We start from the raw sequence: 115,343 nt of genomic DNA, 5'->3' as shown, positions 1-115,343 counted from the left end.
ACGTTGCCGCGTACTGACGAGTGCAGGCCAACGATTCCGCCGGCAGACCATCCATCACCGTCGCCAGACAGACGCTGAAGATCCTCTGGATCGCCGCGATGAGTTCGGCTGTTCCAAGATGCGCTGTCGATTGAGGTGAACAGCCACTGCCCCAACCAGCATGAGCGCGCCAGGTATCAGCCATGGTTTCTTACCCGGACCTTGAGGTCATGACGGTACGAAGTATCGCTGGGCGCGTGGGGACCTCCTCGCGAATGGCATTCCGCTTTTGCGCGTCCGAGGAACTCCCCCATCATATCTGAGCGACAAAGACAGTTTCAGGCGCTGGCAACTGATGAAAGCGAACAGGTGGACCCAACCGGGGACTCCCGGCAGTTGGCATAGCGGCCAGACCTGCTCCGAACAGACACACACCAGGAGCTACAAGTGATCAAGGCGTTGAAGTTGGTCACAGGTCCAGCACGGACACCTCAGAGCCCTGCAAGCGCTCCTGATCGCCGAAGATGCAGCATGCTGGCAGGATCCGCCTGGTAACGCTCCGCTTCGCCGCTGAAGGGCACGCCGACTTGGCCTCGGTCCGCCGGAACTGTTCGATGGAAGCACACGTGAGCTCGGTCGACCATGTCCCGGCAGAGGGCGGGGGTCGAAGGCGGACGGCTAAGAGCAACGAGTCAGACCACAAGGAGCTCACCGAGGCCGCGGAAGTATTCGGTGGCTCGACTTGAGCACAGGCTTGCCATGTCGTTCGTTGAATAGGTTGATGGCCCGGACTCAAACGAGTCCGGGCCATCAACGTGATTTTCAATCAGTGTTCGCTCAGCAGCGAATCAGTGAGCGTGATCCCCACGATCGTGCTCGAACGACAGTCCGACGAGAGCGACGAGGCCGAGCACAGCACCGAATGGGAAGATCCACCAACCCATAGCGATACCGTAGAAAGCCACTGCCGCAGCACCGGCGCAAACGATCGGCCACCAGCTCCAAGGGCTGAAGAAGCCGTAGTCGGCGTCGGCGTCTGAGATCTCAGCGTGCTCGTTGTCCGAGGGCTGACGACCGACACGACGATCGGTCAACCACAGGTACACACCGATCATCAGCGACATCGCACCGACGAGGAGCAGTGCCGGGAAACCGACGAGCTCAGTGAAGTCGGTGTAGAGGCCATAGGCAACTCCGACGGCCGCGAAGAAGATCCCGCACAACACGAAGACATAGATCGAGGATTTCACTTGACGTTACCTCCTGTGAGTTGCGGTTCAGCAGTGCCGTGTCCGGCGTATTCGAGCAGCTCCGGATGGTTCACATCGAATGCCGGACGCTCCGAACGGATGCGTGGCAGCGAAGTGAAGTTGTGGCGTGGAGGTGGGCAGGAAGTTGCCCACTCCAGCGAACCGCCGTAGCCCCAAGGATCGTCGACGGTGACCTTCGGCGCATTGCGCGAGGTGATCCATACGTTCCAGAAGAACGGAACCATGGACAGGCCGAGGACCATTGCGCCGACCGTGGACACCTGGTTCATCCACGTGAAGCCATCCTGCGGCAGGTAGTCCGCGTAACGACGAGGCATTCCGTCGACGCCGAGCCAGTGCTGGACGAGGAAGGTGGCGTGGAAGCCGATGAACAGCATCCAGAAGTGGATGTGGCCGAGCTTCTCGTTGAGCATCTTGCCGGTCCACTTCGGCCACCAGAAGTAGAATCCGGCGAACATCGCGAACACGACGGTGCCGAAGATCACGTAGTGGAAGTGAGCAACGACGAAGTAGGAGTCCGACACCTGCTGGTCAAGCGCGGGACTGGCCAAAATGACGCCGGTGAGACCACCGAAGAGGAACGTGACGAGGAACCCGATGGACCAGACCATCGGAGTCTCGAAGGTGATCGACCCTCGCCACATCGTGCCCACCCAGTTGAAGAACTTCACACCTGTCGGAATCGCGATGAGCATCGTCATGAAAGCGAAGAACGGCAGTGCCACGACGCCTGTGACATACATGTGGTGTGCCCACACGGTCACCGACAGGGCGGCAATCGAAATCGTCGCGAAGACCAGTTCCTTGTAGCCGAAGACAGGCTTGCGGCTGAAGACAGGGAAGATCTCGGTGACGATGCCGAAGAACGGCAACGCGATCACGTAGACCTCCGGGTGCCCGAAGAACCAGAATAAGTGCTGCCAGAGAATCGGTCCCCCGTTGCCGGGGCTGAAGACATGGGATCCCAATACGCGGTCAGCTCCCAAGACAAGCAGAGCGGCGGCGAGAGGCTGGAAGGCCATGAGGACGAGGATGCCGGTGATCAGGGTGTTCCAGGTGAAGATCGGCATACGGAACATGGTCATACCCGGGGCACGCATCGTGATGATGGTGGTGATGAAGTTGACCGATCCGAGGATCGTTCCGATTCCCTGCAGAGCCAAGCCGAGAACCCAGAGGTTTCCGCCGGCTCCCGGTGTGAACGTCGTATTGCTCAGAGGCGCGTACGCGGTCCATCCGAACGAGGCTGCACCCTGAGGGGTGAGGAAGCCGGAGACGGCGATCAGAGAGCCGAAGAGGTACATCCAGAATGCGAAGGCATTCAGACGAGGGAACGCCACGTCGGGTGCGCCGATCTGCAGCGGCATGATCACATTGGCGAAGCCGGAGAACAGCGGTGTCGCGAACATCAGCAGCATCAGCGTGCCGTGCATCGTGAACAGCTGGTTGTACTGCTCCTTGGTCTCAATGATCTGCATACCCGGATCGAAGAGCTCGAGGCGGATGATGAGCGCCATGACGCCGCCGACGCAGAAGAAGAGGAACGACGCGATCAGGTACATGTACCCGATCGTCTTATGGTCGGTCGACGTGATCCAGTCGACGATGATCTTTCCCTTGCTCCGAGGAACAACGGGGGCGTCAATGGCCGCCTGATTCATCGTTGCGGTCATTTTTCAGCACCTTCTTTCGGGTACCAGTTGCGATCGTACTCAGGACCGAGCTGGCCCTTGTTGCCTTCGTCGGCGAGTGACTTGGTGTAGTCCTCAAACTCGGCCTTGGAGACGACCTTCACATTGAAGAGCATTTCCGAGTGGTATTCACCGCACAACTCTGCGCACTTGCCCACGTACTCGCCTTCTTTCTCGGCGCGCAGATGCAGACTCTGGTCGTGACCAGGAATCATGTCGCGCTTCTCGAGGAAAGCGGGAACCCAGAACGAGTGGATGACGTCGCGTGAACGCAGCTTGATCTCGAGGTCGGTGTCGACCGGGAGGTAGAGGGTTGGTGCCTCCTCCCCCGGCTTCTCAGAGCCGTCGAGTGGGACCTGCGTACCCGCGAAGTACACGTCTTGATTGACGTAGTTGAAGTCCCATGCCCATTGTTTGGCAGCGACTTCGATGACCTGCTCACCTGGAGTGGTGTCGTCAGTTGTCTTCTCCATGACCTGAACGCTCTGGAAGAAGAATCCCAGGACCAGGATGACTGGAGTGACCGTGAACAGGATTTCGATCGGCATACTGTAGCGCAGCTGCACAGGCAGTCCGCGATCGTTCTTGCGGCGGCGGTAGGCGACCATCGACCACAGAATGAGTCCCCACACGATCAGCCCCACGATCAGCAGGGCGATCCATGCACCGTTCCACAGGGAGGTGTAGGCCTCGGTGTGGTTGGTGGCGCCCTTCGATTCGGCGGGGAAGAATCCTGTGGAGACCTGCTCTTTCGTGCAGCCGGACAGCAACGCCAGTACAGCGACGGCGCCCAGAGTGCCGAGCCGCTTCGCCCAGGACCTTCCCGGTCCTGCCTGATTCGGAGAATCCACGTGCAGCCTTTCACAACCTTATTCGCCTCGGGGTGCCCCAAAGACGAATTCTTACTATGTCAGTTACCAGAGTACCGCTACAAGCGGTAGAAATTCACATGCAAATGATCATTTGTTGAGAATAACCTGACAACGATCCCCGCGGAGAGCGGAATCTAGCCGAGTGGAGTACTCGAGACCGCTGATCTCCGACACGCCGAGACTGGCCAGGTGTGAGGTCTGCCACTGTGTATCGATGAGCCATCTGTGGTGGTCATCGTCATTATCAATCGAGGTGGGAGCGCTCGAGACAGCGTTCTTCGCCCCGGGCTCCGAGGGATGATTGTCAAGGGTTTCGTCGAAGAGAGAGACCAGGTGGACGAGTGCGGCTTTGGAAGCATCGCGCCGTGTATGGAACATCGATTCTCCGGCGAAGAACGACCCCATGGCGACGCCGTAGAGACCCCCGACGAGGATGCCTTCGGATCTGATCTCCACCGAATGGGCCCACCCGTCTTTGTGGAGACCCAGGTAGAGGCTGATGATGTCTTCGGTGATCCAACTGCCGGGCCTGCTGGGGTCAGCACAAGCCCGGATGACGTGTTCGAAGCCTGTGTTGACGCTGCATTCGAAATGGCGCATCGATTTGCGCAGGCTCTTGCTGACTTTGAGATCTCCGGGGAGGAGGACCCCGCGACGCCGCGGACCCCACCAGCCCATGCGACCGGTGCCGCCACTGCCGATTCCCATCGGGAACAGTCCGGCCCGATACGAAGAGAGGACCTGGGCCTGCGTTGCCGTGTATGACACGGCGCGCAGATCTTCCAGGTCCATCTCAGTGACTTTCAGGTCTGTTTCAGCGGTTCGGCATCAGTGGAACGAGTCACCGCATGCGCAGGATCCCCCGGCATTCGGATTGTCGATCGTGAATCCCTGCTTCTCAATGGTGTCGGCGAAATCGATGGTCGAACCGCCGAGGTAGGGCACGCTCATCCGATCAACGATGACCTCGACGCCGTCGAAGTCACGGACAGCGTCACCGTCGAGCTGGCGCTCGTCGAAGTAGAGCTGGTAGATCAGGCCGGAGCAGCCGCCGGGCTGAACGGCCACACGCAGACGAAGGTCATCGCGACCTTCCTGCTGCAACAGGCTGCGCACCTTCTCGGCTGCCGTGCTCGACAGTTCGACCTCGTGCGTGGCCATCGCTTCGTTCGTCACAGTCATGGTTACTCCTTATTTCGATCCTGCCTGTCTCCAGGCTACACCGCGGACAACGTAATAGTCAGCGAACCTATTCCCCAACAACCCTCATCCGTGTGCCAATTTCTGAAGAAGGAGTGCCTCTGCGACGATGGCCGCCTTGAAATCGGGCAGATACAGCGACTCATTGGCGCTGTGTGCCCTGGCGTCCGGGTCCTCGACTCCGGTGACCAAGATAGATGCCTGAGGGAACACGTCGAGGAGATCGGCGATGAACGGGATCGAGCCGCCGATGCCCATGGTCACAGAATCCTGCCCCCAGGCCTCGGTGAGCGCCTGCTGTGCGGTCTGCACCACAGGATCACTCATATCGGCTTGCCACGGGCTGCCGCCCTCCGTGTCTCCGATGGTCAGTTCGGCACCGAAGGGAAGATTCTCACGCAGGTGCCTCTCGACTGCTTCGACGGCATTGTCCGGAGTGTCACCGGGTGCCAGTCGAATCGACAACTTCGCCCGCAGGCTCGACTGGAGAGTATTCGACGACACATCGACGTCAGGGATGTCGAGACCGATGACGGTGATCGACGGCTGCGTCCAGAGACGCGAAGCCAATGATCCTGTGCCGATGAGCGCAGTCGAGTCGAGGACACCGGAGTCGTCCCGGATCGTCGACTCCTCGTAGTCGATCTCGCTCTGGGCCTGCGACTTCAGCCCGCTGACGGCAACCGAGCCGTTCTCATCATGGAGGCTGCTCAACACGCGAGTCATCGCCAGCATCGCATTGGGGACGATGCCTCCGTACATGCCCGAATGCACGGCGTGATCAAGCGTGGAGATCTCAAATTCGACCGCGCACATTCCGCGCAGACTCGTCGTCAGGGCCGGTGTGCCCGCCGCCCAGTTGCCGGAATCTGCCACGACGATGACATCTGCGGCGAGTTTGTCCTGGTAGGTCTCGAGGAAGTTGCGGAAGCTGGGGCTGCCGGCCTCTTCCTCACCTTCGATGAAGAGAGTCACACCTACGCCGAGGCGGTCCGACAGGAGACGAAGTGCAGTGAGGTGGACCATGATGCCGGCCTTGTCATCCGCGGCGCCACGGCCATAGAGCCGGTCCCCCGTTCTGGTGGCTGTGAAGGGGTCGGTAGTCCAGGCCTCAGACTTGCCTGGAGGCTGAACGTCGTGGTGGGCGTAGAGCAGCACAGTCGGGGCTCCAGCAGGTGCCGGGACCGAGGCGACCACAGCCGGATAGCCCTCGGTTCCGTCTTCCTGAGCTGCTGTCAGGATTTCGACGTCGAGCCCGAGGTCGCGGGCGAGGCTGGCGACTGCTTCGGCGCTGGCTCGTACGTGTGCGGGATCGAAGCTCGGCCACGCGACCGAGGGGATCGCCACAAGATCAGTCAGTTTGTCGATGACCTCGTCGAAAATAGTGTCGAGTTCGGCATGCAATTGGGCACTGTCAAGTGCTGAAGTCGATTCGCTCATTCTCCAAAGGTAGTATTCATTAGGTGTTCGGAAGCAAAAAAACTCATGAGGATGCGCAATCCTCCGACAATCGACCGGTGAACAATGACGGTTCACGCCCTGATGCTGCCCCGCAGCGTGAGGCTGAGCAGAAGAAAGGACGGCCGACGCCTAAGCGCAGCCAACAGGAATCGGTGCGTAAGCAGCCACTGGTGTCGAAGGATCGCAAGGTGGCGAACCAGCGGGCCAAGGAGCAGACGCGCAAGGACCGTGACCGTGCCCGCATCGGCATGATGAACGGCGAAGAGCAGTACCTGACTCGCCGTGACAAGGGGCCTCAGCGTCGTTACGTCCGCGACTACATCGACGCCCGATTCTCGATCGGAGAGCTGTTCATCCCTGCCGCTATTCTGATCCTGGTTGTGGCGTTCACCCAGCCCGTGGCCATTCAGCAGTACTTCACCTACGCGGTCTGGGGCCTGTTGGCGCTGGTCATCCTCGACGGTGTCATCGTCAACTACATCCTCAAGGGCCGGCTGCGCGCCAAGTTCGGAACCGTCGAACGAGGCCTGGCGTTCTACGCGATCATGCGCAGCGTCCAGATTCGGCCGCTGCGCATGCCCAAGCCACAGGTCAAGCGCCGCCAGTACCCCGAGTGAGCAGAGTTCTCGACCTTGCTCCACGGATGATCCGTCCTGGCCAGAACGGACCGGAATAGATCATCTCCGAATAGGATTGAACCAGATCAGCGCCCGCCGCAAGCCGGGCGCTGATGTCGTTGGCATCGACGATTCCCCCGACCGAGATGATGCTGAGGCGCTCACCCACGGTGGCTTTGACCAAGCGCAGAACCTCCATCGACCGAGGGGCCAATGGTCGGCCCGAGATGCCTCCGGCCTGACTGCGGGCGAAGTCAGCCTCCCGACCGGTGAGCACGTCCCGATCAATCGTGGTGTTGGTGGTGATGAGGCCGTCGACTCCTGCGCGCATGGCCAGTTCACAGATATCGATGACGTCTTCGTCGCTGAGGTCGGGGGCGATCTTCACCAACAGGGGCACATGACCGAGCGTGGAGCGCGGAGCTGGGACCACCTCGGCGGCGGCAGAGCGCACGGCGTCGATGATGGGTTCCAGGCTAGACACGGACTGCAGGTCACGCAGCCCCGGAGTGTTGGGTGAACTGACATTGATGACGAGGTAGTCAGCCAGAGGTGCACAGAACCGCGCTGAACTCGCATAGTCCTCGACCGCATCGGCGGCGTCGACGACCTTGGTCTTGCCGATGTTGATCCCGATGAGCGGTCGCTGTCTCGCGGGTAGGGAGGCAATGGACTTCCGTTGCCCCTCGATGTTGAATGCGGCCTGCCGGGCGCCCTGATTGTTGAAGCCCATCCGATTGAGCAGCGCAATATTGTTGCGCAGTCGAAACAGTCGAGGCTTGTCGTTGCCGGGCTGAGAATGAGCGGTGATGGTGCCGACCTCGATGTGGCCGAAGCCCAGCGCCGAGAGCGCGCGAATCCCCTCACCGTTCTTGTCGAAGCCGGCAGCAAGCCCGAGGCGGTTGGGGAACCGCAGACCCAGGACATTCACCTCGTCTCGAGTGCCGCGGGCTAGGACCAGACGCAGCAGACGGCCCAGACCGGGGACGGAGTCGAGGATTTTCAGCGCTGTGAACGACACATGATGTGCACGTTCGGCATCCATAGGGGCGAAGAAGAGTTTGAAGATAAGTGAGTACACACCCACCAGAATATGCCAGGCGGTGACCCGAACGTCAGACGGGATAGTTGGCTGACATCAGGAATTCACGCAGATCCCTGCTCAGAACGGTCGCCGTTTATCCATCCCCCGCGAAATGGCATTAGGATCGATTCAACGTTCAAAGACAATGAAAGGGAATATATGCCCAGTGCATCCACGCCCACCGGCTACTCTTCGACCACCCTCGTGAAAGCCACCGCTTCCGTTCTGGTGCTGGGAGTCGCCGACGACAAGGTTCTCGGGCTCGAGACCGCAAAGTCCGCACGAACAGCCTTGGAAGACGTGGCTCGGGCCATCGAATTCTCCGGCAAGGCCGGATCCACGGCCCGCGTCGCCGCTCCCAAAGGGTTCTCCGCCACAAGCATCCTCTTAGTCGGACTCGGTGACTTCGACGCCACAGCACGCGGCACTGACGCCGCAGCAAAGTCACACGAGGTGCTGCGTCGCGCCGCAGGCATCGCCCTGCGCGCCGTCGACGGTGTGGATTCGATCGCCGTGGGCCTTCCGGCACTGAGCGCCGAAGCCATCGAAGCTGTCACCGTCGGTGCCGCACTCGGTGCCTACCGGTTCATCGACTACCGCAGCGAGGACTCAGACAAGGTGCCCGGCACCGTGACCATCCTCGGGCCCAAGAGCAAGGAGCACTCGGCCGCGCACGCCACCGGCGCGATCATCGCCGCAGCGACGAACCGGGCCCGAGACCTCGTCAACACCCCTCCCCTCGATCTCTACCCCGAATCCTTCGCCCAGCGCGTCAAGGACCAGGGCAAGGAACGCAAGCTCAAGGTGAGCGTCCTCGGCGAGAAGGAACTCCAGGCCGGTGGATACGGTGGAATCACCGGTGTCGGCCAAGGTTCAACTCGCGGCCCGCGCCTGGTCAAGGTCGAGTACTCCCCCAAAGGCGCCGAACGCCACGTGAGCTTCGTCGGCAAGGGCATCACCTTCGACTCCGGCGGCATCTCCCTCAAGCCCGCAGCGAGCATGGAGGACATGAAATCCGACATGGCCGGCGCCGCAGCCGTCGTCCAGGCCCTGTTCGCCATCGCAGACCTGGGACTGCCCGTCCGTGCGACTGCCTGGCTGCCCCTGGCCGAGAACATGCCGGGATCATCGGCCACTCGACCCAGCGACGTGCTGCATATGCGCAGCGGCAAGACGGTCGAAGTCACCAATACCGATGCCGAGGGCCGATTGGTTCTCGCCGACGCATTGGCAGACGCCGACGCAGAGAATCCCGATCTGCTCATCGATGTGGCCACACTGACGGGAGCACAGGTCGTGGCCTTGGGCAATCGGACATCAGGCGTCATGGGTGCTGAGGCTGCACGCAGTCTCGTGACCGCCTCGGCGACGGAAGCCGGCGAAGAGATGTGGGCAATGCCGATCCCCGAAGAGATGCTCTCCGGTTTCGACTCCAACGCAGCCGACCTGAAGAACTCCGGACCGCGCCCCGGCGGTATGCTCGCCGCCGCCGCATTCCTCCAAGAATTCGTCAGCGAGGACGCTAACTGGGCCCACATCGACATCGCCGGACCGAGCTTCAACACCGGGTCCGCGTTCGGCTACACCCCAGTCGCCGCCACCGGCGCGGCAGTTCGGACCCTCATCCAAGCAGCGAAGCAGGTGAACTGACACAACAGTTTCTACACACTGTCGATCTTGACGTGATCATCACCACCTGTGTCCAAACAGACAGCGTGTGCTTTCGCCCTTGGCGAGAAAAGTGGAAAGATAGAAGGAAAGCTGCGTAAGGCAGGCTTATTCACAGCTACGAGGAGTAATCCGTGAGTGACTCATTGACCTACGACCTTGTCGTTCTGGGCGGCGGAACCGGCGGCTACGCTGCCGCGCTGCGTGCTGCAGAGCTCGACATGAAGGTTGCTTTGATCGAACGCGACAAGGTTGGCGGCACATGCTTGCACCGCGGTTGTGTTCCGACGAAGGCGCTTCTGCATGCTGCAGAAGTCGCCGACACAGCGAAGGAATCGTCCAACTTCGGCATTGAGGTCGAATTCAAGGGCATCGACATCGAGAAAGTTCTCGACTACAAGAACAATGTCATTTCTCGTAACTACAAAGGCCTGCAGGGTCTGGTCAAGGCACGTGGAATCGACACGTACTTCGGCACCGGCAAGCTCGTCGGCAAGGATACGGTCGAGGTCGAGGGTGAAGACGGCAAGCGCACCGTCACCGGCACCAACGTTCTCCTGTCAACGGGTTCGACGTCGAAGACCATCGGCCTCGACATCACCGAGCGTGTGATCACGAGCACTGAAGCTCTCGAGCTCGACAAGGTCCCCGGCTCGGCGATCGTTCTCGGCGGCGGCGTCATCGGCGTCGAGTTCGCCAGCGTGTGGTCGTCGTTCGGTGCCCAGGTCACCATCGTTGAGGGACTCAAGCACCTCGTGGCCAACGAGGACGAGACGATCTCGAAGAACCTCGAACGTGCCTTCAAGAAGCGCAAGATCGGCTTCAAGCTCGGTACCATGTTCAAGGGCGTCGAAGAGACCGCCGACGGAGTCAAGGTGACTCTCGAAGACGGTTCGGTCCTCGAAGCCGAGTACCTTCTCGTAGCTGTCGGCCGTGGCCCGGTCACCGACGGCTTCGGCTTCGAAGAGCAGGGCATCCCCATGGACCGCGGATTCGTCCTGGCCAACGAGCGACTCCACACCGGCGTCGGCAACATCTACGCCTGCGGCGACATCGTTCCCGGCCTGCAGCTGGCCCACCGTGCCTTCGGTCAGGGAATCTTCATCGCCGAGGAGATCGCTGGACTCAACCCGGTTCCTGTCTTGGAGTCCGGTATTCCTCGCGTGACCTACTGCGAACCCGAGATCTTCTCTGTCGGACTCTCGTCCAAGCAGGCCGAAGAGCAGTATGGAGCCGACAGCGTCGAATCCATCGAATACAACCTGGGTGGCAACGGCAAGTCCGTGATCCTGAATACCACGGGTCTGGTCAAGGTCATCCGTGAGAAGGACGGACCCGTCGTCGGCGTCCACGGCATCGGCGCTCGACTGAGCGAACAGGCAGGCGAAGCCCAACTGATTGTCAACTGGGAGGCATTCCCAGAGGAAGTTGCGCAACTCATTCACGCTCACCCGACGCAGAATGAAGCACTCGGCGAGGCCCACCTGGCCCTTGCCGGCAAACCCCTGCACTTCCACTCTTAAGATCCGAGGAGACGAAAGACATGTCGAATTCCGTGCAGATGCCGGCTCTCGGTGAGTCGGTGACCGAAGGAACAGTCACCCGCTGGCTGAAATCCGTCGGTGAAGAAATCGAAGTAGACGAGCCGTTGCTCGAGGTGTCGACCGACAAGGTCGACACGGAGATCCCCAGCCCGTACGCAGGTGTCCTGGAGAAGATCTTGGCCGACGAGGACGATGTCGTCGAAGTCGGTGGAGACCTTGCCTACATCGGCGACGGCAGCGGATCGGACTCCGCGGCCTCGTCTGAGGAAGATGACTCCGATGACGAGGATTCTTCTGAAGCGGCCGAAGCTCCCGAGCCCGCAGAGGCAGAGGAGACCGAGGCGGCCGAGGAATCATCCGCGGACTCAGCAGACGAACCAGCAGCTGAAGCACCGGCCTCGTCAGGCTCCGAAGGCGAAGGCACGGAGATCACCATGCCGGCGCTGGGCGAGTCCGTGACAGAAGGCACTGTGACTCGTTGGCTGAAGGAGGTCGGCGAAGAGGTTGAGGTCGACGAGCCTCTCCTCGAGGTGTCCACCGACAAGGTCGACACCGAGGTGCCCTCCCCCGTGGCAGGCATCGTGCAGGCACACCTCGCAGAAGAGGACGAGACAGTCGAGGTCGGCGAGCCATTGGCTCGCGTCGGCTCCGGCGCTCCTTCGTCCTCCGACTCGGGATCGACAGATTCCGGTTCGGGTGAAGCCGAGTCTTCCTCTGATGCAGAGGAAGAGCCGGCCGAAGAACCAGCTGAGGAGCCTGCTGAGGAAGAGGCTCCGGCCGAAGACGAGAAGTCTGAGCCTGCAGAAGAGGCACCGAAGCAGGAGACTTCTGCCCCGGCCGCTTCGAAGCCTGACGAGAAGAAGCCTGCTGAGAAGTCCGAAGGATCTGCATCGGCTCCTGCCGCTGCTGACACCGTCGGTGAGAATGCCGCATATGTGACTCCCCTCGTGCGCCGCCTGGCACGCGATGAGGGTGTCGATCTGAGCTCGGTCACCGGCACCGGCGTGGGTGGACGCATCCGCAAGCAGGACGTCGTGGCCGCAGCGGCCAACCGTTCGTCTGCTCCGGCAGGGTCTGCTGCTCCAGCAGCCGGCGGCGCGAAGGAGCCGTTCAAGCTCGAGATCCCCGAGGAGGCCGCCAAGCTTCGCGGCACCACGGAGAAGGCTTCTCGCATCCGCCAGACCATCGCCAAGCGGATGAGCGAATCCCTCGAGGTATCGGCTCAGCTCACCCAGGTGGTCGAGGTCGATATGACCCGCGTCGTCAAGCTGCGCAAGGCCAACAAAGAGGCCTTCCAGTCCAAGCACGGCTCGAAGCTGACCTACCTGCCGTTCTTCGGCAAGGCAGTCGTCGAGGCTCTCAAGCAGCACCCCAAGGTCAACGCACAGTACGATCTGGAATCTCAGCAGATCTCGTACTTCGACCACGAGCACCTGGCGATCGCAGTGGACACCCCACGCGGACTCCTGGTTCCTGTGATCAAGGATGCGGGTGACCTGAGTATCGCGGGGCTGTCGAAGTCCATTGACGATGTTGCGGACCGCACCCGCAACAACAAGATCATGCCTGATGAACTGTCCGGCGGAACGTTCACCATCACCAACATCGGCTCGGTGGGAGCACTGTTCGACACTCCGATCATCAACCAGCCGCAGATGGGTATTCTCGGCACCGGTACGATCGTGCGTCGCCCGATCGTCGTCAAGACTGAGGACGGCGAAGAGTCGATTGCCATCCGTGACATGGTCTACCTGCCGCTGACCTACAACCACCAGTTGGTCGATGGCGCGGATGCAGGACGATTCCTGCAGACGATCAAGGCTCGTCTGGAAGAAGGAAACTTCGAAGCGGACCTCGAACTCTGAGTCGCTTCATGAGCTGTCTCTCTCGGTGAGTCGCGAGACCCACCAAAGGGGCGAGAAGGGCCGGTCACAGTTGTGACCGGCCCGTCTCCATGTTCCCAGCGGCTGCGACTGTTCAGTCTTCGATCTCGGTGACTGTGCCGATCTTCCATTCGCCGGTGTGGGACTCCAGCTCGAACTCGACCTGGGTGGGCTCGAAGTCTGAGATCTCGCCGTCGACGGTCACTTTCGTCGACATCTGCGCGTCAACGAGGATGCGTGTCTCTGTCTGCTTGGTGATGACGAGGTCATCGACTTCGATCGTGTAGGCATTGCCGACGAAGGCCTGCAGGTCGAGCAGTTCATCGGCGGCTGCGGCCGCCGAGTCGGGAACGGTCAGTGCCGCCAGGGCCTGGTCGTCCCCAGCGCTCAGTGCCTCCGAGCGCCGTTGACAGAGATCCTCCAGGAGGTCGAGAATCTGAGTCTCGGAGAGCCGATCCACACCACCCTGGTCCAGGTCCGAGTCTCGATTCGGACTCTCCGCAGGAGACGGGGTCGATTCGTGGGAGGGCTTCGACTCGGCTTCGGCACCAGTCCCCTGAGTGGAACTGACTGAGGCAGGACTATCCCCCGAACTCCATGACCTGACCATGACGAAGCCTCCGATGACCGTGAGGCTCACAGCAAGGATGGCCCAGGTGCGTGTGCCGAACCTCCACCCTCGCTCACTTTGATCTCTTTCAGACAGTCGTCTGACCAAGCTGGACCTGTTCGTTGCCAGCCACGAGGTGACGAGCCTGAACCAGGATGGACTCCCTCGACTCCGACGGCTGCGACGCGTTCTCTGCCCCTTCCTGCGAGCGTGGTCGCGACTGGCGGCTCGCAGGCGGCCAGCCGCGCCATCTGTCTCAACCGACCGGGTGGAATCCGTGGTGGGCGCGGGAGGCTCAGGCAGCGCTCTCGGCGCGGAACGAGTATCGGCGCCGGGTGCCTTGGCCGCGCGCAGCCGAGCCGTCAGCGCCAACCCGGGATCGAGATCGCGTTCGGCAGGCAAAAGCGGAAGGGCACTCGGTGTCCCGGTTCGACGAAGAGTTCCGCTCACCTCGGCGAGGGTGGCGGACAGGCCGGTATCCGAGACTGATTCGTCCAACAGCTGCGCCACCAAGGTCTGAACGGGCTGGGAGAAGTCGGAGAGTGCAACGGTGACCGGCAGTGGACTCTGCGCCCACGGACGACCGTACGCCGCGTGATAGATCATCTCTCCGACGGCGAAGCGCATCGATGATGACTGGGTACGGCTGATTCCGGGAATGATCCGCGGGTGTCCATCGGCATCGAGTCCGATGCATTCGAGGCAGAGCCGAGACTGGGCATCGCTGCTGGACAGCAGTTCGTCGACGATCCCGAGGAAGAGCGTACGCAGCTCCCCCTCGACCAGTCCCTGGTAGGAACGGACGGCATCGAGGACGAACCCGCCGGCGAATGGTTCGACGAGGAGAAGAGAGGTGGGGCCGGTGGGCAGAGCGACTTCGACGAAGCCGAGAGCCTGAGGGTGATCGACGTCGAAGCCTCGATGGGCGACTCCCCACAGCGTCCGGCCCTGTTCGTTCACGAGTCGGTAGATGTCATCAGAGACCGGTGATTGGAGTTCCCACGTCATTGTTCGTCATCTCCGTCGATGGATTGCGTGGCTTCATCAGAAACGTTCAGTAGTGTTTGTGTGCATTTAATACTGTTTGATGTTGGTCCGTATGTCAATAGCCGTGGGGTGCGCAAAGGTGTCGAGGCTCATCTCCTCTGAAATTGAACCCCCGGGACAAGAGACATAGTCTGGGTGCATGCCTCTGGTCACAGAAACGCTGGGTTTCGCGCCCGACTATTCGGATTATCAGCGAACCTGGGACTTGCAGAAGAGATACCACGAAGAAGTGCTCGCTGAAGATCGCGAATCTACGGTTCTCCTGCTCGAACATCCACCGGTCTACACGGCCGGGAAACGCACGGAAGACCATGAAAGACCCACCGACGGCACTGAGGTCGTCGACGTCGATCGTGGAGGGAAGATCACCTGGCACGGTCCGGGCCAGCTCGTGGCCTACCTCGTGTACAAACTCCACGATCCCAAAGAGGTCAGGCTCTTCGTATCGCAGCTCGAGGACTCGATGATCGAACTCCTCGCCGAATACGACATCGAAGCCACCACCGTTGAGGGACGCGCAGGAGTTTGGATCCTCGGAGACGGAACCCGCCGCGACCGGAAGATCGGGGCCATCGGCATCCGCATCCACGAAGGTGTCACCATGCACGGCCTGGCACTCAACTGCAGCAACGACCTGGCTGCCTACGAATCGATCATCGCCTGCGGTATCGCGGACGCCGACACCACGACCATGAGTGCAGAACTCGGCCGCAACGTGACACCTGAGGATGTCGCGAACCGCCTTGACGAGATCCTGCACAACCACATCACAGCCTAGGAGAATTGACGTGACCATAGCGCCAGAAGGCCGCCGCATGCTCCGTGTCGAGGCACGGAACTCAGAGACGCCAATCGAAGACAAGCCCGCCTGGATCAAGGCGAAGGCCCATATCGGACCCGAATACACCTCTCTGAAGTCGCTGGTCCGCAAGCAGGAGCTGCACACGGTCTGCGAGGAAGCCGGCTGCCCCAACATCTTCGAATGCTGGGAAGACCGTGAGGCGACGTTCCTCATCGGCGGCGAGCAGTGCACCAGGCGCTGTGACTTCTGTCAGATCGACACCGGCAAGCCTGCCGACTTCGATGCCGACGAGCCCCGTCGTGTGGCCGCCTCGGTGAGCGAGATGGGACTGCGCTACTCAACGATTACCGGCGTTGCCCGCGACGACCTTGAGGACGGAGGTGCATGGCTCTACGCGGAGACTGTGCGCCAGATCCACAACCTCGACTACTCCGACGGCAGCGGCACCGGTGTCGAACTCCTCATCCCGGACTTCAACGCCGAGCCGGATCAGCTCGCCGAAGTCTTCTCCTCTCGTCCTGAGGTGCTGGCTCACAACGTTGAGACGGTCCCCCGGATCTTCAAGCGCATCCGTCCGGCATTTCGCTATGAACGGTCTCTGTCCGTGATCACTCAGGCCCGCGATGCAGGTCTGATCACGAAGTCCAACCTGATGTTGGGCATGGGTGAGACGAATGACGAGATCATCGCAACTCTGCGCGACCTCCACGAGGCAGGTTGCGATCTCATCACGATCAACCAGTACCTGCGTCCCTCGCCTCGCCACCACCCCGTGACGCGGTGGGTCAAACCTGCCGACTTCGTCATGCTGCGCGATGCCGCGGAGGAGATCGGATTCTCGGGTGTCATGTCTGGTCCGCTGGTGCGTTCCTCGTACCGTGCCGGCCGCCTGTGGGCAACCGCGATGCGCCACCGGGGACAGCAGATCCCAGCCCATCTCTCGCACCTGGACAAGCACACTCCCGCGAAGCAGGAGGCTCAGGCCGTTGTGGATACATTCGGTCCGGGCGAAGAGGTAGACTTGACTGCTGAGCAATGAGAACGTTTGAGGCCCGGCCTCGACGTCGACACGCCATTCAAGAGCAAGTGAGAGCATGAGCGAAGAACCGCGCAAGGGACTTTTCCGCCGGAAGCCCAAGGACCCGAACAAGAAGCCGGGCCGTCTGGCGCAGATGAAGCAGGTCTATGAGCTGTCGGCCAAACATAATAAGGCCACTCCGTGGCTGCTGGCCGCAGCGATCCTCGGCTGCACACTGCTCGGCCTGCTGGCCGGGCTTCTGTTCGGTGGAGCGGTCTTCACCACGATCCTCGGCTTCATGGTGGGTCTGCTCCTCGGCATGTTCATGCTCGGTCGGTTCGCTGAGACTGCCGCCTTCGCACAGATGGATGGTCAGCCCGGAGCCTTCGGCGCCGTCCTCAACACCGCCCGCCGCGGTTACCTGATGGACGACAAGCCCATCGCCATCGATCCGAAGAGCCGTGACCTCGTGTTTCGGTCAACGGGTCGTGCGGGTGTCGTTCTGCTCAGCGAAGGACCGAAGGGACGCAGTGCGAAACTGCTGGCCAAGGAGAGGAAGCGTCACGAGCGCATTCTGCCCAACGTCCCGGTCCATACGTTCCAGGGTGGCAACGAAGAGGGACAGCTGAAGATGAAGCAGGTCGTTCCTGCCGTGCAGAAGCTGCCTCGTAAGCTCAATAAGACCGAGGTCCTGGCCGTGCGAAACCGCCTCGCTGCTCTCGGCACTCAGGGCACCCGTCCCCCGATTCCGAAGGGCATCGATCCGAACAAGGCTCGCCCGAATCACAAGGCGATGCGCGGACGCTGATCCAACCTGGCCTGACTTGAGCCAGCAGACGGCCACAGGGGACGACAGTCCTCCGGTTGCGCGAAGACTTCAAGTCTTGAACACAAAGCAGAGGGCACCGACTCGAATGAGTCGGTGCCCTCTGCCGTACCTGGACGGTGCGCTTACTGCTTTCGGCTCTCGGTCGATCCAGTCCTCGCCCCAGCCAGGTCGTCACCCAGGTTGTTCGTCACCGAGGTTGTTCGTCACCGAATCCGCGGCTCAACTGTTCAGCGTTTGAGAATGAGTGTGCCGGCAGCCAGATCATGGAGACCACGATTGTCGCGGTTAAAGATCAGCGCGGGGATGACGAGAACGACCAGAACCGTGCGGATGAGGGTCTTGACCAACCCAGGCATATGACCGTCGAGGCGACGGACTTCGATGCCGAAGATCCGGTGGCCCACCGTGTAGCCGAGCGTCGACACGAGCAGGAAATGCTCAAGGGCGAAGAGCCCGGGTACCAGGAACGGATTGGACGAACCGATGAGATTGGCGATGGCCAGGCACATGAACCAATCGACCATCAGTCCCAGCAGCCTTCGCCAGGCCGGAGCCACCGAATGAGAACCGGTCTCCGGCAAGCCCAAACGCCGGCCAGGCCAGTCTCCGTCTTCTCGTTCGATCTTGGGTCCCTCAAGCCAGGAGCCGAGGTCATCACGATTAATCACGGACCCAGCTTACCCAAGTCGATCCTGGACGAATCCTCAGGAAACATGCCCGAAACACGGACGACATCACCACTTCACCCGCTTGCAACTAAGCTTGGGGGTGGTCAAGACAAACGACCACCATAACCTAACTAGGAGACTAAGTGTTCTCGTCTGCTGAAGAACTCGTCAACTACATCTCGGAGAACGACGTCAAATTCGTTGACGTTCGCTTCTGCGACCTCCCCGGTGTCGTCCAGCATTTCAACCTTCCAGCGGCCTCATACGGCACGGAAGAGATCACCGAAGGGCTGCTCTTCGACGGTTCCTCAATCACGGGCTTCCAGGGTATTCACGAGTCGGATATGAAGCTGCTCGCCGATGTCTCATCGGCCTACATCGACCCATTCCGTGAGGCCAAAACATTGGTCATCACTCACTCAATCGTCGATCCCTTCACCGATGAGCCCTACTCCCGTGATCCGCGCCAGGTTGCGGCCAAGGCCGAGGCCTACCTCGAAAGCACTGGAATCGCCGACACCGTATTCTTCGGAGCCGAGGCGGAGTTCTACCTCTTCGACTCCATCCGCTACCAGAACACCCCGGGCAGCAGCTTCTACAAGATCGACTCTGAAGAAGCCGCCTGGAGCACGGGCGAAGACGAGCCCGGCGGCAACCTCGGCTACAAGACCCCGTTCAAGGGCGGATACTTCCCTGTCTCACCCCAGGATAAGTTCGCCGACATCCGCGATCAGATGTCGCTGACGCTGGAGCAGATCGGTTTCGAGATGGAGCGGGCCCACCATGAGGTCGGCACCGCAGGTCAGCAGGAGATCAACTACAAGTTCAAGACCCTGCAGCATGCCGGCGATCAGCTCCTCGACTTCAAGTACGTGATCAAGAACACCGCCTACGAACTCGGCAAGTCGGCCACCTTCATGCCCAAGCCGCTCTTCGATGACAACGGTTCGGGCATGCACTGCCACCAGTCGCTGTGGAAGAACGGTGAACCGCTGTTCTACGACGAGAACGGCTATGGTGGGCTCTCCGATCTGGCTCGCTGGTACATCGGCGGCCTCATCGAACACGCAGGCGCAGTGCTGGCCTTCACCAACCCGACGATCAACTCGTACCGTCGTCTCGTGCCCGGATACGAAGCTCCCGTCAACCTCGTCTACTCGGCTCGCAACCGCTCCGCCGCGATCCGCATCCCGGTCACCGGCAGCTCGCCGAAGGCCAAGCGTCTCGAGTTCCGCGTGCCGGACCCGTCGACCAACCCCTACTTGGCCTTCTCGGCCCAGCTGATGGCCGGCCTCGACGGAATCCGCAATCGCATCGAGCCCCCGGAGCCCATCGACAAGGACCTCTACGAGCTCCCACCAGAGGAGGCCAAGGACATCAAGCTGGTCCCCGGCTCCCTCGATGAGGCGCTCATCGAGCTCGAAAAGGACCACGACTTCCTCACCGCGGGCGACGTCTTCACCTCCGACCTGATCGAGACGTGGATTCGGATCAAACGGGAGAACGAGATCGACGTTGCACGTCTGCGTCCGACTCCGACAGAATTCGAGCTCTACTACGGACTCTGAGCCACATCCCCAGACCTAGTCGGCTCCTGCCACAGAGCAGGTGAGCCACGGACTGAGGGAATACAGTGGGGGCGTCACGGGTTTCACCCGTGGCGCCCTTCAGTGCATCTGACCAGGGCCGCATTCGATTGTGACCACAACTGATACAGGGATGGACAATGACGCATTTCGATCTCCTACTGATCGGCACAGGGTCGGGGAACATGTTCCTCGACGACCGCTTCTCCGGACTCAACGTCGCGATTGCCGAAGAATGGCACTTCGGCGGCACCTGCCTCAACGTGGGATGCATACCGACGAAGATGTTCGTCTATCCCGCCACAATCGCCGAACAGGCAGCCGAGGCGAACCGCTACAACCTCTCGACCGACTTTCACGGCGTGGATTGGCCCGCGCTGCAGAAACGCATCTTCGACCGGGTCGACGCCATCGAATCCGGAGGTCGGGACTACCGCAGCGGCGACCGGCAACCCAATGTGAGCGTCGTCGCCGAACACGTCGAGTTCGTCGGAGAGAAAACGGTGCGAACGGCCTCAGGTGAGACGATCACAGCTGATCGAATCGTCATCGCGGCCGGGGCCTCCCCCGTCATCCCCGAGGCCACAGGACTCGAGCCGAAGCTGGTGGACACCGATGGCTACCCCGTCTTCACCTCCAACTCGATCATGCGCATTCCCCAGAGACCCGAACGCCTGGTCATCATCGGGTCCGGCATCATCGCCATGGAGTTCGCCCACGTCTTCGCCGGGCTCGGCACCGAGGTGACCGTGATCGCCCGTGGTCCACGTCTGCTCGGCACCATCGATGAGGAAGTCTCAACGGAGTTCACCGAACTCTTCGAACGCAACCATACTGTCCACCGCGGAGCAGAGGTGGCGTCCTACAGCTTCGACAACGACCAGGTGAGCGTGACACTGCGACCCAGCGGCCGCCTCGGCGATGTCGATCTGCCTGCGCAGCTGGACGCGGATGCGGTTCTCATCGCCACCGGGCGCACACCGAACACCACGAGCCTGCGCGTGGGCGACGCCGGTTTCGACATCCTCGATGATGCGCGACTCAGCGTCGACTCACGTCAGCGCGTGCTGTCCCAGGGCCGTCCGGTTCCCGGCGTGTTCGCCCTCGGCGACATCAGCTCGCCGCACCAGCTCAAGCACGTCGCCAATCACGAAGCTGCCGTCGTCGGTGACAACCTGGCCGTGGACGTGGCAGCCGGTGCACCGGGAAGCGGCGCCGAGGCGCAGCTGCGGGAGGTCAACCATCACGCCGTTCCCGGTGCGGTGTTCACCTCGCCGCAGGTCGCCTATGTCGGCATCACCGAGGAGGAAGCCCGGCGGGCCGGCCATGACGTGAGCGTGAAGGTGCAGAAGTATGCCGACGTGGCCTACGGGTGGGCGATGGCCGATGACCCCGGGATCGTGAAGATCGTCGCCGACCGTGCAACGCGCAAGATCCTGGGCGCGCACATCGTCGGTCATGAAGCGTCCATGATCATCCAGCCGCTGATCCAGGCGATGGCGTTCGACCAGCGAGCCGACGAGGTGGCCAAGGGACAGTACTGGATTCATCCGGCTCTGCCTGAGGTCGTTGAGAACGCGCTGCTGGGCCTGGAGTTCAACGACGCCTGAGGACGGGCGTCAGAAGCCGTAGAAGTGTTCCTCCATGATGTTCCTGGCATGGCGGGTGGTGCGCAGATAGTCGTCTTCGAGTTCGTGACCGCCACCCGCCGGATATCCGAGCAGCCGGGCCGTGGCCTCCAGCTCGAAGTGCTCCTCTGGCAGTGATTGGGCGGTTCGCCCTCGATACAGCATCACGGCTGAGCGGACGTTGGTGGCCAGCTGCCATGCGGCCGCCAGCTCCTCGGCATCATCCGTGGGGATGAGCCCTTCCTCGGCTGCGACACTGAGGGCTGTCAGCGTCGATGTCGTGCGCAGGCCAGGAATCCTGTGGGCGTGCTGAAGCTGCAGGAGCTGGACGGTCCACTCGACGTCGGAGAGGCTGCCTCGGCCGAGCTTGAGGTGGCGACGTTTGTCCGCATTGCGGGGCAGACGCTCGTCCTCCATCCGTGCCTTGAGGGTGCGAACCTGCGTCAGCGACTTCGTCGGCATCTCCACCGGATAGCGCAGCGGATCGATCAGCTCCGTGAAGTCTTCGATGAGGCCGGAGTCACCGGCGACCGGACGCGCCCTCAGCAGCGCCTGCGCCTCCCACGGTTGGGACCACTTCGCATAGTAGGCCCGGTAGGACGAGAGCGCACGGACCAAAGGCCCGTTCTTGCCCTCCGGACGCAGATCTGCGTCGAGATCCACACCCTGCGCGGCATCGCTGGCCTTGAGTCGGCTCCCCAACCCGAGGGCAACCTTGTTGACGTGCTTGCTCAGCTTGGCCTTATCCTCGGCACCCAGCTCCTCACCGACGGAGCGGAAGACGAAGGTCACATCAGCATCGGAGAAGTACCCGATCTCATTTCCGCCCCAGCGGCCCATTGCGATGATCGCGAACTCGTAGGGCGGAGTCTCTGGCCCATCGAGGTCAAGCCGCACGGCCTGCAGCGCACCGCTGACCGTCAGATCCATCAGGGCAGAGAGATCGCCGGGGATTTCGGCTCGATCGCCGACATCGAGGACATCGCGCAGAGCGATGCGCAGAAGTTCACGACTGTAGGTTTCGCGTATCGGTGTGATCGACGCTGCCCCATGCCGTTTGAGCAGCCCTGCGACCTCGGCGGCAAGTGCCTTCGAATCGCGGGACTTGAGGTTGTCGAAGTTGTCCAACCAGGCAACGGCGGCAGGCTGGCGCAGCAGCAGTTCGCTGGCATAGCCGGACAGCGAGAGGACCTCCGCTACGGACTTCGCCGCCAGTCCGGAGTCCCGGAGCATCTTGAGGAACCAACCGGATGATGACAGTGAGTCTGTGAGCCGACGAAATGCCAACAGCGCGGCATCGGGACTGACACCGTCTGAGAACCAGTCCAGCAGCGCCGGCAGGACCTGCTTGATGACCAGCGCGGTGCGCGACATACCAGACGTCAGCGCCTTGATGTGGGCCAGAGCCCCCTGCGGGTCGCGGTACCCGAATGCCTGGAGCCGATCGGCGGCAGCCTGCATGCTGCTGCCGCGATTGTGTGCATCGACCACGGCACCGTGGACGCCGACCGCCGCATCGAGGATGGGGCGGTAGAAGATCTGCTCGTGGAGGCGGGTGACCTGTTTCGCGTAGTCCTTGCGGGTGTCCTCCAGCCGGGCGCCGGTGCGTGAACCCGAGGTGAAGACCGAGCGCGCGAGAATGCGCAGCTTCTCATCGTCGTCGGGGATGAGTGCATTGCGCAGCATCCGCGGAATCTGGACCCGGTGTTCGACCACGCGCATGAAACGGTAGGCGGAGGAGAAGACGTAGGCATCCTCTTTTCCGATGTACCCGTGCTCTCCCAACTCCTCCAACGCCACGAGAGTATTCGGAGTCCGGATCTCCTCGTCCGTGCGCCCGTGGACGAGTTGGAGCAGCTGCGCGGAGAACTCCACGTCACGCAGTCCCCCACGTCCGAGCTTGATCTGCCTGGGCGCCTCGGCGGCGGGAATGAGATCCACGACACGACGACGCATCGAACGGATTCCGTCGATGAATCCCTGCCTGCTGGCGGACTCCCACACGAGCGGCAGGAGCGTTTCGACGAACTCCTCGCCCACTCCCACATCACCGGCCACGGGCCGTGCCTTGAGAAGAGCCTGGAACTCCCAGTTCTTTGCGATGTCGGCGTAGTAGCGCGTGAACTCGGACATGGTGCGCACCAATGCCCCCGCTTTGCCTTCGGGGCGCAGCGCGGTATCGACCTCCCACAGGGCAGGTTCTGCTCCGGCGTCGGAGAGGATGCTGCGCATACGTTGGGCCAGTTCAGTGGCCAGTTCGCGCTGTTCATCGTTCGTCGAGGAGTCGAGGACGAAGACCACATCGACGTCTGAGACATAGTTGAGTTCACGAGCCCCAGTCTTTCCCAGGGCGATCACCGCAATGCGAACCGTGCCCTGAGGATCGAGCTCTGCCCGGGCGATGGCCAGTGCGGCATCCATCGCCGCCGCCGCCAGGTCAGAGAGCACAGCCATCACGTGGTCGACGATCTCCTCGGGCGCCTCGGCGACGAGATCATCGGCGACCAGCCGCAGCTGGGCATCGCGATAGGTGCGACGAAGGTCCTTGATCGCCTCATCGCCGAGGTGGTCCGCCGTAGGCGCCGGTGAATCAGGGTCGGCGCCCACGGCGCTCAGCAGATCTCTGCGCAGCGCTGCCGCCGAAGCCGCCGGGGTGGAGATCATGAGGAACGGTGACTGCTCCACCAGCTGCGGCAGAGACTCAGGATGCCGCACGAGGTGGTCGACCATCGCTTCTGAGGTGCCCATGACCGCCAGCACTCGACGCAGCAGCGCACGGTCGAGTTCGTCCTCAGCCAGATCCTCCCCGGCCCCGGAACGGATGGCGGACAGGAACTGAGGTGCCGACTCCCCCGCCGCCTCCAGGACCCGGAGCAGGCCCAGTGCGGCCGCGTGGGGATCCGGGGTCGCTTCGAGGAGATCGATGAACCGAGAATCGGTGGCCAGAGGCTCGCCGACGAGCTCATCGATCTCATCGAGGAAGCGGGCCGCTGACGAGGAGACGACGGAGGTGCGCGAAGTGATTCGTGCCATGGGTCTACATCGAGGTGAAGTGTTTGCTGAGCTCGAACGGCGTCACCTGAGCGCGGTAGTCATTCCATTCCTGTCGTTTGTTGCGCAGGAAGAAATCGAAGACCTCCTCGCCCAGGGTCTCTGCAACGAGATCGGACTGCTCCATGATCTCCAAGGCGTGCGACAGACTGGTCGGCAGGGCCTGAATTCCCATGGCCCGGCGTTCCGTGTCCGAGAGCTGCCAGACGTTGTCCTCTGCCTCCTCTGGCAGTTCGTAGTCCTCCTCGATGCCCTTGAGCCCCGCGGCGAGCAGGAGCGCATAGGACAGATACGGGTTTGCCGAGGAGTCAAGGGCCCGGTACTCGATGCGAGCCGAAGAGGACTTGCCCGAGTTGTACTGCGGCACCCGGACCAGCGCGGACCGGTTCCGATGTCCCCACGAGATATAGGACGGGGCCTCATGACCGGTCCACAGTCGCTTGTAGGAGTTCACATGCTGGTTCGTCACCGCGGTGATCTCCGCGGCGTGGGTGAGGACTCCGGCGATGAACTGCCTGCCGGTCTTCGACAGCTGGTACATGGCCCCGGGCTCGAAGAAGGCGTTGTTCTCACCTTCGAAGAGCGAGACGTGTGTGTGCATTCCGCTGCCTGGATGATCATTGAGGGGTTTGGGCATGAACGAGGCGTACACGCCCTGGGAGATCGCCACCTCCTTGATCACCGATCGGAAGGTCATGATGTTGTCGGCCATGGTCAGGGCGTCTGCGTAGCGCAGGTCGATCTCGTTCTGACCTGGTCCGGCCTCGTGGTGTGAGAACTCCACGGACAGCCCCATGGCTTCGAGCATGGTGACTGCCGAGCGTCGGAAATCGTTGGCTGTCCCGCCGTTGACGTGGTCGAAGTACCCTGCGGTGTCGACGGGGATGGGAGTCGTGCCCTCGAGGATGCCGCTGACGGGATCGAGGTTGGACGTCTGGAAGAGGTAGAACTCGATCTCCGGGTGAACATAGAAGGAGAAGCCCTTCTCGGCAGCCTTCGCCAGCGTCCGTTTGAGGACATTGCGCGGATCGGCCTGCGCCGGCTCGCCCCCGGGCACATGGATGTCGCAGAACATCCTCCCCGTGGGTTCCTTCTCTCCGCGCCAAGGCAGCAGCGAGAAGGTCGAAGGGTCCGGCTTGAGCACCATATCGGCCTCATAGACACGTGAGAGTCCTTCGACAGCGGAACCGTCGAACCCGATCCCCTCGGAGAACGCCCCCTCGAGTTCTGCGGGAACGACCGCGACGGACTTCAGGCCCCCGAGGACGTCGGTGAACCAGAGCCGGATGAAGCGGACTTCACGATCCTCGACGGTGCGAAGAACGAATTCTTCCTGACGCGACATTCCTCAGCCGTTCCACTTCTTGTCGTCTTCTTCCCACTCCTCATTGCGAGCCTGAGCACGCTCGAGGGCGGCTTGGGCCACTTCCTCTGTCTCATAGGGGCCCATGCGATGGTCCGCATCGCTGACCAGGCCGCGTTCGACCTTGTTGGTCTTGAGATTGAAGTAGTACTTCGAATCAGCGTCGTCGATATCCTTGAACAGTCCCATGTCGAGCCCTCCATCGCGGGTGTGGTGAATCCCTGACAGATTTCAGCTTACCGGTTCTGCCCGTTGCCGCCATGACTTGGTCGTCCCTGCCAGTCGCCCGATGGTCGGTGCCTCCAAAAAGTTCGTCTTAATTGCGTCGGTCAGCGACAAAAGTTCAACATTTCGTATCAAGGCGACCAATTTTCCACCGATTCCGCAAAATTCGTCACGAATACTGGACATAAAGGTTTGCCCTCCAGACCTTCTAAGGAATACAGTGAGATGTATCCTCAGCCACAGTTCGAACTGGCTGGAACTGCCCATGGGGCAACATGAGAGAAGGAAAGCTATGCGCATTTCAGTGCCCACAGAGGTCAAGAACAACGAGTTCCGCGTCGCCATCACCGCTGCCGGCGTCCACGAGCTCGTTGCCCACGGACACGACGTCACAGTTCAGGCCGGTGCCGGCGAAGGATCATTCATCACCGATGATGAGTACACCGAAGCCGGCGCCACCATCGCTCCCGACGCGAAGACCACCTGGGCCGCCGGAGACATGGTCCTCAAGGTCAAAGAGCCCATCGCCGAAGAATACGGATTCCTGCGCAAGGATCTGATTCTCTTCACCTACCTGCACCTGGCTGCAGATGAAGCGCTGACTCAGGCGCTCATGAACGCAGGCACCACAGCCATCGCCTACGAGACGGTCCAGCCCGACGCCGGAGGCCTTCCCCTGCTGGCTCCGATGAGTGAGATCGCCGGTCGACTCTCCACCCAGGTCGGAGCCCACAGTCTGCTCAAGGCCTCGGGCGGGCGCGGGATCCTGCTCTCCGGAGTCCCCGGAGTAGAACGGGCCAACGTCGTCGTCATCGGTGCCGGCGTCGCCGGCACGAATGCCGCGCGCATGGCATTGGGCCTGGGCGCCGCAGTCGAGGTCATCGATATCAACATCCCCCGACTGCGCCAGATCGATGAGACCTTTGCCGGTGCCATCGCCACCAAGGTGTCGAACAAGTACGAGATCACGAAGTCCCTGGCCTCTGCAGACCTGGTCATCGGCTCGGTCCTCATCCCGGGCAAGAAGGCGCCGAAGCTCGTCACCGACGAGATGGTAGCCGGCATGAAGCCAGGTTCCGTGCTCGTCGATATCGCCATCGATCAGGGCGGCTGCTTCGAGAACTCGCGACCGACGACGCATGACGATCCGACGTTCGAGGTCCACAACTCGATCTACTACTGCGTGGCGAACATGCCCGGAGCGGTACCGAACACAGCCACAGCGGCATTGACGAACGCGACCCTGCCGTTCGCGGTCAAGATCGCCAACCAGGGGTGGCACGCGGCCCTGTCGAAGGATTCGGCACTGGCCCGTGGACTCAACATCCACAACGGACACGTGACCAATGACAACGTCGCCGAGGCCTTCGGACTCGAGGCAGTCTCCGTCGAACACGCCCTGGCGAACTGAGCGCACACGTTCCGGTGAATATCACCTGAAACGCACACGCGGAAGGCCGACACCATCGTTGTGGTGTCGGCCTTCGGCGTTGTTAAGGGGCGCTCCTCGATGTGAGGGGGTACCTCTGAGATCACAGGGGATGCGGGAAGCGTCAGCCGCACCGGAGCTGGATTGGTCTCAGCTGCGCGGTGGCATCGTCGTCGACCGGAAGTGCTCCTCACACAGCATCCCCGCCGCCTGCGCGTCCTGACCAGCGATCGCCTCGACGATGGCAGCGTGATCGGCAACGGCATGATCGAAGAGTTCATGGGAGAAGGGATCGTGACGGAACCCGGCGTTGATCCTGGTGTCGATGTCGATGGCCATGCGAACGAGCTCCGGGTTATGCCCGGCCCGAGCGATGGCGAAATGGAACTGCGCGTCAGCTGTTCTGGCCACCCCCGCCTCGGCGCGTTCGGAGTATCTCTGCGCCAACTGCCGAAGCTCGGTGAGCTCCTCATCGGTTCGCCGCAGTGCAGCAGTCGCAGCCAGACTGTTCTGGAAGACCGCGCGGGCATCGAGGAGATTTCTGCGTTCGGCATGGAACTCACCGATGCGATCGGCCATGGGAGCCAGCGCAGTCGGTTCCGCGTTGGAGACGAAGGTGCCGCCGCCGCGTCCGCGCCGCCGTTCGACGACACCGAGGCGCTCCAAACGCAGCAGCGCCGCACGCACACTTGAGCGTGAAACCTGAAGATCGGCGGCCAGAGCTCTCTCCCCGGGCAGCAGCGTGCCTTCGGGCAATGCACCGACGGCGATGCCGGAGAGGATGTGGTCTGCGATCTGCTGCGGTGCACTCGTCAGGCTCACCACGTCGCTGAGTCCGGAGAATTCGGGACCGGTCACATCTGCCCGTTCGCTCATCACTCCCCCTTTGCCCAACATTGTGGCCTTCGCTGGCCGTTCCTTTCACTCTATTATCCTCTCCCACGGCAGGCCCGCACCGACAGGCACCGCAATTGTGGAATATCTGGGTTCAACCGCTCTAGAATCGAAGGCACCATGACTGATACGCCTCGCCTGCTCACGCCCGGCACCATCTCTGCCGAACTGCCAGCCCCCCGCAGCATCACGCGACCCGAATATGTCGGACGCGCCGATGCCGACGAAGGTCGGGGAAACAACTTCTACTCAGCCGAGGAGATCGAAAGGGTCCGCGTTGCGGGCAGGATCGCAGCAAATGCTCTGGCTGCTGTCGGCGAGATCATCGAACCCGGGATCACAACCGACGCCATCGACCGTGTTGCCCATGAGTACATGTGCGACCACGGGGCCTATCCGTCGACGCTGGGCTATCGGGGATTCCCGAAGTCCGTGTGCACCTCACTCAACGAGGTCATCTGCCACGGGATTCCCGATTCCACGGTCATCGCCGACGGCGACATCGTCAACGTCGACATCACCGCCTACATCGACGGCATGCACGGAGACACGAACTACACCTTCTACGCCGGAGACGTTGACGAGGAGTCCCGACTCCTCGTCGAACGGACGTGGGAAGCCACCATGCGCGGCATCAAAGCCGTCAAACCCGGCCGCGAGATCAACGTGATCGGACGAGTCATCGAGAAGTACGCGAAGCGCTTCGAGTACGGAGTCGTCCGCGACTACAGCGGGCACGGTGTCGGCCGCGAGTTCCACTCCGGCCTCATCGTCCCCCACTACGACGCCGCACCTGCCCACGCCGAGGTGATGGAACCGGGAATGATCTTCACCATCGAACCGATGCTCAACCTCGGAACCGTCGATTGGGACGTCTGGGACGACGCCTGGACTGTGGTCACAAAGGACAGGAAGCGCTCCGCCCAGTTCGAGCACACTCTTGTCGTCACCGAGACCGGTGCCGAGATCCTCACCCTCCCCGATGCGGACACCGCCATCGCCGAGGGACCGATTGCCCGAGAAGACTGACAGGACAGACATGACTGACGATACGCAGGGACGCTTCGCCATCGGAGTCGACGTCGGCGGCACGGGAATCAAGGCCGCACTCGTCGACACGGCCACGGGGAGCCTCGCCTTCAAGCGGGTGCGAGTGCTCACCCCGAAGCCGAGCACCCCGACCGCTGTGGCAGAGGCCATCGGGCAGCTCCTCGAACACCTGGCTGATAAGGCGCTCGAGCTTGAGATCGTCGACGACCGTGCAGTGCTCGACGCACTGCCGATCGGGTGCGGCTTCCCCGGCGTCATCCTCGATGATGAGGTGCACTTCGCGGCGAACCTCGACCAGTCGTGGATCGGTTCGAGCATCGTCAAGATCCTCTCCGAACACACAGGTCGTCGCTTCTTCATCATGAATGACGCCGATGCCGCCGGCCTCGCCGAGATGGTGTTCGGCGCAGGACGCAAGCATCGCAAGAAGACCGTCCTGATGACGACGCTGGGGACCGGGATCGGCACCGCACTGTTCACGCAGGGACGGCTGGTGCCCTACACCGAGTTGGGCCACATCGAGATGAACGGCCGTGATGCGGAGACTCAGGCCGCTGAGTCCGTCAAGGTCCGTGAGAACCTCAGCTATGAGGAGTGGGCGGCTCGGCTGCAGCAGTACTATCAGCAGATCGAGCTCCTCGTGTCCCCGGACGTCATCCTCGTGGGCGGCGGAGTCTCGAAGTCGCATGCGGACTTCCTCCATCACATCAAGACGCGTGCCGAGATGAAGCCGGCCAAGCTGTTCAACAACGCTGGCATCGTCGGGGCCGCGATCCTCGCAATCAACAACGGCAAGGCGAAGGTCAAGAAGAGCCGCTCGTAGCATGGACTCACACAGTCTTCGCGGTCAGCTCAGCCTGCTCATCGTCATGGCCGCGACGGTGATTCTGCTGGCTGTGGGCGCTGCGATCATCGTCCTCTGGCCGAACCTTCTGCTGGCCGGCATCATCATCGGGTGCTGCTCAGTCCTCGTTGCCCTGGTCGGCATCGGCCGGATCCTCGATCGGCGTTGGGTGCTCTGGTTCGCGGTGCCGGCATTCGCGCTGGCGGGACTCGGATCGATCATGCTGGCCGAGGACCTCGGCATCAGCCGCGTCGGCGAACTCACTGAAGTGGTCGTCGTCGACCATACGTCCGAGGTCAAGACGGTTCACGACTCGACCGACCCAGGAGGTCGGAAGGTCTACACACACGAATACACCCTGCAGCACACCGACGGATCACCGATCGAGGAGCCGATGATCTATCGCGGTAAGGACGGGTTCGAAGAGTTCGACACGGGCGATACGATCAGCGTGCTCATCGGCGCCGACGGCAATGCCCCCATCGAGCCGGCCGAAAGCATCGATTTCGCCGCCGATATCGCGATTCTCGTCGTGGGAGTGCTCTTGAGCGCCGGTGTCTATCTCATGTGCGCACTGCTGCTGCTCTTCGGAAACCGGAGATACAGGGAAGATCGGTGGGGCGCGGCACCGTGGATGATGGACTGACGGAGCTGATGCCCTGACGGAGCTGATGCGCTGACGATGTTTGTGTGAGGACAGGCCACCGATACGCCGGGTTCTGTCATCGAGTCGGTTACCCTTCTCGACGGACGGTCATCTATCTGGGACCGATGTTGCCACCGGCCTCAAGCAATCCACCCGACGACTCGGCGAGCAGCCTCGAACGTCGTCTGTCTGATCTTGCTCCGGATGGGGTTTACCCAGCGGCGCCGGTCACCCGACACCCTGGTGGTCTCTTACACCACCGTTTCACCCTTACCCAGTCGAAACTGGGCGGTCTGCTTTCTGTTGCACTGGCCCGCGGGTTGCCCCGGGTGGGTGTTACCCACCATCCCTGCTCTGCGGAGCCCGGACGTTCCTCAGCCCTCGTGAGAGAGCCGCGACCGTCTGGTGACCTGTCCTCGAGTTCAAGAGTCTACCCGCAACGCCGGGACCATTCGTCGCGGCCTCGTCCCGGGAGTGATCAAACTAACGTGGACGGCGAATCGGGGCCGAAGCGTTGGCGGCCTACCATGGTGAGGTGAAGATCCTACTGCCGCCCTCTGAGGGAAAGACTCCCGCAACTTCGGGCTCCCCGCTCGATCTGCCAGAACTCTCGGCACCCGACCTCAATCCCCAGCGGAAGAAGGTCCTCACTGCCCTGCAGCGGGTCTCCAAACGTAAGGACGCTCTCAAGCAGTTGGGCGTGGGTGCCTCACTGTCAGCCGATGTCGAACGCAACGTCAGCCTCGACTCGCTGCCCTGCGCGCCTGCTCTGCTCACCTACTCAGGTGTCCTCTATGAGGCGATGGACGCCCCCGACCTCGTCGCCGATGCTCTGACGAACGAAACCCTGGCGCAGCGACTGCGGAGTGTGCACGTCTTCTCTGCCCTCTTCGGTCAGGTCAACGGTCTCGATCCAATCCCTGCCTATCGACTGGCGATGAAGACGGACCTGGGCACCCTGGGCAAACTCTCGTCCTGGTGGAAGCCTGTTCTGGCCAAATCTTTCACGGTCGACCCCGCCGAGGTGATCCTCGACTGCCGCTCCAGTGACTACCGGGCCGCCTGGCCGGGCCCTCATGAGCAGGTCGTGACCCTGGGAGCCGTCAAGGTCACCGGTGCCAAGCGCAGCGTTGTCTCTCACTGGGCAAAGTACTATCGCGGCGAACTCGTCGGCCGATTGCTCGCAGACGATCGTGAGCTGCCGGCGAACTCTGCAGATCTGGTATCACGAGCAGAAGAGTCCTACGAGGTCGAGTTCACCCCGCATGCCAAGAACCGACCGGCGGCGCTGACCATCATCCTGCGGGACTGAGCGAGCGGCTCGACCGGGACGAGCGGCTCGAGCGGAACGTGCCTGAGTCGCCAGCGGAGGTGCGTCTCAGCCCTTGCGCAGCAGAACAGCCTCGCACTCTTCGCATTCGTAGGTCTGGTTCGGGTCCTCCAGCAGCATGCCCTTCCACGCCATGCCGCTGATTTCCTGGCCACAAGCCTGACAATTCGGGCCACTGAGCACGGCGGCCCCAGGTCCGCCCTGAGCGACGTTCTGGTCGAACTGACGAACCAGAGCATCGGGGAGATCGGATTTGAGCTTCGCAGCCGAAGCACTGTTGGCCTCCAGCTGTGCGGCCAACTCCGCTTTGCGGTCCTTGATGGCCGTCTGCGTGGCACGGCCCGATGCGATCACCTCGGCGAGAGAGGACTCAACGTCCGACAGAGCAGTCTCAGCGGACTCGAGTTCCTCCATCGAACCGAGCTCAGCCTCTTCCAGTTCCGACACTCGTTCCTCGTGACCGGAGATCTCGTTCTGCAGATTCACAAGGTCTCGGCTGGTCAGGCCGGTGCCGTCGTTGAGTTCGACGGTCTTCTTCGCGATCTGAGCGTTCTGGGCCTCAATGGCTGCTGCATGTTCGGCGACCTCTGCGCGGAACTTCTCCACCACCTCGGCGGCTTCTGTCTTCTTGGTTTCGAGTTCCTTGTGCTGGGAGACCAGGTCCTTCAGCGCCGAGGCTTGAGCCGGGTTGTCGTGTTCGTGTCGCAGTGCACGTCCGTGGGAGGCGAGTTCGATGAGCGATTCGAGTTCGGTGCGTTGTTCGGCGGTGATCAGCATTGTCGGTTCCTTGTCAGCGAAGAGTGTGGGGGCGTGGGCAGGGAGTCAATAGCGTTCGACCCAGGGGTCGGTGTTGACCGCCGAATGTTGCAGGGCGACGCTGAGCCCGCGCTCGGCGAATTCGGTCTCTAACTGTTCGGCCGCCGCAGTCAGCCAGACTGTCTCGGAGGCCCAGTGGGAGACATCGATGAGTTGTGGGCGGCCGTCGTTTCTGTTTGCGGTATCGCGAGCCTCGGTCGCGGGATGGTGGCGGAGGTCGGCGGTGATGTAGACCTCCGCGCCGCTGGCCCGAACCTCGTCGAACAAGGAGTCGCCTGCTCCACCGCAGACGGCGACCCGTGCGACTGTGGCTGCCGGGTCTCCGGCGATGCGCACACCGGTCGTTGTCCGTGGAAGTCGGTTCGAGAGGGTGCGGGCGATATCGCGCACAGGCGTCGGCGTCGGCAGGTCACCGACTCGTCCGATTCCGGTGGGCGACCCCTCGGCGTGCGGGACGAGTGGCTGCGCGTTGTCGATGCCGAGCAGGGAGATGAGGACGTCGGAGACTCCCCCACGTGCGGAGTCCGCATTCGTGTGAGCGTTGAAGAGCGCGATGTCGTTGCTGATCAGGGTGTGCACGGCGCCGCCCTTGAGAGTGGACGCATTCACCGACTTCACGGGTTTGAGCATGAGCGGATGATGGTTGAACACCAGGTCAGATCCCAGGACCACCGCCTCGGCGATGACCGCGTCCATCGGGTCGAGAGCGAGCAGGATCGACCGCACTTCCGCATCGGGATCACCCACAGCCAGACCCACCGAATCCCAACTCTCCGCCAGGGCCGTCGGCCACAGTGCTTCGAACACATCCACACATTCGCTGACCTTCGGGTATCTCATGCCACCACAGTATTACATCCGAACATTTCGGTCAGGCGGTACTGACCGGCGGACGACCACGGAGCACCACTGGCCGGTCGCGGGCGTCGTCACCTCAGCTGGGGTTCGTGGCAGAGAATTGCCTGAGACGCTCCCAGAAAATGTGACCCGGGGTACATCTGACGGGAGCTCGGCGATAGATTTGGCACATGACTACCAATGAGACGAATTCACCAGCGCCCGATCTTCACTTCTCCTCGACCGTTGCCGACATCGTGCGTCGCAGCGCCGGACGCTTCGGCGCCGATGTCGCCGTCGAGTTCGGTGATCGCATCTGGACCTATTCCGCGCTGGACACCGCGGTCACGGCCGTTGCACGTGAACTTATGAGCCTCGGCGTGCAGCAGGGCGACCGCATCGCAGCCTACGGGAAGAATTCCGATCTCTACCTTCTCCTCTACCTCGGATGTGCACGCGCGGGACTCATCCACGTGCCGGTGAACTACCAGCTCAAGAACGACGAACTCGACTACATTCTGGACAACTCGGGTGCAAAGCTCGTCTTCGCCGATGCCGATCTTCTCGACGCCGTGGCAGCAACCACGACCGGCGCGGGCGTCCAGTCCAAGGATTTCGCCACACTTCTGGAATCGGCCACCGCCACGGACACAGCGCCGGCCGGCACCGGGGAATTCGACGTCGTGGACACCGACGTCGCACAGCTGCTCTACACCTCGGGCACCACCTCGGCGCCCAAGGGAGCGATCATGACCCATCGGGCACTCGTCCACGAATACATGTCGGCGCTGATGAACCTCGACTTCGCACCCACTGACCGGGTCGTGCACGCCCTGCCGCTCTACCATTCGGCCCAGATGCACGTCTTCCTGATCCCGCTCCTGGCCATCGGCGCGCACAACATCGTTGTGCCCGCACCGGTCCCCGACCAGCTGCTGGCGCTGTTCGAAGAACGTGAGATCAACTCCTTCTTCGCCGCCCCCACGGTATGGGTTGCCCTGGCCAACAGTCCCGACCTCGATACCCGTAACTTGGAGAGTCTGCGCAAGGCCTACTACGGTGCCTCGATCATGCCCGGACCGGTGCTTGCGAAGCTGCGGCAGCGTCTGCCCAAGCTCGGCTTCTACAACTGCTTCGGCCAGTCCGAGATGGGTCCGCTGTGCACGGTCCTCAGGCCGGAGGAACACGATGACCACGCATCATCGGCCGGCCGGTCCGTCTTCTTCGTCGAAACCAGGGTCGTCGACGGCGAGGGCAATGATGTCGGCGTAGGAGAGCAGGGTGAGATCCTCTACCGGTCACCGCAGCTGTGCCAGGGCTACTGGAACAAGCCAGAGGCCACCGCCGAGGCCTTCGACAACGGCTGGTTCCATTCCGGAGACCTCGTGACGGTGGACGAATCCGGTTTCATCGAAGTCATCGACCGAGTGAAGGACGTCATCAACACCGGCGGCGTTCTCGTCGCCAGCCGACAGGTCGAGGATGCGATCTTCGAACTCCCCCAGGTCGCCGAGGTTGCGGTCGTCGGAGTCGCCGACGAGAAGTGGATCGAGGCAGTCACCGACTTCGTCGTGACCAAGCCTGAGCAGCCCGAGATCACCGAGGCGGATGTGCTGGCCCATGTCAAGGATCGTCTCGCTGGCTTCAAGGTCCCCAAGCGAGTCGACTTCGTGACCGAGCTGCCCAAGAACTCGGCAGGCAAGATCCTCAAACGTCAGCTGCGTGAGGCCTGAGGCTTATAGAAGGTTCCTGCCGCGTACAGGCGGCAGGGTCGCGGTCATGCGTTGGCACCCTGCTCTGTGCCCGCGCCCCGTGCCCTGATCGTGGGAGTTTGTGTGCCGTTGGGACCTTTCTCCTGGCCGATGATGGTGAACCCGTTGTCTCGGATGAGAGCAATGTCGTCCTCGGCAGCCTGCCCCTCCGCTGTGAGGTAGTCGCCGAGGAAGATGGAGTTCGCCACGTGCAGTGCCTGGGCCTGCAGCGACCGCAGGTGGATCTCTCGCCCGCCGGCAAGTCGGATCTCCTTGTCGGGGCAGACGAATCGTGCTGTGACGACGATTCGCAGGCATTGGGCGGGAGTGAGATTCCACTGTCCCTCCATAGGCGTTCCGTCGAATGGGACCAGGAAGTTGATGGGGATGGAGTCGGAATCGAGCTCGCGCAGTGCGAACAGGGCTTCGACGACCTGCTCGTCGCTTTCGCCCATGCCGACGATGAGTCCGCTGCACGGAGAGAGCCCGGCCGTCTTCGCCTTGGCGACCGTGTTGGTCCTATCCGCGTAGGTGTGTGATTTCACGATTGTGTCGTGAAACGACTCAGCAGTGTTGATGTTGTGGTTGTAGGCATCGACACCGGCTTCTTCGAGAGATTCTGCCTGCCCATCCTTGAGGATTCCCAGGCATGCGCAGACCTCGAGATCGTGATGATCGTCTTTGAGACGTGTGACGATGTCATTGACGCGTTCCACGTCTCGATTTCCCGGTCCTCGTCCACTGGCGACCAGGCAGACCCGAGAGGCTCCCCCGCGGATCCCGAAATCTGCCTGCTTCACCGCTTCTTCGGTTTTCAACCACGAGTACTTCAGGATCGGTGCCGCCGATCCAAGTGCCTGTGAGCAATAGCTACAGCTTTCGGGGCACAGACCCGATTTGAGATTGACCAGATAGTTGAGCTTGATGGTCATCCCGAAATGCGTGCGTCTGAGTCTGGATCCTGCGGCAACGAGTGCGAGGAGGTCGGCATCGGGCGTGGCCAGTATTGCCACCGCCTGTTCCTCGGTGATCACGCCACCATCGAGTATCGAGTCGGCAAGGTTGTCGAACCAGCTGGTCATCGGTGCAGTCTCCTCTTTACGGCGGATGAGCGTGTGGTGCAGGCACCCGCTCCTGAACAGTGTTCAATAGCGTATCAGTGCTTGGGTGGGCAGGCTCATGCAGGGTGGGCGAAAGCGAATAGACTGCTCACGGCAGAGAACGCATGACGAACAGACGTCGCCGCCTTCGGGCGGACGAATGAGGAGACAAGTGGTGGCATCCCCCAACGAGACGACACCTGCATCCAGTCCTTTCAAAGGCAAGGTGGGTTGGAGGCAGCACGGGGATGGAAAGACGATTCGTCCTGGTGAGGCCGTTCTACCCGAGGAGCGACTGAGCTGGCCGCGGACCGTGGGAATCGGAGCTCAGCACGTGGTCGCCATGTTCGGCGCGACATTCCTCGTGCCGCTGCTGACCGGGTTCCCTCCCTCAACGACGCTGTTCTTCACCGCTATCGGAACACTGCTGTTCCTGCTTATCACCAAGGGCATGATGCCCTCGTACCTGGGATCGTCCTTCGGTCTGCTCGCGCCTATCGGTGCCGTGACCGGATTCGCAGCCACCTCGGGAGAGGACCTCGACTCCCATGCCATGGCACTGGCACAGGGCGGAATCATCTCCGTGGGCGTGACTCTGGCGCTGGTGGGCGTCGTCGTCCACTTCGCCGGAGTGCGGTGGATCGAGGTCACCATGCCCCCGGTCGTCACCGGCGCCATCGTCGCCCTCATCGGACTCAACCTCGCACCTGCGGCGTGGGACTGGGTGAAGGAGGCCCCTCTGACTGCGGTGATCACGATCGTCACCATCCTGGTCACCAGCGTGCTGTTTCGCGGGATGCTCGGCCGACTGTCCATCCTCATCGGCGTCCTCGTCGGCTACGTCGCTGCATGGGTTCAGGGTCAGATCGACTTCTCCACCGTCGGACAGGCCGACTGGGTCGGATTGCCCGCCTTCCATGCCCCTGCGTTCGACCTGGGTTATCTGGGACTCTTCCTTCCCGTCGTCTTCGTTCTCATCGCCGAGAACATCGGACACGTGAAGTCCGTGTCGGCCATGACAGGTCGCGACCTCGACTCGATCACGGGCCGTACGCTCTTCGCCGATGGACTCTCCACGGTCCTCGCCGGCTCCGGCGGAGGCTCGGGAACGACGACGTACGCCGAGAACATCGGAGTCATGGCAGCCACACGCATCTTCTCCACGGCGGCCTACCTGTGTGCAGGCGTCATCGCCCTGATCTTGAGCCTGCTGCCGAAGTTCGGAGAGATCATCGCAACCATTCCTCCAGGCGTCCTCGGCGGAGCAGCGACCGTCCTCTACGGAATGATCGGAATGCTGGGAGTGCGCATCTGGGTGGAGAACAAGGTCGATTTCTCCAATCCCATCAACCTCAACACGGCAGCGGTGGCACTGATCGTGGCAATCGCCAACTTCACCTGGACTCCCGGTGACCTTCAGTTCGAAGGCATCGCACTTGGATCAGCCTCGGCGATCATCATCTATCAGGTCATGCGCGGCATCGCGAAATGGCGCGGCACCGACCAGAACCTGGACGGGCACGGAGGTTCTTCCCCCGATGATGAGGAGACAATCATGAAACCTGCACATTCACGCTCGCGCGGAACGCGCCGCCAGCTGACGGCGGGCTTCGCGGTCGTCCTGGTCGCTGGTGCCTTATTCCTCGGGTCCTCGGCTCAGGCCGCCCAAGGACTCGGCGCGGGGCTGATCGACGGCAATGCTGCAGACAAGCCGGATCACCTTGGCGACAGATGTTCCATCGCTTCGGCCGCGACGGCGGAGAAGGTCATTGCAGTCTCGGGCACCGGCGGTGCCACAGCTGAGGTCCGAGCATGTGAGAAGTGGGACGGGAAGTACTATTCTGCGATGAGTGTCGACGGGTACGTCGGCTACAACGGCATCGCTGCGGCAGGAGAGAAACGTGAGGGTGACGGCATGACTCCCTCCGGCGTTTACAGCATGGGCTATGGGTTCGGAGTGAAAGCGCAACCGAAGCAGTTCCATGGACCCAAATACGTCAAGGTCTCCAAGGACGATGTCTGGGTCGATGGAGACGCAGTGAAGAACTACAACACCATGCAGAAGAAGTCCGACGGATACTCCGGTGAATCCATGTACCAGACTCCGGCGTACGACCATGGCCAGGTCATTGACTACAACACTGCCGCCACGCCGGGCAAGGGTTCAGCGATCTTCCTCCACGTCAACACCGGCAGTCAGAAGACAGCAGGCTGCGTATCGGTGTCGGAGGCGGACCTGCTGAGGATCTTCGAGTGGGAAGATGACAGCGTGGTTGAGATGGCGGTCAGCAGATAGGTCAGCAGCTTAGACCACAGTCACCACAAACGAGCCGTGGCAAACGACGAAGAGGCGGTCAGAGGGCACTACGGAGTGCCCTCTGACCAACTCTTATTGCGATCCGTGCTGCTGATTACTCCTTGATCAGGGAGAGCTCGAACTCGAGAGTGATCTTGTCACTGACGAGCAGGCCGCCGGAGTCCAAGGTCGTATTCCATGTCACGCCCCAGTCCTTACGATCGATGCGGCGTTTGCCCTCAAAGCCCGCCCTCAGTGCACCGGTCTGATCGTGGTCGATTCCCAGCAGCTCGAGGGGAACAGAGACAGGCCGGGTGATATCGCGGATCGTCAGATCACCGTTGACGATGTAGCTACCTTCTTCAACCTCATCGACGCCGGTGGACTTGAATGTGATCGTTGGATAGTTCTCGACGTCGAAGAAGTCTGCGCTTCGCAGGTGAGCATCGCGATCAGGGGTGCGTGTGTCAACGCTGTCAACGTCAATCGTGATGGTCACTTCGGTCTTCGACAGGTCCTCAGCGTCGACGACGACTTTGCCCTCGACAGTGTTGAAAGCACCACGTATGCGCGAGACCATCGCGTGGCGGCTCGAGAATCCGAGGCGGGTATGTGCGGGGTCGATGACCCATGTTCCGGTCAGCTGTTCGTCTGATGACATAGTCGTGCTCCTTTGGCCGAGCTGAGATCGTGGGAACCCGATGAGATGACGAGAGCCCAAGTCAGTACTGTGAGAGTACTGGTGTGCATATGAGTTCAGCGTATATGTTGCGGAGCTGGACTGTCATGTTGACGAGACAATTACCCTTGGGTGATTGTGGGCCAGAGAGACTTAGAATCTCCCTGCGTCGCAGGTGAGGAGCCTGACCCATGAATTCTAGGGTCGCAGTCTTCACATTAGCACCTCTGAAAACAGGGGCTTGGGAAGGAATTGTGGGCAGATGACCCCTTGCTGAGTGCCCGGAGATCTCGCAGGCTGCAATCAGCCCCGCGCGAATGACTTTCACCCGGAGGGACAACTGAGGCGAGGGTGCGCGTTAAAGAGTCAGTCGTCCGAGGTGGGCAGACGAACCTCGATTTCGTCGTCGGTCATGCGAACGGGATAGACGGCGACCGGCTCGGTGGCTGGCGGGCCCGTGGGGACTCCGGTGTCCAGGTCGAATCGGGAGCCGTGCAGCCAGCACTCGACGTAGCCGCTCTCAACGTCACCTTCGGATAGAAGCACCTGACCGTGAGTGCATTCGTCGCGAATGGCATGGATTCTGCCCAGACTACGAATAAGGCAGATCTCATGTCGACCGATGTCGAGGTGGATCGCAGACTCGTCGTCAAGAGTTCGTGCCTCGTCGATTCTCACCCAACCCGAATTGTCTTCGTCGTCGGTTGGTGCTTCTGTGGGGTGGTCCTCAGCAGTCATGTTGCCTTTCCGTCACAGTGTCATGGCTTGTCGTTGAGGACCGGTTCATGGCCGCTTCGCCACCGTCAGGACCACCACTGAGTCTTCGACTGCTTCCAGCGCGTGCGGGGCGTCAGGTATGAACATGAGGTCGCCGGGCGAACCGTTCCAGCGGGCCTTGTCAGCAATGAGGGTCACTCGTCCGTGGAGCACTTGCAGGGTGGCTTCTCCGGGATTCTCATGCTCGTTGAGCTCAGCGCCCGCGCGCAATGCAATCATGGTTTGCCGAAGGACATGTTCGTGGCCGCCGTAGACAGTACGGGCGCTGCGCCCACTCGACGCGCCTTTGGCGATCTCCAGTTGGTGACGCATCAACGCCGTCAAAGATATTTTCTGCACGTAGCCCTCTTCCATTCTCGATGGACTGTCGCTGGCCGTCTCGCCAAATCAGTTCTCTGCCTATAAATGGCTGCTGGTGGCCACAATTCATGCACGACGAGGAGTGACACGCGCCATCTTCCCAAGCTACCAGGTCAAGTCCCTTTTCGTGGTGTTCTTCGGTAGTTCCTTTAACTTGGTATTAAGCAGCGGGGTCGGGCTACGAATCACGCGGTCAGCGGCATCACCACCCCGACCGGGTCGACCTCGGTCTGCCCATGCAACACCGTCACGAGTTTGCGCATCGAGATCTCCGACAAATAGCGTCTCTCACCGTACTGCCATTCCTCGTGCTGTTCCTGCAACACGGCCCCGATCAACCGAGTCACCGACTCCCGGTTCGGAAAGATCTGAACGACATCAGCACGGCGTTTGATCTCCCTGTTCAACCGCTCGATCGGGTTATTCGACCAGATCTTCTGCCAATGCTGCCTGGGCATGGACACGAACGCCGTCAAATCGACCTCGGCGGACTCGAGCATGTCGGCGATGTCGGGAAACGACGCCCGCAGACTCTCAGCGACTTGCTTGTACTGGGCAATGACGGCCTCGGCTGTGGTCTGGGCGAAGATCGTTGAGATCAACGCGTTGACCGGCTTCGAGTGCGCACTGCCAAGGCGCTGAGTGACGTTACGAGCGAAGTGGACTCGACACCGCTGCCACCCAGCACCGGGCAGGATCGCTTTGACCGCGGCCTTGATCCCCGAATGAGCATCAGAGATCACCAGCGCGACCCCTTCGGGATCAGTCTCGGTGCTCACCTTCAACCCCCGCTCACGCAGCCCACGCAGGACCTGTGTCCAGAAGTCCGTGGACTCGGCATCTCCGACACTCATGGTCAGGATCTCCCGCCTGCCCTGTGATGAGACACCCGTGACCACAGCCACGGCCTGAGACACGACACGACCCCGGTGGCGGACATCGACATAGGTGGCGTCGACGAAGAGGTAGGGAAACCACGTGTGATCGAGTCGACGGGCCAGGAACTCGGCCACTGCCTCGTCGATGTCGGCACAGATCCGCGACACCGTCGACCGAGAGATCCCGGACTCGTTGCCCAAAGCACGCACAAGGTCATCGACCTTCCTCGTCGAGACTCCGTCGATCCAGGCCTGGCAGATGACGGCGTAGAGGGCCTTATCGACCCGCCGACGGGGATTGAGCAGGGACGGGAAGAACGAGCCTTTCCGTAGCTTCGGGATCGCCAGGTCGACTTCTCCCGAGGGAGTTGCCAGGGTCTTCTTCCGCGACCCGTTACGGCGTGTTGAACGGTCTTCGCTGCGTTCGTAGCGGGCGGCACCGATCGTGGCGGTGGCTTCGGCTTCGATGAGGTCCTGGAGGCCAGCTTGGAGCATTTGCCTAAACACGTCGGAGTGGGCGAGGTCAGGGTCGGTCAGGACTTGGTTGATCAGGGTCGACACGGCAGAATTGGGGTCAGCCATCGTGGGATGCCTTTCGTGAGGTTCTTGGCGGAACTACTAGCGGGATCCCACGATGGTTCTTCACATTTTTGGGGGTGAAGTCCCTGGTGGGAATGCCACCACTCTATGGGACTCACCCCCATTTGAAGAAGACAATGGCGACATGGAGAAAGCTGTGCGCTGACCTCGTCGACTTGGACCAGGTTTCAGAGGCCTTGGATGCTCATAGATCGGAATAGTTAAGAATGAAATGTGGGCAAATGAGCTAATTCGACCGGCTCAATTCGCACTTCCAGGCCTCTCAACAGGCAACTTATCAGGTGCTCAAATGTGGGCCCAGAGGGACTTGAATTCTTTCTACGTCGCAGGTGACGGGGGCGGCCCTTGAATTCTAGGGCCACAGTCATCACGTTGATACTCCTAGACCGGGGTGGTTTTGAAGGAATTGTGGGCAGATTGTGGGCAAATCGACCCACTGTGTAGGATCTCGGCATCTTGTCAGGAGAGGGCATCGTCGACCAGGCCCTCGACAGACTTCTGAGGCGGAATTTGTCTCGCCATCGTGTCAAATTCCACGAGGTATCCTTCGATCCGTCGGACGCTATGACTGCTTTGGCCAGAGTCCGGCACAACTCGAGAGGTCACTTACGTTGATTCGGCATGCCAGGGAAGTCGTTTCCGGGGCTCCACTGTCCCCATTATTCCCAAGACGATTCAGGTGTTTGGTGTGAGCAGCCTCTGCCTAAAGCGCAGTCCTACTTGGAATCGAAGTAGTTGCGCACGATTGCGGTGGCAGCGTTCAATTCATATCTGCGATCGAGCTCGTCAAGGAAGTCCGCCTCCAACATTGCCGCGTACTTCCTACCCGAGCGTTGCGCCCACGCGGTCACCGCAGCCGCACCCAGATCCGGTCGCATACTGACTGTCTCGTGCGCGAAGTCGACGGCTCCAATAATTTGAAGTCCCTCGGGAATGTTATCGAGCGGGAAGTCCCTCATATTCTCAGTGACGATGCATCCTGCTCCGCCCACGACGGCAGCTGCCAGAACATGTTCGTCATCGGGATCGGGGAGACCGTATGTTCCTTCTAGACCTTCCCACCCGTAGACAATTGAGTCAGCGAAGGATTCGCGCATTCGGCTGCTCAGGTGAAGGGCGTCGGCACGCGAACCATCGAGGTCTCGCCCGCGATCAATGAGCTTGAGCTCCTCATTGGTTTCGACCTCTGAAAGGATGCTTTCGCTGAAGACAAAACGATAGGCACCCTCGGCGGCAAGGGATAACAAGAAGTCCCGCTGAAGGCTGGGCCAAAGTACGCAACTATCGAGGAGCGCGGTGTACATATAGCTATCGTGCCATCCTTAGCCGGCGCGTCGGCGATCGGCAACGATCTTTCGGGCCTTCTTCATCCGAGCCAGCGCCTGCTCGCGGCCTTCCTTTCCTTCGTCATAGCCACCCATTTCAGCGATAGCCGCATGCTGCTCAGCCTTTCGCTGTTCTTTATATGCGAGAACATCAGCCAACCGTACGCGCCGGTGTGTGTTTGGCTTCTCGAAGGGGATCTTGCCCTCGTCAAGCAGCTTGACGAGTGTTGGGCGTGTGATGCCGAGAAGTTCGGCCGCCTGCTGCGTCGTCATCGTCAGTGAGTTCGGGGTGATTGTGACCGCCATGCCAGATCGCATGGCGTCGACAGCTTTGACCAGTATCTCGTAGATTTCGTGTGGCAGTTCCACCTGGTCGCCTGCGTCTGGCCCTGATAAGTAGAAGTGAGGCTCGGGTCGGGAGCCTGTCTTCGCGGCGTGGGCTTCGATGAAATCGTAGACCTCACCAGTGCCCCGGACTCCAGGCGCGAAGAAGGTGTCCTGTGCCGCTGCCCTTGTAGTCATGACATCTCGTTTCTCAATTTTCGTTTCTTACGTTTTACTTATCGTAGACCGTCGGTCATCTCTACGTCTACCGGCGGCTGAGCCGCACGAAATCGCCAAATCATGAACCCGGGTGCTCGCAAATGCACCATCAACCAAACCAAAGCTAGGCAGCTTTCATAGCCAAACGGTGACTTGTCCCCCGAATCAAGCATCTCGAACACAGTCTGACCTTCGGCCCCAATGAGGGGTGTGCGCAACCACTGGGCGCCCGTCGCTTTCGAGCCCCGATCCGTGCGACGCGGACGACGGCATCGCGGACTACTTGCGGATAAGGTTGTGGACTGGTGATCGACATTCCCGATCTGTCTGAAACCAAGCCAGATTAGATGGCACCAAACCCTCCATCAGTCCCACGGCTCTGGTTGCTGAGTGAAAAAGGTCGAAACTTCATACTATCGTGCGATGTGCTTTGCGGAACTTCTCGTTAGCGTGACTAATTGGTCAATCCTGACCGTTCACTGAAGAATGATTGATAGAAACAGGAGAGTGGAGTGAAGACTTCAAAGACGATAGCGACGGTTGTTCTCGGGCTTGCCCTGTCGGCAACTGGGACTGGAGCAATGGCAAGTGACACCTCCTCCAGCAACGTCAGCGCCTCAAGCGAACAAGCGACCTCAGGTGAAGCCATTGTGCAAGATGAGGCAACAGGGGAAGGCTTCACTACCCAGGCGAAGAAGAGCCCGGGCGGTGGAACATGGAACTTCGGTAGCGAGAAAGTGACGACGAAGGCCGGAAAGCAGAAGAAGTGCTACTCCCACTACTTCCACCGCACAAAGCGCCACTCTGGCAGTGCGATCATCGGCTCCGTCAATGTGACGAAGACCGCCAGTAAGGGCAAATGGGCCAACGCGAACGCCTACGGCAAGAGATCACAGACCTGCAAGACGAAGTGGAGCGCGAACGCGTAGTCAAAACCGTTCGAGTATCCTCATCCGAGCTGGGGTAGGCCGAAAAGTCGGCCTACCCCAGCTCGGATGATCTTCTGCTAACGATAGGAAACCTATGCGGATACCTTCCAAGGGTGGCATCAAGACTTTGGTGGCATTCGGGATAAAGTCATGTGCCGCGGGGGTGCTCATTGCCGTGGCTGTCGGCCTCTTCAGCGCCTTCACCCTCGTTTCAGACGATGCTTCGGCACTCACTGACTGGAGTGAAAGCACAGACTATGCCGTTTACTTCCCTCGAAGCAATGGAGACGACCTCCAGGCCATCAAGGACGGCACTGACGGAATCTCCAAAACCGTAGCCGAACGCATCTACCCCGAGCTGGACGATCGCGGAGGGATCTACGTCGAGGCAGCTGACATGGATGTTGTCGGAGACGACCCTGTGCTGCCCTATGTTCAGATGAGCGTGAACACCAACTATCTTGAGAAGTATCCCGTTCTCGATAGCTCAGGAAAACCCATCGCAGTTTCAGATGAAGAAACTGACTGGGTCATCGCTGTTCCGGAGACTCTGAAGGATCGCGAGGACCTGATCCGGGACTATGTGCAGGAATCACGCAATGGCCCGTCCGATAGCGACGTCGAATACTCAGAAGCAAATAGGTACGAAGTCAGTGACGCAGTCCGCAAACAGAAGGTTCGCATCGTATGGACACAGCCCGGCCAGGATCTATTCACGTTTAACACCCAAATACGACCGGAAGAGGGCAACACATTGCCTGACCCCATCGTCACAGTGATGACACGATCGAACACCATCGCCAGCGATTGGGAGAACACGATCACCGGTGAAATCGACACTCCAATGAAGGTGAGAGTCGATGGAGACCCTGAGAAGGTCTACCAAGAGCTGCTGCCCCTGTTCGAGAAGTACGAGCTCGATGACAATTTCACTGCACTCGTCTACCCTGCCGATGCAATCAACGAGCAGTTTTCCCTCTCATCTGAGGATGCACGTTGGTTGATCACTGCCGCAATTGTGGCCGGAGCCCTGACCGTGGTCTTAAGCATCGTGGCTGTAGTAGTCGCCTATGAACGATGGCGTGTGCACTCAGCTATCCGCAGACTCCACGGTTACTCGAGGCTCAAGAGTTTCGGGGAGGTCTTCGCGGGGCTCGCAACGTCCTGGCTACTTCTCATCCCTGCCGCACTGGTGGCAGCCACCAGTTTCTATGTTCTCGGCGGCCATGTGGCGATCCCAGAGTATTTCCATCCTCTGGTACTTCTCGATGAATGGCCGGCTCTCCTTGCTGTCACTGGCTCCGTTGTGCTCGTGGAGGCAGTCATCGCCACCGCTGTCGTCATGGTCTTCGATCGCCGCCATCCCGCTCTCCGCCTCAAGGAAATCTAATATGCCCAGCCGTAAAAAAGTAGACCCTGTCGCTTTCGACAACGTCGAAAAAACCTACACCGGACGGACTGTACTCAGTCACGCTAGTTTCTCTGTCAGCCCCGGGGAAATGGTCGCATTCACCGGGCCCAGCGGGTCTGGGAAGTCGACGATCCTCAATCTCGCTGGACTGCTCGACTCTCCCGATGCAGGCGAAGTTCGACTTTTCGGCACCACAGCACCACGGCCCCGCTCGCGCGATGCCACTCTGTTCTTGCGGCATCGCCTCGGGTACCTGTTTCAAAACTTCGCTCTCATTGACTCCGCGACGGTGCGCGAAAACCTGAAAGTCGCTTTGACCTACTCTTCCGACCGCAGTGATCACGCAAAGCAGATCGCCCGCATTCTCGAGCGCGTGGGTCTGCCTGGATACGAAAATCGCCGCGTCTACTCTCTCTCCGGAGGAGAACAGCAGAGAGTAGCCATCGCGCGCCTTTGGCTGAAACCATGCGAACTCGTTCTCGCCGACGAACCCACCGGATCACTCGATGAAAACAACCGCGATGAAATCGTCAAACTCCTGAGGGAAATGAGCGCCGACGGACGGACCCTCCTCCTCGCAACGCATGACCTTCGAGTAGCTGAAATCTGTACCAGAACCGTAGAAGTCGCCTCCCTGAGTAAACACGAAGGAACATCAAACCAAGGCGCAGGCCACGAGGACGCACATTCGTGAGAAATTTCGTCGCGGTCATCCTCTTCTTCACGTTCATCATTACAGCAGCTCTTGGACTGGCCACCGAGATGAAGCGTGCACAGGAAACCGCCACTGAGGGTCTCACCCAAGACATGACGGTCTTCATGTGGCCCCGCGATGTACCCGTCCAGGATCCCTCGGCGACAGAACGTATTCTCACTACCGCGGCGGATGAGAACAATGTCAATCTCGTGAGAAGAACCGTTCGCCAGTCAGATGGAAACGGCCTCGACCTCACCTACTACATTCGACTCAACCACCCAACGAAGATATTTGACCGTGCACGCCTCACAGGCGCAAACACGCTGACCAACTCCGAAACGCAGAGCACAGGGACAGTGCTGTCGACTAAACCCGGTGCTACGAAGGAGACTCCGCAGAGTCTCGCGAATAGCTACGACCTCACATTCCGCCCGTTAGAAGACATGTTCGCGAACCTCCCAACGATTGGTGTCTACAAAGCCGAAACCGATATTCGGAGAGATTTCGAGGGCTTCCTTGAAGCAATCAGCCGGCAAGTAAATGAAGAGATCCTCAAAACAGATCCAGATGCAGCATTGACCACCCCCGCCACGTTCGTTGAAGACACTGACGATGCAGTGGATGCCGAACCGGTGTCTACAACGCCCCTTCTAGCGCTTTCTGGCACCCTCGCCGCGCTGGTCATTGTGGCTACGATCGGTGCGCTAGCTCGCGACGCTGCGGCGCTGGGGGTGCAGCGATTGCACGGCTACTCCCTCATTCGAGCATGGTGGTCACGTTTAGGACTGAGAGGGGTACTCAGCACTGGCGCGGCCGCAATATTGTGCATCGCAGTGCTGCCATGGATACCTGGAATGGATTTCGCAATCGCGGTGCGAGTTCTTGCAGTCCCATTCATCAGCACAACCGTGCTCACGGCAGCAGCTTCGCTGTCCGGGGTGTTGATCATCAACCGGGTCCGCGTCAGCGATCTTGTCAAAAAACGTTTCGCATAAAATCGACTGCGGGCATCTCGTTCGGCGTCAATAGGTTGACACGCTCAGCTCCTCAGGAATCGGGAGAGCAGGCTCCCGTTCCTTTGATTGCGTTGTAGAGAGTCTGCCGAGAGACCGCGTAGCGTCGGGCTGCCTCGGCCACCGAGATTCCCATGCAGACCCCACTCGGCAGGCTTGCACGTCTTCGCCAGTGAGCTTGCGCTGATAGACGCTTTGAGCTTTGGCCAGCTCGATCCCCTCGCGCTGGGGTTCGAGGATCCGCCCGCGCTCGAACTGGACTGCCCCGTTACTGAATATTTGCTTCGCTGGGGTCCACCGGTCGTGCCTCTGGGCGCCGGTGATCGAATTCAGCGTTGGCTCTTTTGGGGGCCATGCCCAATCGAAAACTTCTCGGCCCGGCGAGGGTAAACAAAGCTTTGCGCTGTAACGACCGGAACGCCTGTAGCGGCAACTACAGTGTTTCGCAGTGGTTGCGCCGAGAAGGCTCGCTACAAAATGCCCAGCCGCTGTGGAGTACGCCGGGGTCATGGTTGGCCACACCACGGTGCACGACGCCGCCCGGGCCCTCGCGCAGGCCTCCGCCAGATTCGTGACCACTCGACCTTCGAGTATTCCAGCAACGATGGAAGTCGGCGGCGCTGACCGACACCATAGTTGGTCCCCAAGGCCAATGTTGCCGGCCCCAAGCATAATATTGGCTGGCACCCACGGCTACAAATACTCACCAGTGGCCCCGACCGACACCACTCCTGGCCTCCAAAGGCAATACCGGTGGTCCCCTGAGGCAATATCGAGTGGCCTTCAAACCTCCAAATACTCAGTTACTCTAATGGGTACTGGAAGGAGCTGGTAAGGCCTTCCGATTACCCGGACCTGGAGTCCTCAGTAAAAGACCGGTCTATGGCTCCCTCCTCGCTTGGTGTCAAGATCCGGGTTTCGTAGAGACTGTTTTTTGGTATTCTGTGCGGCCACTGTCTCGGTGTCACCCTGCCTGATCCATACAGAACGAACCTCTATCAACCGACGATAATTAAAAGGTGAACGCAGCAGTTCCTAGATGTACCAAGCCACTCACTTCGAGTTCTCAGTCATCACGTCAATCAGCTCCGACCACCCCTTCCGAGAGATCAGCTCAGCCTTATCAACCGAATTCAGAGCATATGCTGATGTTGGCTTATGCTGAACTCCCGGGCGTTGTCTCCTGTCACAGCGTCACGGATAATTCAAAGGTCGGCATAACCAAAGACTGACATGCTTTTCCCGATCTTAGGAGAATGGCTATAGCCATGAACCGACAAGCAGACATAGGTTCTACCGACGACTGGTGGACAAGGCCGGGGATACGTCCTCGCCGCGATGGCGGCCCATTGAACCCGCTGATGAGAAAACTCATCGACTTGCTTTCCAAATAGGGGTACGCACTTACGACGTCGCATAACATTGTGCGCGCTGCACTCCGCCTCGGCGAGTGGATAAGTCGCGACGACATCGCGATCGCGGACCTTCAATCACACATAATCACAGCATTGATCCAGGCCGACAACGCTGCCCACCAAAGCCACAGGGTCGCGAACGAATCAACCGCGGCTGTCGCACGGTTCCTTCGCACCACGCAGCCCCTCTCACCCGTCCCCGCGGACGACGACATCGCCAAACTTGTGGATAAGGTTGTGGCTTGATGTCGGTCGTTCCCGAGCTGTATCCAAACGAGCCAGTTTAGATGTCACCAAACCCTGTATCAGTCCCGACCGATTCAGCCCCGATTTGGACCAGGTTTCAGAAGCGTTGGATGTTCATAGATCACAACGGTTCAGAAAGAAATGTGGGCAAGTGACCATTTCAACGGTTAAACCTTGACTCAGTAAGACTCTGACCAGGCAACTTATCGAATGTTAAACTGTGGGCCCAGAGGGACTTGAACCCCCGACCCTCTCGGTGTAAGCGAGATGCTCTAGCCAACTGAGCTATAGGCCCCACAACAGCTCAGAAGCGATGCTCCCAAACGTGCTTGATCAGTATGCCATATGGCAGGCACGCAGACGAATTCTCTATTCAGGCACCGGCAGTCTCCAGCAGCTGAGCCGCAGTTTCTGCAAAGTTCTCACTGGCACGTCCGGACTCGATCCCGAAGAGACTGCGATTCTGTTCGATCGCCACTGCGCCCAGCGCGTATGCCATCACGCCATGGGAGACCGTCTCCCCCAATACATCGACGCTCAACGCGCCAGGAGTCACTTCGCCGGGGGCGATCGAGTAGCCGAGCAGCATGATCTCAGCACCGTCACGGTAGGTCAGAAGAATGTCTCGCAGAGCCATCGCAGTCACAAGCGGGTCAGAAGTCGACGGACATCGCGCATCCACTTCAGCATTCATCCGTGTGGCGATGAGGACGAAGAGCTCCTGCTTATCCTTGACGTGCCAATACAGTGCGGAGGGCTGAACGTCGAGCTCACGTGCGAGCCTGCGCATCGACAGATCGCCCAAACCGTAGCGTGAAAGGATGTCGAGGGCGGTAGTCGTGATGCTCCCAGCAGTCAGTGCCAATGAGCCGTTCCTTCCATTCGCAGATGGTCGACCGTGCCGATTTTTCAGAACGCGTCGCCATCGCTATAGTAGTTCCTGGTCGCGGGATATAGCGCAGCTTGGTAGCGCGCCTCGTTCGGGACGAGGAGGTCGTGGGTTCGAATCCCGCTATCCCGACCATGTAATGTGTCGCGACATCGTTCACTCGATGCCGCGGCACATTTTTCTTGCCCTTCGCGATCCCAATGGGATCTCTCCTGGTCAGGACCAGTGGAATCGTCACCGGGGCCGAGGCAGACGGTCAGCTGACATCGGTTCGAATGATCAGCAGGAAAGCAGAGTCCTCATGTGCCTGCACGGAGTGTCGCTCCGGAGGAATCGTCATGATGTCACCGGCGCGCAGGTCCCACGACTCCTCGGCTGACGACAAAGCCACACTCCCCTGCAGTACCTGCAGTGTCGCCTCTGGCGGAGAATCGTGTTCGGCCATCGTAGTTCCTGCCGTCAAGGTCAGCAGAGCCTGTTTGAGATAGCGCCCACTATAGACACTGTGGGCAGCCCGCCCACTGCTCGCGCCTCGAGCCTTCTGCAGAAGCTCCTCGGCCAACTCGCGGAGGTTCTGGATGTGTGGATTGTCAGTCATCATCTGTCCTGTCCTGCTCGTTCGACTTCTGCTGCTTCGACACCGTCCGTGACGAGTGGCCTGTGCTGTCATGCTCTGCCGAGAGGAAATCATGCATCGACCCGGTAGTCCTGATGCTAACTTGTAGTTGATCGATGTGTGACTGACTTTGGAGGTTGACCATGGCCGATGGCCCAGTACCCGAAACCGTTGACGTTCGGACGATTCCCAAGCCTGAGCGACATCCGCTCTTCATGGCGGCCTATCAGAAACTCGACGTCGGCTCCGGTCTGGTCCTCATCAACGACCATGAACCCAAGAATCTCAAGATCGAGATGGAGGCAGAGTTCGCCGAGGCGATGGCCTGGGAACCACAGTCCTCAGATGACGAGGACTTCCGGGTTCTCATCAGCAAACGAGCAGCAACGCCTCTCCCCCGCGTCCTTGCCGATGTGGGGGAACTCGGCGGGGTGGCGGAGACCTCAGGTTCTGTGTGGCAGCTCCAGCCTCAACAGCGTGATCTCGATGCGAACATCATCGCACTCTCGCCAGGGGGTGAGATCAAGGAACACGTCGGGCCGGCCCTCGATGTCCTCATCCACATCCTCGACGGCGGTGGAACCCTGGAGACAGAGCTGACCACGATTCCACTCGCGCCGGGTCAGATAGTCTGGTTGCCGTGTCTCTCTCGTCGACGCTTCCTCGCCGACGAGGCTCAGGGCCTGCGGTACTTCTCGGTCCATCAGCGCAAACAGGGACTGACGATCACCAGTCGACACTGACTCAGACGAAGCAGACGTGCGACGCTGCAGTCCAGGCTGCGGTCAGGACGCGGACTCGGGATCGTCGGGGCGCTCAAACGCAATGGTGATGAGTCTGCGCAGCACCGACTCGTCAATGTCTTCCAACTTGCGCACATACACGCACCCAGCGCCTTCGGTGTACGTGCCGAGGCTGGTCAGCAACGCCGCTCCTGCTGGTGAGTCCTTGAGCCCGTAAAGCGACAGCTGAGCCTTACGAGGTGAGAATCCAGTCTTGGGCCAGTGGCCCCGGTTGCGCGGATTCGACGGTGAAATGTACTGGTACTGCCCGTAACCCACGATCGATGGGCCCCACATCACCGGCTGCGTGCCAGTCACCTCGGTGAAGATCGCTGCGAGCGTGAACCCGTCCTCGCGGCGCTTGTTCGGAACGGCAGCTGCGAGGAACTCGTTGACGTCGACGTCGGTGGGCTGAGTCTTCTGACTAGTCATGGCTCAATTATGGGCTCTTGGCGGCGTTCAGGCACCGTCGGGAATCCAGGCGGAGCCGTCCTGAACCTTGTAGATGAGGTTGGTTCGCGTATGGGCGACTGCCGGATAACGAGTGAGGTAGTCCAGAACAAAGGACTGGACCGCCTCGGTGTCGGTGGCGACGATGTGGAGCAGATAGTCGTCAGCTCCTGCCATGTGGTACATCCGCACAACCCCGGGAAACTGCGGTGCTGCAGCGGTGAAGGCATCGATCTCCGCCCGGTCATGTTTGGCCAGACGGATGGAGATCAGGGCCTGCAATGGGATGCCCACAGCTGCGGCATCGATGTCGACGCGAAAGCCTCTGATCACGCCCAATGTCTTGAGGCGCTTGAGGCGAAGCGAAACCGTCGACTCCGAGATGCCCACCATAGATGCCAAAGCGGTACCGGATGCTCTGGCATCTTCACTGAGAGCTTTGAGCAGCTGTCGATCAACATCATCGAGTTCCACTTTCTGCGACATGACTCACAGTCTGGCATATGTGATTCAAGAAGCTTCGATAGGAGTACACAAAATCACGGATTCTTGACTGATGATTGCAGTTAATAGCAGGAATAGCTTGAATGCTGATATGACCTCACTGCACCCAGAAACGCTCATGGTCCACGGCGGAATGAAAGGCCTCACCGAGGCAGGAGTCCACGTACCGGCCATCGACCTCTCGACCACCAACCCAGTCAACGATGTCGCCACCGGCGGTGACTCCTACGAATGGCTCGCCACCGGCCATACGCTCAAGGACGGCGACTCGGCCGTCTACCAGCGCCTCTGGCAGCCCGGTGTCGCACGCTTCGAGACCGCGCTGGCCGGGCTCGAACACGCTGAGGAAGCAGTCGCCTTCGCCACGGGCATGGCCGCAATGACTGCCGCACTTCTCGCGGCCGTCAGCGCAGGAACACCCCACATCGTCGCAGTGCGTCCCCTCTATGGCGGAAGCGACCACCTCCTCGAAACCGGACTGCTGGGGACAACAGTCACATGGGCAAAGGAAGCCGACATCGCCTCGGCGATCCAAGATGACACCGGACTCGTCATTGTCGAGACCCCGGCAAACCCCAGCCTGGACCTTGTTGATCTCGACAGTGTCGTCTCAGCCGCCGGCAACGTGCCTGTGCTGGTGGACAACACATTCTGCACACCTGTTCTCCAGCAGCCCATCTCCCACGGAGCGGCCCTCGTACTGCACAGCGCGACAAAATACCTCGGCGGTCATGGCGATGCCATGGGCGGCATCATCGCCACCAACGCCGACTGGGCGATGCGCCTGCGACAGGTCCGAGCCATCACAGGAGCCCTGCTCCACCCCATGGGCGCGTATCTCCTTCATCGGGGCTTGCGCACTCTGGCCGTGCGCATGCGCGCGGCTCAGACCACCGCCGGTGAGCTCGCTGAGCGCCTGGACGCGCACCCTGCCATCTCCGTCGTCCACTACCCGGGACTGAAAGGCCAGGACCCACGCGGACTGCTCGGACGCCAAATGTCCGGTGGTGGTGCGATGATCGCGATGGAGCTCGCCGGTGGATTCGACGCCGCCCGCAGCTTCGTCGAACACTGCAACCTCGTCGTCCACGCGGTGTCCCTGGGCGGCGCTGACACTCTCATCCAGCATCCGGCGTCACTGACTCACAGGCCAGTTGCGGCCACGGCGAAGCCCGGCGATGGTCTCATCCGACTCTCTGTGGGACTCGAACACGTCGATGACCTGGCAGACGATCTCATCGCTGCCCTCGACGCGAGTCGGGCCGCTGCCTGAGCCGGCCGACCCCGGTCCGCTGCCTATCCAAATTGGCCACGTGCTCACTGCCCTATTGACATTGACGCGACGTCAACTTCTAAGCTGATTGTCATGGACTGGTCCATACAGGAAACAGCGCGGATGACGGGGACGACGAGCCGAACACTGCGTCACTATGACGCGATCGGCCTCTTGCCACCGACGTACATTGCCGACAACGGATATCGCTGCTACGACGAGACAGGGCTGGTGCGCCTGCAGCGCATTCTCCTTCTCAAGGAGCTGGGCATGCCGTTGAACCAGATCGCCGAGGTGCTCGAGAGCACCTCGGACCCGATTGCGGCACTGGGCGAACACGTGCACAGCCTCGGACGCGAGCGTGCACGGATCGAGCGGCAGATCGCCGCCGTCACCGCGACCATCGCACGATTGGAAGCAGGTGAACCTCTCATGGCAGAGGAAATGTTCGACGGTTTCGACCATCGCAAGCACAAAGAGGAGGTGACGCAGCGCTGGGGCCCTGAGGCCTATGAGTCGTCTGCGCATTGGTGGGAGTCCCTGAGGCCCGATGACAAGCAGTCATGGAAGGCGGCAGTCGACCAGCTGAATCAGGATTGGGCGAACGCCGCCGAGGCAGGGGCCGACCCGGAATCGGATCGCTGCCAGGACCTGGCTCACCGTCACGTTCAGTGGCTGAGAGCTGTTCCGGGGACTCCAGCGAACGATCCCAGCGGTGACATCGACGGATATGTCCGCGGGTTGGCCGACATGTACGTCAGTGACGCGCGCTTTGCCTCCAATTACGGTGGCACCGAGGGCGCGGAGCTGGTCCGAGACTCACTCAATCACTACCTCGAGGCGAACGCGGACCGCTGAGCGTGATCAGGACTGCTGCTCCAGGGCTTGCCGAATCTTCTCGGCAGGCCCTGCCAGCTGTTCAGCAGTCTGCATCTCAGCCCGATCAGAGATATCGAAGTCGGCGATCTTATTCGTCGGCCAGACATGGATATGCAGGTGCGGGACCTCATAGCCCTGGATCATCACGCCGATGCGCTCACAGTCGAAGGCCTCCTGCTGAGCACGTCCCACCTTGCGACTGACGGCCATGAGATGGTCCAGCAGGTCCTGGTCCGCGTCGATCCAGTGCGAGATCTCTTCCCGGGGTACGACCATGGTGTGGCCCTCGGTCATCGGCGACACATCGAGGAATGCAACGCACAGGTCGTCCTGGTAGACGAAAGTGCCCGGAATCTCTCCGTTGATGATCTTGGTGAAGATGGTGGCCATGTTTCATTCCTCCTTGCTGATCCGATGATCACGCTGATCCGATGATCACGCTGATCCGATGATCACATCGACTCAACCGCGAAGTGCTCGCGCTTGAGCGACATCAACGGAGAAGTCACGCGTCTCGGTTCGTGCGACCTGTCGACTGGTCACGATCGTACCCGTTTGCGAGATGACGAAGACTCCGCGTTCGGCCACACCGTGATCGGCATCGAAGACTCCGTAGGACTTCGCCACCTCGCCATGGGGCCAGAAGTCAGAACCCAGATCGAGTCGAAGCCCACGCTCGCTCGACCATGCGGCGAGCGTGTACTTCGAATCCACGGACATGCCGATGACCTCGATCGGTGCGGACTCTGCGGCCAGAGTCTGCCCCAGGTCGTCCAATGCTCTGACCTCGTCACCGCACACGGGTGAGAAGGCGAACGGAAAGAAGACGAGGATGACAGCCGACCGGCGAGACACCTCGGCGAGGTGGATCGTGGACCCGAACTGATCGGGCACACGGAAATCAGGGGCCCGGTCTCCGGGCCGAAGGATCATGAGAAGTTCTTTTTGCCTACCAAACGGAAGCCTGCCCAGTGCTCGGCTGCGCTGACCGTCGAGGTCACGTGCATGCCTGCTGTGGGAGCTGCCTCGGAAATGTCGGCCGGGCTGATGTGGCCGGGGCGACTTGCCTTGGGAGAGAGGAGCCAGACGACTCCGCCTTCCTTCAATGTGACCTGCGCGTCGACGAGACCATCAATCAGGTCATCGTCGTCAGAACGCCACCACATCAGGATGGCGTCGAAGACACCGTCTTCATCGCCGTCCGCGATTTTCTCACCAATGATGTTTTCGATCGCCTGGCACAGGTCCAAGTCGACGTCATCGTCGTAGCCGATTTCTTGCACATAGTCTCCCGCAGCCAAACCAAGGTTGTGGCCCAGCTCGTTGGGGAGGGTCGACGTGGAAGATGTCCTTTCGGAAGAGGAGTTACTCATGCCCTTATTGTTCCGTCAAGTGTGCCGGAGGCGCAAATGGCGGCGCGTCAAGACGATGCAATCGGCTGCAAAGAGCATCCAAGACGATGAACTCGTCATTGAGACCACAAGATTTCGCCCCAGCGAAGATCGCGCGGGAGGACTAGGCTGATGGAAGTATCTGGTGGACCCTGGGCTCAATCATGATTTGACCGCCCATTCCACCTGACCCACCGGATCTTGACACCAACGAAGATCGTGGAGCTGAAGAGAGGACCACACCGTGGACAATCGGAAACAGGGCGGACCGATTCTCAATGGGCTGCCCAGCCAGGTGCCCGACATCGATCCCGAAGAGACTGAGGAGTGGCTGGCGTCGCTGGACGGCCTCATCGACGAGGGCGGACGATCACGCGCACGGTACGTCATGCTGCGGATGCTCCAGCGTTCGCGAGAGAAGCAGATCGGCGTGCCCAGCCTGACAGCCACCGACTACGTGAATACGATCGGTCCCGAGAACGAACCGTGGTTCCCCGGCGACGAAGAGGTGGAGCGACGCTACCGGCGTTGGAACCGCTGGAACGCCGCGATGCTCGTCCACCGCGCTCAGCGGCCCGGAGTCGAGGTCGGCGGTCACATCTCGACCTATGCCTCATCGGCCACGCTCTACGAAATCGGCCTCAACCACTTCTTCCGGGGCAAGGACCATCCCGGCGGCGGTGACCACATCTTCTATCAGGGCCACGCCTCACCGGGCATGTACGCTCGCGCCTATCTCGAAGGCCGGATGAGCGAACAGGACCTCGACGGATTCCGTCAGCAGCAGTCTCATCAGATCGACGGCAAACCCAGCGGACTGCCCTCCTACCCCCACCCGCACCAGCTGCCTGACTTCTGGGAGCACCCGACGGTGTCGATGGGCCTGGGACCGATGAACGCGATCGCGCAGGCACAGTTCGACAAGTATCTGCAGAACCGCGGTATCAAGGACACCTCGCAGCAGCAGACCTGGGCATTCCTCGGCGATGGCGAGCTCGACGAACCGGAGAGCCGCGGCATGCTCCATGTCGCTGCCTTCGAAGAACTCGACAACCTCAACTTCGTCATCAACTGCAACCTGCAGCGCCTCGACGGACCGGTGCGCGGCAACGGCAAGATCATCCAGGAGCTCGAAGCCTACTTCCGCGGTGCCGGATGGAACGTCATCAAGGTCGTCTGGGGCCGCGAATGGGACGAACTCCTGGCCAAGGACCGTGACGGCGCCCTCGTCAACCTCATGAATGCCACCCCGGACGGTGACTACCAGACGTACAAGGGTGAGTCGGGTGGATTCGTCCGTGACAACTTTTTCGGTCGCGACCCTCGCACGAAGGCCATGGTCGAGGACTACAGCGACGAGAGGATCTGGAACCTCAAGCGCGGTGGACACGACTACCGCAAGGTCTACGCAGCGTACAAGGCCGCCGCCGAGCACACCGGTCAGCCGACAGTCATCCTCGTCAAGACCGTCAAGGGCTACTCCCTGGGACCGCACTTCGAGGCCCGCAACGCCACACACCAGATGAAGAAGCTGACGATCGACGATCTCAAGCTGGCCCGTGATCACTTCCAGATTCCGATCTCGGACAAGGATCTCGAGGAGAACCCGAAGCTGCCTCCGTACTACCACCCCGGGCAGGATGCTCCGGAGATCAAGTACATGCAGGAGCGACGTGCGGCACTCGGCGGGTACTCCCCCGAACGGCGCAGCAAGCACATCGATCTCAAACTGCCCTCCGACAAGGCCTTCGACGCCGGCAAGCGCGGTTCGGGCAAGCAGACGATCGCCACTACCATGGGATTCGTCCGCGTGCTCAAGGACCTGATGCGCGAAAAGGAGTTCGGCAAGCGCATCGTGCCGATCATCCCCGACGAGGCCCGCACCTTCGGTATGGACTCGTTCTTCCCGACGGCGAAGATCTACAACCCGCACGGCCAGAACTACATCTCGGTCGACCGCGACCTCTTCCTCGCCTACAAGGAAGCCACCGACGGTCAGCTGCTCCACGTGGGCATCAACGAGGCCGGCGCCACCGCAGCTCTCACCGCCGTCGGCACGTCCTATGCCACCCACGGTGAGCCGATGATCCCGTTCTACATCTTCTACTCGATGTTCGGGTTCCAGCGCAGCGGCGACTTCTTCTGGGCCGCAGGAGACCAGATGGCCCGCGGGTTCATCCTCGGCGCCACCGCCGGACGGACCACGCTCGTGGCAGAAGGACTGCAGCACGGAGACGGTCATTCCCATCTGCTGGCCTCGACCTACCCGTCGATCGTGTCCTACGACCCGGCGTACACCTACGAGATCGCCCGCATCGTCCGTGACGGCATCCACCGCATGTACGACCCGGCCGATGAACGCGACCCCAACGTCATGTACTACCTGACGATGTACAACGAACCGATGGTCCAGCCTCCTGAACCCGAGGACCTCGACGTCGACGGTGTGCTCAAGGGCATGTACCTGCTGTCAAAGGGACCGGACAACGGTGGCCCGAAGGTTCAGCTCATGGCCTCCGGAGTCGGTGTTCCGTGGGTCCTCGAGGCCCAGGAGCTGCTGGCCGAGGACTGGGGCGTATCCGCCGATGTGTGGTCGGTGACGTCATGGACCGAACTGCGTCGCGATGGGCTCAATGCCGAAGATGACCGGCTGCTCAATCCTGACGCCGAGGCCCGTGTGCCCTACGTGACTCAGAAGATGTCCGAAGTCGAGGGTCCCGTGGTGGCAACCTCGGACTTCATGCGTGCGGTACCGGATCAGATCCGGCAGTACGTGCCCAGTCACTTCACTTCGCTGGGCACCGACGGCTACGCGATCTCGGACACGCGTCCGGCCGCTCGCCGCTACTACCACGTCGATGGACCCTCGGTCGTGACTCAGGCCCTGATCTCCTTGGCCGATACCGGGGCGATCTCGATCGATAAGGCCGCCGAGGCGGCTCGGAAGTACCAGCTCGACGATGTCACCGCTGGTACTTCGGGTTCAACCGAAGGTGCGGGCGCCTAAGCACACCGTGTCAGGCGGTATGGCCGGAGTCTCCAAGACTCCGGCCATACTTGTCCCCAACGACAAAAACTTGTGTGTCGTGTACAAGCGAATTGTGTTGAAGCGTTTAAAGTGGAGTCCATGACAACAGACGCCGAGACGCTCCGGCGCCGCGCAGAGACGGCACGTCGTCTCCGGGCCGGAGTGGGAGTTCTTTCCACTGTGACCCTGCAGAGACTCGAAGCTCGGCTCCCCTGGTACCGCAGCATGTCGCCCTCGGATCGCTCCTGGGTCGGACTCTTGGCCCAGTCAGGCATCTCGTCCTTCATCGACTGGTATCGCAAACCCGATACGGATCTGCGGGTCGTCAGCGAGATCTTCAAGTCCGCCCCCCGCGACCTCATCCGAGCCATCAGCCTGCAGCAGACGCTGCAGCTGCTCAAGGTCGTCGTCGAGGTCGTCGAAGAACGAGTACCCGACATTGCGCGTGCGGTAGAACAGCCGGCCCTGCGGGAAGCCGTCCTCGTCTACTCCCGTGAGATCGCCTTCGCCGCAGCAGACGTCTATGCCCGAGCCGCCGAAGCCCGGGGCAGCTGGGACGCCCGCCTGGAGGCGATGGTCGTCGATGCCCTCGTCCGCGGTGACTCCGTCGACGAGTTGGCCAGCCGTACGGCGGCCTTCGGTTGGCAGTCCGAGGGACCTGTCAGCGTCCTCGTCGGACGGGCCCCGCAGCGGTCGGCCAAACGCGGCCTCGACGTCATTCGTCGCAAGGCCCGCAAATGGGCCGATGATGCACTCGTCGGCATTCACGACAACCGACTGCTCATCGTCCTCGGCGGTGCCACCGAACTCGACACCGCCGTCGAAGACCTCTCCGACTGCTTCGGACCCTCCGAGGTCATCGTGGGTCCCAGCGTGTCATCACTGGCCGAAGCCGCCACCTCGGCGAAGGCAGCGATCATGGCGCTCAAGGCCGCCACCGCCCGCCCCGACTCCCCACGCCCCGTCAGGGCAGAGGAGCTCCTACCTGAACGTGCCCTGGCCGGGGACACCGTCGCACTGGGAGAACTCATCAGCCGCTACTACGAACCGTTGACCTCGGGGACGGGACAGCTGCTCAAAACAGTCAGCGCCTACGTCGAATTCGGTTCGTCCTTGGAAGCCACGGCCAAGGCGCTGTCCGTCCACCCGAATACGGTGAGATACCGGCTGCGGAAGATCACCTCGGCGATCTCACTCGATCCCACGGTCTCCCGCGACGCATTCGTCATCCACATCGCATTGGTCTACGGGCGACTGTCAGATGCCGGGCTATTGTCGAACACCGACAAAACACACTGATCCAAAAGATCCATCCACTAGATTGAACACCGAAGTCGAGTGAAAAGAGAACTGAGTGCTAGCAATCACGTGCCCGGGCCAAGGTGCCCAGAAGTCGGGCTTTCTGAGTTCCTTCCTGGAACTTGACGCCTTCGCCGCACAGATCGACGAACTCTCCTCCGCATCCGGGATCGACCTGCGCCTGCACGGAACCGAATCGGATGATGAGACCATCAAGGACACAGCTCTGGCGCAGCCGCTGCTCGTCGCGTCAGCAATCGCGTGCGCAGCGGAACTCGGAGTCAAGGCCGACTATGTCGCCGGACACTCCGTCGGTGAGATCGCGGCAGCACAGATCGCTGGGATCTTCACAGCGTCTGACGCCATGCGCTTCGTCTCTGTCCGTGGTGCCGGCATGGCATCCGCCGCCGCCCATACACCATCGGGAATGTCAGCCGTCGTCGGCGGCGACCCACAGGACGTTCTGGCCGCGATCGAAGCTGCCGGGGCAAGCCCGGCCAATGTCAACGGCGGTGGGCAGACCGTGGCAGCAGGATCGAAGGAGAGCCTCGACAAGCTGGCCGAGAACCCACCGGAGAAGGCCCGTGTCATCGCCTTGCCTGTGGCCGGTGCCTTCCACACCGATTTCATGGCTCCGGCGACCGCTGAACTGGCCGCCACCGCCTCGGCGCTGGAGATTGCCGACCCGGGCACGAAGATCCTCAGCAACTCCGACGGCACCGTCGTCGAGGACGGGCAGGACTACGTCGGCCGTCTCGTCAAACAGGTCACCAATCCGGTCCGCTGGGACCTGTGCCAGGAGACCCTCCTGAACGCGGGTATCACCGGAATGATCGAACTCGTCCCCGGTGGAACTCTCACCGGCATTGCACGACGCGCCATGAAGGGCGTGGAGACATTCGCCATCAAATCCGCTGCAGACCTCGACGGGGCGCGTGAGTTCGCCGCGGCCCACGCCTGATCATCAAAGGAAGACCACCATGCCAACACTGAAGACCGCAGAGCCCGGAAGCTTCTCCAAGATCACGGGCATCGGCGCCTACCGCGCCGAGAACCTCGTCACCAACGACGACATCGCCGGCCCCATCAACTCCTCCGATGAGTGGATCCGCCAGCGCACCGGCATCATCACCCGCAGGCGGGCCAGCAAGGACGTCGGTGTCCTCGACATGTGCGAGGAAGCAGCCCTCGAGGCAATCGCATCTTCGGGCCTCAAACCCGAGGACATCGGCGGCATCATCATCGCCACCGTCACCTTCGAGTACTTCACACCGTCAGCGGCAGCGGCACTGACCGATCGCCTGGGAACCGGCCACATCCCGGCCTGGGACATCAGCGCCGCATGCGCCGGCTACTGCTACGGCATCGGACAGGCCGACGCACTGGTCCGCTCCGGAGCCATGGACAACATCCTGGTAATCGGCGCTGAGAAGCTCTCCGAGGTCATCGACCCGGAGGATCGTTCGATCTCCTTCATCCTCGGTGACGGAGCCGGCGCTGTCGTCGTCTCGTCCTCCGACGAGCCGGGCATCTCGAAGACCGTCTGGGGTTCGAAGGGTGAGAACTGGTCGACGATCCGTATGACCGAGTCCCTCTATGACGTCCGCGACGACCGCGAGACCCCATTCCCGACCCTTCGCCAGGACGGGCCGACCGTCTTCCGTTGGGCCGTCTGGGATGGTGCCGAAGTGGCCAAGGAGGCCCTTGCCGAATCCGGCATCGAAGCCTCTGACCTGGCTGCCTTCATCCCCCATCAGGCGAATATGCGCATCATCGACGAACTGGCCAAGCAGCTCAAGCTGCCCGAATCAGTCGTCATCGCTCGAGATATCGCAGACAACGGCAACACCTCCTCGGCGTCGATTCCCTTGGCCACCGAGCGTCTGCTGCGCGAACAGCCCGAACTCAGCGGAGGATTGGCACTGCAGATCGGTTTCGGAGCCGGTCTGGTCTTCGGTGCACAAGTGATCCGTCTCCCTTAAACGGGTTCATTCACGGAAAACTCTCCGTGAATGTCCTAAGATATTCGGCGGGACACTCGTCGAAAAGTTCCTCAACCAGTCGACCAACCCTCGGCTGACACTAGAAAGTAGGAAAGTAATGGCATTCACCGAAGCTGAAGTCCTCGCTGGACTGGCAGAGATCGTCAACGAAGAAACCGGTTTGGCTGTGGAAGCAGTCGAGGCCAACAAGTCTTTCACCGATGACCTCGACATCGACTCCATCTCGATGATGACCATCGTCGTCAACGCTGAGAAGAAGTTCGGCGTGAAGATTCCGGATGACGACGTCAAAGACCTCGTCACCGTCCAGGACGCTGTTGACTACATCAACAAGGCTCAAGAGGCCTGAGAAACTAGCCGTACACGGCCCGTCCACCGACGGGCCGTGTCCACACTATCGACGAGGTTTGTACCATGACACCTAAAGTTGTCGTCACCGGGATTGGTGCGGTAACCCCATTGGGCGCGACGGCCGATGCCACGTGGCAAGCCATCCTGGCCGGCAAGTCCGGCGTCCACACAATGGACAATGATTGGTCCGAGAAGTACGGCCTCGCCGTCGACTTCGCAGCACAGGTCGACCCACAGGTCGTTCCCGAGAATCTCAAGCGCGTCCAGGCCAAACGCCTCGACCCCTCCTCCCAATTCGCATTGATCTCCGCCCGAGAGGCCATGGCCGACGCCGGCCTCGAGGAAACTGACCCAGACCGCACCGCCGTCTCCTGGGCGACCGGAATCGGCGGAGTCTGGACTCTGCTCGACGCCTGGGACACACTCCAGGAAGAGGGCCCTCGCCGGGTCATGCCTCTGACCGTGCCGATGCTCATGCCCAACGGGCCAGCCGCAGCCATCGGCATGGAGTTCAAGGCCCGTGCCGGAGTCCAGACCATGGTCTCCGCTTGCGCCTCGTCGACCGAGAGCCTGGGCCACGCCTACGACGTTGTAGCCTCAGGTCACGCCGACATCGTGATCGCAGGTGGCTCCGAAGCCGCGATCCACCCGATCACGATCGCCTCATTCAACTCGATGCAGGCGCTCTCACGTCGGACAGACTCCCCTGAGACTGCGTCACGCCCATACGACATCGGCCGCGATGGTTTCGTCATGGGTGAGGGTGCAGGAACTCTCATCCTCGAGACCGAAGAACACGCCAAGGCTCGTGGTGCGAAGATCTACGCCGAGGTCTCCAGCTGGGGCATCTCAAACGACGCCTACCACATCACCGGTGGTGAGCCAGGCGGTCAGTACGCGCTGCGTGCGATGCAGAGTGCGCTGGACAACGCGGACCTGAGCCCCGCAGACGTCAAGCACGTCAACGCGCACGCCACGTCGACACCAGTGGGCGACATCCCGGAGTCCTTGGCGATCAGTCAACTGCTGGGCTCTCACGTCGGAGATGCTCTCGTGAGTGCGACCAAGTCGATGACCGGTCACCTGCTGGGCGGAACCGGCGCAGTCGAGTCGATCCTCACCGTCAAGGCCTTGGAGACTCGCACGGCTCCCCCGACGATCAACATCGAGGAAGTCGACCCGGACGTCGTGGGCATCAACATCGTGCGCGACAATCCTGCAGAACTTCCCGCCGGAGATATCGCAGCGATTACGAACTCGTTCGGCTTCGGTGGGCACAACGCCGTCGTCGCCTTCAAGTCGGTATAAATCAGCGATAGAGCTTTGTGATGCGATAGCACTTCACGAGGCGGCGTTGCTCCTGCACTGGTTCATCGAAACCAGTACAGCCTCTGAGCAGCGATCAGATCGGGGCCCCAGCAATTATGCTGGGGCCCCGATCTGTATCTGGAGCACCCTAGAACGAGACTGCGGCAGCAGCGTCGAACTCGAGGCATTGCAAACTCTCACACGTGAATACGACTATGGGCACACCCGAGGTAGGAAGGTGTGCCCATAGTCGTTTACCGCAGCTTCAGGGACGTCATCGGATCAACGTCGCAGGAAGCTGTGTGAGAGTCTCAGCCGACCTTTGTCAGCCAGCGCACTGGTGCGCCCTCGCCAGCGTGGCGGAAGGCATCAAGCTCCTCGTCCCAGGCTTCGCCCAGGGCCAGTGCCATCTCAGTGGAAAGTTTGATCGGATCACCGGAGGCGCGTTCCATGACGGAGCGGATGCGATCTTCGGGAACCAGAATATTGCCAGCAGAGTCGGTGACCGCGTGGTAGATGCCGAGCTCCGGAGTGTGACTCCAACGGCCTCCGTCGACTCCGACAGATGGCTCCTCGGTCACCTCATAGCGCAGTGAGTCCCATCCGCGAAGTGCGGATGCGATGCGAGCACCAGAACCCGCTGGCGCACGCCAGCAGACCTCCGCGCGCACAAGACCTGGCGCTGCCGGCTGGGGTGTCCAGTCGAAGCGTGCCTGTGCACCGATTGCCCCGCCCGCTGCCCATTCAATATGCGGGCAAAGCGCGCGAGGTGCTGAGTGGACGAATAGTACGCCCTGTGTCATATCCATTTGTGCCTCCTACCTCGGATACGTCTTCCCCTACGATCCGAAAGGAGGTGCTAGAGCCTATGATAGACGAGTTTTTCCTGTGCGCCAAGCACCGAAAGACCTGGTGGCGTCGCGTGTAGCCGAGATCTGCACCAGCACAGGAAGGGAGCCGGTCAGCTCAGTGCCAGCTTCCCGGACACGGAAGGTCGTTGGGGACCAGCCACCTTGTGCTCTACGATGGCGCCATGACAGATGAGAACTGCCCAATGACCACCGTGCGCATGTTCCCGGACTATGCCGACACGGTGCTGTGGATTGTCTTTCCAATTGACTATGAGGACACCGACCTGTCCCCGGACCTGGTTTCTCAGCTCGACGCGTGGGAACAGTCGTACTACGAAGCGTTGGATGCCGACTTCAACTGGAAATCAGCGGACGCTGCTCGAGCTTTCACGCAGACAGGCATCGATCTGGTCGGACAGCTCGCGAACGAACTCGGCGAGGAATTCACTGTCGAATTCGCCTCGTACGAACCTCGGGCACCGACGTACACCGTTCAGAGCCGTAGGCCAGCCGACAACGACGAGGCTTGTGCCGCATTTTCGGCCATCGTTGCTGAGCTGGACGCTGAGGACGTACGCGCGGCACTGCTGGTGGCTGAGGCCGGTCCAGATACCGAGTTCACGGCATTCGCGCCACTTTCCGGAGAGACATTCACTCCGGGAAACCACGTTCCTCGGGCAGAAGACGTTGACTGACACACACCTGCGAAGACTCTATCGGGATGGTCGGATCATTCGGATCTCGGTGACACCATCATCATCGTCGGTGCTGCGGGAACCGTCAGGAGCGAATCCCATCTTGCAGTAGAATGCCTGCGCCCGCGGGTTGGGGTCAGCGACCCACAAGGACACAGACTTACCTGGTGCGACGACTGCCTCCAGGAGCTGGGCACCTGCACCTCGGCCGTGGACCGATTCGTAGGTGTAGAGGACGAACAGCTCCGACTCCCCCTGACGGTCTTCGTCGTCAGATGGCCCAGACATAGCAATTCCTACCAGCTGACGATCGTGTTCAGCGATCGCGATAGTGAGTTTGCCTGAAGTGCCGCCAGCGAGAAGTGAGTTCCACATGTGTTCTCGGCGCTGGAGAAAATCTGGTGCGAAGAGGATCTCATCGGGCATAGTGCCCTGGTACGTTTCCTGCCATGTCTCGACATGGACCTTGGCCATGGCCGTGGCGTCTTCGATGACTGGGGTACGAACGACAACCGTCATGCACCGATGCTATAGCAGTGGTGCCCCCGGTCGGACTTGAACCGACGACCAAGGAATTATGAGTTCCCTGCTCTGACCAGCTGAGCTACGGGGGCGAGCAGAAATAAGATTAGCACCAACTGACGGCCCGGACCCATTCGGCTCACACACAGCGCAGCCTCTGGAGCCCCAACGTTTGCCCGACGGGGCTTGAGACCTTCAGCTGGTTGAGGACACCGGCGAAATGCGTGTCAGCGCACTGCGCGCGGCGTCGACGCATGTGTAGCGTTCCGTCGTGATGTAGACGTCGAAGACAGTCTGACCATCACTGCCGGGATCGTTGCGTTTGGACGCGGCAACCAGACCCGACCAATCGGGACCGACCACGACGACACCGTGCTCATTGCGCATGGGATCCGACGCATCGACGACGCCTGTGCGTACACCAGAGATCGGCGGTTCGGTGAACCCACCGGAGAACATCGCGGTCAGTCCCACCGTGTCGCGGATGCGTTCATAGCGATCGCGGGTGGCTTGGGAGAAGGTCTCGTCCTCACCGAAGACTCCGAGGGTGATTGTGGCGGCACCTGAAGCCAGGGCGCGTTCTTCGAGGGCAGCGATCTGAGCGATCAGCAGCTCACGATTCATCACCAGAGGTTCACGCCGCAGACCCTGGGCGATCGAATAGGGAGTGCCCAGTGCCGGAAGGTTACGCGAATGGTGATCGACCAGACCGTCCTCGATCGGTTCTGCGAATGGTTCGGGTTCCTTGGTCGCGGGGCCGAAGTACGGTCCTGACATGAAGCGTGCGCCCAGAGCTCGCACCCGGTCGAGATCATCCTCGGTGGTGACCCCTTCTGCAAGGATCACGGCTCCAGTGCGTTCGAGGTGAGCATGAAGAAGTCGATTGAGCTCGGCCAGATGCGATTCGCAGTCGATGCGAAGAACGTCCGGGTGAAGACCAACGACAGACGGATTGACCAAAGGCACGAATGAGGTGCTCCGCAGGTCAGCACCGACCGAGGACATTCCCACGCCCCAGCCCATCGACCGGGCCTGACGGACCGCGCGGAGGACGGACGCTGGTGAGGACGACACGCGGGAGGCATCGAGCTGCAGGATGACTGAGCGGTCGGGTTCTTCGGTGCGATCTTCAAGGGTGGCGAAGGATTCGCCTTCTGCGTGGAGGAAGAGCCGGTTCGACTTGGGCAGTCCCGCCGCCTCGGCAGTCCTCAGAGCTGTTGCCCGAAGTGAAGCATCGATATCGCCGATCATCGCCGAGGCATGCATCTCGCGGCGCAGATTTTCGGATTCAGCGTGCCCGAGTGCCGGGTCATCGATGGGGGCCTGGAGGATCTGATATCCCACTTTGTCGAAGGTGTACGCATCGACGACAGGGGCGAAATAGGTTTCGATCCCACCTGAGCGCACCAACTCTTCGAGAGCCAGGTCCAGATCGTGTACCGCCTCAACCACCATATGTCCTTCCATGGGCAAACATGCGTTCACAGTCTTCCACATGAGAACAGACGCGATTGTCTAAATTCCGTAACATTATTGCGCTCAGAGCTGACGGCGCCGGCCTCGTCTGACCTCGGCCAGACCGACGATTCCGGCCAGGATCACGATGAGCGCAATGGCCGCGAACGAGGCGATCATGCCGATGTTCCAATCGCTGATCGCCGTGACGGCGAAGGCCAGCGCGGTCATGATTGCCAAGCCCATCGACGTGCCGATGCGTTGGCCCGTCTGCAGGACTCCCCCGGCCGATCCCGCATACTTCAGCGGCACTTCCTGCAGCGTCAGGGTCTGGTTCGGGCTGATGACCATTCCCTGGGCAGCTCCGATGAAGCTCAAAGTCAGCAGCATCCACCATTCGCTGCCGATGCCCTGTGTGAGGAGGAAGACGACGCCGATCGTCGAGACGAGGCCCACCAGGCAGGTGACGATCCCCCAGACGACGAGTCGGCGTCCGATCTGGAACACGAAACGTCCGGACACATCTGCCGACACAGCCGACAGCAGGGCGGCCGGAAGGCCGATCATGCCCGCCGCCAGCGCGGTGTGGCCCAACCCCTGTTGCATGTACATGGCGATGAGCACCCAGACGCTCGTCACGCCCATGAAGTACAGGGTGATGATGATCGAACCGTTGCTGAAGCTCCGAATGCTGAACAGGTTCAGATCGACCATGGGAGCGTGTCCACGGGCGGAGTACCGGCGCTCCCACCGGGTCCAGAGCCAGATCGTGATGAGTCCCAGAGGTAGGCCGAGCCAGATGAACCAGCCGACCGAGGACTCGACGAAGGGCAGCAGCACAAGGAGGACTCCGACACCGAGGAGGATGACTCCGACGGGATCGAGGTCGCGCTCCCTTTTCGGGACGTGTCCCCCGTTCGCCGAGGCGGCCGTCGGGTTCGCATCGGACCCGTCGTTGGCGGCGATAGGGTGCCAGGCTGATTTCGGCAGCCAGCTTTTGGCGAGTATGAGGGAGATGACTGCGAAAGGGACATTGACGAGAAAGGCCGCACGCCAGCCGAGCTCAGGGCCGAAGAGAGCGATGAAGACACCGCCGAGGATCGGACCTGTTGCGACGGAGAGGCCGACGGTGGTGCCCATGAGCCCGAAGGCGCGCCCGCGCTGCGGTCCTTGAAAGTACTGCTGCAGCAGTCCCACGACCTGCGGATTGAGCAGACCTGACCCGAGCCCCATGAAGACGCGAGCAATATTGAGAGTCAGTGCACCGGGGGCGATGCCGGCAACGAGTGAGGCGAGGCCGAACAGGCCCACTCCGATCATGAACAGTTGGCCGCGGCCGAAGACGTCTCCTGCTCGTCCTGCTGCCACGAGCACGACGCCGAAGGACAGGGCGTAGCCGGTGAGGACCCACTGCAGGGCAGAGGACGAGGCCTGGAGATCAGTCTCAATGGCCGGCAGGACGACGTTGATGATTGAGACTGAGAGCAGAGACATGAAGAGCGGGACGAGACCGATGAGGACGATTCGTCTCTGAACCTGATTCATGCGCTGGCCGTCGCTCACCTGATCACCTCTGCTCGGACCGAATTCCGCACAGAGGTCACCGTGCGGAACCTAGTCGATTCGACAGTCCCCTTTGTGGGAACTGTTTCATCATACGTGTCCGTGCTCGCGCCCCGGGGAAATCACATCGTCGAGCCGGTCACCGGACCAGAGGTGTTGGGCTGCCATCCCAGGGCCGGAGCGACGTAGCTGGCGAAGGATTCCAGGATGTGGAGGTTGTAGTCGACTCCCAGTTGGCTCGGGATCGTCAGCAGCACCGTGTCTGCGGCTTCGACGGCAGGGTCGGCCTTGAGCGCTTCGATGAGTTCGTCGGGCTCGCCGGCGTAGGTCTTGCCGAAGGTCGAGCGGGTGCCGTCGATGATGCCGATCTGATCACCTTGCCCGTCGGAGCGACGGCCGAAGTAGAGGTCATCGAGGTTTGTGGTGATCGGAAAGATGCTGCGGCTGACGGACACGCGCGGAGTCCAGTCATGGCCGGCGGACTTCCACGCTGCACGATAACGATCGATCTGATCGCGTTGCAGTTCGCCGAATGAAGCGCCGGTCGCCTCGGTCAGCAGGGTCGAGCTCATCATATTCACGCCCTGAGCAGCCGCCCATTCGGCGGTCGCTGCGGTTCCGGCGCCCCACCAGACACGTTGGTCAAGACCGGGCGAATGAGGTTCGACACGCAGCTTCCTATCGGGTCCGAACTGCATCGGATCCGCAGGCGCGATCTCATCGCCCCTGATGGCGGACAGGAATCGTGCGAACTTGTCGCGGGCCATGTTCGCCGCTTTCGCATCATCGCTGTCGCTGTAGCCGAAGGATTCCCAGCCTTGGTCGGCTGGTTCCGGTGATCCGCGGCTGATGCCCAGTGCCACACGCTGATCCGAGAGCAGGTCAAGGGCTGCGGCTTCCTCTGCCAGATAGAGAGGGTTCTCGTAGCGCATGTCGATGACACCGGTACCGACCTCGATTCGAGAGGTCCTGGCCGCGATCGTTGCCAACAACGGCATCGGCGAAGCCGCCTGCTCAGCGAAGTGATGGACTCGGAAGTAGGCGCCGTTGACGCCGAGATCGTCGGCTCCGACACCGATCTCGACTGCTTGCTGCAGCGCTTCCTTCGCCCCGTACTCCCCTGGAGCACTTCCCGACCCGTAGTGACCGAAACTCCAGAACCCGAATGCCTTCATACCCGAGACAACCTGCTTGATCGATCAACTATTCCCGTTCCTCGCGAGCGCGCCGACACTGACTGCTTCAGAATCGAGGGCACGACAAAGGCCCCGTCTAAACGGACGGGGCCTGAGCTGCTCCCCCGGCTGGGCTCGAACCAGCGACCCTTCGATTAACAGTCGAATGCTCTGCCAACTGAGCTACGGAGGAATGTCGCAGTTGCCTGCGCACGTTATGTCAGCTTAGCAAAGACCCAAGGTCTGCGACAAAGCGGACAACAGTGCTTTAGCTCACAGTTCCGGTTAACCCCACCACCAGATACCGTGGAATCCGTACAGTCAGGACAAACCCAGTCAACAACCACCTCGGCGAGGTGACCGCACTGTAAAATCAAAGGGATTCCTCTCCCCATCCATGCAGCGGAAGAAGAGCACGTGACCTTAGTGGCAATCGCCCTCGCCGTCCTGGCGGCGGTGGCTCTGGCCTATGGAGCGCTGTACCAACATGAAGCCGTCGCAGGTCAGAATAACTCCCACAACGGGCTGAGCGGCGCTCATTTCAAAGAGCTGCTGAGCAACAGGAAATGGCTGATCGGACTGATCGTCACGGGCCTGGGGACTGTGGGCAACATCGTCGCTCTGGCGCTTGCCCCGGTGATGGTCGTCCAACCTGTCGGTGCCTTCTCCCTCATCGTGTCTGTTCTTCTGGGTGTGCGCCATCGTGGGCTCAAGGTCAATCGACGTCTTGTCCAGGCAGTCGTCTGGTGCACCGTCGGTGTGACCATCTTCGTAGCGCTGTCAGCCACCACCGCTCGTACAGAGGTGCATCTGGGCTCCGACGCGCTGCCGCTGGTCTGGATCACCGCTGTCGTCGTCGCTGCCGGCCTGTCCATCATGGTCTTCTTCCGGAGCGCGCCCCAGCTCGTCCTCATCATGGCCGCAGGCCTGCTGTTCGCGTGTGTGGCCACGAATACCCACCTCGTCAGCGTCCAACTGCTGCGGGCAGGACTGGACCAGGTCACATGGCTCAACGTCGTCGGCCTCATCGTTGCGACGGCGCTCGGGTCCTGGTTCGTGCAGAATGCCTATGCGGCCGGCCCCCCGGAGATGGTCATCGCCGGCCTGACTGTCGTCGACCCGATCGGTGCTGTGGTCCTCGGCTCGGTCGTCTTGGGCGAAGTATCGGCCGCTCCGGTCTGGCTCATCGTCGTGATCGCAGCCACCGGATTGGTCGCCTGTCTGGGCGTCGTTGTATTGTCGCGGTATCACCCCGATGTCAAAGATCGAGAACACCAGCGTCGAGTCGCTCGTCGCACAGACCAGTTGACCGACACCGAGGAGAGTTGAATCCTGTCCGCCCACAGCCACACCCCAGCCCGCCGTATTCTCATCCCGACGGAGACCTACGCTCCCGAGGTCAATGGTGCCGCGAAGTTCGCGGAACGTCTGGCTGCTGGGCTCGCTGCCCGCGGCAACGATGTTCACGTCGCCTGTCCCTCTGCAACAGGCAAGGCCTCAGTGAGCACCGAGGATGGTGTCACCGTCCACCGCATGACCTCACATCGGTGGCTCCTGCACCCCACCTGGACCATCTGCATGCCGTGGGAGACGAAACCGGAGCTGTCCCGCCTCCTCGACACTCTTCAACCCGATGTCGTTCACACACAGGCACACTTCGTCATCGGGCGCTACGCATTCTCTGAGGCGAGCAGGCGCGGCATTCCCGTAGTCGCCACGAACCACTTCATGCCCGACAATGTTCGCCCGTATCTGCGGGCGCCGAAATCGCTTCTCGACGGAGGCACCGCTGTCGCCTGGTGGGATCTGCGCAGAAAATTCCAGTCCGCGGACTTCATCACCGTGCCGACGCAGCTGGCCGCCGACCTTCTCACCCAGAATGGGTTCACCTCCCCCATCCGAGCAGTCTCGTGTGGCATCGACCTGGAGCGCTTCGCGCATCTGCGCGACGATGAAGCCGTTCAGCCTGCGACAGTGCCTGATCCCGTTTCGGGTTCAGCGCCACCGCGAGTCCTCTTTGTGGGCCGACTCTCCTCAGAGAAGCACGCCGCCGACATCGTCGAAGCGCTCGCGAAGACTGATCCGGCGCTCGGACTCGAAGCCGACATCGTCGGTGGCGGGGACCAGGAAGAGCCGCTCAAGGAATTGGCTGCCGAACTCGGCATCGCCGACCGCGTCCATGTCTTGGGCAAGATCAGCGACAAGGAGCTCATGGACGCCTACCAGCGCTGCACGTTCTTCTGTATGCCCTCGACCGCCGAACTTCAGTCGATCGCGACGCTGGAGGCGCTGGCCTCCCGAAAGCCAGTCGTCCTCGCTGACGCGGTGGCCCTGCCGCACCTCGTCAGAGACGGGATCAACGGTTTCCTGTTCCCGCCAAGGGATATCGAGGAGTTGGCTTCGCGCTTCACGCAGATCTGTGAGCTTTCCGAGGACGACCTCGACACGATGTCCAGGGCCTCACTCGATGTGGTGGCCAAACACGACATCGAGTACACGCTTGACACCTTCGAATCCATCTACAGCAAGGTCATCGACGAGAACATCGTCTCCGCGGCCTGACCCTGTCAGCCGAGTGCTTCAGAGGGCGGAACGAACATCGTCTCGTTGGTGCAAATCCGATCGAAGTCGAGTCCTGCCACCATGTCGTCGATGGTTGACCATGATCCCTTGGCGCCGATGACACCGAGGGACGTGGCGATCCAGGAATAGACATCATCTGGTGTCCATCCCAGTGCTCGCAGCTGCTGATAGGTGACCGCGCCATCGCGTTTGGCCAATCGGCTGCCTGCGGTGTTCACCACCAGTGGAACGTGCAGCCACGACGGCTGCGGCAGTCCCAGCAGGTCGGCCAGATGAGCCTGACGTGGCGCCGAGGTGGCCAGATCGTCGCCCCTGACCACTTCGTCGACACCGCTGGCAGCGTCGTCGACGACGACGATGAGGTTGTAGGCGAAGACCCCGTCACCGCGTTTGAGGACCAGGTCATCGACCGGGGCCGTGATCTCACCCAGCAGTCGATCCTCGACGGTGACCTCGACATTGTCAGTCCGCAGACGCAGCGCTGGGCTGCGTCCCTGCTGTTGGAGGCGCTGTCTGTGCTGTTCTCGTTCGGACTCCAACAGATCACGACAGGTCCCCGGGTACGACCCGGGCGGAGAATGGGGTGCAGACGGCGCCTGCTGGATGTCCTTGCGGGAGCAGTAGCACTCATAGACAAGCCCGCGCCCCTCGAGGCGATTCAGCGCTTCGGTGTAGATGCCGAGCCGTTCGGACTGGATGAGCGGTGGCTCGTCCGGTGCGATCCCCAAATCGGCGAAGACCTCAAGCTGTGATTGCGCCGCACCGGGCTGGACCCGGTCGAGGTCTTCGATGCGCCAGAGAAACCGTCTCCCGGTCTGCCGCGCACGAACATATGCCAGCAGTCCTGAGCGGATGTTGCCGATGTGCAGGTCCCCGCTGGGGCTGGGAGCGAAGCGACCTGCCCCAAGCTGCACAGAGTTGAGCCCTGCGGCCCGTGGAATCGAGTCTGTGTGTGGTGTGCTCAAGCTTTCGCCACGAGGTCGGCGTACTGCGGGAATCGTTCAAGGTAGTCCTGGACGTAGCTGCAGGTCGGGACGATGCGACCGCCTTCGTCCCGGATCTGATCAAGAGCACTGGTGACCAGTGTGCGAGCGAAGCCGCGACGTGAGAAGCCTTCGGAGATGATGGTGTGCTGGAGCTCGACCGTGTGTTCGTCGATGACGCGATAGGCAAGGAAGCCTGCGAACTGTACGGGATCCTCGGCGGTGAAGATCTCGAAGCGTTCGCGACCGGGGTTCTTGACCACCGTGACGGGGGTGGAACTGGGTTCGGGCTGCATGTGGGACTCCTTGTCAACGGCATCGTCCTTGTCACGAACATTACAGGGTGGCGCCGGTATCTTCACTCACCGACGCCACCCGTCTCAGCTCGTCTATGCGACAGTCTTCGCCGACAGGCCTTCCGCTCCGACGGGAGCGGTGGCCTTTCGCTGGAGACGCTTCTCCAACCACCGGGCGATGCCGGCGACGATCATGTTGATGATGATGAAGAGCACGGCACCGACGAGGAATGTCGGGAGCAGATTGTTGTACTCACGGCCGATGAGATTCACCTGGTACAGCAGGTCCTGATAGGTGACGATGAAGCCCAGGGCCGAGTCCTTGAGCAGCACGACGATCTGGGCGATGATCGTAGGCATCATGGCACGCAGCGCCTGCGGCATGAGCACCAGGCTCATCACCTGTCCCGGGCGCAGACCGATGGCCATGGCGGCTTCTCGCTGACCCTTCGGAACGGCGAGGATACCGGCACGGATGATCTCGGCCAGAACCATCCCGTTGTAGAGTGTCAGGCCGATGACGACTGACCAGAATGCTCCGATGGTGTTTCCGAAGATGAGGAACATCGCAAAGATCAGCAGCAGGACAGGGACTCCGCGGAAGAACTCGAGGACGATGGTTCCCGGTACCGAGATGACCTTCTTGCTCGAGAGCCGCAGCAGCGCGAATACGACTCCGACGACCAGAGCCAGCAGGGAGGCGACGACCGCGACCTTAAGGGTTGCGGCCATGCCTTGGAGCAGGACCAGCTGAATCTGGGAGAACGTGAATGGATACCATTTCGCCGCGTCCAGCTGTCCGGCGTCGGCGAACTTCCAGATGATGAAGGCGATGAGTCCGGCCAGCACAAGGGCCGAGACGATCGAGAGGATGATGTTGTTGCGACGAGCCTTGGGACCGGGTTCGTCGAACAGGACCTGTGTCGGTGCGCTCATCGCAGGATCACCAGTTTCCTCTCGAGGTAGTCGAAGACGCGACCCAGGATCAGCGCCAAGATCAGGTAGGCAAGAGCGGTCCCGAACAGCAGCGGGATCGCCAGGTCGCCCCGGACCTCGATGGCATTGCGCATGGCCGAGATGAGTTCACGGTTGTTGAACGCCGAGGCGATCGAGGTGTTCTTCAGCAGCGCGATGATGACGCTGCCCAGAGGCGGGATGACGGTGCGAAACGCCTGAGGCAGAATGACCTGGCTCAGGGTCTGGCCGAACGTGAGCCCGACGGCCCGAGCTGCTTCGGCTTGGCCGACGGGAATCGTCGAGATGCCCGACCTGAGAGTCTCGGCGACGAAGCATGCCGTATAGGCAGTGAGCGCCAGCGTTGCGTAGATGAAGGAGTTGAAGGAGTTGAAGGAGCTGGTCGAGCCGAAGCGGATGTCGAGGAACGGCAGTCCGAAGGCACAGAAGAACATCACCAGCGTCAGCGGTGTGTTCCTGACGACGTTGATGTAGGTCGAAGCCGCGATCCGCAGGACCGGTGTCGGTGAGACGCGCATTCCGGCCAGGATCGTGCCCAGTACGAGGGCGCCGATCAGGGCGACGGTGAAGAGTTTGACGGTGCCCCAGATGCCTGAGAGGAACATCTCGAGAAGTTGCAGAAAATCCATTCCAGATTCCTTAATCGATGCGAGGGCACCGTTGGGTGCCCTCGCATCATGTCAATCTGAAGGCTGGTCAGTAGCGGTCGATTTCAGGCATTTCGACATCATCGGCGGAGCCGAGGGTGTATTCGAATGCCTTCTTCCAGTCCCCGTCGTCCATGCCCTTCTGCAGGGCATCGTTGACAGCATCGCGCATCGCGTCATCACCCTTGGGCAGACCAACACCGTAGGGCTCTTCGGTGAAGGGCTTGCCGACGACCTTGAACTCGCCTTCGTACTGCTTTGCGTAGCCACGCAGGATCGCGTCGCCGGTGGTCACCGCGTCAACGGAACCCGACTGCAGGTCAGTGACACACTTCGAGTAGGTGTCATAGGCCACGAGCTCTGCCTTGTCGTATTTCTCTTCGATGTTCTGTGCCGGTGTCGAACCGTCCACCGAGCAGACCTTCTTGCCGTCCAGATCGTCGGGGCCGGCGATGTCGGAATCTTCGGCGACGAGCAGGTCCTGACCGGCAACGTAGTACGGTCCGGCGAAGTCAACGACCTTCTTGCGTTCGTCGTTGATGGTGTAGGTAGCCACGACCATGTCGATGTTGCCCTGCTGCAGGAAGGGCTCACGGTTGGCAGAGACGGTCTCGGTGTATTTGATCTGGTCTGGGCTGAAGCCCAGCTGCGCGGCCACCATCTTCGCGATTTCGATGTCGAAGCCTTCGGGCTGTTCGGATCCGGCCTTGACGTTGCCGAGTCCCGGCTGATCGTACTTGACGCCGACCTTCAGCTCGCCGGCGTCTTTGGCGGCCTTCCAGGTCTTGGAGTCTTTGAAATCGGCGCTGTCGTTGACGGTGTATTCGGGTGCTTCCGCCTGGGCGCCGTCGCCCTCGGCAGGAGCATCAGGGGTTCCACCTTGGCCGCAACCGCTGAGTGCGAGCAGTCCGATCGCGACAGATGCGATTGAGAGTCTGAGCTTCTTCATCGTTTCTCCTTGTGAGTGTGGTGCTGTGTGAGGTGGTGCAGGACTGTGCGGTGACGAACGACTTCGTTCGCTGCGATCAGCGGGTGAGGATCTTGGACAGGAAGTCCTTGGCGCGTGGGGTCTGGGGGTTGGTGAAGAACTCTTCGGGCTCGGCGACCTCGACGATCTCCCCATCGGCCATGAAGACGACCCGGTGTGCGGCTTTTCTGGCGAAGCCCATCTCGTGGGTCACGACCACCATGGTCATGCCTTCTTCGGCGAGTCCGACCATGACGTCGAGGACTTCGTTGATCATCTCCGGATCCAGCGCCGAGGTGGGCTCATCGAAGAGCATCACCTTCGGTTTCATCGCCAATGAACGGGCGATGGCGACTCGCTGCTGCTGCCCGCCCGAAAGCTGTGCGGGGTATTTGTCGGCTTGGTGAGCGACCCCGACGCGTTCGAGCAGGGCCATGGCCTGTTGTTCGGCTTCGGCTTTGGACAGTTTGCGGACCTTGATCGGTCCGAGTGTGACGTTTTCCAGGATCGTCTTGTGGGCGAAGAGGTTGAAGGCCTGGAAGACCATTCCCACGTCCGAGCGCAGGTGCGCCAGAGCTGCGCCTTCCGCAGGAAGTTCCTTCCCGTCGATCGTGATCGAACCGGAGGTGATGGTCTCCAAACGGTTGATCGTCCGACACAGGGTCGATTTGCCGGAGCCGGAGGGACCGATGACGACGACGACTTCGCGTTCTTTGATGTTGAGGTTGATGTGCTTCAGGGCGTGAAAATCACCGTAGTGTTTCTCAACATCTGTGACGGACACCAACGGTTGTGATTCAGCTCTCATAAGAGTTGATCTCAGTGAATAAAGGTCTCACATGAAAAACGTGGAGGCTTGCCAGAAAAACTGCAACCGACTTGTGACCTGGGCCAATCGTCGGTTGCAGTCTTTCACGGACGTGCAGGTGCGGCCCTCACCGAGGACTATCGCACCGATTCCTCAGACGAGGCTCGTCTTCTGGATGATCTTCTCGCCTTCTTCACGCAGCTCGATCTTGCGGATCTTGCCCGACACGGTCATCGGGAATGACTCTCGGACCTCCACGTAGCGCGGGATCTTGAAATGGGCGAGTTTGCCGTTGCAGAATTCCCTGACCTCCGCTGCGGTCAAAGAGTCGAAGCCGTCTTTGAGGATGGCCCAGGCCATGAGCTCTTCACCGTACTTCTCGTCGGCGACCCCAACGACTTGGACGTCCCTGATCGACGGATGGTGGTAGAGGAACTCTTCGACCTCACGGGGGTAGACGTTCTCTCCGCCGCGGATGACCATATCCTTGATCCGTCCGGAGATGTCGACGTAGCCGTTATCGTCCATGATGCCCAGATCACCGGTGTGGATCCACCGGGATGCATCGATCGCCTCGGCGGTCTTCTCCTGATTTTCCCAGTACCCGAGCATGACCGCGTAGCCGCGGGTGCACAGTTCGCCCTTCTGTCCGCGCGGGACAGCTTGCCCGGTGACCGGGTCGGCGATCTTGATCTCGAGGTGGGGCATGACGCGGCCGACGGTCTGAGTGCGGGCTTCGAGGGTGTCGTCGACGCGGGTCATCATGGACACCGGCGAGGTCTCCGTCATGCCGTAGCAGATGGCGACCTCGTCCATATTCATATCGGAAATGACGCGCTTCATGATCTCGACCGGGCAGGGAGAGCCGGCCATGACGCCGGTACGCAGCGAGCTGAGGTCGTAGCTCGAGAAGTCCGGATGCTCGAGTTCGCCGATGAACATCGTCGGCACCCCGTAGAGCGAGGTCGCCTTCTCCTCTGAAACTGCGCTCAGCGCCGCACCCGGGTCGAATCCGGGCGAGGGCAGAATGATGGCCGCGCCGTGGCTGAGAGCCGCGAGGTTTCCGATGACCATGCCAAAGCAGTGGTAGTACGGAACCGGCAGGACGACAGAGTCCTTCGCAGAGTACGACAGCAGCTCTCCGATGAAGAAGCCGTTGTTGAGGATGTTGTGATGGCTCAGCGTCACCCCTTTGGGGAAACCTGTGGTGCCCGAGGTGTACTGAATGTTGATCGGATCGTCCATCGCCAGTTCGCCCGCAAGCTTCTCCAGCCGCACCGAGTACTTGGCTGCGCCGTCGTCGAGCAGGTCACGACCGGTTCCGATCAGGTGAGCGAAGGATTCGCGTTCGCCGATCACCGCATCGCCGAGGAGGTCGGGAGGAACCGTGTCGATGAAGACCAGTTCGAGGCCCGCCACTTTGCCGGCAACCTCGGTCGCGATCGCATGGAAGTCCGAGTGCGGAGGTGCCGAGATCTGGGAGATGAGCATCGACATGCCCGACTGCTCGGCGACGTATTCGAGCTCGTGACTGCGGTAGGAAGGATTGACGTTGACGAGGATCGCGCCGATCTTCGCAGTGGCGTATTGGACGAGAGCCCATTCGGCGACGTTCTGCGCCCAGATTCCGACCCGCTCGCCCTTCTTCACTCCGCGCTCAAGCAGTCCGATCGCCAAGGCGTCGGTGTCGCGGTCGAACTCGGCATAGGTCCACCGCCGCTCGGAATGCCGATCCACCAGCGCCAGCTCTTGGGCATGTGCGGCAACTGTGGCCTTCAGATTTGCGGGAATTGTCTGCCCCAGCAGAGGTGTCTCGGATGGTCCTGAGGAATAGGAAAGTTCTGCCACGACGCTGTGCTCCTTAGTGCAGTTTCAAAGTAACTACTGTGTCGTAATGCACATTATTCCTTCTGCGTCCGTGGCGCAAAAACTGGTCAGGAACTCGTGACCTGGCATGTCTGGGCCTGCGTCGGAGATACGCTGCCCGATCTGCTCCACCGGTGCCACGGTGGCCACAGACCCGGAGTCGATGTGCACCAGGGTGGTCGCCAGAACGGTGACATCGGCGGCGTCATGCGTGATGATGACGGCGCTGCGGCCAGCGAGAGCCTGTGCCAGAACTCGCCGGGTTTCGACCTTGACGTCGACGTCGAGAGCAGCCAGGGGCTCGTCGAGCAGCAACAGCTTCGGATCGACGACAAGGGCCCTGGCCAATGCGATCCTGGCCGCCTGTCCACCAGAGACTGCCTCTGGTGCCCGACCGGAGCAGTGGCCGACTCCGAGCCTGGTGAGCATGTCCTGCGCACGGGAGCGTGCTTCCGTGGTGGTGAGTCCTTGGGCCTTGAGCCCGAAGGCAACGTTGTCGATCACATTCAGATGCGGGAATAGGAGAGGTGTCTGTGCGAGGTGGACGATTCCGCGCGAGTGGACAGGCGGCCAGCTGCCGTCCGCGATGTCGAAGATGGTGTCCTTCCCGATGTGCAGGGAGCCTGAGTCGGCGGGGATGGCGCCGGTCATCAGCTGGAACAGGCTCGACTTGCCTGCCCCGTTCCGGCCGATCATCGCCGTCGTCGACGAGCCGGGAATCGACAGGTCGATGTCAAGGCCACGATCGGGAACGGATGCTCTGAGGCGGATCGTGGCTGCGCTCGCCGTCGTCGGCCCGAGACCGTCAACGGGCAGGGGTTCACCGGCTGGCAGCGTCTCATTGACCGAGCGTGTCGTCGACTGCGGTTCGTGGGGTTTGGGTGCCCGGAGTCTGGGGGCGTGAGGGGAACGATAGGCGAGGACGATGATGACCAAGGCGACGACAATCAGGAGCAGGGACAGGGCGATGGCAGACTGTGGGTCGGTTTCGCGGACCAGGTAGATCTGCAGCGGCATCGTTCGGGTGACCCCGGAGAGGGAGCCGGCAAAGGTCAGGGTGGCACCGAACTCCCCCAGCGCTCGAGCGAAGCAGAGGATGGCGCCGGTCATGATCCCCTGCCGCAGCAGCGGAAGGGTGATGTGGAAGAACACCCGGTTGGGTGCGGCACCGAGCTCAGCGGCGGCAAGTTCGAAGTCATGTCCGCGTGCGGCGACGGCAGTTTCGACGGACATGACCATGAACGGCAGAGCGACGAAGATCTGGGCGAAGACCACTGCCGCGGATGTGTAGGCCAGCCCGAGTCCCATGTCCGTGAGCAGGGATCCGAGTGTCGCGGTTCTCCCCCAGGTGTAGAGCAGCGCCAGACCGCTGACGACCGGAGGCAGCACGAGCGGAAGCAGGATGAGGGTGCGCACGACTCGCTGCCCGCGAAAGGTGCGCGTCGCGAGCAGGTATCCCAACGGAAATCCGATGACCACACAGCACAGGGCCGCAATCAGAGCAGTCAGCAGCGACAGCCCCATCGCCAGCCGTGATTCAGGTGCCAGGATGACCTCGCCGAGGTGGCCCGGATCGATGCGTGCGACCAGCCCGATGATCGGGACCAGGAGGAAGGCGATGCCGAGAACTGCGGGGATCCATAGCCACACCGGTATCGCCGGATGGGCGTTCCGTCTGCGCGTCTTCGTCATCTGCGCACCGTCATCTCATCACGGTGGTCTGCGAGGAGTGCCCTCGGGAATGTTCTGTCATGGGGTCGAGAATCCTGCGTCTTTGAGTCTTTTCGCTGCCACGTCTGACTGCAGGAATGTCACGAATGCATCGGCCGCGTCCTTGTTCTCGCTGGCGTCGACAGTGGCCGCAGGGTACTTGTTGATGACCTTATCGGCTCCGTCGAGTTCGACCTCTTCGACATCGCCGTCGGCACGTGCCACGTCGGTGACATAGACGATGCCGGCGTCGGCCTGCCCTGCGCTGACCTTGCCGAGCACATCGGTGACGGAGTTCTCCTCGCTGGCAGGGTCAAGTGTGACAGCGTTCTGCTTCGCCCATTTCTGGGTCGCGGCCCCGCAGGGCACCTGCGGGGCGCAGACGACGAGATCCTTACCGGCGAAGTCCTGCGATGAGGAGATGTCTCCTGGATTGCCTTCGGGGACGGCCAGAGTCAGCGTGTTCGATGCGAAGTTCGATGGTTCTCCGGCCAACAGGTCATCCGCTGCGAGTGTGTCCATGGTTGTTTCATCGGCGGTTGCGATGACGTCTGCCGGCGCTCCTTCGGAGATCTGGGCGACCAGGTCTGAGGATCCTGCGAAGGAGAACTTCACGTCGACGCCTGTCTCTGTCTTGGTGAAGTCTTCCGCAATGTCTTCGAACACCTCGGTCAGAGACGCTGCGGCGAAGACGGTCAACGTCGTCTTCTCCCCCGATTCCGAGTCTGATTCTGTCCCGGAAGAACAGGCGGTCAGTGAGAGCACTGCGACGATGCAGGCTGCAGACAAATACTTCATTCGCCCATTAAACCCGCATCTGCGCGTAAATGGCTAATCTGACTCAGTGTTTGCGGAACTGATGTTGCTTTTTCTTAAACAGCCTCGGTCCCGGAGAAAAGCAGCCGGTGAGCAGTTTTCAGCGAGTACCCGGGGAGTCGATGGAGACCATTGTGGCCTTCACCGAGGCGGTGGCCAGGCTGCCTGGCTCTAGTTCGAGCTGCCGGCAGGCCTCAGCCGACATCAGCGACACAACCCGGAACGGGCCGCACTGGAGGCTGACCTGGGCCATCACGCCGTCGATGACGACGTCGGTGACGAGACCGGCGAATCGGTTGCGGGCGGAGCTGACGACACCCGTCGGATCCTCGAGGGCACCTGAACCCGTCTGTGCCAGGGCAGCCAGTTCCCGCCCCTCGACGACTGCCCGGTTGGAGGCGTCCTTGTGCTGGGTGAGTTTCCCGTCGCTGATCCAGCGGCGGATGGTGTCGTCGCTGACTCCGAGGAACCGGGCCGCGTCGTTGATGCGCAGTTCGGTCATTCGAGAGCCCCGACCCACTCGTCCTCACCGTCGGCGAAGAACTGGTGCTTCCAGATCGCCACACGCGCCTTGACCTCGTCGACCAGCTCGGAGCAGGCGGCGAAGGAGTCGTGGCGATGTGGTGAGGCGACGACCGCGGCCAAGGCCACATCTCCGATCTCGAGGGCACCGACGCGATGGACGACGGACAGACGTACGGCCGGGTGTTTGGCTGCGATCTCAGCGGCCACCTCGGCGATCTGCGCGCTTGCCACCGGATGGGATTCATAGGTCAGTCGATGGACCCCGCGACCCTCGTCGTGGTCGCGGATGACACCGGAGAAGCTGACCACAGCACCGCAGGTGTCATCGAGGACATCCGCCTCAAGTGCGGCGGTGCTGATCGGGGTCTCGACGACGTCGGTGTGGATGACGCTCATGTGTCCCGGCTCCAATCGCCGCTGCGGCCACCGGACTTCTCGATGACCTTGATGTCGCCGATGATCGCCTGGTTGTCGACGGCCTTGATCATGTCGAAGATGGTCAGGGCGGCGATGGACACTGCGGTCAGCGCCTCCATCTCGACACCCGTCTTCGACACGGTCTTGACCGCGCCCGTGATGCGAACGGCGTCGTCGAGGAGTTCGAAGTCGACATCGATGCCCGTCAGCGGCAGCGGGTGGCACAGTGGAATCAGGTCACTGGTGCGTTTGGCGCCCATGACTGCGGCGATACGGGCCACGGGCAGGGCATCGCCCTTGGGCAGGCCCGCTTCGGCGATCATGTCGATCACCTCGCTCCGGGTGGTGATAAGTGCGGTGGCGACGGCGCGACGTTTGGTCACGTCCTTGTCTCCGACGTCGACCATATGGGCGGCGCCGTCGTCGTCGATGTGCGTGAGTGTCATGTGATCTTCCACGTCTTCAGCCTATCGTCTGCGCCGGGGGCGAGCTCATTCGTGTGCGCACCTGAATCGGTTGGCGGGATGAAGACCAGATGCGAACTCTGAGCATAGTTGTGGAGCAGATGCGAGCGGGTACCGCCGACGAGCTCAAGGCCGTCGGGGCCCATCACGGCACGCCGCACCTGCAGCTTTCCGCTGGGCGGAGCCTCGTCCAGGCCACCGAGCAGCCGGTGGTATTCCGTTTCGCGAGGTTCCTCATCGACGTCCAGACCCAGCAGTGCAGGGCGAATGAACATCTCAAAGCTGATCAGGGCGCTGACGGGATTGCCGGGCAGTGCCACCCATGCGGTGTCGGCGAGGCGTCCGCATCCCTGCGGCCCGCCGGGCTGCATGGCGATGGGTTCGAAGACCATGCTCGAGCCTTCGTCGAGTTCGGCGGCGAGCTTGACGACCTCGTGGGCGCCTTTCGAGATCCCGCCGGTCGAGACGACGAGCTCGCAGTCGGCTGCTCTGACTGCGTCGAGCAGAGCCTGGGGATCGTCGGGCACGGTGAGGAGGGTCGTTTCGGCGCCGAGGCGGCGCAGGCTGGCCCCCAGGGTGATCGAGTTCGCGTCGTGGATTCCGGCTGCGGCAGCGGCGGTGATCTCATCCCCTGTGCTCACGATGAGCACGCGCGGCAGGGTTTGAACCTCGAGTTCGGTGATTCCGCAGGCGGCAGCGACGCCGAGGTGGGCCGGCGTGAGCATCACTCCGGCGCTGAGCACTGTGGATCCGGCAGCAACGTCGCTGCCGCGCGAGCGGACGAAGGCGCCCGGCTCAGCGCCTGCATCCGTGGCCGGCAGGGTGATGGTGATCTCCGGGGATTCGAAGCGCCCGGGGTGGGTGTCCTCGATCTTGATCACCGTGTCGGTGCCGGCAGGCAGCGGAGCCCCGGTCATGATCTCCACTGCGGTTCCGGCCGCCACCTCGCTGCCACGGGCTCCAGCCGCAACCCGGCCGTGGACCGGAATGGGGCCGTAGACTGTCTGTGGTCTACCATTGTCGTCGGTGGCGTGACTCTGCTTCGCATCGCGAAGCGTGGTGGCGGCGACGGCATATCCGTCCATGCTGGAGTTGTCGAAGCCGGGAACATCGATCGGTGAGCTCAAAGTGGTGCTCAGGCGACGAGGTGTATCGAGGAGTTCGCCGATCGGAATCGTCTGCGATTGAAGCAGCGGGCCGATCGTGTCGAGGACACGACGACGATGCATGATGGCGGTAGTCATGGGACGATGATAACGAAGAAGTTGATCAAGGAGGATGGCAGAATGCGCAAGATCAGCCTGCCCACACCCGTTCTGAGAACCCCGACAGTGGATCCGGGCGAGACGTTCACAGCCCATCAGGAGGATTCGCTCCTGGACACCTTCGGTCGACGTGCCCGCGATATGCGCATCTCACTGACCGACTTCTGCAATCTGCGCTGCAGCTACTGCATGCCCGAGGAGGGTGTGGAGTTCATGTCCCGCGATGCGGCCATGACAGCCGATGAGATCATCCGCTTCGTGCGCATCGGCGTCGAGAAGTTCGGCGTCGACCAGGTCCGATTCACCGGTGGCGAACCGCTGACCCGAAAAGACGTCACCGACATCATCGCCGGTGTCGCCGCCCTTGAGCCCCGCCCCAATATCGCACTGACCACGAACGCGATCGGCCTCGACAAGCGGGCGCCGAAGCTGCGGGACGCGGGCCTTGACCGCATCAATGTCTCTCTCGACACTGTCGATCCGGAGACGTTCGCGACGATCACTCGCCGCCCGTTCCTCAACCGGGTGCTCGACGGGATCAAGGGCGCCCAGGCCGCCGGTATGGATCCGGTGAAGATCAACGCCGTTCTGCTGCCAGGCGTCAACGACCATCAGGCTCCCGAACTGCTGGCCTGGTGCCTGGAGCGCGGGCTCAAGCTGCGCTTCATCGAACAGATGCCGCTCGACGCCGGGCATTCCTGGGAACGCGGCACCATGATCACGGCCGCTGACATCTTCGCCCTGCTCGAACCCGATTTCGTCCTCACTCCCGACTCCGCACCGCGCAACGGTGCGCCAGCGGAGAAGTTCCTGGTTGCGAGCAGGAACGATCCGGACACGATCATCGGCGACGTCGGCATCATCGCCTCGGTGACCCGGCCTTTCTGTGCCGACTGCACCCGCACCCGTCTGACGGCAGAGGGACGGGTGCGGACCTGCCTGTTCTCGCACACGGAGGTGGATCTGCTCTCCGCGATGCGCGGTGGTGCCGACGATGAGGCGATCGCGAACCTGTGGAAGGGCGCGCATTGGAAGAAACTGGCCGGACACGGCATGGATTCCGAAAGCTTCGAACAGCCCCAACGTCCCATGAGCGCCATCGGAGGATAAGTGCCCCAGATCAGAGTCCGCTTCTTCGCCGCCGCACGAGAGGCCTTCGGAACCAAGGAATCGACCGCGGCAGCGTCAACCATCGACGAGCTGATGACGACCCTGACGAAGGACGCCAGCACCGAGGCGACAACAGTCATCTCCCGTTCGAGCTTCCTCGTCAATGCGGTCGCCGCCACAGACCCGCAAGCGCCCCTGAGCGAGGGTGACACCGTCGACGTTCTCCCGCCCTTCGCAGGCGGCTGAGACCGGCTGGTTCCGTATTGCCGATGTCGCCAGTTCGGCTGAGTTTGTCAGTGCGGCAGTGACAGGTATGCGAGGTATCCCCCGGAGACCGAGCTGACCTCAGTACCCTGCGCGCGCAGTTGGGCGCACGCCCGTGACGACCGCACGCCCGAGCGGCAGTAGAGTGCGACCTGCTCGTGTCCGGCGAGCTGCCCGGAATCCTCCAGCAGAGCGTCCATCGGTATGTGCTGGGCTCCCGGGACCATGCCCGCCGAGACCTCGTCGTCGTCTCTGATGTCGACGAGGTGCGTGCCGGGTGCCAGCGACGCCCATGTCACGCTCGGATCCGTCCCCTCGGACGTCCCGGCTGCGCTCTCATCACCATGGCTGCCGAGTGTGTCACCGTAGTCGCCGAGGTGGCTCTCCAGGTCCGTGATCGGCTGGCGGTTCGGTATCCGTCCGACCGGCACGGTCTCCCAGCTGGCGTCGAGGCTGCTGTGGATGGAGACCGCGTTGCAGAGCGGGGTGCCGATGCCGGTGAGGACCTTGATCGTCTCCATCGCCATGGCAGCACCGATACTTCCGCACAGTGCGCCGAGGACACCGGCTGTTGCACAGTCCGGGACCGACCCGGGTGCTGGTACGACGGGGTAGAGGTCGCGCAGAGTCGCTCCCTGCCTCGTGTCGAAGACGGCAACCTGGCCGTCGAATCCGAGAATCGTGCCCCAGACGAGGGGCTTCTCCAGAATCTCGCAGGCGTCGTTGGCTAGGTATCTGGTCGCGAAGTTGTCGCTTCCGTCGATGACGATGTCGGCAGCACCGATGAGTTCGAGGGCGTTGTCCGGCGTCAGCAGCACCGGGTGGGTGGTGATGTCGATGGCGGAATTCAGCTCGCCCAGCCGATGTTTCGCGGATTCGACCTTCCGCTGCCCTACACCTGTCTCGGAGTGGATGAATTGGCGGTGCAGGTTGCTCAGTTCCACTGTGTCGGGGTCGATGATGCTGATGTGTCCGACTCCGGCGGCTGCCAGGTAGGTGAGGACTGGTGCCCCGAGTCCTCCTGCGCCGATGACGAGCACATGGGAATCCAGGAGCGCGGATTGGGCCTGTGGTCCGAAGCCGCTGAGGCGGATCTGACGGGCATAGCGTGCTGTGTCCGCGGAGCTGAGGGTTTTGCCTGACATGTGTCCCAGTCTAGTTTGCTTCAGCAGTCAAGGACCGTGATGACCTCACCGTGGCGAATGGCCTCGGGCGCTCGAGGGACCCGGATGATGACCTCGGCCCCGGCGAAGTCTCGCAGTCGTGACCGGTCGAACGCTGCGATCTCTCCCCCAGCGGTGAAACGACCCGGCACCAGGCTGACCGCTGTGCTGTGGCCCGTGATTTCGGGACCGTTGTACACGGCCTTCCTCCACCTCGATGCGAGGGGCCGCGCAGCGATGACCGAACGTGCGAAGAGGTGGAAGGACAGAAAGGCCCCTGTCGGTGTGCCCGGGAAATGCAGCAGCGGTACGCCGGCGATGCGTCCGTGCCCCTGCGGCCCACCCGGTCGCATCGACAGACGCAGGAACGTCGAATGTTCATCGCCCAGTTCCTGTCTGACGACCTCGAAGGCACCGGCGCTGATTCCGCCGGTGGTGATGATCAGGTCAACGCTGTCGCGCAGTTCGTCGACGATCTGTCGAAAGGCTGCCGGGTCGTCACCGCAGCTGCGTTCGACGGGGATCGCGCCGGCAGCGGCGATCGCGGAACTGAGCATGGGCAGGTTCGAGTTGTGGATGAATGGCTGCGACGAGGTGGCGGAATCGGTGACCAGCTCATCTCCGGTGACGATGAGACCGATGGTCAGCGACCGGCGCACGCGGATGGTCTCGCGTCCCATCATCGCCAGCGTGCCCACACCGGCGGAGTTGATCACCTCACCGGCGGTGATGACGGTATCTCCGCTCCCGGTGTCCTCCCCCACTGCTCTGATGTTCCAGCCTGGTCGCGCGCCCTTGGGCCAGGAGGAGATGCGGATTCGGTCCGGGGCCGGCCCCGTGCGTTCGGCATCGGTGTACTCGACGGGAACGACCACCTCGGCGGTGGCGGGCACCTGGGCCCCGGTCATCACCCGCACCGCGGTCCCCGGTGTGATGTCCACGGGCCTGGCACCGGCGGGGATGTCACCGCTCACATCCACCTCGGCGCCGGTCCGGGCACTGGTCAGAGCCGACTCGTCGAGTGCAAAGCCGTCCATCGCCGAGGTGGCGAAGCCGGGTATGGGGGAATCGGCGATCACGTCTTCCGCGGCGATTCTGCCATGGCCTGACATGGTGGGAATCGTCTCTTCGGTGCGCTGGGGAGCCGAAGCGAGGATGAGTCGGCAGTATTCCTCTGGTTCCACGGGTGTCCTTTCGTCTGTTGGGAATCCTACGAGGAGTTGCCGCTTCGGGCACTCGCGTTCGGACAGTGGTGACTTAGAGTGGCAGGCGTGGACACTCAAACACGATTCGACACTGATTCTCGCCGATTCGACCTCGTTTCCTGGCCAGGCTTGGCCGCGACGCTGTTGGCACTGTCCGCTTTCGTCCTGTTCGGACTGGGAACCACGTTTCCTGAGGTGAGAGCCTTCGGGTATGTACCGATGGTAGCCTCCCTCATCGTCGCCTGGAGCGCCGACCGGGAATTCGCACGCGACCTCAGCGTCATCGCCGGCTGCCTGGGTCTGATCTCGTCGATCTCGGTGGCCGCCGATATCTCGTGGTCCAATATCGCTCGCATGGGGGTCGTGCTCTCTGCCGTAGTGATCGGGCCCTGGCTGATCACCCGCTACGGCTTCAAGGACCGCACCATCGTCTTCCCGCTGCGTCGGGGGCAGCGATGGTCGCGTCTGGAGTGGGCGTGGCTGCTGTTCGTGATCGTCGTCGCCTGGCTCGTCCTCCCCCAGTACTTCATGCGCACTGGGGTCTATCTCAACTGGCCGCCGGTGACGCAGTGGGATGAGATCGTCCGTCTCTTCTTCGGCGTCAACGCCGTCGGCATCTGGGATGAGCTGTTCTTCATCTGCACGGTCTTCGCTCTGCTGCGCAAGCACTTCGCCTTCTGGACCGCGAACGTATTCACCACCGTCATCTTCGTGTCCTTCCTCTGGGAGCTGGGCTATCGGTCGATCGGACCGGTGCTGACGATTCCGTTCGCACTCGTCCAGGCCTATATCTTCACCCGGACGAAGTCGCTGCCATACACCGTGACGGTCCACCTCCTCTTCGACGCGCTCGTCTTCCTCACAATCGTCCATGCCCACCATCCCGAGGCGCTGCCCATCTTCATCGGAGTATGAGAAAACTCCCCCGCTCACACTGTGTGAGCGAGGGAGTTCGCTGCAGCTCGAAGGAGCCACGATGGGACTGCTAAGGGTCAGCGGATGCCGCGCAGAGCCTTGAGCATCGGCTTCGTCAGGGTCAGAGCCAGCAGACCGAGAACGATCGACGCCGCGCCGATAGATGTCCAATACGGTGTCTGATTGTCGGCCGAGTAGTAGCCGCCCAGCACACCGGACAGAGCCGTTCCCACGCCCGAGGCGAGGAAGAAGACGGCGATCATCTGTGACTGGAACACCTTCGGGGCAACCTTCGAGGAGAAGGACAGACCGATGGGTGAGATGAGCAGTTCTGCGAAGACGAAGAGCAGCAGGATGAATGCTACCCACAGCAGCGGTGTCTCATGCTCGCCGGCATTCGCATACGGCAGGAACAGCAGGAATGCGATGCCGATGAGGATGAGCGAGAGCCCTGCCTTGACCGGAGTCGAGATCTGACGTGTGCCCAGCTTGAACCAGATCGCCGAGAACACCGGAGCGAAGGCGATGACGAAGATCGGCGGGATGAGTTGGAGCCAGTTGATCGGCATCTCCCAGCCGAAGATCTCACGGTTCATCTGCGTGTCGGAATAGGCAGTGAGCGTTCCGAAGATCTGCTGGTAGAGGGACCAGAAGACAACGCAGGTGATGAAGAAGGGAATGAATGCGAGCACCCGTGAACGCTCATCGGCATTCGTCTGCGGGCTGACACCCATGACGATGAAGTAGCAGGCCGCTGCACCGGCTGAGATTCCCGCAATCCACCAGTCGAGATTGTCGGGGTTGACGACACCGGAGAACCAGAGAATCACGATGAGGATGACTGCGACGACGATGGCCGCCAGGAAGAGGTAGAGCTTCGAGGTCGCCAGCGGGTTGACCGCACCCCGCGATTCGTCGGGCAGGTTCTTACGACCTGTCGCATAGATGATCAGACCCAGAGCCATACCGATTGCTGCGGCGCCGAAGCCGAAGTGGAATCCGATCTCCTTCTGCAGAAGGCCGGTGATCAGCGGTCCCAGGAGGGCCCCGATGTTGACGCCCATGTAGAAGAGGGTGAATCCGGCATCCCTGCGCGGGTCCTTCTCGGTATAGAGCTCACCGACGAGAGCGGAGGCGTTGGCCTTGAGACCACCGGATCCGAGTGCAACGAGGATGAGACCGGAGGCGACGCCGCCGAATCCGGGGATGAGCGCCAGGCAGATGTGGCCGACCATGATGATGATCGCCGAGTAGAAGAGGATTCGCTCCGCACCGAGGATCCGGTCGGCAACCCATGCACCGAGGATCGTCGCCAGGAACACGGCGCCGCCGTAGGCGCCGACGATTCCGATGGCGGTTGGCTGCGGCATTCCCAGTCCGCCCTCGGAGACCTGGAAGTACAGGTAGAGGGCGAGGATGCCGTTCATGCCGTAGTAGGAGAACCGTTCCCACAGTTCGAGGCTGAACAGCTGCATGAGCGGAAGCGGGTGCCCGAAGAATCGGGTATCGTTCCGCGCGGCCTCAGTGGTTGAGGTGCTTGATGACATATCGTGCTTTCCGTTGTGGCGTGCAAACGCGCACTGTCGTTCTGGTGCGCGATTCACTGTGAACAACCGGCAATGCTACTCCCGGATATTGCTCAGGTCACACGCTCCCAATGCTGGGACACGCTGTCCCAATAAGCGGAAACTACGAGTGAACCAGGTCTCTTTTTCGGGCTTTTCTGCCGCAGAGGAGGTTGAGCAGGCCCGCGACGAGCACAAGTGCGGAAGCCGCCATCGGGACAGCCATTGCGGCCGAGGTTCCGGCCTCCTCGGCGAGGATTCCGTTGACTGCCGATGCCACCGACTGACCGACGATGATCGCGGACCCGGCCATCGACATGACCGTGGCAGAACGACCGAGCGGACTGCGTTCGGCGGCGAGGCTGAACAATGTCACCAGCGTCGGCCCGACCGCGCAGCCCATGAGCAGAAGCGCGATGACCACGGTGACCATCGAGGTCGAGGACGCCATGATCACGGAGCCGATGAACATCAGCGGTGCAAAGGACAGCAGCCTGGCCCACAAAGCATAGCGTGGTGAGAACAGCGCGACGGTGATGGCCAGAATCGCTGAGCCGATGCCCATGATGCCGTAGATGATTCCCGCTTCCTCGGGACGTCCGAGATCGTTCGTCAGCGAGGTCAGCGCCGTCAGCGTTGACCCGAAGACGAGTCCGATGCCGAAGACGCCGAGGACGACGACGAACACGCCGAAGGTGAACAGTTCCTTCGCCGGCGCCTGGGCGCGAGGCTGTGTCGACGTGCTCACGTGCGCACGGCCGGTGGGGTGGAGAGCGAATGAGGTCACGAAGACCAAGGTCATGATCACCGCGCCGATGATCGGCGCCACCGGGTGGAGGGTCGTGGCGAGGAGACCGACGATGAAGGGACCGAAGACGAAGACGAACTCATCGGCGGCCGACTCGTAGGCCATCGTCGAGTTGAGCGTCTTCTGCTGTCTGGGGCCCGCGAGCTTGGACATGATGATCTCGACGAGACGCGAGCGTGACATCGGGGCGACCTGCGGGGCTGTGGCACCGATGGCGAAGGCGGCGATGAGCACCACAGAATCGGGCAGGGGGCTGAAGACCACCCAGGCCATGAAGATCAGTGCGATGCTGTTGAGCAGGCCGATGGTCAACAGCACGCGACGCTGGCCCCAACGGTCGGCGGCGGCCCCGATGAAGGAGCCGAAGATCGCCGTTCCCAGTCCGACCATGGCGGAGTTGATTCCGCCGAGGCTCAGCGAGTCTCGGCCGGCGACGACAAGGGTGAGGACACCGATGACGACCATGGCGTAGGGCAGGCGGGCCACGAAGGCGATCGGAAAGTAGCTGGGGCCCACGATCTTGAGCAGCTTCGGTGCTGCCGTCTCGTCAGGTCTGATGCGGGTTTCATTGCTGGGCATATCAATCCAGTTTCTCCCCCATCATGGTGATGGGGATCGGTGCCGCCGTGGTGACCTGGATCAAATCACTCGGTAGATGCACGCTGCTGTCACTGTCAGCGCTCAATAGGCGCTCCTCCCAGGCTACCGGGATCGGACCGCGTGCACGAGGGTCCATAGGCACTTAGTCACTTGAGCTTGCTCACCATCGGCATCACACGGTGTGCAATCCTGTCGCCCCCACGCCTCGGCGAAGACCAGGAGACAGGCCGCCGGCACGGACCTCATTCTCACCCGTGACTCAGAAAGAATGCAGACGAGAATGCGACGATATCTCTATGAATTTCCTCTTGAGAGTTGTCGTCAACGCATGTGCGATCTGGGTTGCGGCTTGGATTCTGCCTGGCGTCGCCATCGAAGGAAACCAGGTTGTCGAAGACCAGACCGGCACGATCGCCGCCACGATCATCTCCTACCTCGTCGTCGGGTTGATCTTCGGTTTGGCGAATGCGTTCATCAAACCCATCCTCAGCTTCGTCTCGGCACCGATCACGTGTCTGACCTTGGGTCTGTTCTCGATCGTCATCAATGCGGTCATCTTGGCTCTGACCAGTTGGCTCAGCGGCTTCACCCCATTCGAGTTCACCATCGACTCCTTCTTCCCCTCGGCCATCATCGCCGCAGTCATCGTCTCGATCGTCTCCGCTCTGCTGGGTTGGCTGGTCCCGGAGCGAAGCACCGAACGCGACTGACGGATAATCGCCGCGACTTCGGCGACTGCCAGCACCGGAATCTTCTCTACGACATGTAGACTTATGTGCAGTGTGTGTGAGCCTGCACCCAATGACCGTCGGAGGAGAATATGTCCAATATCGCCACAACGAAGAGAACTCGGAACTCAGCATCGTTCGCTGACGTCATCGTCTTCATCGTTTCGTTCGCCCTCTTCATCTTCGGGCTGTATCTCTTCGGCGCAGGATTCTTCGGAGCACCTGGCACCGAGTTCTGGCTCTTCTGGGCTGGACTGCTCGCCTCCTGCCTCGCCTTCCTCGTGCCCATCGTCTACCACTGGGTCAGCGACCGCCCCCAAACCTGACGGCACGAGCAAAAGGGCCGATGCGTTGATTCGCATCGGCCCTTTTCTCTGCCATTTCTCAATGCGCTGCCGTTGTCGGGCTCATCGTCGAGGCTCGGTGACAGGTTCAGTCCCGACCGCGACAGAAATCCATGATCGCCGAGGCGGCTGCATCCGGTCGTTCGTAGTGCACCAGGTGCCCGACCCCGGAGAGTTCGACGAACTTGGCATCGGCCAGGTCTGAGACGAAGCGGCGAGTCGCCGCGATCGGTGCGATGGCATCCTTGTCCCCGGCGATGACGAGCATGGGCATCGACAGCTGCCCGGCCACCTCGGCGACGGTGTGAGCGACCGAGACGTCGAAGGCCTCTGCCAGCGAGGTCCGATCGCTGAAGGTGGAGAAGTGACGAGCATGCTGATCATGGATATAGCGTCGCAGCCCGCGGTCTCGTGTCGTGGCCATGACCTCGCTCATCGCACGCACGATCACAGGGTTGGCCAGCAGCTGGTGCCCGATCGTCTCCGGCAGCCGAGCACCGAGACCGTAGTACAGACGGGTCAGGGCAGTCAGCACCTTGGCCGAACCCTCGAGAGCGGGCGTGGTGATCGGATTGATGAGGATGAGCTCAGGCGCCGTGGACGGTTGGCGAGCGGCCATGTGCGCGACAAGGATGGAGCCGAAGGAATGCCCGAGAACGATCGGGACAGCCTGCCACCGCCGAGTCACTTCGGCGACGAGGCCAGCCAGGTGATCGCAGTAGGCATCGAGGCTCAGACCGGACGCCAGCGGAGGCGTGAGCCCGAAACCGGGCAGGTCACCGACGATGACATCACGGTCTCGGATGGCGCCTGCGATGAGGTCCATTCCGTGGTGGTCGCCGCGGAAGCCGTGGACCATGAGCACAGGACGGGCGCTCGACCCTGAGGAGTGCACCCACGCCGCAGTCGAGTCACCGTCGACGGTGAAGTTCGTGCGCGTCGGAACTGAGGGACTCACGGCGGAGTGATGGCGCTGACGGCTCTGCGAGGCACGACGACCACGGGGACTGGCAGCACCCGCAGCAGTCGGCGGGCTCGTGCGCCGATGAAGACGCGCCCGCCTCGCCCGAGCCGACTCGATCCGATGAATGCGATCTCGCCCGGTTGGAAGTCGACTCGGGCGGCGGCGTCTTCGATGTCGGCTCCGGCCTGTGATTTGACCACGGCTCGCCCCGACTCGAACATCTTCGCGGCACGCGCAGCCAGCACCGCTCCCCCGTATTCCTCGGCGAATTCCTGAATCTCCGCGGTGTCGTCCTCACCGAGACCATCGTTCTCGATCAGAGACAGGAGACGGAGATCCACGTCGAGGGCATCGGCGGACTGCACGGCCGCACCGATGAGCGCCGCAGCGCCTGGCCGGGCGCCGAAAAGCGTTGTGATGCGCGAGATCGGGCCGATGTCCGAGTTCCCGGCTGGCGCCAAGACGACAGGGACCTCGGACGAGTGCAGCAGTGAGGTCGCGACAGTCCCGATGCGGAACGAACGCATCAATGTGGTGGCTCGCGCACCGATGACGATGGCCAATGCGCCCTCGGCCTCAGCAACCTCCATCAGCCCCTTGGACTCGTTCGACGAGGTGTGGATGACGCCTCGAGCCGTGACATCGTCCGGCACCAATGCCAGAGCTTCGTCGAGCCAGTCCTCGAGCTGCTGTGAGACGATGCCGGACCCATCCTGCGGAATGGAGTTGCCGGCGGTGAAGGTCGAGGCTTCCGGACGGACGATCGTGATGATGAGTTCGGTGCCGGCCGATCGTGCCATGGAGATCGCCAGAGCGATGGCGTCACGTCCACGGTCGGTGGCGATGTATCCGACGACCAGTCGTCGAGCAGTAGCAGGTGCCTGTGACATTGTCTTCCCCCAGTAAGTCGCGAGTCTGAGAAGATTCTACGTCGCTGCCTGGGGATTCCTCGACCGCGCACCCCGAGTCTGGAAGCACGGGGCTGGAGACGAGATCTCCCCTCCCCATAATCCGCGATTAGGCCACCGTGCTCATTAGTCGCAGAAGTTTCACAAAAAGAATGCCCAGAAACCACACAGAGTTCTTCATTTGTGACAAATTCGAGATTGCAATTAAGGATTCGCACAAACCCCACAATTGCAGCCATTCATTCTGAGCGCTGACGCCGCTCAAACGAGATCCAAGACCAAGAAAGGAGCGCAGGAGAATGTTGAAACTCATCGCATTTCCCCATCCCCAGCATCGCTGGATCGGAATCACTGCCTGCTTGACTGGCGGACAAGGACTCGTCGGCTGAATCCAGCCGCATCTCTCGTCTTTCTCCACCGGTCACGTGAACACCGGTACGTTTCTCCCGCAGGGTCGTCCTGCCTCCACGCCGCACTGACGCCACCGTTGGCGCTCATTCGCAGCATCGAGGCATGCGCCGAGCTCGCGTAGGACACTGGAGTTCTACAGGTACGTGCTTTCACGAACCTCACCGACCCTTTGGGCTCTGGACCCATTTCACTGATCACATCTGCCGACGGCAGTCGCCGTGACATCGCCGGAAACTTACTCGCGCCACAGGCGTGCCTCGGGCGAGTTTTCATCGACTGTGTTCGGCAACAGCAACGGATCCAGATTCCGGACGTCGCTTTCACTCGGTTCATTGAGTTGTTCTGCAGCTCTTTGATATCGGACATTTTCCCTAACTCTCATTTGGGCATTTCCCCTGCCCGAAAACATTAAGGAATCGTTTTGTCTACGGCATTTCCATTCACATATCCACGGCGTATTGCGCTGAGTGCTGGGCTCAAGCTGATCCAATGGGCCCGCCGTCCACCAGAGACCACCAAGGATCACGATCGGATCGCGTTGGAGCGTCGCAACGCGCGGTTCCGCAGGCTCGCTCGAGATGAGCGGCTGCAGGAGCAGCGCGAACGTGAAGTCACGAGATACCTCTATCTGGTGCGCCCGATGATCTGATGATCGCTGACAGATGACCGGGGCCGGGATCACATCCGACCCCGGTCATCGTCAGAGACCACGCGCTTGGCGATGCTCACTAGAGTCAATGTGGTCAGCGTCACTGTCGCCCGATTTGTCGTCGTGGGTGCACCTGAGTAATATTGATCGAGCAAGCGGGGGTATGGCGCAGTTGGTAGCGCGTCTCCATGGCATGGAGAAGGTCAGGGGTTCGAATCCCCTTACCTCCACCACACGAAGGACCCGGTCTCATAAACATGAGGCCGGGTCCTTCTTCGTGTGCACCGGATCCTTCTTCGTGTGCGTGGGTCTGCGGATGATCTCTCCGCGACTTGTTGCTCCGAGGCTGTTCTCTCAGTGGCTGTGTGAGCTTCAGCGATAAATGGCGGTCTTATGACAACACTCAGTGGCGGGGCGAATCTCATTGACTGCGTGTTTGAGCTCCAGCCGCAAGGAGTCTCGCATGACATGGGTTTTAAGACAGGTAAGTTATGAGACAGGCTGAGGCTGCGAATCGCCCACTTTTGAGAACTAACAACGAGCCAAGTGATCCCGCTATGCAACGCGCACCATTTCGGACCGATGTCAATGGCCACGGCGTAACGAAAGTCCCGCCGCTCCGATGCTTCTGACAAGCGACGGAACCTTCATTTCGCTTTCGGATGACTACTCTCCTGCGTCCCTAAGGCTCTGAGCTTTGAGCGCCTCAAAGTCCGGATCCCCCATTCCGAGGGTGAGAGCACCGGAACCACTGTAGAACTCGGGGTTTTCATCGTCGCTTTTCGCCTTGGCCGACGTCATTTTCAAGACTTCAGGTTCGGTAACGACCGATGGCCACACTTGGATGAGTAAGTGGTCTCTTGCGGGAAGGTTGGGTTCGATCAGCTCGTCGGTTCCCGAATCATCTCGGCCACGCACATGAATGCGGAGGCGATATTCTTGACCGCCTTCGAGCACTGCCGCGCCGGTGTCGTTCTCGTCGACTTCAACACTATCGCTGAAGATTCCAACCAACGCCAACGGTTCGGAGTCAGTTGCTCGTGCACCCAGCTCGACAACGTCTTCCCATGCACCGGCTGATTCCCCTGGCGATTGATCAAGCAATTCGAAGCTTGCGCTAACCGGCCCATACATCGCTCCGGTATGGAGTGTAAGCGTTCCCTCGCCATCGGCTGAGACTGTCCCGCCCAGAACTGTCTCAGCAATGGAAGAAGCCACCAAAGGGATGAGGCGGAGCCGCCAGTTCTCAGTTTGAACTACCTGCGTGTACATGTCAGTCAACTGTCTCTCAAAGAATTTGGACATAGAACGGATCGCCTGTCAGCACTCGACTTTCCTTGAAGAACTTGCTGAGATCGGATCCGGCTGCCGAATTTTCCTTCTGCGGAATCATACATGCGCTGTACCCCTTCGCGCCTTTTGCGCCAACAGGATAAGATTTGTCGGCAATGTTGCACTTGCTGAAAGTGCGGCCGGCACCACCACCGTAATAGGCACCCTGCTGTGTTGAAGCGAATGGATACTCGTCACAAGATAGACCGGACGGTCGCTTGAGACGCGAAGGGCAGGCCTTCGAACGATTTTTTGCTGAAGACTGTCCGGCCTTGAGCCTCTTCAATGCTGTGGTCTTGCCGGGTAGACCGCTTTTTTGTGCTTCGCTGACGTGTCGAGCAAAGCTTGGGTAGGGGCCTTTATCGTAACCGATTGCGACCTGTCCCTTCGTCATGATGCATCCGGCAGAATAGCTCTTGTACTCTTTGTCGCAACGCACTGGGCTGGCACCTGCATAGCTGAACGGAAGGATTTGTGCGACCTTTGGATGCTTAACCGTGAGGTTCCATGACAGCGACTGACTTGACCTGGTCGTCTTCCCTGTCCAGTTGTAGTAACTTTCCGCGCTCAGCGTTTTGCCGGCTTGCATCGCCTTTCCTGCGAGCGATGTCACTGATCCAGTGCGAGAACAGTTTCCGGTGCATTTCGGTGAGGTGCCGGCGATCGAGAACTTGTTGCCTGTTCCCGTAGTTTTTGAGATCACCATGGTGAGTTGGTTTCCGATACGGGTCTGATTCGTCGCGCTGTACTGGTAGACGTAGACGGTCCCAGTGAGAGTACCGAGCACCGCACCCTTGCCAGAGTGATGTTTGATAGTGAGAGGAGTACCAACACAGCCGTTTGTTCGGTCGGACGAGCGGACGCCCGCTTTGCAAACATTTTTCGGCAGAGGTAGCGTCGCATGAGGCTTCAAAGCAGAACTGTCCAGTTCGCCCACCGTCGCACAGATGCTGGACCCGTCGGGGGCTTTAGAACAGGTGGTTTCGGCTTTGATTGCTTCAGTGACTTGCCCGGATTGGGCTTCGGCGGAGAGCCCAAGGGTTTCATCGATCCGGGACGGGGCGATGACGATTCGTTGCGCCTTAGTCGATTCTGAGACTGAAGACTCCTGCGAATCAGTCTCAAAGGTTTTAGGATCTACTTCCGCGGCGGCACTACTTAGCACCGATCCTCCTGGCCCGAATGTCAGAGTCAATGCTCCGATGACTGCTATGAAGAGAGCGCTCAATCGCCTCAATTTGACACTTGTGATGTGTATTTTGATCCTTTACGTGGGGTGATGGCTTCGAAATTCTATAGTTCGATTACCTCGTTGACATCGCACGAACGAGGTAGATTCCCAACTTGATTCTGAAGCCATTCACACGTGCCTAGTGTTTGCTACGGCCGATTACTAGTGGGGTGCAGTGTCGGGGACAGCCCCCTGAACTCAGCAGCGTAGAGGACTGTCGCGTATCCCTAGGGTTTGTAGACAGATCTTGTTGAGGCTATTTGAAGAATCGAACTAAGCGATATCCAGCGACGCACAACGAAGCAAGGAGGCAACCGCTTGCAAGAATGAACAGGAAGAGAGCTGGGCCGAGCCAGTGGATTTCAACCTGGTCGAAAGTGGCGGTTGCACTATTGACTACCTGGTGGCATGCAGCCGCAGGAGGCAACGGGTTCATCGTGACACCATATGAAGCTACTTCAGTACCCGGTGGCGGTGTGGCGCAACCGCGCCCACCCGCAATCCCATTCAACACGTGAGTCTGAATGTAACCAGCGACGTATGAGCAGACAAGAAATGCAATTCCGATTCCAGCCAGCGGCCATGGGGAAAAGAGGTGCTTCCACCTTGCTGATTGATGTTCCAAGGCTTTGGTCATTTCAGTGCTTTCGGTCGTTTATCAGCGTACTCGTCCCACGAGAAGTGGGTCGGTGTCCGCCAGTTGCGGTTAGCATTCAGCAACAGCATGTCGGTTGATTTAGGCCCTCCGAGGCTGGCTGGCCAGTTTCGCGCTGGGTTGAGGCCAAGGCCCATGCATTTCGTTCCTGCAGGCTGGGGATTGCAGTTGTTCTGCACATACTTAGTCGCAGCCGATACGTGGCTCCATGAGTTCTTTCCCGGCTTGAGCCTCATGTCGACATACACGGTCTGGTGAGTTGTCGTCTTCCCGTTCTTAAACTTCATGTCGGGCATGGCCGCTGGTTTGCCGATGCCGAACCCGATTGCTCCTTTAGAGCACTCATCCGACGAGTGCTCTTTGTCGATGTATGTCTCCATTTTCTTCAGGGAGCTGTCTCCCGTACCGTCGTTGACGACCATGGTCATTGACGCGCCTTTAAGGCGAGCGTCGGCCCAAAACCGATCGTCTGTATCAGCAGGGCAAAATGGGCGGACCTTCTTGGATGACAGTTTCTTGTTGTGCTGGTAGAGCTGAGTTTCGGATCCCCACCAGAAGGGCGCTTTCTTGGCGTTGGATGAATTGAGCCAGCTCTCCATGACGATGAGTTGCCTTTTGCCTTTTACATTGTCCTTGGTTTGGAACCAAGTCACATTGGGGTGTGCTCGTGTGGAGGGCTTGTTGGGGTCGGCCGCTGCCTGGGCTTCTGCTTCGGCTGCTTCCTGAGTACCAATCTGTGCGTCTCGAACCTTGGCAAGATCAACATCTCCCGCGTCCTGTTCTTTCTCCTGTTCCGCGTCTTCGGCCACTGACTCGGTCAGATCTTTGTCAGGAGTGGTAGAGCGCGCATGGGGGCTTGAGTCTTGCTCTGGGATCTCGAAAGTGATCTCTGTAATCGCTGGGGTACCGCCGGGAGCTTGGTCCGCGAGATTTTCAAGTGCCAGGGATTCATTGGCTGAGAGTGAGAGGTCGGAGTCGTAAATATAGTGACCAATACCGTTGCCGATCATGAACTCGAAAGATTCGACGGTGGCCTGATGATCGGTAGCAGAGTCTTGAGCAATAGTCAAAGCACTGTCGAACGCTATAGGGTGGTCGAGATCAACAGTGACTTGAGAGCTGTCGTTGTTCGCGTTCTCTGTCGACGATGCCTGAGCGGGAGCAGAACTCATTACACCTGATGCAAGAACAAAAACCATGCCAAAGGTGAGTGCCCTTCGGTAGGGCTTTGTGAGCCGATCGCTTGCTAGGGGTCTATCGGAGGGGATCAAACGAGAAGCCTTTCCAGAGGGGGAGGGGACGAATCTTAATGCTACCTGAGAGTTCGTCGGTGGTTGATATGGGCGGTCGCTGGGTTAAAATCTCGTCACCCCGCGGTACCTGATGGCGCCAGACAAAGTCGGTCGTCCTTGAGCCGGGAAGCAGGTTCGTGTGTGCAGGCGAGGTCTGAACTCTTTGCAGCCCACTTCTGAAACTGACATAGAAATCGCGGAAATCGGTTCACCGTGAAAGCGCAAAGCTACGACGCCGGTGAGACGTCTCGTATTCCTAGGGATATGAGGCGTCTCGCCGACAGTGAAATTGTCCGCTTACCGATCGAGAGCGAGTCGCAGCGGTATGTGGCATGGCTCTCACAATGTTCAGAAGAGGCTGCAAGTCCTAACAGCTACCGTCACGCTGTCGTCGACCACTAAGCACTACGAAAACTTCATCACTTAGCGCTGCGACTCACATGGCAGAGGCCCGATCGAGGGTTCCCGACGACGAGGTACCCCCGCTGAAGTATGTCGAATGTTCATAACGTTTTGATTGCAGTGCGTTCGCGGTGACGGAAAACTACAGCACATGTATCAAACTGAATCTGTTGTCTCTACTACATTCGGATACACAAAACACCCTGAAGGACCGCTCATGCCCAAGCCGTTCATGGCTCTCGCGATTTCCGCAACTTTACTCCTATCGGCCTGCAGCGCACCTGCCGTGGAGACTACTGAGAAGCCCACGAAAACAGAGTCAACTGAACAGCGATTGGCTCCTGTTCAGGAGAAGATCGAGGACTGGGACCTGCTGACCGATGCAAAGATCGAACCGTTCAACGAAGACACGGATAAGTTCAGCGGCGACCAGGTCGAGATGGTCAGCAAGGACGTCATCAAGCTCGCTGAAAAGCAGCTCAGCTTAGACCAAGCCACATCGAAAGAACACGTCGAGCAACTCGTCGACGAGTTCGCCTCGTCCGCTCCAGGCGTTCTCAGCGACAACATGCGCAAACAGGCGAAAAAAGACGCGAGAGACCGCGACACCTGGTCAGTGGCGTACGTTCAGCCGATCAGTAGCTCCTACCGCATCGAAGATGATAGCCGTTTCACCTACGCCTGGAACGCGGAATTGGTGCCCGTAGAAGACTACATGGGCTTGACAGTAACACTCTTCACTCGGACCGCATATTGGTTAAGAACTGATGACGGCGAGAGAACCATGTTGAGTATCGGCAGGTGGATCTCACTGAGCACTGCCGAGCCCACCTATTCAGTATCGACTGGCGACTACGGGTGGCGCACTGCCTCGAGAGAATACAACTCTGATATATGCCCCTTTGCCAAGGGGGAACCGCTTGTTCCCGAGACAACGACGGGCGCAGAGGAACTCGAAAGCCTCGAGAAGATTGTCACGCCAAGTCCTTCCTCGTTCGCTCCCGTTGCGGACTTCAAATTGGATCAGGACGCAATCGATAAGGCAATTGCGAAGTGCGAAGCCTGAGATGAGACAGTGGCGCTCAGAGCTTCCCGTTAATTTAGGAAACCCGCCCATTGCTGTTTGCGCATCAAGCCACTGAAGAGAGGTCGGACTGTGGTCAACGAATACTACAAAGCGGTGAAGAACACTGAGAAGCTCACCGAGCAAAACGCTGCGCAGTTGAAGAGCATCAACACGGCGACCTCGATCAGTGCTGTCGCCAACGTCGCGACGGCGGTGAATTCGTCGCGACAGACCGCGCTCCAGGCCGAGCAACTTGAGCTGGATCGGCAACGAACGCAGGCCGAACACAATTACCATCTCGCCATGTGGCGCCAATCTGACAATGGGTTGGCTTATGCAGAATGGCACGGCGAAGCGCAACAACTGCTGCAAACGTTCAATGAGCGCCACCACGCGTGGACCACTGCGTGGGCGCAAGCCATTCTCGCTGCTCGTGCCGAGATCCCCAAGGAAGAATCGGTCAGGTTCAAAACGCGACGTCGTGCGCTTCGGCAACTACCCCTACTGGCTCTTGCCTTAGCAACCTCGCTGGCAACTGCCATAGCGATCTGGATTTCAATCTACGCCTTTACTGAGGTCACGAAAGACGCGGGGTGGACACAGTCAGGTTCGCTCGCGAATGTGGTCGTGTTCATCTTGATGTTCACTCTTCCCCCACTCTGCCTTTTAGCCCTGACTGCGTTCTTCGTCTTCAGACGCCACCAGAAGATTAAACGTGTGAAAGCGGATAGCAGATTCGGCCTGGAACAAGCTGCGCGCATTGCGCGCTGGGGGATCGATCCGCTGGCGGTTGCCAACGATTTCGTCGGATTCAACTGGTATGGCGAAGAAGACTTGGACGCTTATATACAACGAGTCCGCGCCCTCTGCCAGGCTGAGGATCAGTTTCCGTCCTCATCGATCTTGGTTCCCTTAACCCTGCCTCCGGTTGTTGCTCCTGACTCGATAGTTGTGCCGCTTGAAATCAGAAATCTGCTCCATGCGTTCCGTCAGCGCCAAGTTGGTGACGCAGCGCTCGTGCGTCCTGACGAGTACTAATCGGGGTCTTTTCGGATAGGTAACTCGATTGCATGTGGGCAGGCGGTCGAAAACATATTAGGGCGATAAGAATGAAGCAAAAATTGACCGTGTTCCTGCTCGTTGTTCTGGGACTATCAGCCTGTGCAACTCCGAACGCAACCCAGTCGCAGCCAGAAGAATCACCGGCCTCGCAGGCCGATAGTGACGAAACACAGAAAGCGACCGGAGGGCAAGCAGCTTCCCAGGCGGCTGCACCAGGGCAAGAAGACTCAGAGCCGGGTGTGCCGATGGAGACTGATGACGCTGCTGTTGAAGGCGTCGATGATTACACCGCCACCGGATTCGACGGAATATCCCAAGGGTTCGGCAATACATTCACCTACCCTGATGGTTTCGCTGTGACCGCCGATATCGTCGCCTCCGGTCAGGGCGGTGAACAGGACTATCTCGAAGAACAGACCAGGCATGACTGCAGCGCCACCGATGGCCATTGGAAGTTGGTCTCGCTGAAATATGACAACTTTACTGGTTCTGACTTCAAACCCAACGAGATTTGGCCGCCATCATTTGTCAACCTAGAAGGACCCAGCTCAGAGTTCACTCACTCAACATACAATCCCGAGGGCTATGAACTCTGGTCAGTGACCGACAGGGTCGAGCCGGGAGCAACAGGAACGTGGTACGACACTGCATGCAGTGGTCCCGACGATACTCTTGGGCTCCTGCTTGAACCCACGGTCACGACCGGTGAATCTGACTCCAATACTTTCCGCGGAGTCCTTCAATGGGCCGAAGGCGGAGCACAATTCTCTCCGCCGGATGACTACACGTGGCCGCAGCGATAGCTCTTCTTGTTAGAGCAGATGGACACCTTGCGCCCGGCCTTTCCTGAATCTTCAGGCGTCTCACAACCCTAGGGATACGCGACGTCTCATCAATACACCGATTCTGAGCTTTCGGGCCGAACTGAGTTCCGCGAATTCTCAGCTGTGTTGGCCAGGTGAGAAATTCTTATAACTATGTCTTGTAACCTGAGTGATGAATCGGTGTACTGACCGTTAGTTATGAGACACATTGGAGCACTCGTATGGCGAAACTCATTGGATACGCGCGCGTATCAACCCGCGATCAATCTACCGACCGACAACAAACCGACCTCCTCGCCGCGATGACCTCTACGTCGACCACGGCGTCTCGGGCGCACGCGCTTCACGACCCGAGTTCAATCGAGCCCTCGACGCGCTCATTGACGGTGACACTCTCGTTATCACCACGCTCGACCGCTTAGGCCGCTCGACGCAGAATATGCTGACCTTCGCCGAAGAGCTCCGAGGCCGTGGTGCCGGTTTGCGGGTGCTCAACCTCGGCGGCGGAGATGTGGACACTGCGACGCCGATAGGATCGATGCTGTTTACGATCATGGCCGCTTTGGCACAGATGGAACACGAGATCAAACGCGAACGCATCACTGACTCCATCAAGAAACGCCGTGACGCCGGCCTTGATCTGGGCGGCCGACCCCGCCGTATCACCGATAGCCAGGTCCGCAACGCTATCCGTCTCATCGAAGGCGGTGAACCGGCTGCGCAAGCGGCGCGAGACCTCGGAATGTCCAGGGCAACTTTCTACCGACGGGCACGCTCGCTCGTCGAATAGCAGGAACACCCATTGTTCACAACGGCGTCCGTTCCCTGCGGATGACGGGGGTGCGCCCGGCTCTGCCATCACACTTCGACTGGGCCAGAGGGTCGAAAGTTCTGGCGGCTTGCCGATGACGGTACAAGGTTGCTCTCGACCAGCCGAGAAGACAGCTGCGCCTTCGGCAGTGCGCCCTTAAATATGGTCGCCTCTTTGCCAACTCTGGTGCTGCTGATCGCTCATCCTCGAAACTTACCAGGACACGCCGGGACCATATAGTGCCTGCACCGCCACTGTGCGATGGAAGGGTGCCGCCAATTATCGCCGAAGCTCACAGGCCCTATTTATGAAGAGTCATTAATCCGCACCCTTAAGGCAATCCGCATAAGCTCTCATTGCATTCGAATAACATTGCGCTCGGTCTTGTTTTGCAGTATTAGTATTCCCCGGAAAGCGCTTTTTGCAGCTATCGATATTGTAGTTATATTCGTTCTCGCAGGTTTCTTTCGCTGTCATCGGCTTGGCGTCACCCGCTGCCGCAGCAGCCGTTCTAACCTCTGAGCAGATTAAATTGGAAGCGTTAGAGCTGGAAGAGGCACCTTGAGGCGATGCCGAACCCCCTCAGCGCCACCGAAAATCAGTAGGATGCTGGCTGCGGTGGAAATAATTGGCATGAAACTCATTATCTCTCCAAACTAAGTTGACGCTCGAATAATTAGCGGAGTCTTAAAGGGGTTGCTTAGCTAACAATAAGTTCAGGATCCATGTGCTTCATCTGAGCGCGAGCAATAGTGACAGCAGCTTCGATCGCCTGGAAGGGGTCAACGCCGTAAGCATTCATTGAAGTGTCAACCTCTGCTTTGGCGCATTGGATATTCACAGTGCAATAATAGTCACCATCATGCTGTTGCTGCGGGCGATCCATCGAAACACGAACTGAAGCGCCGTGAATATGAGAATAAAATATATGAGCAAACACAACGCAACTTCCCTAAGTGTAACGAATATAATATATTGAGACTATCCTTAGAGTGTATTACTCTAATCTATCAGCTATCAATGACAGTGTCGATGGATTGATTCGAGGAAATCTGCGTAAAAAGCGAGGGGCCATGCGGCGTCGCCCACACAACCGCCATCGCGGCCATCCTCCGGGTCGCCGCAGGCAACTTCTTCCTCGTGGACTGACTGCTCACTCAGATCTAGCGGGTGCAGACCGTGATCGACCTCGACGAGTTGTCACCCGAGGCTGTAGAGGCAGCTCGGCAGGCTCCCCCTCATCGGCCACTAGGTGCCGCGAAAAACGTGCCATTTACCGCTGCGACTCACATCGCTCAGGACAGCTCGCCGGTGGCCCTAAAACGACCGTTATCGGTCCAGCCTCCACGCAAGCGCTTTCGGTGATGGCGGCAGTGAAGTGACGTCGATTCGCACGACAGTTCCGTTGGTGTTTCCACCGCAGCGGCCGCTCGTTCGCCATGCTCTGAGAACAGACTCCAACCATGCAGTTACGTATCGTCGCCTCAGGCTCCAAGTAGGGTGAGCCCATGACCAGTCGAATTGGGGACCTCGTAGTCAAGGCCCAGGACCCAGATCGGCTGAGCCGATTTTGGTGCGAAGCACTCGGATACGAAATTTCGGCCAAGGATGAAACGGGGGTCGCTATCTCTGGGGCGTCGAATGCTCCGACGATTCTCTTCGATCGCTCGGACGATACTCCCGTAAATGGAACTCTACATCTCGATCTGTGTCCGACTGACCGCAGTCAAGCGGACGAGCTCGAGAGGCTCTTGTCCCTAGGTGCGAAGCGAACAGACGTAGCTCCGTCAGGGAGCTGGCACGTCCTCGCCGATCCGGAAGGAAATAGGTTCTGTCTCATGGACAAACGCATCCCGAAGGAGCCTGAAGATTTTCACGACTGAGGCTGTCCAATCGAGCAGGGCGAGAGAGTCTCGACGCTCATTTTTCGCCGAACAGTCCGTAGACGCATGTGGAGATCGTGAACTCAGTACTGCCACGAAAAGTTGAAAAAACACCGCCATGTACCGCTGAATCTCACACAGTGGCTGGCTTCAAGATCGAGCAGCGTCCGCTTCTTCTCTTCACCCCAGGCGTAGCCAGTCAGAGCGCCGTTCGCTCCGATCACCCGGTGGCAGGGAACGATGATGCTGATCGGGTTCCGGCCATTGGCCGCTCCCACCGCCCGTGCCGCTGTCGGTCTGTCGATCCACGCCGCGAGTTCTCCGTATCCGGCGGTTGTGCCGTAGGGAATCGTCGTCAGTGCTTGCCAGACCGTGCGTTGGAACTCGGTACCCGTCGGTGCCAAGGGAAGGTCGAAGTCGGTGCGGGTGCCGGAGAAGTACTCCCCCAGCTGTTTATCTGCCGTGGCGAACAGTGTGAGGTCGTCGTCGAGGACCGGCGCGACTCCGACTTTCGCCTCCAGTCGTTCCAGGACTGTGTCGAAGTCATCGAGATAGAGTCCGGTGAGGTGCTCACCGTCCGAGGTGAGCAGGATCGGACCCAACGTCGAGTCGATGACCGTATAGCGAACAGTGTCCGTGGTGGGGCGTGTCATCTCTGTCGTCATTGCCTTCTCCGATTCTGATCGTGTGTCTGTGTTTGTGACTGTGTGTGCGAATGATGGGCCCACAGCAGATGCGTGACGTAGGACCGCCATGGTCGACATCGGTCAACCCTGTGGAGCCAGGAGGTCGACGTCGGTTCTGAACTGGTGAGCGACTCCAGCGCCTTTTTGACTCCAAGGTCTGAGCCGAGAAGGACATCGGGGTCTCCCAGTGCGCGCATTCGGATGTAGCCGAGGCTCCAGGGTCCGATGCCGGGCAGTGCCAGGAGGCTGTCGTTGACTTCTTCCCGATCGCAGCCAGGACCCAGGTTGATCGAACCGTCTGCCAGCCCTGCGCTCAGCGCGCGGAGAGTCTCGATCCTGCGGCCCGGCAGTGACCAGTGCTCGTCCGGAACCTCCGCGATGGCTGCTGCCGTCGGGAAGACTCGGTCGACAGTGCCGACTCTCAGGTCCTCCGGCAGCGGCTGACCGTAGGCGGTGACCAGGCGGTTGAGGTGTGTCTGTGCGGCGGTGACCGAGATCTGCTGTCCCAGGACCGTGCGGATTGCGAGTTCGACCGGGTCACCGGTTCCCGGGGACCGAATCCCTGGGTACCTGTCGACGAGTTCTGAGAGGCCGGCGGCTGCCATCGTCGCTGCCACCGCGGTCGGGTCCGCATCGAGGTCGAGGATTCGTCGTGCCCGGGCCACTGCGCTGCCGAGATCGCGGGTATCGGCCAGGCGGAGGCGGCATTCGATGAAGTCTCCGGACCCCGGGACCAGAGTGACGACGGCTGCCCCGTGGGCGAGACGCAGCGAGCGGGTGTAGTGATCATCGCTGACGTCTTCCACGCCGGCGATCGCACGCAATCCCAGATATCTGAACAGGTGAACGTGGTCCAGCGGTGGACGGTAGGCGAGACGAACGACGATGTCCTGCCCCCTGCGAGGTTCGCTGCGACCGTCGCGCAGATCTCTGGGACTCGACGAATAGACGGCACGGAAGGTGTCGTTGAATTGACGGATGCTTGAGAATCCGGCGGCGAATGCGATCTCGCTCATGGACAGCGGCGTGGATTCGACCAGGGTGCGGGCAGTCCGGACTCGTTCGGTCCGGGCGATGGCGAGGGGGCCGACCCCCAGTTCGGACTGGAGCACTCGACCCAGCTGGCGTGAACTGTATCCCAGCGCCGAGGCGAGCCCGGAGATTCCTGCCCGATCGACGAGTCCGTCTTGGATGAGTCGCATGGCCCGAGCCGTGATGTCAGCTCGGGTGTCCCACTCGGGAGAATTCGGGCTGGCGTCCGGGCGGCACCGTTTGCAGGCCCGGAATCCGGCATCCGAGGCCGCAGCTGCCGTCTGATAGAAATCGACGTTCTTACGCAGCGGCGTTCTCGCCGGGCACGACGGGCGGCAGAAGATTCCGGTTGAGCGCACGGCAGTGAAGAACATTCCGTCGAAGCGCCTGTCGCGCCCGGCTACTGCCTGATAGCACTGATCTGTGGTGAGCATATGACCATTCTGCTCCCCAGATCGGGACAATACTAGCGGTTTTCGGACACCACGGTTTCGGGGAGGATGCGTGGGACCACACGGACGAGGATGAGCATGAAGACAAGCTCGACGAACGTCTGTGCGACCACGGCTGCCGGGCCCAGTCCGTCAGAGGTGATGGCTCGCACGATCGGGAGCATGACAAGCGAATTGCGCGTCACCGCGGTGAAGACCAGGGCGCGTCCGGTTCCCACCGGCAGCGACATCGTGCGAGCCATGAACCATCCGAGACCGGTCATGACGAGGGCGAACACGACGAATGCCGCGATGGCACCGCTCAGGTCGAACAGGTGCGGTGTGATCAGCGGGACCTGTGCCGCAGCGATCACAGCCAGGGTGACCATCATCAGAATGACCATGGACTGTGAGGCTGCGTGGATGCTCCGTTCCACGAGCGTCGATCGGCGGGCGAGTCCACGCGCCACGACGGAGGCTGCCAACGGGATGATGATGAAGACGAGCAGCGCGGTGATGACTGGTCCGGGAGTGATCGCACCTACGCCGGTGCCGCCGAGGATCATCCACAGGTAGACGGGCAGCAGGATGATCTGAACGATCATGAGCACCGGGGTCAGTGCGAGCAGACGGACGTGGTCTCCCCCGGCCAGTCGGGTGAAGACGAGGACGTAGTCGATGCAGGGGGTGAGCAGGACGATGAGGACGGGTATTACGAGCTCGTCACTCAGAGGTATCACGGCGTGGAGTCCGGCGACGACGGGCGGGACGATGAGGAAGTTCGCCAGGGCAACAGCTCCGAGGAATCGCACGTCGGTGAAGGAGTCTCGAACCGCATCGAAGGGGATGTCGAGGAAGGTCACGAACAGGAGTGCGATGAGGCAGGGGGTGATCGCAGCGGCGGCCAGCGGTGATGCCCCCGGCAGGCCAAGACCGATGAGAGCTCCTGCCCCGATGGCGATGAGGTACCAGAGAACCTGGTGTCTGGTCAGTGACGCGAGCACAGCGCAGGAGTCAACTGTTCTCTGGCCAGTAGTAGCTGTCGGGCAGTGCCCTCTTGCCGAAGATGGCCTGACCCACCCGGACGCAGTTCGCTCCTTCTTCGATAGCCACCTCGTAGTCTCCGGACATGCCCATTGACAGGCTTCCCCGACCGATCAGCTCGGGGTTGGTGTCCTGGGCTTGATCCCGCAGGGTCCGCAGACGCTGGAAGCAGGTACGCACACGAGCGATGTTTGAGGAGAAGATCGCGAGAGTCATCAGCCCCTGGACCTTCAGGGCCGAGAACTGCGGCAGTTCGCGCAGGAAACCGGGCAGCTCCTCCGGCGGCATTCCGAACTTCGACTCCTCGGCGGACGTGTTGACCTGGACGTAGACATCGAGGCTGCGTCCCGCGGCTTGGAGCCGTCGGTCAAGAGCAGCAGCCACTTTGAGGCGGTCGAGGGCTTGGAACTCGGATGCGAACTTCGCCACGTCACGGGCCTTGTTCGACTGCAGATGGCCGATGACGGCCCAATCGATGTCAAGGTCAGCCATCTCGCCTGACTTTCGAAAGGCCTCCTGCACCTTATTCTCTCCGAGCTTGTGACAGCCGGCTGCAACGGCTTGCCGGATCCTCTCCTGCGGGACCGTCTTGCTGACCGGCAGCAGCTCGACCTCAGCTGCGTCCCGGCCCACTCGAACGGCGGCGGACTCGATGCGCCGGTTCACCTCGGCGAGGTTGATCCTGAAGTCTTCGACGGTCGTGGCCGTCGAATACCGTTCGTCGTGATTGAGCGCCTCGGCGTCGCCTGTGTCCTGGTCCATGACCTCATGGTACCCAGCGCCCGTCCCCCAGGCCCTTCAGACGGTTCAGGCGACGGTCCGGGTCCGCCCCGCCGGGACACGGTCGGTGAACGTCAGAGCATCGTCCCAGGCAGCAGCCAGACGAGAGCCGACCTGGTCCAGATCCGTCTCGGATACGGTGTACGGCAGTCGGATCCATCGGTCCAGTCCCCCGGCCGGGGCGAAATTCGGTCCGGAGACCAGTCCGAGCCCGTGGTTGCGTGCCGCGATGGCCAGGGCACCCGAGCGCTCCTCTGGCAGTCGACACCACAGAGCCATTCCTCCTCCGGGCACGATGACCTCCCACGATGGAAGATGAGAGCGAACCTGGGCCGCGAGACTATCCCTGGCCGCGCGCAGCTTGGCCCGGTATTCATCGACGATCGCATCATGGTCGCGCATGAGTTCGACGGCGACGAGCTGTTCGAGGACCGGAGCCCCGAGATCGAGGCTCAACCGTGTAGATGCCATGGAGTCGATGCGGTGGGTGGGAATTCGCAGCCACCCGACGCGCAGTCCTCCCCAGAAGATCTTGCTGGTGCTGCCGGCCGTGATCGAGTCGGGCACGAAGGCTGCCATCGGCGTCGGTGTCGGATCACCGTCAAGGCCCAACTCGACCAGGGATTCATCGAAGATGGGCACGATTGCGTTGCGTCTGAGCATCGCACCGAGCCTGGGGCGCTGCTCTTCGGGCAGAAGCGCACCGGTGGGATTGTGGAAGTCGGGAATGAGATAGGCCGAGCGCACCCGGGTCTGGCGCGCAATGTGATCCATGGCGTCGATGTCCCAGTGGTGTCCGTCGGGGCCCTGCTCGAGCGGATAGGGGATCAGGGAGGCTCCGGCCCCTTCGAGAGTCGCAATTGCATTCGGGTAGGTGGGACTCTCGATGAGCACCCGGCCCCGCCCCTCGCTGAGAGCCCGTACGGCAATGGCCACGGCACCGAAGGCGCCGGAGGTGATGAGGATCTGATCGGGATCGGTGCGGACTCCGCGAGCGGTGAATCGTTCGGCGATGATCTCCCTGAGCACGGGCAGCCCCGAGGGGTAGTACCCGGTTCCGGGCAGATAGGCGTGGACGTTGGCGACTGCACGTTCGTAGGCTTCCAGCAGCCAGGGCGGTGCCACCGATGCGGTGCACGTGAGGTCGATCTCCGCCTCGTTCGATCCTGTCGGGGTCAGAAGATGATCGATTCGTCCGCCCGGCACTTCCGGCAGCCGGACCACGCTGCCCGAGCCCCGACGGGTGTGCACGAAGCCCTGTTCACGCAGCTTCGCAAAGGCACGGGTCGCGGTCGTCCGAGACAGACCCGTCGCGGCGGCGACCTCTCGCTCACTGGGCAGTCGGGCTCCGACCGGGATGCGACCATCGCCGATGGCACGCGAGATCCGAGTCGTCAGCGCATCATAGGCTGGCCCGGGCCAGGGTCCGGTGCCGATGATGCCGGCCAATCGGGTCCCGCTCATCACTGGTGTACTCATACCAACCTCGCTGTGTCGATGACTCGTCCACCGAAGCGGTGGAGATACGACCACTTTGTTTCAATTGGACCTTTAATACAAGACCAGTTCAAGACATGATGGGATTATCAGCCAGAACGAGCCGGAAGACCAACGATGTCATCAGCACCCGTACCGAAACGCGAACTTGCGAATATCGGTCCCATCCAACAGCTCAAGAGCGGTCGACTCCCCCGTCGTCTGCCGCAGCTGATCTTTGGTCTCTACCTCTACGGTGCCTCGATGGCGATGATCGTGACCTCGGGCCTGGGCATGATGCCCTGGGACGTACTCCACTCCGGAATCATCAAGCACCTGCCTCTGACCTTCGGCACCATCGTGACGATCACCTCGTTCCTCGTCCTCCTGATCTGGATCCCGCTCAGACAGCAGCCTGGGCTCGGGACGGTGCTCAACGCGCTCCTCATCGGCCCCTCGCTCGACCTCACGCGGCTGTTCCTGCCCCAGCCCGATGAACTGTGGTGGAACATCGCCCTCCTCATCGGCGGCATCATCCTCAATGGCGTCGCCTCGGCGATGTACATCGGTTCGCAGTTCGGGCCGGGCCCACGCGATGGCCTGATGACCGGCCTGTCCCGGGTCACCGGAAGGTCGATCCGTCTGGTGCGCACACTCATCGAGGTCAGCGTGGTTATCGTCGGCTGGCTGCTCGGCGGCATCTTCGGGCTCGGCACCGCGCTCTATGCGGTGTCCATCGGACCGATCACGCAGTTCCTCCTGCCCACATTCACCGTCGAGCTCAGGCCCCGGCAGCAGACCAAGGACTGAACTCCGGCACAGGCGGTACTACGGCAAGACGGCGTCGGCCGGGTCCACGCTTTGGGCCACACCACGACTCGGAACGGTGTCACCGCATAGGGAACAGCCTCACTGCATACGAACCGGCGTCACTCCACCGTGTCGAGAATGTCGACGAGATCCTCGAAAGTCGTCAGCGGGTTGACGATGGCAAACCTGGCGTTGGGCCGACCCTGGTGCGAGCTGGGCACGACGAAGGCCCGCTGATCCTCGAGCAGTCGGTCTGACCATCGCTGATAGTCCTCACGAGTCCAGTCATCGCGTTCGAAGACGACGACCGAGAGCTCGGGTTCACGAACGAGTCTGAGATTCGGCCGCTTCTTGATCTCTGTGCCGATCTGCATTGCCAGTTCGATCGAGTGGCTGATGGCTTCACGATAGGTCTCGGCACCATAGCTGGCCAGCGAGTACCACAAGGGCAGTCCACGCGGACGGCGGGTGAGCTGGATGGCGTAGTCGGAGGGACTCCACTCCTGGGACTCGGTGAGTGTGTCGAGGTATTCGGCCCTTTGGGTGTGCGCTCGCCGTCCCAGGTCAGGGTCGCGGTAGATGAGTGCGCAGGCGTCGAAGGGCGCGAACAGCCACTTGTGAGGATCGACGATGACGGAATCGGCGGACTCGACTCCGGCGAACTTGTGGCGTGCCAATGGCGAGAGCATCGCTGCCAGCCCATAGGCTCCATCGATGTGGAGCCAGAAGTCGTAGTCATCCTTGAGCGCCGCGATCCCGGCGATGTCATCGATGGTGCCGAAGTTCGTCGTACCCGAGGTCGCAACCACGGCGATGACGGCGTTGCCGTGCTCTTCGAGCGCGGCTCGCACGCCCTCGGGGCGCAGAATGCCGTCGTCACCTGTCGCTACAGGCGCCACATCGACGTCCATCACAGCGGCCGCTGAAGCGACCGAGGAGTGCGCTTCGGCACTGCACACGATGACCCAGCGACCCGGCTTCTCATCGCCGAGCTGGGCCTTGCGAGCGTCACGAGCCGCGACGAGGGCAGACAGGTTGCCGATCGTGCCGCCTTGGACGAAGACGCCGCCGGCGCTTTCCGGCAGTCCGAACTCGCCAGCCAGCCATGACAGCACTTCGTTTTCGGCATGGACGACGCCCGCACCTTCGAGCCACGACCCGCCGTAGAGCGCACTCGCGGAGACCACCAGGTCAAACGCCACGGCGGCCTTCGTCGGCGCGCTCGGGATGAAGGACAGGTACTTCGGGTGGTCTGTGGTGATGCAGGCCGGAGCGAAGATGTGCTCGAAGATCGCCAGTGCGCGAGACGAACCGACACCGTCTTCGGTGATGGTCGGCCCGGCCAGTCGTTTGAGTTCAGTCTCTGTCGTCGGATGGTCGAGCGGAGTGTCGACTGCCAAGGTCCGTCGTCGCGAATAGTCGAGGACGAGGTTGACAAGGTTTCGGGTCTCATCGGATACGACGTGCATTCGAGAGTGGAGATTGTCGGTCATGGAGTCCTCCTGGTGAAGGTGGCAGCAGCTGGTTCGTTCATCCCTTCGACAATATCCGCTCACTTGCCGCTCGTCGCGCT

At 60.9% G+C, this 115,343-nt stretch carries 106 protein-coding genes, 5 tRNA genes, 1 other RNA gene and 2 pseudogenes; 47 read left to right on the top strand and 67 right to left on the bottom strand.

Going from position 1 to position 115,343, the window contains the following annotated elements; all coding sequences use genetic code 11:
- Positions 1-827 precede the first annotated feature (827 nt).
- From CXR25_RS09660 to CXR25_RS09635, 6 genes are all read right to left on the bottom strand, one after another.
- Positions 828-1,229: a cytochrome c oxidase subunit 4 gene (locus CXR25_RS09660; protein WP_069600144.1), complete on the bottom strand. Its 402-nt coding sequence runs from the start codon at positions 1,227-1,229 to the stop codon at positions 828-830.
- Complete coding sequence (gene ctaD / locus CXR25_RS09655; protein WP_069600143.1) at positions 1,226-2,923, bottom strand: aa3-type cytochrome oxidase subunit I; 1,698 nt, start codon at positions 2,921-2,923, stop codon at positions 1,226-1,228. The genes CXR25_RS09660 and ctaD overlap by 4 nt, the downstream gene beginning before the upstream one ends.
- Positions 2,920-3,792 (bottom strand): aa3-type cytochrome oxidase subunit II, encoded by an 873-nt coding sequence (gene ctaC, locus CXR25_RS09650; RefSeq protein WP_009884648.1) that lies wholly within the window; start codon positions 3,790-3,792, stop codon positions 2,920-2,922. Before ctaC ends, ctaD begins: the two co-directional genes overlap by 4 nt.
- 108 nt (positions 3,793-3,900) lie before the next feature.
- Entirely contained in the window at positions 3,901-4,605 is a 705-nt protein-coding gene (locus CXR25_RS09645) for a leucyl/phenylalanyl-tRNA--protein transferase (protein ID WP_009884649.1), read from the bottom strand.
- 36 nt (positions 4,606-4,641) lie between these two features.
- Positions 4,642-4,995, bottom strand: coding sequence for a HesB/IscA family protein (locus CXR25_RS09640; protein ID WP_009884650.1), 354 nt, complete (start codon positions 4,993-4,995; stop codon positions 4,642-4,644).
- Between the two features lie 84 nt (positions 4,996-5,079).
- Positions 5,080-6,453 (bottom strand): dipeptidase, encoded by a 1,374-nt coding sequence (locus CXR25_RS09635; RefSeq protein ID WP_125240534.1) that lies wholly within the window; start codon positions 6,451-6,453, stop codon positions 5,080-5,082.
- A 77-nt stretch (positions 6,454-6,530) separates the two neighbouring features.
- On the opposite strand from CXR25_RS09635, the gene CXR25_RS09630 reads away from it, so the two are divergent.
- A complete protein-coding gene (locus CXR25_RS09630) occupies positions 6,531-7,091 on the top strand; it encodes a DUF3043 domain-containing protein (protein WP_236850376.1) in 561 nt (186 codons plus the stop codon).
- Here the strand turns inward: CXR25_RS09630 and CXR25_RS09625 are convergent.
- On the bottom strand, positions 7,066-8,172 hold the full coding sequence (locus CXR25_RS09625) for a quinone-dependent dihydroorotate dehydrogenase (protein ID WP_009884653.1): 1,107 nt from the start codon (positions 8,170-8,172) through the stop codon (positions 7,066-7,068). The two genes, CXR25_RS09630 and CXR25_RS09625, sit on opposite strands and share 26 nt — an antisense overlap.
- A 162-nt stretch (positions 8,173-8,334) precedes the next feature.
- Here CXR25_RS09625 and CXR25_RS09620 point away from each other — a divergent pair, with 162 nt between their 5' ends.
- The 3 genes from CXR25_RS09620 to sucB all read left to right on the top strand — a co-directional run bounded on the left by CXR25_RS09620 (position 8,335) and on the right by sucB (position 13,252).
- On the top strand, positions 8,335-9,825 hold the full coding sequence (locus CXR25_RS09620; protein WP_096166964.1) for a leucyl aminopeptidase: 1,491 nt from the start codon (positions 8,335-8,337) through the stop codon (positions 9,823-9,825).
- 152 nt (positions 9,826-9,977) lie between these two features.
- Positions 9,978-11,366 (top strand): dihydrolipoyl dehydrogenase, encoded by a 1,389-nt coding sequence (gene lpdA, locus CXR25_RS09615; protein ID WP_069600141.1) that lies wholly within the window; start codon positions 9,978-9,980, stop codon positions 11,364-11,366.
- Between the two features lie 20 nt (positions 11,367-11,386).
- A complete protein-coding gene (sucB, locus tag CXR25_RS09610) occupies positions 11,387-13,252 on the top strand; it encodes a 2-oxoglutarate dehydrogenase, E2 component, dihydrolipoamide succinyltransferase (RefSeq protein WP_009884656.1) in 1,866 nt (621 codons plus the stop codon).
- Between the two features lie 112 nt (positions 13,253-13,364).
- Here the strand turns inward: sucB and CXR25_RS09605 are convergent, their stop codons facing one another.
- Positions 13,365-14,888, bottom strand: coding sequence for a hypothetical protein (locus CXR25_RS09605; RefSeq protein ID WP_009884657.1), 1,524 nt, complete (start codon positions 14,886-14,888; stop codon positions 13,365-13,367).
- Positions 14,889-15,066: 178 nt separating this feature from the next.
- Between CXR25_RS09605 and lipB the strand changes: the two genes are divergently transcribed.
- The 3 genes from lipB to CXR25_RS09590 are packed head-to-tail and all read left to right on the top strand — an operon-like array spanning position 15,067 to position 17,555.
- On the top strand, positions 15,067-15,705 hold the full coding sequence (gene lipB / locus CXR25_RS09600; RefSeq protein WP_009884658.1) for a lipoyl(octanoyl) transferase LipB: 639 nt from the start codon (positions 15,067-15,069) through the stop codon (positions 15,703-15,705).
- 10 nt (positions 15,706-15,715) lie between these two features.
- A complete protein-coding gene (gene lipA, locus CXR25_RS09595) occupies positions 15,716-16,768 on the top strand; it encodes a lipoyl synthase (RefSeq protein WP_009884659.1) in 1,053 nt (350 codons plus the stop codon).
- A gap of 55 nt (positions 16,769-16,823) precedes the next feature.
- Positions 16,824-17,555 (top strand): DUF4191 domain-containing protein, encoded by a 732-nt coding sequence (locus CXR25_RS09590; protein WP_009884660.1) that lies wholly within the window; start codon positions 16,824-16,826, stop codon positions 17,553-17,555.
- A gap of 248 nt (positions 17,556-17,803) precedes the next feature.
- Here CXR25_RS09590 and CXR25_RS09585 read toward each other — a convergent pair whose 3' ends face one another.
- Entirely contained in the window at positions 17,804-18,244 is a 441-nt protein-coding gene (locus tag CXR25_RS09585; protein WP_009884661.1) for an RDD family protein, read from the bottom strand.
- 143 nt (positions 18,245-18,387) lie between these two features.
- Between CXR25_RS09585 and glnA (CXR25_RS09580) the strand changes: the two genes are divergently transcribed.
- Entirely contained in the window at positions 18,388-19,812 is a 1,425-nt protein-coding gene (gene glnA, locus CXR25_RS09580) for a type I glutamate--ammonia ligase (protein ID WP_009884662.1), read from the top strand.
- 158 nt (positions 19,813-19,970) lie between these two features.
- Positions 19,971-21,440 (top strand): mycothione reductase, encoded by a 1,470-nt coding sequence (locus CXR25_RS09575; protein WP_009884663.1) that lies wholly within the window; start codon positions 19,971-19,973, stop codon positions 21,438-21,440.
- A gap of 9 nt (positions 21,441-21,449) precedes the next feature.
- Here the strand turns inward: CXR25_RS09575 and CXR25_RS09570 are convergent, their stop codons facing one another.
- From CXR25_RS09570 to CXR25_RS09560, 3 genes are read right to left on the bottom strand one after another with little or no spacing between them, the layout of a single operon-like run.
- A complete protein-coding gene (locus CXR25_RS09570; protein ID WP_069600123.1) occupies positions 21,450-24,491 on the bottom strand; it encodes a bifunctional [glutamine synthetase] adenylyltransferase/[glutamine synthetase]-adenylyl-L-tyrosine phosphorylase in 3,042 nt (1,013 codons plus the stop codon).
- A gap of 4 nt (positions 24,492-24,495) precedes the next feature.
- On the bottom strand, positions 24,496-25,854 hold the full coding sequence (gene glnA, locus CXR25_RS09565) for a type I glutamate--ammonia ligase (protein ID WP_009885211.1): 1,359 nt from the start codon (positions 25,852-25,854) through the stop codon (positions 24,496-24,498).
- Positions 25,855-25,857: 3 nt separating this feature from the next.
- A complete protein-coding gene (locus CXR25_RS09560) occupies positions 25,858-26,061 on the bottom strand; it encodes a hypothetical protein (RefSeq protein ID WP_009885210.1) in 204 nt (67 codons plus the stop codon).
- 328 nt (positions 26,062-26,389) lie between these two features.
- Between CXR25_RS09560 and ald the strand changes: the two genes are divergently transcribed.
- A complete protein-coding gene (ald, locus tag CXR25_RS09555; protein WP_009885209.1) occupies positions 26,390-27,508 on the top strand; it encodes an alanine dehydrogenase in 1,119 nt (372 codons plus the stop codon).
- 168 nt (positions 27,509-27,676) lie between these two features.
- Here the strand turns inward: ald and CXR25_RS09550 are convergent, their stop codons facing one another.
- Positions 27,677-28,402: a FadR/GntR family transcriptional regulator gene (locus CXR25_RS09550; protein WP_096167059.1), complete on the bottom strand. Its 726-nt coding sequence runs from the start codon at positions 28,400-28,402 to the stop codon at positions 27,677-27,679.
- Between the two features lie 138 nt (positions 28,403-28,540).
- Between CXR25_RS09550 and map the strand changes: the two genes are divergently transcribed.
- Genes map through CXR25_RS09535 form a run of 3 tightly spaced genes read left to right on the top strand, consistent with a single transcriptional unit; the run spans position 28,541 to position 30,960 of the window.
- Positions 28,541-29,449 carry a type I methionyl aminopeptidase gene (gene map / locus CXR25_RS09545; RefSeq protein WP_101638704.1) on the top strand — a complete coding sequence of 303 codons (909 nt, stop codon included), beginning with the start codon at positions 28,541-28,543 and terminating at the stop codon, positions 29,447-29,449.
- 10 nt (positions 29,450-29,459) lie between these two features.
- Positions 29,460-30,293, top strand: coding sequence for a polyphosphate--glucose phosphotransferase (ppgK, locus tag CXR25_RS09540; protein ID WP_069600121.1), 834 nt, complete (start codon positions 29,460-29,462; stop codon positions 30,291-30,293).
- 1 nt (position 30,294) lies between these two features.
- The gene (locus tag CXR25_RS09535; RefSeq protein WP_009885205.1) at positions 30,295-30,960 is read left to right on the top strand and encodes a hypothetical protein; all 666 of its coding nucleotides are present in this window, start codon (positions 30,295-30,297) and stop codon (positions 30,958-30,960) included.
- A gap of 46 nt (positions 30,961-31,006) precedes the next feature.
- Here CXR25_RS09535 and rnpB read toward each other — a convergent pair.
- Positions 31,007-31,374: RNase P RNA component class A (gene rnpB / locus CXR25_RS09530), an RNA gene on the bottom strand.
- 121 nt (positions 31,375-31,495) lie between these two features.
- Between rnpB and CXR25_RS09525 the strand changes: the two genes are divergently transcribed.
- Positions 31,496-32,272 carry a YaaA family protein gene (locus tag CXR25_RS09525; RefSeq protein WP_241212325.1) on the top strand — a complete coding sequence of 259 codons (777 nt, stop codon included), beginning with the start codon at positions 31,496-31,498 and terminating at the stop codon, positions 32,270-32,272.
- A 66-nt stretch (positions 32,273-32,338) separates the two neighbouring features.
- Here the strand turns inward: CXR25_RS09525 and CXR25_RS09520 are convergent, their stop codons facing one another.
- A complete protein-coding gene (locus CXR25_RS09520) occupies positions 32,339-33,067 on the bottom strand; it encodes a zinc ribbon domain-containing protein (protein WP_114385052.1) in 729 nt (242 codons plus the stop codon).
- Between the two features lie 45 nt (positions 33,068-33,112).
- A complete protein-coding gene (locus tag CXR25_RS09515) occupies positions 33,113-33,946 on the bottom strand; it encodes a Nif3-like dinuclear metal center hexameric protein (protein WP_114385051.1) in 834 nt (277 codons plus the stop codon).
- Positions 33,947-34,134: 188 nt separating this feature from the next.
- Between CXR25_RS09515 and CXR25_RS09510 the strand changes: the two genes are divergently transcribed.
- Entirely contained in the window at positions 34,135-35,676 is a 1,542-nt protein-coding gene (locus tag CXR25_RS09510; RefSeq protein ID WP_114385050.1) for a fatty acyl-CoA synthetase, read from the top strand.
- 44 nt (positions 35,677-35,720) lie between these two features.
- On the opposite strand, the gene bioB is transcribed toward CXR25_RS09510, so the two are convergent.
- Positions 35,721-36,776 carry a biotin synthase BioB gene (bioB, locus tag CXR25_RS09505; protein ID WP_114385049.1) on the bottom strand — a complete coding sequence of 352 codons (1,056 nt, stop codon included), beginning with the start codon at positions 36,774-36,776 and terminating at the stop codon, positions 35,721-35,723.
- A 331-nt stretch (positions 36,777-37,107) separates the two neighbouring features.
- Here bioB and CXR25_RS18995 point away from each other — a divergent pair.
- Both CXR25_RS18995 and CXR25_RS19210 read left to right on the top strand, forming a co-directional pair.
- Positions 37,108-38,364: pseudogene (locus CXR25_RS18995) on the top strand (uracil-xanthine permease family protein); the annotation flags it as partial.
- Positions 38,350-39,090: a L,D-transpeptidase family protein gene (locus tag CXR25_RS19210; protein ID WP_096145545.1), complete on the top strand. Its 741-nt coding sequence runs from the start codon at positions 38,350-38,352 to the stop codon at positions 39,088-39,090. The pseudogene CXR25_RS18995 and the gene CXR25_RS19210, both read left to right, overlap by 15 nt.
- Positions 39,091-39,205: 115 nt before the next feature.
- Here CXR25_RS19210 and CXR25_RS09495 read toward each other — a convergent pair whose 3' ends face one another.
- The 6 genes from CXR25_RS09495 to CXR25_RS09470 form a co-directional block, all read right to left on the bottom strand.
- Positions 39,206-39,751, bottom strand: coding sequence for a YceI family protein (locus CXR25_RS09495; protein ID WP_009885197.1), 546 nt, complete (start codon positions 39,749-39,751; stop codon positions 39,206-39,208).
- A 384-nt stretch (positions 39,752-40,135) separates the two neighbouring features.
- Positions 40,136-40,507, bottom strand: a complete 372-nt coding sequence (locus CXR25_RS09490) for a non-heme iron oxygenase ferredoxin subunit (protein WP_009885196.1) — start codon at positions 40,505-40,507, stop codon at positions 40,136-40,138.
- A 45-nt stretch (positions 40,508-40,552) separates the two neighbouring features.
- A complete protein-coding gene (locus CXR25_RS09485) occupies positions 40,553-40,900 on the bottom strand; it encodes a cupin domain-containing protein (protein ID WP_114385047.1) in 348 nt (115 codons plus the stop codon).
- 191 nt (positions 40,901-41,091) lie between these two features.
- The gene (locus CXR25_RS09480) at positions 41,092-42,366 is read right to left on the bottom strand and encodes an IS256-like element ISBli2 family transposase (protein ID WP_009882371.1); all 1,275 of its coding nucleotides are present in this window, start codon (positions 42,364-42,366) and stop codon (positions 41,092-41,094) included.
- Between the two features lie 734 nt (positions 42,367-43,100).
- Positions 43,101-43,688 carry a PIN domain-containing protein gene (locus tag CXR25_RS09475; protein WP_114385250.1) on the bottom strand — a complete coding sequence of 196 codons (588 nt, stop codon included), beginning with the start codon at positions 43,686-43,688 and terminating at the stop codon, positions 43,101-43,103.
- An 18-nt stretch (positions 43,689-43,706) separates the two neighbouring features.
- Complete coding sequence (locus tag CXR25_RS09470; protein ID WP_009882375.1) at positions 43,707-44,231, bottom strand: helix-turn-helix domain-containing protein; 525 nt, start codon at positions 44,229-44,231, stop codon at positions 43,707-43,709.
- A 602-nt stretch (positions 44,232-44,833) separates the two neighbouring features.
- Between CXR25_RS09470 and CXR25_RS09465 the strand changes: the two genes are divergently transcribed.
- The 4 genes from CXR25_RS09465 (at position 44,834) to CXR25_RS09450 (ending at position 48,284) form a co-directional block, all read left to right on the top strand.
- On the top strand, positions 44,834-45,181 hold the full coding sequence (locus CXR25_RS09465) for a lactococcin 972 family bacteriocin (protein WP_009882376.1): 348 nt from the start codon (positions 44,834-44,836) through the stop codon (positions 45,179-45,181).
- A gap of 94 nt (positions 45,182-45,275) precedes the next feature.
- Positions 45,276-46,571: a hypothetical protein gene (locus CXR25_RS09460; protein WP_125187973.1), complete on the top strand. Its 1,296-nt coding sequence runs from the start codon at positions 45,276-45,278 to the stop codon at positions 46,569-46,571.
- Position 46,572: 1 nt separating this feature from the next.
- The gene (locus CXR25_RS09455) at positions 46,573-47,286 is read left to right on the top strand and encodes an ABC transporter ATP-binding protein (RefSeq protein ID WP_241212324.1); all 714 of its coding nucleotides are present in this window, start codon (positions 46,573-46,575) and stop codon (positions 47,284-47,286) included.
- Positions 47,283-48,284 carry a hypothetical protein gene (locus CXR25_RS09450; protein WP_009882379.1) on the top strand — a complete coding sequence of 334 codons (1,002 nt, stop codon included), beginning with the start codon at positions 47,283-47,285 and terminating at the stop codon, positions 48,282-48,284. The genes CXR25_RS09455 and CXR25_RS09450 overlap by 4 nt, the downstream gene beginning before the upstream one ends.
- A gap of 1,900 nt (positions 48,285-50,184) precedes the next feature.
- Here the strand turns inward: CXR25_RS09450 and CXR25_RS09440 are convergent.
- Together CXR25_RS09440 and CXR25_RS09435 are read right to left on the bottom strand one after the other, a co-directional pair.
- Positions 50,185-50,258 (bottom strand) — tRNA-Val (locus CXR25_RS09440).
- A 78-nt stretch (positions 50,259-50,336) separates the two neighbouring features.
- Positions 50,337-50,828 carry a TetR family transcriptional regulator gene (locus CXR25_RS09435; RefSeq protein ID WP_009882382.1) on the bottom strand — a complete coding sequence of 164 codons (492 nt, stop codon included), beginning with the start codon at positions 50,826-50,828 and terminating at the stop codon, positions 50,337-50,339.
- 82 nt (positions 50,829-50,910) lie between these two features.
- Between CXR25_RS09435 and CXR25_RS09430 the strand changes: the two genes are divergently transcribed.
- A tRNA-Pro gene (locus CXR25_RS09430) sits at positions 50,911-50,987 on the top strand.
- A 121-nt stretch (positions 50,988-51,108) separates the two neighbouring features.
- On the opposite strand, the gene CXR25_RS09425 is transcribed toward CXR25_RS09430, so the two are convergent.
- On the bottom strand, positions 51,109-51,453 hold the full coding sequence (locus tag CXR25_RS09425) for a cupin domain-containing protein (RefSeq protein ID WP_096179023.1): 345 nt from the start codon (positions 51,451-51,453) through the stop codon (positions 51,109-51,111).
- A 158-nt stretch (positions 51,454-51,611) separates the two neighbouring features.
- Here CXR25_RS09425 and CXR25_RS09420 point away from each other — a divergent pair, with 158 nt between their 5' ends.
- Entirely contained in the window at positions 51,612-52,211 is a 600-nt protein-coding gene (locus CXR25_RS09420; RefSeq protein ID WP_009882385.1) for a DUF2249 domain-containing protein, read from the top strand.
- A gap of 42 nt (positions 52,212-52,253) precedes the next feature.
- Here CXR25_RS09420 and CXR25_RS09415 read toward each other — a convergent pair whose 3' ends face one another.
- Positions 52,254-52,682, bottom strand: a complete 429-nt coding sequence (locus CXR25_RS09415) for a DUF1801 domain-containing protein (RefSeq protein WP_009882387.1) — start codon at positions 52,680-52,682, stop codon at positions 52,254-52,256.
- Positions 52,683-52,709: 27 nt separating this feature from the next.
- On the bottom strand, positions 52,710-53,186 hold the full coding sequence (locus CXR25_RS09410; RefSeq protein ID WP_096158713.1) for an Lrp/AsnC family transcriptional regulator: 477 nt from the start codon (positions 53,184-53,186) through the stop codon (positions 52,710-52,712).
- 109 nt (positions 53,187-53,295) lie between these two features.
- Between CXR25_RS09410 and CXR25_RS09405 the strand changes: the two genes are divergently transcribed.
- Together CXR25_RS09405 and CXR25_RS09400 are read left to right on the top strand one after the other, a co-directional pair.
- On the top strand, positions 53,296-54,477 hold the full coding sequence (locus tag CXR25_RS09405) for a trans-sulfuration enzyme family protein (protein ID WP_009882390.1): 1,182 nt from the start codon (positions 53,296-53,298) through the stop codon (positions 54,475-54,477).
- A 93-nt stretch (positions 54,478-54,570) separates the two neighbouring features.
- Positions 54,571-55,335 carry a MerR family transcriptional regulator gene (locus CXR25_RS09400; RefSeq protein WP_029416780.1) on the top strand — a complete coding sequence of 255 codons (765 nt, stop codon included), beginning with the start codon at positions 54,571-54,573 and terminating at the stop codon, positions 55,333-55,335.
- Between the two features lie 6 nt (positions 55,336-55,341).
- Here the strand turns inward: CXR25_RS09400 and CXR25_RS09395 are convergent, their stop codons facing one another.
- The 3 genes from CXR25_RS09395 to CXR25_RS09385 form a co-directional block, all read right to left on the bottom strand.
- Positions 55,342-55,746: an HIT family protein gene (locus CXR25_RS09395; protein WP_009882392.1), complete on the bottom strand. Its 405-nt coding sequence runs from the start codon at positions 55,744-55,746 to the stop codon at positions 55,342-55,344.
- Between the two features lie 72 nt (positions 55,747-55,818).
- Positions 55,819-56,289 carry a peroxiredoxin gene (locus CXR25_RS09390; protein WP_009882393.1) on the bottom strand — a complete coding sequence of 157 codons (471 nt, stop codon included), beginning with the start codon at positions 56,287-56,289 and terminating at the stop codon, positions 55,819-55,821.
- A complete protein-coding gene (locus CXR25_RS09385) occupies positions 56,286-56,729 on the bottom strand; it encodes a DUF3052 domain-containing protein (protein ID WP_083248727.1) in 444 nt (147 codons plus the stop codon). Before CXR25_RS09385 ends, CXR25_RS09390 begins: the two co-directional genes overlap by 4 nt.
- 262 nt (positions 56,730-56,991) lie before the next feature.
- Between CXR25_RS09385 and aceE the strand changes: the two genes are divergently transcribed.
- The 6 genes from aceE (at position 56,992) to CXR25_RS09355 (ending at position 64,736) form a co-directional block, all read left to right on the top strand.
- Positions 56,992-59,754: a pyruvate dehydrogenase (acetyl-transferring), homodimeric type gene (aceE, locus tag CXR25_RS09380; protein WP_009882396.1), complete on the top strand. Its 2,763-nt coding sequence runs from the start codon at positions 56,992-56,994 to the stop codon at positions 59,752-59,754.
- 120 nt (positions 59,755-59,874) lie between these two features.
- Entirely contained in the window at positions 59,875-61,074 is a 1,200-nt protein-coding gene (locus CXR25_RS09375) for a PucR family transcriptional regulator (RefSeq protein WP_009882397.1), read from the top strand.
- 55 nt (positions 61,075-61,129) lie between these two features.
- The gene (locus tag CXR25_RS09370) at positions 61,130-62,035 is read left to right on the top strand and encodes an ACP S-malonyltransferase (protein ID WP_114385014.1); all 906 of its coding nucleotides are present in this window, start codon (positions 61,130-61,132) and stop codon (positions 62,033-62,035) included.
- Between the two features lie 19 nt (positions 62,036-62,054).
- Positions 62,055-63,056: a beta-ketoacyl-ACP synthase III gene (locus CXR25_RS09365; protein WP_069600112.1), complete on the top strand. Its 1,002-nt coding sequence runs from the start codon at positions 62,055-62,057 to the stop codon at positions 63,054-63,056.
- A 118-nt stretch (positions 63,057-63,174) separates the two neighbouring features.
- Positions 63,175-63,426, top strand: coding sequence for an acyl carrier protein (locus tag CXR25_RS09360; RefSeq protein WP_009882400.1), 252 nt, complete (start codon positions 63,175-63,177; stop codon positions 63,424-63,426).
- A 65-nt stretch (positions 63,427-63,491) separates the two neighbouring features.
- Positions 63,492-64,736 (top strand): beta-ketoacyl-[acyl-carrier-protein] synthase family protein, encoded by a 1,245-nt coding sequence (locus CXR25_RS09355; RefSeq protein ID WP_096145538.1) that lies wholly within the window; start codon positions 63,492-63,494, stop codon positions 64,734-64,736.
- A gap of 311 nt (positions 64,737-65,047) precedes the next feature.
- Here the strand turns inward: CXR25_RS09355 and CXR25_RS09350 are convergent, their stop codons facing one another.
- A complete protein-coding gene (locus CXR25_RS09350) occupies positions 65,048-65,539 on the bottom strand; it encodes a DUF3145 domain-containing protein (protein ID WP_029416787.1) in 492 nt (163 codons plus the stop codon).
- Positions 65,540-65,769: 230 nt separating this feature from the next.
- On the opposite strand from CXR25_RS09350, the gene CXR25_RS09345 reads away from it, so the two are divergent.
- Positions 65,770-66,282, top strand: coding sequence for a hypothetical protein (locus CXR25_RS09345; RefSeq protein WP_125178136.1), 513 nt, complete (start codon positions 65,770-65,772; stop codon positions 66,280-66,282).
- Positions 66,283-66,300: 18 nt separating this feature from the next.
- On the opposite strand, the gene CXR25_RS09340 is transcribed toward CXR25_RS09345, so the two are convergent.
- The 6 genes from CXR25_RS09340 to CXR25_RS09315 all read right to left on the bottom strand — a co-directional run bounded on the left by CXR25_RS09340 (position 66,301) and on the right by CXR25_RS09315 (position 71,190).
- Positions 66,301-66,801 (bottom strand): GNAT family N-acetyltransferase, encoded by a 501-nt coding sequence (locus CXR25_RS09340; protein WP_009882404.1) that lies wholly within the window; start codon positions 66,799-66,801, stop codon positions 66,301-66,303.
- 18 nt (positions 66,802-66,819) lie between these two features.
- Positions 66,820-66,896: transfer RNA gene (locus tag CXR25_RS09335), tRNA-Ile, on the bottom strand.
- Positions 66,897-66,999: 103 nt separating this feature from the next.
- On the bottom strand, positions 67,000-68,259 hold the full coding sequence (locus tag CXR25_RS09330; RefSeq protein ID WP_009882405.1) for an EAL domain-containing protein: 1,260 nt from the start codon (positions 68,257-68,259) through the stop codon (positions 67,000-67,002).
- 84 nt (positions 68,260-68,343) lie between these two features.
- Positions 68,344-69,822, bottom strand: coding sequence for an MFS transporter (locus CXR25_RS09325; protein ID WP_083248726.1), 1,479 nt, complete (start codon positions 69,820-69,822; stop codon positions 68,344-68,346).
- A gap of 122 nt (positions 69,823-69,944) precedes the next feature.
- Positions 69,945-70,997, bottom strand: a complete 1,053-nt coding sequence (locus CXR25_RS09320) for an LLM class flavin-dependent oxidoreductase (RefSeq protein ID WP_114385013.1) — start codon at positions 70,995-70,997, stop codon at positions 69,945-69,947.
- Between the two features lie 120 nt (positions 70,998-71,117).
- A tRNA-Asn gene (locus CXR25_RS09315) sits at positions 71,118-71,190 on the bottom strand.
- Between the two features lie 224 nt (positions 71,191-71,414).
- On the opposite strand from CXR25_RS09315, the gene CXR25_RS09310 reads away from it, so the two are divergent.
- Positions 71,415-72,326 (top strand): DMT family transporter, encoded by a 912-nt coding sequence (locus tag CXR25_RS09310; RefSeq protein ID WP_241211598.1) that lies wholly within the window; start codon positions 71,415-71,417, stop codon positions 72,324-72,326.
- Positions 72,327-73,559 carry a glycosyltransferase gene (locus tag CXR25_RS09305; RefSeq protein WP_338027641.1) on the top strand — a complete coding sequence of 411 codons (1,233 nt, stop codon included), beginning with the start codon at positions 72,327-72,329 and terminating at the stop codon, positions 73,557-73,559.
- A gap of 5 nt (positions 73,560-73,564) precedes the next feature.
- On the opposite strand, the gene gluQRS is transcribed toward CXR25_RS09305, so the two are convergent.
- The 13 genes from gluQRS to CXR25_RS09240 all read right to left on the bottom strand — a co-directional run bounded on the left by gluQRS (position 73,565) and on the right by CXR25_RS09240 (position 85,298).
- Positions 73,565-74,494, bottom strand: coding sequence for a tRNA glutamyl-Q(34) synthetase GluQRS (gluQRS, locus tag CXR25_RS09300; protein WP_114385015.1), 930 nt, complete (start codon positions 74,492-74,494; stop codon positions 73,565-73,567).
- A gap of 47 nt (positions 74,495-74,541) precedes the next feature.
- Complete coding sequence (locus CXR25_RS09295; RefSeq protein ID WP_009882431.1) at positions 74,542-74,859, bottom strand: GNAT family N-acetyltransferase; 318 nt, start codon at positions 74,857-74,859, stop codon at positions 74,542-74,544.
- Between the two features lie 93 nt (positions 74,860-74,952).
- Positions 74,953-75,795 (bottom strand): amino acid ABC transporter permease, encoded by an 843-nt coding sequence (locus CXR25_RS09290; protein ID WP_009882432.1) that lies wholly within the window; start codon positions 75,793-75,795, stop codon positions 74,953-74,955.
- Positions 75,792-76,463: an amino acid ABC transporter permease gene (locus CXR25_RS09285; RefSeq protein ID WP_114385010.1), complete on the bottom strand. Its 672-nt coding sequence runs from the start codon at positions 76,461-76,463 to the stop codon at positions 75,792-75,794. Before CXR25_RS09285 ends, CXR25_RS09290 begins: the two co-directional genes overlap by 4 nt.
- 67 nt (positions 76,464-76,530) lie before the next feature.
- On the bottom strand, positions 76,531-77,430 hold the full coding sequence (locus CXR25_RS09280; protein ID WP_125240532.1) for a glutamate ABC transporter substrate-binding protein: 900 nt from the start codon (positions 77,428-77,430) through the stop codon (positions 76,531-76,533).
- A gap of 76 nt (positions 77,431-77,506) precedes the next feature.
- Positions 77,507-78,256: an amino acid ABC transporter ATP-binding protein gene (locus tag CXR25_RS09275; RefSeq protein ID WP_050773352.1), complete on the bottom strand. Its 750-nt coding sequence runs from the start codon at positions 78,254-78,256 to the stop codon at positions 77,507-77,509.
- A gap of 153 nt (positions 78,257-78,409) precedes the next feature.
- A complete protein-coding gene (locus tag CXR25_RS09270; RefSeq protein WP_125240531.1) occupies positions 78,410-80,104 on the bottom strand; it encodes an AMP-binding protein in 1,695 nt (564 codons plus the stop codon).
- A gap of 33 nt (positions 80,105-80,137) precedes the next feature.
- Positions 80,138-81,814, bottom strand: a complete 1,677-nt coding sequence (locus tag CXR25_RS09265; RefSeq protein WP_009882440.1) for an ABC transporter permease — start codon at positions 81,812-81,814, stop codon at positions 80,138-80,140.
- Positions 81,815-81,871: 57 nt separating this feature from the next.
- Positions 81,872-82,630 (bottom strand): molybdate ABC transporter substrate-binding protein, encoded by a 759-nt coding sequence (modA, locus tag CXR25_RS09260; protein ID WP_035278442.1) that lies wholly within the window; start codon positions 82,628-82,630, stop codon positions 81,872-81,874.
- 118 nt (positions 82,631-82,748) lie between these two features.
- A complete protein-coding gene (locus CXR25_RS09255; protein WP_096145519.1) occupies positions 82,749-83,150 on the bottom strand; it encodes a TOBE domain-containing protein in 402 nt (133 codons plus the stop codon).
- Positions 83,147-83,569: a molybdenum cofactor biosynthesis protein MoaE gene (locus CXR25_RS09250; protein WP_114320296.1), complete on the bottom strand. Its 423-nt coding sequence runs from the start codon at positions 83,567-83,569 to the stop codon at positions 83,147-83,149. The genes CXR25_RS09255 and CXR25_RS09250 overlap by 4 nt, the downstream gene beginning before the upstream one ends.
- Positions 83,566-84,036, bottom strand: a complete 471-nt coding sequence (moaC, locus tag CXR25_RS09245; protein WP_009882445.1) for a cyclic pyranopterin monophosphate synthase MoaC — start codon at positions 84,034-84,036, stop codon at positions 83,566-83,568. Before moaC ends, CXR25_RS09250 begins: the two co-directional genes overlap by 4 nt.
- Positions 84,033-85,298 carry a molybdopterin molybdotransferase MoeA gene (locus CXR25_RS09240; protein ID WP_226839038.1) on the bottom strand — a complete coding sequence of 422 codons (1,266 nt, stop codon included), beginning with the start codon at positions 85,296-85,298 and terminating at the stop codon, positions 84,033-84,035. The genes moaC and CXR25_RS09240 overlap by 4 nt, the downstream gene beginning before the upstream one ends.
- A 42-nt stretch (positions 85,299-85,340) precedes the next feature.
- On the opposite strand from CXR25_RS09240, the gene moaA reads away from it, so the two are divergent.
- Positions 85,341-86,429, top strand: coding sequence for a GTP 3',8-cyclase MoaA (gene moaA / locus CXR25_RS09235; protein WP_096158706.1), 1,089 nt, complete (start codon positions 85,341-85,343; stop codon positions 86,427-86,429).
- A complete protein-coding gene (locus CXR25_RS09230; protein ID WP_009882448.1) occupies positions 86,430-86,675 on the top strand; it encodes a MoaD/ThiS family protein in 246 nt (81 codons plus the stop codon).
- A 47-nt stretch (positions 86,676-86,722) separates the two neighbouring features.
- Here CXR25_RS09230 and CXR25_RS09225 read toward each other — a convergent pair whose 3' ends face one another.
- A complete protein-coding gene (locus CXR25_RS09225) occupies positions 86,723-87,838 on the bottom strand; it encodes a ThiF family adenylyltransferase (protein WP_096158705.1) in 1,116 nt (371 codons plus the stop codon).
- Positions 87,839-87,858: 20 nt separating this feature from the next.
- Positions 87,859-89,040, bottom strand: coding sequence for a molybdopterin molybdotransferase MoeA (locus CXR25_RS09220; RefSeq protein ID WP_096160816.1), 1,182 nt, complete (start codon positions 89,038-89,040; stop codon positions 87,859-87,861).
- An 87-nt stretch (positions 89,041-89,127) separates the two neighbouring features.
- Between CXR25_RS09220 and CXR25_RS09215 the strand changes: the two genes are divergently transcribed.
- Positions 89,128-89,976, top strand: coding sequence for a CPBP family intramembrane glutamic endopeptidase (locus CXR25_RS09215; RefSeq protein WP_308298009.1), 849 nt, complete (start codon positions 89,128-89,130; stop codon positions 89,974-89,976).
- Positions 89,977-90,053: 77 nt separating this feature from the next.
- Here the strand turns inward: CXR25_RS09215 and CXR25_RS09210 are convergent, their stop codons facing one another.
- The gene (locus CXR25_RS09210; protein ID WP_009882453.1) at positions 90,054-91,523 is read right to left on the bottom strand and encodes a peptide MFS transporter; all 1,470 of its coding nucleotides are present in this window, start codon (positions 91,521-91,523) and stop codon (positions 90,054-90,056) included.
- A 142-nt stretch (positions 91,524-91,665) separates the two neighbouring features.
- Positions 91,666-92,928, bottom strand: a complete 1,263-nt coding sequence (locus CXR25_RS09205; RefSeq protein ID WP_069600096.1) for an MFS transporter — start codon at positions 92,926-92,928, stop codon at positions 91,666-91,668.
- A gap of 317 nt (positions 92,929-93,245) precedes the next feature.
- Between CXR25_RS09205 and CXR25_RS09200 the strand changes: the two genes are divergently transcribed.
- Together CXR25_RS09200 and CXR25_RS09195 are read left to right on the top strand one after the other, a co-directional pair.
- Positions 93,246-93,659: a phage holin family protein gene (locus CXR25_RS09200; RefSeq protein WP_009882456.1), complete on the top strand. Its 414-nt coding sequence runs from the start codon at positions 93,246-93,248 to the stop codon at positions 93,657-93,659.
- A gap of 110 nt (positions 93,660-93,769) precedes the next feature.
- Positions 93,770-94,003 carry a hypothetical protein gene (locus tag CXR25_RS09195; protein WP_114385008.1) on the top strand — a complete coding sequence of 78 codons (234 nt, stop codon included), beginning with the start codon at positions 93,770-93,772 and terminating at the stop codon, positions 94,001-94,003.
- Between the two features lie 106 nt (positions 94,004-94,109).
- Here the strand turns inward: CXR25_RS09195 and CXR25_RS09190 are convergent, their stop codons facing one another.
- A complete protein-coding gene (locus CXR25_RS09190) occupies positions 94,110-94,979 on the bottom strand; it encodes an alpha/beta fold hydrolase (protein ID WP_096161908.1) in 870 nt (289 codons plus the stop codon).
- Complete coding sequence (locus CXR25_RS09185) at positions 94,976-95,875, bottom strand: universal stress protein (protein WP_009882459.1); 900 nt, start codon at positions 95,873-95,875, stop codon at positions 94,976-94,978. Before CXR25_RS09185 ends, CXR25_RS09190 begins: the two co-directional genes overlap by 4 nt.
- Before the next feature lie 850 nt (positions 95,876-96,725).
- Here CXR25_RS09185 and CXR25_RS09180 point away from each other — a divergent pair.
- Together CXR25_RS09180 and CXR25_RS09175 are read left to right on the top strand one after the other, a co-directional pair.
- Positions 96,726-96,953 (top strand): hypothetical protein, encoded by a 228-nt coding sequence (locus CXR25_RS09180; RefSeq protein WP_125178134.1) that lies wholly within the window; start codon positions 96,726-96,728, stop codon positions 96,951-96,953.
- Positions 96,954-97,110: 157 nt separating this feature from the next.
- Positions 97,111-97,186: transfer RNA gene (locus CXR25_RS09175), tRNA-Ala, on the top strand.
- A 433-nt stretch (positions 97,187-97,619) separates the two neighbouring features.
- Here the strand turns inward: CXR25_RS09175 and CXR25_RS09170 are convergent.
- The 3 genes from CXR25_RS09170 to CXR25_RS09160 all read right to left on the bottom strand — a co-directional run bounded on the left by CXR25_RS09170 (position 97,620) and on the right by CXR25_RS09160 (position 101,343).
- Complete coding sequence (locus CXR25_RS09170; protein WP_114385007.1) at positions 97,620-98,258, bottom strand: hypothetical protein; 639 nt, start codon at positions 98,256-98,258, stop codon at positions 97,620-97,622.
- Positions 98,242-99,513, bottom strand: a complete 1,272-nt coding sequence (locus tag CXR25_RS09165) for a NucA/NucB deoxyribonuclease domain-containing protein (RefSeq protein WP_125240530.1) — start codon at positions 99,511-99,513, stop codon at positions 98,242-98,244. The genes CXR25_RS09170 and CXR25_RS09165 overlap by 17 nt, the downstream gene beginning before the upstream one ends.
- A gap of 636 nt (positions 99,514-100,149) precedes the next feature.
- Positions 100,150-101,343, bottom strand: a complete 1,194-nt coding sequence (locus CXR25_RS09160) for a hypothetical protein (RefSeq protein WP_009884203.1) — start codon at positions 101,341-101,343, stop codon at positions 100,150-100,152.
- 739 nt (positions 101,344-102,082) lie between these two features.
- On the opposite strand from CXR25_RS09160, the gene CXR25_RS09155 reads away from it, so the two are divergent.
- From CXR25_RS09155 to CXR25_RS09140, 4 genes and pseudogenes are all read left to right on the top strand, one after another.
- The gene (locus CXR25_RS09155; RefSeq protein ID WP_114385006.1) at positions 102,083-102,931 is read left to right on the top strand and encodes a hypothetical protein; all 849 of its coding nucleotides are present in this window, start codon (positions 102,083-102,085) and stop codon (positions 102,929-102,931) included.
- A 90-nt stretch (positions 102,932-103,021) separates the two neighbouring features.
- Positions 103,022-103,969, top strand: coding sequence for a hypothetical protein (locus tag CXR25_RS09150; RefSeq protein WP_125240529.1), 948 nt, complete (start codon positions 103,022-103,024; stop codon positions 103,967-103,969).
- Positions 103,970-104,040: 71 nt separating this feature from the next.
- A complete protein-coding gene (locus tag CXR25_RS09145; protein WP_125240528.1) occupies positions 104,041-104,796 on the top strand; it encodes a hypothetical protein in 756 nt (251 codons plus the stop codon).
- A 242-nt stretch (positions 104,797-105,038) separates the two neighbouring features.
- Positions 105,039-105,607, top strand: a pseudogene (locus CXR25_RS09140) (recombinase family protein).
- A gap of 721 nt (positions 105,608-106,328) precedes the next feature.
- On the opposite strand, the gene CXR25_RS19370 reads toward CXR25_RS09140, so the two are convergent.
- Positions 106,329-106,568, bottom strand: a complete 240-nt coding sequence (locus CXR25_RS19370) for a DUF6968 family protein (RefSeq protein ID WP_420807962.1) — start codon at positions 106,566-106,568, stop codon at positions 106,329-106,331.
- Between the two features lie 568 nt (positions 106,569-107,136).
- On the opposite strand from CXR25_RS19370, the gene CXR25_RS09135 reads away from it, so the two are divergent.
- Positions 107,137-107,511, top strand: coding sequence for a VOC family protein (locus tag CXR25_RS09135; RefSeq protein ID WP_069600082.1), 375 nt, complete (start codon positions 107,137-107,139; stop codon positions 107,509-107,511).
- Between the two features lie 83 nt (positions 107,512-107,594).
- Here CXR25_RS09135 and CXR25_RS09130 read toward each other — a convergent pair whose 3' ends face one another.
- Genes CXR25_RS09130 through yczR form a run of 5 tightly spaced genes read right to left on the bottom strand, consistent with a single transcriptional unit; the run spans position 107,595 to position 112,963 of the window.
- Complete coding sequence (locus tag CXR25_RS09130) at positions 107,595-108,176, bottom strand: methylated-DNA--[protein]-cysteine S-methyltransferase (RefSeq protein ID WP_226833752.1); 582 nt, start codon at positions 108,174-108,176, stop codon at positions 107,595-107,597.
- The gene (locus tag CXR25_RS09125; protein ID WP_096158693.1) at positions 108,173-109,663 is read right to left on the bottom strand and encodes an Ada metal-binding domain-containing protein; all 1,491 of its coding nucleotides are present in this window, start codon (positions 109,661-109,663) and stop codon (positions 108,173-108,175) included. Before CXR25_RS09125 ends, CXR25_RS09130 begins: the two co-directional genes overlap by 4 nt.
- Before the next feature lie 32 nt (positions 109,664-109,695).
- Complete coding sequence (locus tag CXR25_RS09120) at positions 109,696-110,664, bottom strand: arsenic resistance protein (protein ID WP_069600080.1); 969 nt, start codon at positions 110,662-110,664, stop codon at positions 109,696-109,698.
- A gap of 10 nt (positions 110,665-110,674) precedes the next feature.
- Positions 110,675-111,466: a YggS family pyridoxal phosphate-dependent enzyme gene (locus CXR25_RS09115; protein ID WP_125240527.1), complete on the bottom strand. Its 792-nt coding sequence runs from the start codon at positions 111,464-111,466 to the stop codon at positions 110,675-110,677.
- A gap of 45 nt (positions 111,467-111,511) precedes the next feature.
- The gene (gene yczR / locus CXR25_RS09110) at positions 111,512-112,963 is read right to left on the bottom strand and encodes a MocR-like transcription factor YczR (protein WP_029417403.1); all 1,452 of its coding nucleotides are present in this window, start codon (positions 112,961-112,963) and stop codon (positions 111,512-111,514) included.
- A gap of 135 nt (positions 112,964-113,098) precedes the next feature.
- Here yczR and yczE point away from each other — a divergent pair, with 135 nt between their 5' ends.
- Positions 113,099-113,770 carry a membrane protein YczE gene (gene yczE / locus CXR25_RS09105; RefSeq protein ID WP_069600079.1) on the top strand — a complete coding sequence of 224 codons (672 nt, stop codon included), beginning with the start codon at positions 113,099-113,101 and terminating at the stop codon, positions 113,768-113,770.
- A 119-nt stretch (positions 113,771-113,889) separates the two neighbouring features.
- Here the strand turns inward: yczE and CXR25_RS09100 are convergent, their stop codons facing one another.
- Positions 113,890-115,263, bottom strand: coding sequence for a pyridoxal phosphate-dependent decarboxylase family protein (locus CXR25_RS09100; protein ID WP_009884193.1), 1,374 nt, complete (start codon positions 115,261-115,263; stop codon positions 113,890-113,892).
- Between the last annotated feature and the right edge of the window lie 80 nt (positions 115,264-115,343).

The organism is Brevibacterium aurantiacum, from assembly GCF_003932995.1.
Lineage (GTDB): Bacteria > Actinomycetota > Actinomycetes > Actinomycetales > Brevibacteriaceae > Brevibacterium > Brevibacterium aurantiacum.
Note: the sequence above shows the minus strand (reverse complement) of the source record. Positions and strands in the feature narration are given on the sequence as shown.

Coding starts and splice junctions, on each gene's coding strand:
- ctaD (WP_069600143.1), bottom strand. CDS start 2,923: ATGACCGCAACGATGAATCAGGCGGCCATTGACGCCCCCGTTGTTCCT.
- CXR25_RS09645 (WP_009884649.1), bottom strand. CDS start 4,605: ATGGACCTGGAAGATCTGCGCGCCGTGTCATACACGGCAACGCAGGCC.
- CXR25_RS09640 (WP_009884650.1), bottom strand. CDS start 4,995: ATGACTGTGACGAACGAAGCGATGGCCACGCACGAGGTCGAACTGTCG.
- CXR25_RS09635 (WP_125240534.1), bottom strand. CDS start 6,453: ATGAGCGAATCGACTTCAGCACTTGACAGTGCCCAATTGCATGCCGAA.
- CXR25_RS09620 (WP_096166964.1), top strand. CDS start 8,335: ATGCCCAGTGCATCCACGCCCACCGGCTACTCTTCGACCACCCTCGTG.
- sucB (WP_009884656.1), top strand. CDS start 11,387: ATGTCGAATTCCGTGCAGATGCCGGCTCTCGGTGAGTCGGTGACCGAA.
- CXR25_RS09605 (WP_009884657.1), bottom strand. CDS start 14,888: ATGACGTGGGAACTCCAATCACCGGTCTCTGATGACATCTACCGACTC.
- lipB (WP_009884658.1), top strand. CDS start 15,067: ATGCCTCTGGTCACAGAAACGCTGGGTTTCGCGCCCGACTATTCGGAT.
- CXR25_RS09590 (WP_009884660.1), top strand. CDS start 16,824: ATGAGCGAAGAACCGCGCAAGGGACTTTTCCGCCGGAAGCCCAAGGAC.
- CXR25_RS09575 (WP_009884663.1), top strand. CDS start 19,971: ATGACGCATTTCGATCTCCTACTGATCGGCACAGGGTCGGGGAACATG.
- CXR25_RS09570 (WP_069600123.1), bottom strand. CDS start 24,491: ATGGCACGAATCACTTCGCGCACCTCCGTCGTCTCCTCGTCAGCGGCC.
- glnA (WP_009885211.1), bottom strand. CDS start 25,854: ATGTCGCGTCAGGAAGAATTCGTTCTTCGCACCGTCGAGGATCGTGAA.
- CXR25_RS09560 (WP_009885210.1), bottom strand. CDS start 26,061: ATGGGACTGTTCAAGGATATCGACGACGCTGATTCGAAGTACTACTTC.
- ald (WP_009885209.1), top strand. CDS start 26,390: ATGCGCATTTCAGTGCCCACAGAGGTCAAGAACAACGAGTTCCGCGTC.
- CXR25_RS09550 (WP_096167059.1), bottom strand. CDS start 28,402: ATGAGCGAACGGGCAGATGTGACCGGTCCCGAATTCTCCGGACTCAGC.
- map (WP_101638704.1), top strand. CDS start 28,541: ATGACTGATACGCCTCGCCTGCTCACGCCCGGCACCATCTCTGCCGAA.
- ppgK (WP_069600121.1), top strand. CDS start 29,460: ATGACTGACGATACGCAGGGACGCTTCGCCATCGGAGTCGACGTCGGC.
- CXR25_RS09535 (WP_009885205.1), top strand. CDS start 30,295: ATGGACTCACACAGTCTTCGCGGTCAGCTCAGCCTGCTCATCGTCATG.
- CXR25_RS09520 (WP_114385052.1), bottom strand. CDS start 33,067: ATGCTGATCACCGCCGAACAACGCACCGAACTCGAATCGCTCATCGAA.
- CXR25_RS09515 (WP_114385051.1), bottom strand. CDS start 33,946: ATGAGATACCCGAAGGTCAGCGAATGTGTGGATGTGTTCGAAGCACTG.
- CXR25_RS09510 (WP_114385050.1), top strand. CDS start 34,135: ATGACTACCAATGAGACGAATTCACCAGCGCCCGATCTTCACTTCTCC.
- bioB (WP_114385049.1), bottom strand. CDS start 36,776: ATGACCAGCTGGTTCGACAACCTTGCCGACTCGATACTCGATGGTGGC.
- CXR25_RS19210 (WP_096145545.1), top strand. CDS start 38,350: ATGAAACCTGCACATTCACGCTCGCGCGGAACGCGCCGCCAGCTGACG.
- CXR25_RS09495 (WP_009885197.1), bottom strand. CDS start 39,751: ATGTCATCAGACGAACAGCTGACCGGAACATGGGTCATCGACCCCGCA.
- CXR25_RS09490 (WP_009885196.1), bottom strand. CDS start 40,507: ATGACTGCTGAGGACCACCCCACAGAAGCACCAACCGACGACGAAGAC.
- CXR25_RS09485 (WP_114385047.1), bottom strand. CDS start 40,900: ATGGAAGAGGGCTACGTGCAGAAAATATCTTTGACGGCGTTGATGCGT.
- CXR25_RS09480 (WP_009882371.1), bottom strand. CDS start 42,366: ATGGCTGACCCCAATTCTGCCGTGTCGACCCTGATCAACCAAGTCCTG.
- CXR25_RS09475 (WP_114385250.1), bottom strand. CDS start 43,688: ATGTACACCGCGCTCCTCGATAGTTGCGTACTTTGGCCCAGCCTTCAG.
- CXR25_RS09470 (WP_009882375.1), bottom strand. CDS start 44,231: ATGACTACAAGGGCAGCGGCACAGGACACCTTCTTCGCGCCTGGAGTC.
- CXR25_RS09465 (WP_009882376.1), top strand. CDS start 44,834: ATGGCAAGTGACACCTCCTCCAGCAACGTCAGCGCCTCAAGCGAACAA.
- CXR25_RS09460 (WP_125187973.1), top strand. CDS start 45,276: ATGCGGATACCTTCCAAGGGTGGCATCAAGACTTTGGTGGCATTCGGG.
- CXR25_RS09455 (WP_241212324.1), top strand. CDS start 46,573: ATGCCCAGCCGTAAAAAAGTAGACCCTGTCGCTTTCGACAACGTCGAA.
- CXR25_RS09425 (WP_096179023.1), bottom strand. CDS start 51,453: ATGATGACTGACAATCCACACATCCAGAACCTCCGCGAGTTGGCCGAG.
- CXR25_RS09420 (WP_009882385.1), top strand. CDS start 51,612: ATGGCCGATGGCCCAGTACCCGAAACCGTTGACGTTCGGACGATTCCC.
- CXR25_RS09415 (WP_009882387.1), bottom strand. CDS start 52,682: ATGACTAGTCAGAAGACTCAGCCCACCGACGTCGACGTCAACGAGTTC.
- CXR25_RS09410 (WP_096158713.1), bottom strand. CDS start 53,186: ATGTCGCAGAAAGTGGAACTCGATGATGTTGATCGACAGCTGCTCAAA.
- CXR25_RS09405 (WP_009882390.1), top strand. CDS start 53,296: ATGACCTCACTGCACCCAGAAACGCTCATGGTCCACGGCGGAATGAAA.
- CXR25_RS09400 (WP_029416780.1), top strand. CDS start 54,571: ATGGACTGGTCCATACAGGAAACAGCGCGGATGACGGGGACGACGAGC.
- CXR25_RS09395 (WP_009882392.1), bottom strand. CDS start 55,746: ATGGCCACCATCTTCACCAAGATCATCAACGGAGAGATTCCGGGCACT.
- CXR25_RS09390 (WP_009882393.1), bottom strand. CDS start 56,289: ATGATCCTTCGGCCCGGAGACCGGGCCCCTGATTTCCGTGTGCCCGAT.
- CXR25_RS09385 (WP_083248727.1), bottom strand. CDS start 56,729: ATGAGTAACTCCTCTTCCGAAAGGACATCTTCCACGTCGACCCTCCCC.
- CXR25_RS09375 (WP_009882397.1), top strand. CDS start 59,875: ATGACAACAGACGCCGAGACGCTCCGGCGCCGCGCAGAGACGGCACGT.
- CXR25_RS09365 (WP_069600112.1), top strand. CDS start 62,055: ATGCCAACACTGAAGACCGCAGAGCCCGGAAGCTTCTCCAAGATCACG.
- CXR25_RS09360 (WP_009882400.1), top strand. CDS start 63,175: ATGGCATTCACCGAAGCTGAAGTCCTCGCTGGACTGGCAGAGATCGTC.
- CXR25_RS09355 (WP_096145538.1), top strand. CDS start 63,492: ATGACACCTAAAGTTGTCGTCACCGGGATTGGTGCGGTAACCCCATTG.
- CXR25_RS09350 (WP_029416787.1), bottom strand. CDS start 65,539: ATGACACAGGGCGTACTATTCGTCCACTCAGCACCTCGCGCGCTTTGC.
- CXR25_RS09345 (WP_125178136.1), top strand. CDS start 65,770: ATGACAGATGAGAACTGCCCAATGACCACCGTGCGCATGTTCCCGGAC.
- CXR25_RS09340 (WP_009882404.1), bottom strand. CDS start 66,801: ATGACGGTTGTCGTTCGTACCCCAGTCATCGAAGACGCCACGGCCATG.
- CXR25_RS09330 (WP_009882405.1), bottom strand. CDS start 68,259: ATGGTGGTTGAGGCGGTACACGATCTGGACCTGGCTCTCGAAGAGTTG.
- CXR25_RS09320 (WP_114385013.1), bottom strand. CDS start 70,997: ATGAAGGCATTCGGGTTCTGGAGTTTCGGTCACTACGGGTCGGGAAGT.
- CXR25_RS09295 (WP_009882431.1), bottom strand. CDS start 74,859: ATGCAGCCCGAACCCAGTTCCACCCCCGTCACGGTGGTCAAGAACCCC.
- CXR25_RS09290 (WP_009882432.1), bottom strand. CDS start 75,795: ATGAGCGCACCGACACAGGTCCTGTTCGACGAACCCGGTCCCAAGGCT.
- CXR25_RS09285 (WP_114385010.1), bottom strand. CDS start 76,463: ATGGATTTTCTGCAACTTCTCGAGATGTTCCTCTCAGGCATCTGGGGC.
- CXR25_RS09280 (WP_125240532.1), bottom strand. CDS start 77,430: ATGAAGAAGCTCAGACTCTCAATCGCATCTGTCGCGATCGGACTGCTC.
- CXR25_RS09275 (WP_050773352.1), bottom strand. CDS start 78,256: ATGAGAGCTGAATCACAACCGTTGGTGTCCGTCACAGATGTTGAGAAA.
- CXR25_RS09265 (WP_009882440.1), bottom strand. CDS start 81,814: ATGACGAAGACGCGCAGACGGAACGCCCATCCGGCGATACCGGTGTGG.
- modA (WP_035278442.1), bottom strand. CDS start 82,630: ATGAAGTATTTGTCTGCAGCCTGCATCGTCGCAGTGCTCTCACTGACC.
- CXR25_RS09255 (WP_096145519.1), bottom strand. CDS start 83,150: ATGACCGAACTGCGCATCAACGACGCGGCCCGGTTCCTCGGAGTCAGC.
- CXR25_RS09250 (WP_114320296.1), bottom strand. CDS start 83,569: ATGAGCGTCATCCACACCGACGTCGTCGAGACCCCGATCAGCACCGCC.
- moaC (WP_009882445.1), bottom strand. CDS start 84,036: ATGACACTCACGCACATCGACGACGACGGCGCCGCCCATATGGTCGAC.
- CXR25_RS09240 (WP_226839038.1), bottom strand. CDS start 85,298: ATGACTACCGCCATCATGCATCGTCGTCGTGTCCTCGACACGATCGGC.
- moaA (WP_096158706.1), top strand. CDS start 85,341: ATGCGCAAGATCAGCCTGCCCACACCCGTTCTGAGAACCCCGACAGTG.
- CXR25_RS09225 (WP_096158705.1), bottom strand. CDS start 87,838: ATGTCAGGCAAAACCCTCAGCTCCGCGGACACAGCACGCTATGCCCGT.
- CXR25_RS09210 (WP_009882453.1), bottom strand. CDS start 91,523: ATGTCATCAAGCACCTCAACCACTGAGGCCGCGCGGAACGATACCCGA.
- CXR25_RS09205 (WP_069600096.1), bottom strand. CDS start 92,928: ATGCCCAGCAATGAAACCCGCATCAGACCTGACGAGACGGCAGCACCG.
- CXR25_RS09200 (WP_009882456.1), top strand. CDS start 93,246: ATGAATTTCCTCTTGAGAGTTGTCGTCAACGCATGTGCGATCTGGGTT.
- CXR25_RS09195 (WP_114385008.1), top strand. CDS start 93,770: ATGTCCAATATCGCCACAACGAAGAGAACTCGGAACTCAGCATCGTTC.
- CXR25_RS09185 (WP_009882459.1), bottom strand. CDS start 95,875: ATGTCACAGGCACCTGCTACTGCTCGACGACTGGTCGTCGGATACATC.
- CXR25_RS09170 (WP_114385007.1), bottom strand. CDS start 98,258: ATGTCCAAATTCTTTGAGAGACAGTTGACTGACATGTACACGCAGGTA.
- CXR25_RS09160 (WP_009884203.1), bottom strand. CDS start 101,343: ATGAGTTCTGCTCCCGCTCAGGCATCGTCGACAGAGAACGCGAACAAC.
- CXR25_RS09155 (WP_114385006.1), top strand. CDS start 102,083: ATGCCCAAGCCGTTCATGGCTCTCGCGATTTCCGCAACTTTACTCCTA.
- CXR25_RS09145 (WP_125240528.1), top strand. CDS start 104,041: ATGAAGCAAAAATTGACCGTGTTCCTGCTCGTTGTTCTGGGACTATCA.
- CXR25_RS09135 (WP_069600082.1), top strand. CDS start 107,137: ATGACCAGTCGAATTGGGGACCTCGTAGTCAAGGCCCAGGACCCAGAT.
- CXR25_RS09130 (WP_226833752.1), bottom strand. CDS start 108,176: ATGACGACAGAGATGACACGCCCCACCACGGACACTGTTCGCTATACG.
- CXR25_RS09125 (WP_096158693.1), bottom strand. CDS start 109,663: ATGCTCACCACAGATCAGTGCTATCAGGCAGTAGCCGGGCGCGACAGG.
- CXR25_RS09115 (WP_125240527.1), bottom strand. CDS start 111,466: ATGGACCAGGACACAGGCGACGCCGAGGCGCTCAATCACGACGAACGG.
- yczR (WP_029417403.1), bottom strand. CDS start 112,963: ATGAGTACACCAGTGATGAGCGGGACCCGATTGGCCGGCATCATCGGC.
- yczE (WP_069600079.1), top strand. CDS start 113,099: ATGTCATCAGCACCCGTACCGAAACGCGAACTTGCGAATATCGGTCCC.
- CXR25_RS09100 (WP_009884193.1), bottom strand. CDS start 115,263: ATGACCGACAATCTCCACTCTCGAATGCACGTCGTATCCGATGAGACC.